Source organism: Pseudomonas sp. F2 (genome assembly GCF_057174385.1).
Genome location: NZ_CM169904.1, coordinates 2875383 through 2985435, shown reverse-complemented (window position 1 = coordinate 2985435; position 110053 = coordinate 2875383). Strand labels below are relative to the sequence as shown.

The following is a 110053-nucleotide window of genomic DNA, read 5'->3' as shown; positions in this document are numbered from 1 at the left end:
CCAACGGTGTTTCGGATTACGACAATCCGGTGTTCTCGCCGATTCGTGAAACCGAATACAACTACGAGATCAACTACGGCTTCCACGTCACCAACTGGCTGACCGTGCGTCCTAACCTGCAGTACATCACTCACCCGGGCGGTGTTGATGCCGTGGACAACGCTTTGGTCGCTGGCCTGAAAATTCAGTCTACGTTCTGACGCGTCTGCGATAAGCTCCTCTCCATGTGCGCATATTTGCGGACAGCCCAGGCTGTCCGCTTTTTTTTGCGATAGACGTCCGATGATATACCTGTGGCGAGGGGATTTATCCCCGATGGGTTGCGAAGCGACCCCAGAACTGCAACCGTTTTCACCCTGACATACCGTATGCAATTGGTTCAGGGCCGCTCCGCGCCCCATCGGGGATAAATCCCCTCGCCACAGTGTTCACTCTCACTGGGCACAAAGGTAATTGAGTACCCCCATGATTTTCAGGACCGTGGCCAATGCATGAGCATCCGCTGCAACGCTTCTTCAAATCCCTGCGCGAACGACCGGTTTTTGCCTGGGAGCGCTATCAGATGCGCGATGTGCTGGTGATCGACCATCCGCTGTGTCAGGCGGTGTTCAGTCGGCAGGGTGCGCAGTTGCTGCACTTTCAGCCGCGTGGACAGAAACCGTGGTTATGGTGCGCGGCGAAGTGGCCGCACGTGGGCGCCATACGTGGTGGCGTGCCGGTGTGCTGGCCGTGGTATGGCCGCCATCCGAGCGAAAACGCGTGGCCGTCCCATGGCTGGGCGCGACTGCTCGACTGGAAATTGCTCGACAGCAGCAGCGCCGAGGATGGCGTGCGCCTGCATTGGCAATTGCAGTTGTGCGATTGGCAGGTCGACCTGCATGCGCATCTGGGTGAACGCATGGAATTACGCCTGAGCACCGAGCATCAGGACGACATGCCGTGCCAGTTGAGCCAGGCTTTGCATGCTTACTGGCGTATTGGTGACGTGGGTGAGATAGCGCTGTCTGGCCTCGAAGGTGCGCAGGGTTATGACCAGTTGAGGCGCCAGTCCTGCCAGCAGGAAGGCGAATTGCGCGTGGAGGGCGGTTGTCAGCGGGTGTTCCAGCACGACGGCGAATTGCAGCTCAAGGATCACGCCTGGCAGCGCGAATTGTGCATCGATACCGGTGACAGTGGCGACACCGTGGTCTGGCATCCTGGTTCGCGACCATTGCTGGGTGTGAGCTGGGATGAAGTAACGGAGTTTGTCTGTGTTGAAGCGGCGGCGGGCGGTACCGACAGCCTGCATCTGGCGCCGGGGGAGAAGGCGCATTTGAGTTTGCAGGCGTGGGCTGCTGCCTGAGTTTGTACGGTGGCTGCTGGCCCCATCGCTGGCAAGCCAGCTCCCACAGACTCAGTGGCGGTCATGGATTTTGTGGACGACCCGGACACTGTGGGAGCTGGCTTGCCAGCGATGAGGCCGGATCATTCAATAAAGAATTATCAGGCCTCAGTTGAACTCGTCACCCACCGGATACCGGCTGGCATTCAAGCTCTCCTTGATCTTGCGCAGATGCGGCTGGAAATCCACCCCGCGACGCAGCGTCATGCCGGTCGCCAACACATCCAGCACTGTCAACTGAATGATCCGCGAGGTCATCGGCATATAGATGTCAGTGTCTTCCGGCAGCGGAATATTCAGGCTCAGGGTACTGGCTTTGGCCAGCGGCGAATTCTCCGCGGTCAGGCCCAACACCGAAGCGCCGTTCTCCCGGGCGATGCGCGCCACTTCCACCAGTTCGCGGGTGCGCCCGGTGTAGGAAATGATCACGAACAGCTCGCCAGTGTGCGCCACCGACGCAATCATCCGCTGCATCAGCACATCGGCATGGGCGGTGACGGCGAGGTTGAAACGGAAGAATTTGTGCTGCGCATCCAAAGCCACAGGCGCTGACGCACCGAGGCCGAAAAAGTGGATCTGCCGCGCCTGGATCAACAGGTCGACGGCGCGGCTGATCAGGTTCGGATCGAGCGCCTGGCAAGCGCTGTCCAGCGAAGCGATGGCGCTGCCGAAAATCTTCTGCGTGTACGCCTCGGGATTGTCATCGGCCTCCACCGCGCGGCTGACATATGCCGCGCCACTGGCCAGGCTCTGCGCCAGTTGCAACTTGAGTTCAGGGTAGCCGCTGACACCGAACGAACGGCAGAAACGGTTGACCGTCGGCTCGCTCACCGACGCGGCCTGGGCGAGGGCGGCGATGCTGAAGCGGGTGGCCTGCTGCGGGTTGAGCAGGATCACCTCGGCGACTTTGCGTTCGGCCTTGTTCAGCTCTTCAAGGCGACTCTGGATCTGTTCCAGTAAATTTCGCACGCGGTCCATATGGAATTCCTAATTCACCTGCGCAAAGGTGCGCCGGGCTATGCAAATTGGGCCTTTGATGTGGCCCGTGACGGTGGCCTATCCTACTGATGGCTCCGACCGACCACCACTCGGAATCTGTATTTTGCGAAAATGTTGTGGTTATTACTACATTTTCCCTTGAGTGATGCCTTGAAAAAAGGTATTTGTAGCTTAACTTGATAAAAGAACAAACATCATGCCTTCGATTACGGTTGAACCGTGCACCTTTGCCTTGTTCGGCGCTCTGGGCGATCTGGCCCTGCGCAAGCTGTTTCCTGCCCTTTATCACCTCGATGGCGCCGACCTGTTGCACGAGAACACGCGCATTATCGCGCTGGCCCGTGAACCCGGCTCCGAGCAGCAGCACCTGGCGTTTATCGCCGCCGAATTGCGCCGTTACGTCGGCAAAGAGCTGGACGAGGCGGTGGCCGAGCGCTTTCTCGCGCGCCTGAGCTATCTGCACGTCGACTTCCTCAAGGCTGAAGACTATGTGGCGCTGGCCGAAGCGGCCGGCAGCGCGCAACGCATGATTGCCTACTTCGCCACACCGGCAGCGGTGTACGGCGCGATCTGCGAGAACCTGGCGAAAGTCGGTCTGGCAGAAAACACCCGCGTGGTCCTGGAAAAGCCGATCGGCTCCGATCTGGAATCCTCACGCAAGGTGAACGACGCCGTGGCACAGTTCTTCCCGGAGAACCGCACCTATCGCATCGACCACTACCTGGGCAAAGAGACCGTCCAGAACCTGATCGCCCTGCGTTTCGCCAACAGCCTGTTCGAAACCCAGTGGAACCAGAATTACATCTCCCACGTGGAAATCACCGTGGCCGAGAAGGTCGGCATCGAAGGCCGCTGGGGCTACTTCGACAAGGCCGGCCAGCTGCGCGACATGATCCAGAATCACCTGTTGCAGCTGCTGTGCCTGATCGCCATGGACCCGCCGGCGGACCTGTCCGCCGACAGCATCCGTGACGAAAAGGTAAAGGTACTCAAGGCCCTGGCGCCAATCAGCCCGGAAGGCCTGACCACGCAAGTGGTGCGCGGTCAGTACATCGCCGGGCACAGCGAAGGCAAGTCCGTGCCGGGCTACCTCGAAGAACCGAATTCCAATACCCAGAGCGACACCGAAACCTTCGTTGCCCTGCGTGCCGACATCCGCAACTGGCGCTGGGCCGGCGTGCCGTTCTACTTGCGGACCGGCAAGCGCATGCCGCAGAAGCTGTCGCAGATCGTCATCCACTTCAAGGAACCGTCGCACTACATCTTTGCGCCGGAACAGCGCCTGCAAATCAGCAACAAACTGATCATCCGTCTGCAACCGGACGAAGGCATTTCCTTGCGTGTGATGACCAAGGAGCAGGGTCTGGACAAGGGCATGCAACTGCGCAGCGGCCCGCTGCAACTGAATTTCTCCGACACCTGGCGCAGTGCGCGGATCCCCGACGCCTACGAGCGGTTGTTGCTGGAAGTGATGAACGGCAATCAGAACCTGTTTGTCCGTAAAGATGAAATCGAAGCCGCGTGGAAGTGGTGTGACCAGTTGATCGCCGGCTGGAAAAAATCCGGTGACGCGCCCAAGCCGTATGCGGCCGGGTCGTGGGGGCCGATGAGCTCGATTGCACTGATCACGCGGGACGGGAGGTCGTGGTATGGCGATATCTGATGTGAAACTGCCTGCGGGCGTCCACGCTCATCAGTTCAAGAGTCCGGTGCTGTTGGCCGAAGGTCTGGCGCTGAATGTTGCCAAGCAACTGAGCGATGCCATTTCGGCACGCGGCAACGCGGTGCTGGTGGTTTCTGGCGGTCGCAGTCCGGTGGCGTTTTTCCAGCACCTGGCCAAGCAGGAGCTGGACTGGTCGAAGGTCGTCGTGACCCTCGCCGACGAGCGCTGGGTACCGGTCGAACACGCCGACAGCAACGCCGGTCTGCTCAAGCAGTACCTGCTCAAGGGGCCGGCCGCCAAGGCGCAGTTCCTCAGCCTCTACAGCGCGGCGGCCAACGTCGAGCAGGCTGCGGAGCAGGCCGACCGCTTGCTTGCCGAATTGCCGCCGATTGACGTGCTGGTGCTGGGCATGGGCGATGACGGTCACACCGCGTCGCTGTTCCCCGACAGCCCGAACCTGAATGAAGCCTTGCAGGTTGACGGCAGCCGTCGCTGCTGGCCGATGCTGGCGCCGAGCGTACCGCGTCAACGCCTGACCATGAGCCGCGCGCTGCTGGCTTCGGCGAAGCACAAGATTCTGTCGATTTCCGGTCAATCGAAACTGACCACACTGAATGCCGCACTGGCATCCGACGACGTCGCGGCCATGCCGGTGCGCGCGTTTCTGCAACCTACGTTAGAGATCTACTGGTGCCCATGAGCCAAGGAACAGCCGCTATGACAACCCCATCCCCGACCGTTTCCATGGCGGACAAAGTTGCCCTGATCGACAGCCTCTGCGCCAAGGCGCGGATCCTGCCGGTGATCACCATTGCCCGTGAACAGGATGTGCTGCCGCTGGCCGACGCCCTGGCCGCGGGTGGTCTGACGGCGCTGGAAGTGACCCTGCGTTCGCAGTTCGGCCTCAAGGCGATCCAGATCCTGCGTGACCAGCGTCCAGAACTGGTGACCGGTGCCGGCACCGTGCTCGACCGCAACATGCTTGCGGCGGCTGAAGCGGCGGGTTCGCAGTTCATCGTCACCCCAGGCATCACCCGTGACCTGCTCGAAGCCAGCGTCGACAGCCCGATTCCGCTGCTGCCAGGCATCAGCAACGCCTCTGGCATCATGGAAGGCTATGGCCTGGGTTATCGCCGCTTCAAGCTGTTCCCGGCGGAAGTCAGCGGTGGCGTGGCGGCGATCAAGGCCCTCGGCGGCCCGTTCGGTGAAGTGAAATTCTGCCCGACCGGTGGCGTCGGCCCGGCCAATATCAAGAGCTACATGGCGCTGAAAAACGTCATGTGCGTGGGCGGCAGCTGGATGCTCGATCCGGAGTGGATCAAGAACGGCGACTGGGCGCGCATTCAGGAATGCACCGCCGAGGCCCTGGCACTGCTGGACTAAACGTTTTACCTGACACTTCGTTGTGTGTTCTACGGCTTTACGGTGCGCTTGGTCGGTGCACCGTTTTTTTTGCCCGAAGAAAATCCAACCCCTGTAGGAGCTGCCGCAGGCTGCGATCTTTTGATCTTGATTTAAAAAACAACATCAAAAGATCGCAGCCTGCGGCAGCTCCTACAGTGGGGGCGTGCGGGATCACCGTTACGCTGCGATACATAGTTACCGCACCGAGAGCGGCGCGCGCCGTTAATCTGCGTTCATCTTATGGAAGAGAGAACGCGTCATGGAACGAGACATTTCAGCCGCAACACCCCAACCGGTGTATCAACTGGCGCCCGAGCAGATCGCCGGGCCGTATTTCCGCAATCCCAAATTACTGCGACGCAATATCAGCGAGGGCGCCGAGGGCCTGCCACTGCTGCTGCGCCTGACGATCGTCGACGCGATGACCGGCGAGCCGGTGAGCGGCGCGCTGGTGGATATCTGGCACTGCAACGCGCGGGGCGCCTATTCGGGGTGGAGCCGGATCAATCCGGATCGGGAGGTCGACACCGATGCCATCGGCTCGATCCCGCGTACCGATGATGACACCTACCTGCGCGGCAGCCAGTTCTGTGATCAGCAGGGGCGGGCGCGCTTCACCACCATCTATCCGGGTTTCTACGCCGGTCGGGCGCTGCACATTCATGTGGCCGTGCGCATGGTTACCGGCCGTGAATATCTGGATGAGCGCAACGTGGCCTGGGTCGGTCAGCTGTATTTTCCCGAGGTGGTGTCACGCGCCGTGCTCAATGCCCGGGACTATCGCGGGCGGGCCTCTGCACCGTTGAACAACGCCGAGGACAGCTACTACGCCAACATGGGCGGCGAGGGCTCAACCTTGACGGTGTGGCCGATCGGCCGCGACTCTCACGAGGACGGTTTCTTCGGCCAGCTGACCATTGGCATCGACACCTTTGCCGCCTCGTCGCAGATCAAGCCCGAGGACTTCGACAAGTACACCGTGTGAACGGATCAGCGCAGCTCGTTGAGTGCACGGGTCAGCAACTGCATGTCAGCCGCCGTGGTGGTCAATCCCGGAGTGATACGGATGCTCGGCCCGCTCGCTGCACCGTTACGCACCACGGTGAACAAGTTGTACTCATCGAGCAGACGCTCGACCATTGCCTGTTGATCGGCGTGACGAGTGAAACGCATCGAGGTGATCCCGCAATACAAGCGCGGATCGTCCGGGGTCACCACTTCGATCCCCGGCAAGTGGCGCACGGCGCTGACCCACAGGTTGCGCAGGTAATTCAGTCGCGCGCCCTTGGCTGCTGCGCCGCCGAGCGAACGATGCTCCTCGAGCGCCAGCGGCAGGGACATCAACGCCGGAATGTTCGGTGTGCTGTACGGCGTGCGCGCGCGGATGTCGCTGGCTGGAAAATGCATTTCGCCCATGTCCGGATCAATGTCGGCAAGGCGCTGCGGAGCGATGTACAGAAAACCCAGAGTCAACGGTGCGCCAATCCATTTGTGCAGATTGAAGCCAGCGAACGAGATGCCCAAGGCTTCAAGGTTGAACTCTATCTGGCCGAGGGCGTGGGCGCCGTCGAGGATGATGTCTACGTCATGTTGTTTCGCCAGCGCGGCGATGGCCTGCACCGGCATCACCAGCCCCGTGCGATGAGTCACGTGGGTCAGGGCCATCAGCTTGAGTTTTGGATAGCGGACGAAGGCTTCGCGATAGGTATCCAGCAGGCTGTCGAAAGTGGCCGGATGGGTGTGGCTGATCTCGATCACCTCCACACCGCGATGGCGCGCCAGCCAGCGCATGGCGCCTTTGACCGTGTCGTATTCCAGGTCGCAGATCAGCACCTGATCGCCCGGCTGCAGGCGATTGTAATTGCGGATCAGCGACTGCAGCGCATCACTGGCGTTGCGGGTGAAGGCGATGCTCTGCGCGCGCACGCCGATCGTCTCGGCCAGTTGCGCGCGGATGTCGAGGCTGTCGTGCTGTTCGAAACGCTGGCGCACATACACCGAGTTGCGGGTGTTGATCAGCTCGATGTTGCGCTGGTAGTCCTCGATCACCGTGCGCGACATGCGTCCGAAGTAGCCGTTTTCCAGGTTCAGCGGGCCGGTTTGTGCTTCGTAGCGATCGGCGAAGGTTTGCCAGAATGCTTCGTCACGGGCGCGGCGGGTGTTGTCAGGCATGGTCGACTCGGCTCAGGGGGAGGGCGCTTCAGTGGCGCGGGGCGGGTTTGCCGTGTTTGGCGCGTAGCGGTTCAAGCAGCTCCGACAGACCGTTATGGTCGATTTCCTGCATCAGCGCCAACAGTCCGCCGAGCTCGCCGTGAGGGAAGCCTTCGCGAGCGAACCAGTTCAAATAAGGGCCCGGCAGGTCGGCAATGATCCGGCCCTTGTACTTGCCAAAGGGCATTTCACAGGTGATCAGCAGTTCGAGTTTTTCAGGATTCATCAGGGGCAATCATCTGGCTTCGGAACACTCTGGAAAATACAGGCATTCTGCATGCAGGCCAAATGACAGATCATGCAAATAACCGTGATACAGATAGTTCAAATATCTTTAACTTGTTGAAAAACAAGGATTTATTTTTTATCAGAAAGCTGGCACGCACACTGCAATAACCCTTGCATCTTCAACCAACCGCAAGGAATTGAAAAATGACTGACATGAACAAAGAAGCCATCTCTGTACTCAACGACCTGATCGAAACCAGCAAGGACGGTCAGGAAGGGTTCAAGACTTGCGCCGAAGACATCAAGCATCCAGAACTCAAAGCGCTGTTCGCCAAGCGTTCTGCCGATTGCGCTACTGCCGCTGCCGAACTGCAGGCTACCGTGCGCTCGATGGGCGGTGATCCGGAAACCTCTACCAGCGTCAGCGGTGACCTGCACCGTCGCTGGGTCGACGTCAAAGCCATGTTCACCGGCAAGGACGAAGAGGCTGTACTGAACGAAGCCGAGCGCGGTGAAGACCATGCACTCAAGGCTTATCGTGAAGCCATCGAGAAAATCAACAAGCACAACCTGGTCGGCATCCGTGACCTGGTTGAGCGTCAGTACCACGGCGTGCAACGCAATCACGACCAGGTGAAAGCCCTGCGTAACCAGGCTCGCGCGCGTTCGTAAGCGTTTGCAGGTTATAAAAAACGCCAGCTAGTCTGGCGTTTTTTTTGCGTGAGGGAAAAGCCAAAGATCGCAGCCTGCGGCAGCTCCTACAGGGGATCGCATTCCAGGGCAGGAGCTGCCGAAGGCTGCGATCTTTTCCATCAGCCGATGCTGATCGCCGGCAACGTCGGCAGGGTCACGGTCTGTTGCTTGCGCGGCGCGAGAATCTCGGCCTCGCCATCCACCACCAGCTCATCGCGCTGATTGAACACGCGAGTGGCGATGCGCACGCGAAACTTCGGTAACTTCTCGAGAATTTCCAGACGCACGGTCAGGGTATCGCCAATCTTCACCGGTTTCTGAAAGCTCATCTGCTGACCGATGTAGATGGTGCCCGGCCCAGGCAGCTCGCACGCCACGGCCGCGCTGATCAACGCACCGCTGAACATGCCGTGGGCGATGCGTTCCTTGAACATGCTGGCAGCGGCGAACTCGGCGTCCAGGTGCACCGGGTTGTGGTCGCCGGACATCGCGGCGAACAGCTGAATATCACGTTCTTCCACCGTCTTGCTGTAGCTGGCGGTCTGGCCGACTTCGAGGGCTTCGTAAGGGATGTTGGTAACCTGGGTCATCGGTCTTGATTCCTGTGACGGATTAAAGTGAATCCACAAAAAATTATTCGCTGCGATGGGGGCGGCGATGGCTCAGCGCCTGGTCGATCCAGGCCAGCACATCGGCGATCACTTCGTCGCGATTGGTTTCATTGAACAATTCGTGCCGCGCCTGCGGGTAGATCTTCAGTTGCAGGTTCTGGCTGCCGGCCGTGCGTAACGCTGCGGCCAGATCTGTCAGACGCTTGCCTTCGCTCACCGGATCACATTCACCGCCGATCACCAGCAGCGGCAGGCCCGGGTCGATCTGCGCGAGATTGGACGCTTTGCTGATCTGCTGCAAGCCGCCGAGCAAGTCGATCCACAATTGGTTGGTGCAGCGGAAGCCGCACAATGGGTCGTTGGCATACAGATCGACCTCGACCGGGTCGCGGCTCAGCCAGTCAAACGGGGTACGCGCCGGTTTGAATTTTTTGTTGAACGAGCCGAACGACAACCACTCGATCAACGCACTGCGGCCCTTCCCGCCCTGACGCAGTTTTTCGAAACGGGCGATTTGCCGCGCCGCGCCGTAAAGCGCCACCGGCTGGAAGTTCGAACCGCTGAGAATCGCCCCGTGCAGGCTGGCGCTGTGATGCAGCAGGTAACCCTGAGCGAGGTAGCTGCCCATGCTGTGCCCGAGCAGGATGATCGGTACCTCGGGATGCTGCTGGCCGATGTGCTGATTGAGGCTGGCCAGATCGCCGATCACCTTGCACCAGCCGTCGTCATCAGCGAAATGCCCGAGCGTCCCGTGTTCGGCGGTTTTGCCATGCCCGCGCAAATCCGGGGCGTACACACCGTAGCCTTGTTCGCAGAACGCATTCGCCAGCCTTTCGTAGCGAGCGCTGTGTTCGGCCATGCCGTGGGCCAGCAGAATGACTGCTTTCAATGGCGCGGCGGGCAGCCACTGATTGACGAACAGGCGGCTGCGGTCACTCGCGTCCAGCCAGAAGGCACGGTGGATCATGGCAATTCCTTTTTGATCGAGCGGTTACGGCCCGCAGTCGTTGCATTGTATAGCGCGTCCGATCAGCTCACGCCACGGCAGGAAGATTCATACGATCAATGTCGCCATTGCCCTTATTTGCCTCAATGGCCATAACTGCTAGTGTCCGTGAAGCTCCGCTTTTTGCTTTGTGCCCTCAGGGATAAGCGCGAAACCACAGAAAAGCGGCTCCCGGATCGATTCAGGTAAAGAGGACAAGAACAATGCAACCTGATTTCTGGAATGACAAACGCCCCGCCGGCGTACCCCTGAACATCGACATGGGCGAGTTCAAGTCGGTGATCGAGGTGTTTGAGCGTTCCTGCAAGAAATTCGCGGACCGTCCGGCCTTCAGCAATATGGGCGTGACCCTGACCTACGCGGAACTCGAGCGCTACAGCGCGGCGTTCGCCGGTTACCTGCAGGCCCACACCGATCTGGCGCCGGGGGATCGCATCGCGGTGCAGATGCCCAATGTGCTGCAATATCCGATTGCCGTGTTCGGCGCCTTGCGCGCCGGGCTGATCGTGGTCAACACCAACCCGCTGTACACCGCGCGCGAGATGCGCCACCAGTTCAAGGACTCCGGTGCCCGGGCGCTGGTGTACCTGAACATGTTCGGGCAGAAGGTTCAGGAAGTGCTGCCGGACACCGACATCCAGTACCTGATCGAAGCGAAGATGGGCGACATGCTGCCCACCGCCAAGGGCTGGCTGGTCAACACCGTGGTCAGCAAAGTGAAGAAAATGGTCCCGGACTATTCGCTGCCGCAGGCCATCTCGTTCAAGAGTGCGCTGCGCCTGGGCCGTGGTTTGGGGATCAAACCGCTGAAAGTCAGCCTCGACGACATCGCCGTGTTGCAATACACCGGTGGCACCACCGGGCTGGCCAAGGGCGCGATGCTGACCCACGGCAACCTCGTGGCGAACATGCAACAAGTGCGTGCCTGTCTCGCCCAGTTGGGGCCTGACGGTCAGCCACTGCTGCGCGAAGGGCAGGAGGTGATGGTGGCGCCGCTGCCGCTGTATCACATCTATGCTTTCACCGCGAACTGCATGTGCATGATGGTTTCCGGCAACCACAACGTGCTGATCACCAATCCGCGAGACATCGCAGGCTTCATCAAGGAACTGAAGAACTGGCGCTTCTCGGCGTTGCTCGGGCTGAACACGTTGTTCGTCGCGCTGATGGATCACCCGGACTTCAAGACCCTGGATTTCTCCAGCCTCAAGCTGACCAACTCCGGCGGTACCGCGCTGGTCAAGGCCACCGCCGAGCGCTGGGAGCAGATCACCGGTTGCCGCATCACCGAAGGTTACGGTCTGACCGAAACCTCGCCGGTGGCTTGCACCAACCCGTATGGCGAAAAGTCGCGCCTGGGCACGGTCGGCCTGCCGGTGCCGGGTACGCTGCTGAAAGTCATCGATGACGAGGGCGTCGAGCAGCCGATGGGCGAGCGCGGCGAGCTGTGTATCAAAGGCCCGCAGATCATGAAAGGCTACTGGCACAAACCCGAGGCCACCGCCGAAGTGCTGGACGCCGAGGGCTGGTTCAAGTCCGGTGATATTGCGGTGATCGACCCGGACGGCTTCGTGCGCATCGTCGACCGCAAGAAGGACATGATCATCGTCTCCGGTTTCAACGTGTACCCCAACGAGATCGAGGACGTGGTGATGGCTCACCCGAAAGTCGCCAACTGCGCGGTGATCGGTGTGCCGGACGAGCGTTCGGGCGAGGCGGTGAAGCTGTTCGTGGTGGCGCGGGAAACCGGGGTCAGCCTCGAAGAGCTCAAGGCGTACTGCAAAGAGAATTTCACGGCCTACAAGGTGCCGAAACACATCGTGCTGCGTGAGTCGTTGCCGATGACGCCAGTCGGGAAGATTTTGCGGCGGGAGTTGCGCGATATCGCTTAAAGGGCAGAAGCGAAAAGATCGCAGCCTTCGGCAGCTCCTACATGGGAAATGTATTCCCTGTTGGAGCTGCCGAAGGCTGCGATCTTTTGCTTTCAAGGCCCGGAAAACCGGGGCTTTCAGGGTGTTATAGGATTTTTGCTCTAAAATGACTGTTAGAAAGTCTTGAGTCATTAAAGTGACCATGGAGGCCGCTTTTGGCTCTAGTCGGCCCTTGGCAAAGCTGCTACTCTCGGCGCGCTTTGTGACTTCTCGGCCTGTAGAAAAGCCAGATTCACCAATACAAAACACACACCAATAATAATCGCATCAAATGCGGTGAAGAATTCGCGTTGCTGAGGAGTGGGCTTCCATGATCGAAGACTTTTGGAAGGATAAATACCCGGCTGGAATTGCTGCCGACATCAATCCAGACGAGTACCCGAATATTCAGGCAGTGTTGAAGCAGTCCTGCCAACGCTTCGCCAACAAACCGGCTTTCAGCAACCTGGGCAAGACAATCACCTACGGTGAACTGTACGAATTGTCCGGTGCGTTTGCCGCGTATCTGCAACAGCATACCGACTTGCAGCCCGGTGATCGAATTGCCGTACAACTGCCCAACGTTCTGCAGTACCCGGTCGCCGTCTTCGGTGCGATCCGCGCCGGGCTGATCGTGGTCAACACCAACCCGCTGTACACCGCGCGGGAAATGGAACACCAATTCAACGACTCCGGCGCCAAGGCCCTGGTGTGTCTGGCCAACATGGCGCACCTGGCGGAAGCCGTGGTGCCGAAAACCGGGGTCAAGCACGTCATCGTCACCGAAGTCGCCGACCTGCTGCCGCCGGTCAAGCGCCTGCTGATCAACAGCGTGATCAAGTACGTGAAGAAGATGGTACCGGCCTATCACCTGCCTAAAGCCGTCAAGTTCAATGACGTGCTGAGCAAGGGCCAGGGCCAGCCGGTGACCGAAGCCAACCCGCACAGCAGCGATGTCGCGGTGTTGCAGTACACCGGCGGCACCACCGGCGTGGCCAAGGGCGCGATGCTCACCCATCGCAACCTCGTCGCCAACATGCTGCAGTGCAAGGCGCTGATGGGATCCAACCTCAACGAAGGCTGCGAGATCCTGATCACCCCGTTGCCGCTGTACCACATCTATGCGTTCACCTTTCATTGCATGGCGATGATGCTGATCGGCAACCACAACATCCTGATCAGCAACCCGCGCGACCTGCCGGCGATGGTCAAGGAACTGTCGAAGTGGAAGTTCAGCGGTTTCGTCGGCCTGAACACGCTGTTCGTGGCGCTGTGCAACAACGAAGGTTTCCGCAAGCTGGATTTCTCCAACCTGAAAGTCACCCTGTCCGGCGGTATGGCCCTGCAACTGGCCGCGGCCGAGCGTTGGAAAGCCGTGACCGGCTGCTCGATCTGCGAAGGTTACGGCATGACCGAAACCAGCCCGGTGGCCACGGTCAACCCGATCCAGAACATCCAGATCGGCACCATCGGCATTCCGGTGCCGTCGACCCTGTGCAAAGTCATCGACGATGCCGGTGTCGAGCAGCCGATGGGCGAAATCGGCGAGCTGTGCGTCAAGGGCCCGCAAGTGATGAAGGGCTACTGGCAGCGTCAGGAAGCCACCGACGAAATCCTCGACAGCGAAGGCTGGCTGAAGACCGGTGACATCGCGCTGATTCAGCCCGATGGCTACATGCGCATTGTCGATCGCAAGAAAGACATGATCCTGGTGTCCGGTTTCAACGTTTACCCGAACGAACTGGAAGACGTGCTGGCAACCTTGCCGGGCGTGTTGCAGTGCGCGGCCATCGGCGTGCCGGACGAGAAATCGGGCGAGGCGATCAAGATCTTCATCGTGGCCAAACCGGGCGTCACCCTGACCAAGGAAACCGTGATGGAACACATGCGCGCCAACGTCACCGGTTACAAGGTGCCGCGTTCGGTGGAATTCCGCGATGCACTGCCGACCACCAACGTCGGCAAGATCCTGCGCCGCGAGCTGCGTGACGAAGAGCTGAAGAAGATCAAGGCGAAGAACGCCGCGTAAAACAGAAAGCCCCGCAAATGCGGGGCTTTTTGTTGAAGATCAAAAGATCGCAGCCTTCGGCAGCTCCTACAGAGTTCAATGTAGGAGCTGCCGAAGGCTGCGATCTTTTGCTTTATGCGGTTGTTACTGCCGGAACGGCGCGAAATTCACGTTGGTGCCCGCCGGACGCATGTCCTGCAGGTACGAATCCTTGTCTGCACTCAATTCCAGGCTCAACGCCGCCTTGCGCTTGCCTTCGTTGCGAATCACCAGGCCTTCGAGCTTTTCCCGCAGAAACACGGTTGGCACTTTCAGGTGCAGCAGTTCGTCGGTGGCCGGGGTGTGCATCAGCAGGTGAATCCACTCGTACTGACCGACGGCCAGACGCGATACCGGCAGGTCGAACCACCAGATGTTGCGGTTGCGGTTCAGTTCGGCGAAGTGGCAGTTGTTGGTGCCGAGCACAGCGCCGCCCAGTTCCTGGTTGCGACGGGCAATGGCCTGCTTTTTATCGAGTTTCATAACATTCCTGCGGGGTCTGATCGTTGGCGCAGCGCGCCCATAGCTGCGCATTCTCGGGGCTTGGGGGGCAAACATAAAGCCCAACCTGCATTGCGCGACGAAATGAACGGCAAAAATAAATGAAACTCGTGGCAAACCCGGTCAGTCAATCATTACGTACTGACTTTTCCCCTTCAATGCACCAAGGAGAAACACCATGAGTAGCACTGGCGATAAAGTAAAAGGCATGGCCAACGAAGCCGTTGGCAACGTCAAGCAAGGTGTCGGTAAAGCCACCGACAACAGCAAGCTGCAGGCTGAAGGCAAGGTTCAAGAGAAAAAAGGCGAAGCCCAGCAAGCTGTCGGCAAAGCCAAAGACGCCGTCAAGAAAGGTGTCGACAAGGCGTAATCGGGCCTTGAACGAAATACACGAGCGGCCATCCAAGGATGGCCGTTTTTGTGTCAAAACCCGACAGCCATCCACGAAGGTCGCCAAGTAGGCTACCGTGATGTAGAAAACGGCCCCTGAGTCGCCACGACTTCAACCTGTAATGCGGCGAAAGGAGACGCGAATGATTTTTCCGGACATGAAAGGTCTGCCCCTGCACCGGGTGATGGTGCGCACGGTCACTGAATTCGTCGACGACGAGATGTCGACCTATGCCTCGGCGCTGGCCTACCAGATGCTGTTCTCGCTGTTCCCGTTCATTCTGTTTTTGATCGCCCTGATCGGTTTCCTGCACCTGCCGGACTTCTTCAGCTGGCTGCGTTTGCAGTCGGAACTGGTATTGCCGCCGCAGGCACTGGAGCAGGTCAACCCGGTGATCGATCAGTTGCAGCAGTCCAAGGGCGGCTTGCTCTCGGTGGGTATCGTCATTGCCCTGTACACCGCGTCTGCCGGTGTGCGTCTGATGATGAGCGCGATGAACGCCGCGTATGACGTGGTCGAGGGGCGGCCGATCTGGAAGCGCTTTCCGCTGTCGATTGTCTACACCGTGGGCATTGCCGGCATGCTGCTGGTGGCTGCCGCGCTGATGGTGCTCGGGCCGCAAGTGATGGGCTGGATTGCCGCGCAGGTAGGGCTGGAAGACTTCATCGTCACGGTCTGGACGATTGCGCGCTGGCCGGTGATCGTGATTCTGATGATGGTCGCCGTGGCGCTGATCTACTACGTGATGCCCGACGTCAAACAGGAATTCCGTTTCATCACCCCCGGCTCGGTGCTGGCCGTGGTGGTGTGGATCATCGCCTCGCTGGGCTTTGCGTTCTACGTCAAAACCTTCGCCAACTACAACGCGATGTATGGCAGCATCGGGGCGATCATCGTGCTCTTGCTGTATTTCTACATTTCCTCGGCGGTGCTGCTGCTCGGCGCGGAGATGAATGCGGTGATCGAACACATGTCCAGCGAGGGCAAGGACGCGGGCGAGAAAGTCCCCGGCGAACTCGATGTACATCCCAAACAACACGTCTCGGGCCTGGGGCGCGATCATTCGCTCAAGCCGGACACTGACGAAGCCTGATCATGATTCGTGAAATCCTCAAAATGGGCGACGAACGCCTGCTGCGCATCGCCCCGCCAGTGCCGCCGGAGATGTTCGACAGCCCCGAGCTGTGGCAACTGATCGATGACATGTTCCAGACCATGGAAAGCGTCGGCGGAGTTGGCCTGGCCGCGCCGCAGATCGGCGTCGATCTGCAATTGGTGATCTTCGGTTTCGAGCACAGCGAACGCTACCCGGACGCCGAAGCGGTGCCGCAGACAATCCTGATCAATCCGCTGATCACGCCGTTGAGTCCGCTGACCGAGGAGGGTTTCGAAGGCTGCCTGTCGGTGCCCGGCCTGCGTGGCGCGGTGGATCGTTATCAGCAGATCCGCTACGAGGGCTTCGATCCCAAGGGCGAGCCGATCGTGCGCGTGGCCTCGGGTTTTCATGCGCGGGTGGTGCAGCACGAATGCGATCACCTGATCGGCCGTCTGTATCCTTCGCGGATTACTGATTTCAGCAAGTTCGGTTTTACCGAAGTGATGTTCCCGGATCTTGATCCGAGCGCAGACGATTAAGCAAAAATCAAAAGATCGCAGCCTTCGGCAGCTCCTGCACCAATCCCTGTAGGAGCTGCCGCAGTCTGCGATCTTTTGATCTTCAAACAAGCCCCATCGCAATCATCGGCTTGCTCCGCGCATACCGGCTCAACCGTTCGGCCAATGCATAGGGCAGGGAAGGGTCGAAGCTGAAGCCACGCCGCTCATAAAACCCGCGCAAATCCGGATGGCAGAACAGCCACACCGGTTCCTGCACATCCTTCACTGCCGCCGCAATCAACTGCCCGGCAATCCCTTGCGCACGGCAATCCGGATCGACAAACAGCCCGGTCAACCAATACCCGCCCGCCACCGGCCGCAAGCACAACGCGGCGACGATGTCCTCGCGACGGGCCACCCACAGTTGCGCGTCGCGCACTGCTTTCATCGATGATTGGTGGCGGCGGTAAAACTTGTTCATCAACGGCCACAAAGGCTCGTCGAGCAGGCTGTACTGGGTATCGGACATGGGATCGGACTGACGGCGGGCAAAGCGCCGATTATAAAAGAACGCGCGACGCGCGATAGGTGTATACCTGAGCCTACATCCCTGTGAGTGGAGTACGCATCATGTCCAAAGGTATGGATTCAAAGAAAGCCGCGAAGAAGAAACCGGCCAAGACGGCGATTGAAAAGCGTGCAGAGAAAAAAGCCAAGAAGGTCGATATTTTCGGTCATTGATCACGTCCCTCGGGAGTCCGTCCTCCGGGCTCCCGCCTCAGCGCAAAAATAATCTGCAAGATTGCCCGGCTTCGTTGCACAGAAGGGGAAGATTCCCGTTCCGAGCCACGCCATGCCGAATTACTTCGACGTCCACCATCGCCAGCAAATCGAAACCCTGCGCCAGCGCTTCACCGCCCGCACCGAATGGCCGACATGGCTGTTGCTGATCGGTGTGTATGGCGGCTGGTTTGCGATCATCCTCAACAGCGCATGGCTGGGGCGCGGCCTGAGTACATTGCTGCTGATTCCGCTGCTGGTGCTGTGGCTTTCAGTACAGCATGAGTTGCTGCATGGGCATCCGACCCGCTCGGTGCTTTTCAATAAAATCCTCGGTTATGCACCCTTTGCGGTGTGGTACCCGTACACCTTGTACCGCGACAGCCATCTGTTGCATCACCGCGATGAACACCTGACAGTGCCCGGTGTCGATCCGGAAAGCCGCTATCTGACGGCGGTGCGTTGGCAGGGCAGTTCCTTGTTCGAACGCGGCCTGCACTGGCTGAACAAAACCGTGCTCGGGCGGTTCGCGATTGGCGCGCCGCTGGCCTTGCTGGCATTGGCCGCGGAAGAACTGCAACGCCTGAAAAACCGCGAGCGGCAAGCCTGGCGAATGTGGCTGACCCATGGTGCGTTCACCGTGTTGATGCTGTGGTTGGTCGCGCGCTTCAGCGTGTTGCCGGTCTGGCATTACCTGTTGCTGATCAGCGTACCGGCGCTGTCGATTGCGATGATCCGCTCCTACTATGAACACCGCCCGCACGCACAGCCGGAGCAACGCACCGTGCTCAACGAGGCCGGCTGGCCATGGCGCTGGCTGTTTCTGAATCTGAATTTTCATCTGGTGCATCACGACCTGCCGGGGCTGGCGTGGTACGACTTGCCCCAGGCTTACCGTATGCGCCGCGAGCAATGGGTCGCGCGTAGCGGCGGATTTCTGGTGCAGGGTTATGGGCAGTTGTGGTGGCGCCACGGGTTCAAGCCGATCGACAGTCCCGAGCATCCCTTTCACTGACCCCAGGACCACCACAGGTAAGTATTTGCAGGAAAATAATGTGTATGACCCAACATCACGTTGAACTGCTGATGTACACCGCCCCCGAGCCCATTCGTGCGGCCAACGAGCGCTGGATTTCCCGCATCCTCAAACACCTCGGCCACTCCCGCCTGAACGCCGCCAGCCTGTCGCTGCCCGAACTGTGGTTGTCGCCCGATCTGCTACTGACGCAAACCTGCGGCTACCCGTTGATGACCTTGCTGCGCGATCAGGTGCGCATCGTCGGTCGCCCGCGCTACGAATTGCCCGACGCCAGCGCCGGCAATCACTGCAGCCTGATTCTCAGCCGCGCAGACGATGCGCGCAAAACCCTGGCGGATTTTCGTGGCAGTCGCGGGGTGATCAACAGCGCAGACTCCAACAGTGGCATGAATCTGTTGCGCCAGCGCCTGGCGCCGTTGCAGCGCGACGGGCAGTTCTTCGCCACGGTCGGCATCAGTGGCGCACACCGCGAGAGTCTGCGCTGGCTGCGTGAAGAACGCGCCGATCTGGCAGCCATCGACAGCGTGACCTATGCCTGCCTTGCGCAATACGCACCCGAGGAGGTCAACGGATTGCGGGTGGTGGCGCGCAGTGCGTTCAGTCCGACGTTGCCGTTTATCACCGCCGTATCGACTACGGATAGACAGATCGAGCACTTGCGCCAGGTGATGAATCAGACGCTGCTTGAGTTGCCGGATGTGGCGCAGATCCTTGGATTGCCTGAGGTTCTGGCAGCCAGTGAAAGCGATTATCAGGTTGTGCTCGACTATCAGCGTGAGGCTGAAGAGTTGGGCTATGGCCGCTTGCGTTGAAAGATCGCAGCCTTCGGCAGCTCCTACAGGTTGAACGCATTTCAAATGCAGGCGCTGCCGAAGGCTGCGATCTTTTGCTTTTATATCTCCAAAAGGAATATAAAAATGAAATATAAATATTATTAATGCATAAGACGCCTTGCTAGGATCGCGCCACCGGATCACCGGACATTCAGCGACCCCTTACCCAGGAGCCCCTATGTCCGGCGCCGACACCGTTCACCTCAATCATCTCGACGTGTTGTTCCGCGCCCACTATCGCTGGCTATGCACGTACTTGCGCCGGCAGCTGCACGCCGCCGAAAACGCGGAAGACATCGCTGCCGAAACCTTCGCGCAATTGCTTCAGGCGCCCAGTGTCACGGCGATTCGTGAACCCCGCGCCATGCTCACCACGATTGCCCAACGCCTGCTTTATCAGCGTTGGCGCCGCGCGGACCTGGAGCGCCGGCATGCGCAGCAGATCGAGGTCGAGGTCGCCACTTCGCCTGAAGACCTCGCACACCTGAGCCAGACCCTCAAGCGCCTCGACCGCAGCCTGCAACGCCTGCCCGGCAAGGTCCGTTCGACCTTTTTGCTGGCACGGATCGATGGCCTGACTTACCCGCAAATCGCCGCCGAACTGGGCATTTCCCAGCGTTCGGTCAGCGCTTACATGAGCCGTTCCCAAGCCCTGTGCGACCGCCACAGCGCCAACCCAATCCTGACAGACAAGAGGTCCGCATGAGATCGATCAAAACCCTGCTCGGCCGTTCGTTGCTGGCGCTGAGCCTGAGCGTCGGCGCTGTTTCGGCGGCGGAGAAATCCGCGCCGATCCACTTCGGTGACATCACCTGGGAAAGCGGCAGTTTCATCACCGAAGTGCTACGCCTGATCGTCGAGAAAGGCTACGGCTACCCGACCGATACGCTGCCGGGGAGCACCGTCAGCCTGGAAGCGGCGCTGGCAAAAAACGACATTCAAGTGATCGGCGAGGAATGGGCCGGGCGCAGTCCGGCGTGGGTCAAGGCTGCCAATGAAGGCAAGGTGTTCGGCCTTGGGGACACGGTCAAGGGCGCGACCGAGGGCTGGTGGGTGCCGGAATACGTGATCAAGGGCGACCCCGAGCGCGGCATCAAAGCGTTGGCCCCGGAGCTGAAATCGGTGGCTGACCTGCCGCGCTACAAGGACGTGTTCCGCGACCCGGAAGACCCGCGCCGTGGACGCTTTCTCAACAGCCCGACCGGCTGGACCTCGGAGATCGTCAACAGCCAGAAGCTCAAGGCCTATGCGCTGACCGACAGCTACGTCAACTTCCGCACCGGCTCCGGCGCGGCGCTGGATGCCGAGGTGGCGTCATCGATCAAACGCGGCAAACCGGTGCTGTTCTACTACTGGTCGCCGACGCCGCTGCTCGGTCGCTTCAAACTGGTAAAACTCGAAGAACCGCCGTTCGATGCCGAGGCCTGGAAAACCCTGGCCGATGCCAACAACCCGAATCCCAAGGGCACCCGCTCGATGCCGGCCAGCCTGGCGATTGGCGTGTCGGCGCCGTTCAAGGCGCAATACCCGGAACTGGTGTCGTTCTTCGAGAAAGTCGACTTGCCGATTGATCTGCTGAACCAGACGCTGGCTGGAATGAGCGAAAAGCGCCAGCCACCGCGGCAGGTCGCCGAAGCGTTTTTGCGTGATCAGCCGCAGGTGTGGCAGGCGTGGGTGCCGAGGGAGGTGGCGAGCAAGGTGACGGCGGGACTTTGATTTTCAACTGTTTGATCGGTGGCGTTTGAGCTACCGCCTTCGCGAGCAAGCTCGCTCCCACACTGGGTCCATGGCTTGTCCGAATCCAGTGTGGGAGCGAGCTTGCTCGCGAATGATCTGCAGACTTACACCGCTTCCGCCGCCAACGCCGCCATCACGGTCGGCCGCTGCTCAATCCGCGCCTGAAACCGCGCCAGCGCCGGCCACTGTGCCAGTTCGATTCCGAACAACCCGGCCCAACGCAGCACCACAAACAACAACGCATCCGCCACGCTGAAGCCGCTCGGCAGCAGATACTCCTGCTGCTCCAGCACCGTGACCAACACGGCAAAACGCTTGAACAACTTCTCCTTGATCACTTCGGCCGGCAGCCGCTCATCAAACAGCGCGCCGAGGCCGCCGTGGATCTCGCTCGAAACGAAATTCAGCCACTCTTGCAAACGCAGCCGTTCGAAACTGCCGGGCGCCGGCGCCAGCCCTGACTGGGGTTGCAGATCCGCCAGATATTGCAGGATCACCGGGCCTTCGGTCAGCACCGCGCCGTTGTCCAGTTGCAGGGCGGCGACATAGCCTTTGGGATTGATCGCCATGAAGTCTTCGCCGCTGGCGGTGCGCTTGCTGCGGTTGTCGACGCGGATCAGTACGAAGGGCAGCTTCAGTTCGCGCAACACAATGTGCGGCGCCAGCGAACAGGCTTGCGGGGCGTAATACAGCTTCATCGGCAGCTCTCTGGTGAGGATTTGGCGCCAGTGTCATAGTGCGCCGCACCCTCGGTAAAATTAATCTTTCAGAAAGCAGCCATAAGGACAGCTACTGCCATGATGAACCTGATGCATTGGCGGCTGGTGGTCGCTGTGGCCGATCACGGCAACATCACCCGCGCGGCCGAACGGGTCGGCATGACGCAGTCCGGCGCGAGCCAGGCCCTGGCGCTGATGGAACAAACCCTCGGTGTGCAACTGTTCAGTCGCGAAAGCCGGCAAACCTTGCCCACCGCCATTGGGCTGCCGGTGATTGAGCAGGCGCGCGTAATGCTCGGCGCGCTGCAAACCATTCGCCAGACCGTCGACAGCGTGCGCCCGATGCTGCGCGGGACGATTCGCCTGGCAAGCTTTCCCATGGTCCTGGCGAGTTTTCTGCCGCCGCTGCTGCGCCAGTTCAATCGCCTTTACCCCGGGATCGAAGTGGTGGCGCTGGAGGTCAGCGATGACGAAGTGGAAACCTTGCTTGCGGCCGGTCTGGTGGATGTCGGTGTGGTGCTCAACCCGGCCCCCGAGCGCAATGCCGGGCCATTGGGCCGTGATGAATGGGTGGCGGTCGTGCCGACGGGCCATCCGCTGGCGCTGCGAGGAACCGAGCAAGGCGTCACCCTGCAAGAACTGACCGCGCTGCCCTTTGTGCTGGCCACCGGCGGTTGTTCGACCAACGCCCGCAGCCTTGCCGCCGAAGCCTGTTTGCAGTTGCAGGATGTGCGGGTCGAGGTACGCGAGTGGAGCAGCGCTTTCACGCTGGTGCGGGAAAACCTCGGCGTGACGCTGGTGCCGGAAATGACCTTGCCGGTCGACCGTCAGGGTTTGCGCGTGATTGCTCTGCAACCACCTGTCGAGCGGGTGTTTTCGCTGGTGTTGCCTGCGGGGCAGACGGCGTCGGCAGCGGTGCAGGCGCTGCTGGATTTGCTGGCGGAGACTTCGCTTGCCTCCGTTCGCTGAACCGTTTCTTGTGCAAAAAATGCCAGATACTGGCCGACTAGTGGCCTTGCGCGTGGCAGGGCGCTGGCTATGCTAGCTGTAACTAACTATGTCGACCGTCATCGGTTAGCCGTGATTTCAACGCTGCCAGAGTGCGCAATCAAAGGCACCGGACACTGAACCAACAAGGAGCCAGTTGTACATGGAAGTTCTTCTGCACGTTAGGGCTGGCCCGCTCGCGGGCTATCAAGAGAAGGATGTCTTGATGAGAGCGTCGCGGCATGCACGCTCGGATTAAACATCATTTATCACCTGACAACTTCCTCCTGTGGAGGAATGCGTGTGCCTGTTCTGTGGAACGTAGTGGTGGATTCTGAAAGACCTGAACTTTCATCAAATCAAAAGACCGCGCGGAAGGTGATACAACCATGTTCAACCTACATCACAAGGCTGACCTGCAGGAAATCGAGCGTTTCAGCTGCGCCTTGACCGAAGCCAATGCCAAGCTCGAAGCGATCAGCCGCTCGATGGCGATGATCGAATTTACCCCCGAAGGCATTGTTCTGGATGCCAACGAAAACTTCTGCAAGACCATGGGTTACAGCGCCGAGGAAGTGCGCGGCAAACATCACCGGGTGTTTTGCGAAGAAGCGTTTTATCGCAGCGAGGAGTACGCCAGATTGTGGCGCGACCTGGCCCGGGGCGAGCCGATCAGCGGCACGTTTCTGCGCTTGAACAAGTCCGGCAGGGAGATCTGGCTTGAAGCCAGTTACATGCCGGTGTATGGCCCGGACAAACAGGTCAAAAGCGTCATAAAAGTTGCCGCCGACATCACCGCCCGGGTCAACAAAGAGCACGAAGAAGAAAGCATGCTGGCGGCAATCAGCCGTTCGATGGCAGTGATCGAGTTCACCCCGGAAGGCAATGTGATTACCGCCAACGACAACTTTCTGCGCACCATGCAATACACGCTGCCGGAAATCGTCGGCCATCACCACAGCCTGTTCTGTCACCGTTCCGAATCCGAATCGGCGCAGTACAAAGCGTTCTGGGCGTCGCTCAATCGCGGCGAATATCACTCGCACCGTTTCGAGCGCAAGAACAAGTCCGGACAGATGGTTTATCTCGAAGCCTCGTACAACCCATTGTTCGACACCAAGGGCCGCTTGTACAAGGTGGTGAAGTTTGCCAGTGACATCACCCAGCAGATGACCACGCTGCAAAACGCCGCAGAATCGGCCCACAGCACTTCGGTACAGAACGATGCCTGCGCACAAAAAGGCTCACAGGTCGTGCAGCAGACGGTGCAGATCATCCAGGACATTTCCCGCGACCTCAACGAAGCGGCGCGGAGCATCGATGCGGTGAACAAGCAGTCGGACATCATCGGCACCATCGTCCAGACCATTCGCGGGATCGCCGACCAGACCAACCTGCTGGCGCTCAACGCCGCCATCGAAGCGGCCCGGGCCGGTGAGCACGGGCGCGGGTTTGCCGTGGTCGCGGACGAGGTGCGCAGTCTCGCGGCGCGCACCAGTCAGGCGACGCTGGAGATTGTCGAAGTGGTGCGCAAAAACCATGACCTGTCGCTGAGCGCGGTGTCGAGCATGCAGTCGAGCCTGAGTCGCACCGGGCTGGGTGTGGAACTGGCGAACGAGGCGGGGGAGGTGATCCTGGAGATTCAGCAGGGGTCACGGCATGTAGTGGATGCGATCGGGCAGTTCAATGCGACGTTGCAGTTGAACTGATGCTCTGAAATAGCGATGGACATTGTCCTGGCATCCAAGGGCAGTAGCGACTGCCCTTGTTTTATTATTGGCTCCTGTTATTTCAATTCGTACTTGGCAGTGAATTCGCCCTTGAACGCGATCAACCGCCCTATATCATCAAAGTAATTAGCGTCAATCGTTCCGACTTGGGTATCCAGATTCGGCCCGATGGTGACTTTCCCGGTTCCAGTGAGTGTGAGCAGTTTTTTTCCATTGTGATATTGCAGCTGAGGAACTCCCTCTGAGACGAAAACCAGATCGTGGGTACCGGGATCAAGCTCTGCGGGGTAGATGATCTGAACAAATTGAGCGCCCATGTCCGCTTTGAAAAGTCTGCGATCAAAAACAACCTTCTCTGTACTAAAGTTCTCTCCAACCGGATTTCCGTTATAGGTGGAATTGCACTCGCAAGTGCCGGTGAATGCGTTGGCTTCCATGATGATCTCCTGATCCAGGTACGTGAGCACGAATGTGATCACCGTTCCATTTAACAAGCGCGGGTCGAAAGAGCACCACTGTCAGTTCTTACAGGTCTCAGGCTTTTCTGATGAGTGGTAGCAATAAGGGGGGAGCGTACGAGAGAACAGGGTCGCAATGGACCCCGTTCCGTTTTGCATGAAACTAAAGCGCTGCGAGAAACTTGTCCGCCAGTTTGTCGCTGTCCTTGACGTCATTGGCGTTGTCTTTTTCCGCTTGTGCCAGCTTCATCTTGTCCTGCAGACGCTCGGCGATCTCTTTGCCGATGGCCAGTTGTTTCTCCGGCGGCATGGCTTTGATGTCGTCTTCGGTGATGCCCATGCTCTGAAGGATACTGTCGCGCAGACGCTGTTCCGGCGACTTGCTCATGTAGTCCTTGAACGCGTCGGTGGCCGAGGTGCCGGTGGTGCTGCCGGCAGTCGTGGCGTCGGTGGTTTGCAGGCCGACACGGGTCTTGGCGAAGGCTTCGTCGACGTTATCGCTGATGCGCGTGGCGGCGGCCACTTGCCGGGTGGCGATCTGCGTGGGCGAATCCTGGACCTTGGAGGTCGCATCGGTGGCTTGCGACTGAGTCTGGTTCTGCAGCGATTGCAACATGGCGCCGTGCAGGCCGCTTTGCAGACCGGCAGCGGCGGTCGTGGTCGCGTCATCCGCCAACCGCTTGGGCAGGTGGATGAGCTGCTGCTGTTTGGCACTGACCAACATCATGATGGAGTCCTTTGGATAATTGCTGACGGGCATAGCCGAGCAATTAGCGTGCCTTTGCAGAACATCCTGCTATTTCAAGACTTTACTGTTGGTGCGTGCGCAACCAGGCGGTCATCCCTTGCCGCCGGGCGGCAGAGGATGACCGTGCGGCCCTCAGCGATGGGCAATGTTTTCCAGTGCCAGATTGCGCGTGCGCGGGCCGAACCCGCCGATGGTCAGCATCACGATCAGCATGCTGCTGACGATGAACGCCAGTACGCCGGGCGTGCCGAAGTGGTCGAGGAATAACCCGATCAACAGGCTGCTGAACACTGTCGACAAGCGACTGAACGAATAACAGAAACCCACCGCCCGGGCGCGGATGTTGGTGGGGAACAGTTCGCTCTGGTACGAGTGATAACTGAAACTCAGCCAGGCGTTGCAGAAGGTGATCATCACCCCGCAGAAGATCAGGCCGAAGGCGCTGGTCTGTAACGCGAACAGGGTGCCGAAGGTCATGGCGCCGAGGGCTGAGCCGACGATCTGCCATTTGTTCTCGAAACGGTTGGCGAACTTCACGAACAGCAATGGCCCGAGCGGGTAGGCCAGGGTGATGATGAAGGCGTACATCAGGCTGTGGGTGACGCTGACGCCCTGGCCGGACAGCAGCGCCGGCAGCCAGTTACCAAATCCGAAGAAACCGATCGCCTGGAACACGTGAAACACGATCAACATCAGCGCCCGACGCCGATACGGTGGTTGCCAGATATCGGCGAAACGGCCCTTGCCCTCGACATCCACCGGAACGGCTTCAGGCGCATCCAGCGGTTGGCGATGATCCTTCTCGCAGCGGGCTTCGATGGCGTCGAGAATCCGATTGGCTTCATCGAATCGTCCATGCTGCGCCAGCCACCGCGGCGACTCCGGCAGACGCTTGCGCAGCCACCAGATGAACAGCGCAAACACCGCGCTCGCCAGCACCACCCAACGCCAGCCCGACACACCGAACGGCGCCTGCGGCACCAGCCACCACGACATCAACGCCACCGCCGGCACCGAGAGAAACTGCACGAAAAAGGCGAAGGCAAACGCCGAACTGCGCATGCGCTTGGGCACCAGTTCCGAGAGGTAGGCGTCGATGGTCACCAGCTCGATACCGAGGCCAATCCCCACCAGAAAACGCATGCAGATGATGCCCAGCGCCGAGCTTTGAATGCCCATCAGCACCGTGGCCACCGTGTACCAGACCAGCGCAAAGGTGAAGATCGCGCGGCGGCCGAAACGATCGGCCAACGGACTGAGCAGGCTGGCGCCGAGAAACAGACCCAGGAAGGTCGCCGACGCGAACGCCGCCTGATCGGAGAAACCGAACACACCCTGATTGCCGGTGGCGAAGATCCCGTCACGGATCAGCCCGGGGCTGATGTAGGCCGTCTGGAACAAATCGTAGAGTTCGAAGAAACCGCCAATCGACAACAGCGCCACCAGTCGCCAGATCGTGGCGACGGCGGGCAGACGGTCGATGCGGGCGGAAATCTCGGCGGCGCGTATCGGATCGATGCCGTCGCTTTGCGCGGCGGCGGGGGCGTGAGCAGTCATCGGCGGATCCATTTTTTATTGATGGAAAAGCTTAGCCTGCTATCGGAGTTCACGGATTGTGAATTTCACCGGTCAGCCCCGGAGAACCGCCGATTTCTTGCAATAACTGCTTACCAATTAACGATTTATGCCGCAGCAGTCGAATCGGGCAGCGCCGAGGCCGGCAAGCCGAAGACGCGATCGAACAGCCAGTTGAAGGCAAACGTGTAGCACGGGATGAAGATGATCAACGCCAGATCCAGCAGGAACGCCTGCACCAGACTGATGTTCATCCACCAGGCGATCAGCGGGATCAGGAACACGATCAGTGTCAGCTGAAAACCCACGGCGTGGGCAATGCGCCGCTTGACCGTGCGGGTGCGTGACTGCTGGCGGCTTTCCCAATGCTCGAACAGTGTGGTGTAGATGAAATTCCAGGTCACGGCGATGGTGGTGATGATCACCGCCAGCGGGCCGGTGCTGCCCGGCGAGGTGCCGGACAACAGCGCCAGGCCGAGGGCGGAGAAGGTCATGCCGATCACTTCGTAGAGCGACACGTAAACCAGTTTGCGTTTGACGCCTTGCATGGGGATTTGCCTCTTTCTTGCAACATGTGGCCAGCGGGACTGGCGAAGGCGGCGAAAGATAGCTTCAATAGGCGTGACAGAAAAAGTCAGTAGCTTTCAGTTTTGGTGATAGGTAGATGAAGTGAATTTCAACAGCGACAGCATCGAACTGTTCCTCGCAGTGATCGAGCGTGGCTCGTTTTCCGCTGCTGCCCGCGCTTTGGGGCGGGTGCCGTCGGCGGTGAGCATGGCTATCGGCAATCTGGAGGCGGAGCTTGGCTACGCCTTGTTCGACCGCAGCCATCGCGAGCCGCAGCCGACAGCGATGGCACTGTCACTGGTGCCCCACGCGCGGCTGATTGCCGAGCAGCTCAAGCAACTGCAAGTGCATGCGGTGGAGTTGTCGCTGGGGTTGGAGAGCAAGCTGTCGATTGGCGTGGTCGCGGACATTGACCGGCGCCGCTTGCTCGCTGCGATCAAGGTGATTGCCGAGCGTCATCCGCTGCTCGATATCGAAGTGTTGACCGCGCCGCAGGACGATGTGCTGGCGATGCTGCACAGTGGCCGTGTCAGCGTGTGTCTGGCGTTTGCCGGGTTGAGCATGAACGTGCATGAGCGCTTTCAGTTCGTCGGCAGCGAACGGATGATCGCCACGCTCGCGGCGGACAGTCCGTTGTTGCAGGGGCAGGATCTGTTTCTCGAAGACCTCGTACATGTGCGGCAGATCGTCGTCGCCAGTCGCGACTTGCCGATCAGCGAAACCCGGCCGCTGGTGGCCGAATCGCATTGGCGCACCGACACCCTGGAGACTGCGCTGGAGATGGTCGAGGCGGGGCTGGGCTGGGGCAATTTCCCGTTGTCGGTGGTGCAGCCGTGGCTGGACAGCGGGCGCTTGCAACGCCTGAATTTCCGCAATATCGAGAATGGCCTGGTGCTGCCGGTACATGCGGTGTGGCTCAAGAGCCAGCCACTGCAGAAGGGCGCATCGGCCCTCGTCGAACTGCTCAGGCACTGATACATGCGCAGGGTGGGTGTACCCAAAAACTGTGGGAGCTGGCTTGCCAGCGATTGCGGTGTATCAGTCAACACTGTATCGACTGGCCTGACGCCATCGCTGGCAAGCCAGCTCCCACAGGGATTGCTTCCGACAGGATTTCAAAGGTCAGGTACTCTCGCGAATCTTCAGTTCAAAACCCATGTCTTCCACCGGCCGCGCCACGCTGTTGCCGGCCATCAACGTCAGCATCTGCTCCGCCGCGCGCCGGCCAATCGCCTCGCGCGGGGTGTTGATGCTGCTCAGGCGCGGCACCATGTGCTCGGACATCGGCAAGTCGTTGAAGCCGAGGATCGCCACCTGCTCGGGGATCTTGATCCCGTTGCGCAGCGCTTCGAGCAGGGCGCCCTGCGCCAGGTCGTCGTTACCAAAGAAGATCGCATCGACGTCCGGATGCGCCGCCAGCAGTTGCAGGAACAGCTCACCGCCTAATCCCACCGACGAGGAGCGTGGGGTCAGCACTTCCAGGTCCGGGTCATAGCGCCCGGCCTTCTGCAGGGCTTTGCGAAAACCCTCGCCGCGCAACAAGGTGCGCTGATCGAGTTGCGCGCCGATATAGGCCAGACGCTTGCGACCGCGCGAGAGCAAATGCTCGGCCGCGGTTTCGCCGGCGCTGAGCTGCGAGAAACCAACGCAGTTCACGCCGGCCGCGCTGTCCAGTTCCATCATGTACACGCAGGGAATGTTGCTGGCTTCGATCATCCGCCGCGAACTTTCTGTGCGATCAAATCCGGTCAACAGCAAACCACGCGGCTGATAAGCCATGTAGTTGCGCAGCAGGTTTTCTTCTTCATCGCGCGAATAGTGGAAGTTGCCGATCAGCACTTCGAAGCCCTTGGGCGTCAACACCCGATGAATGGCTTCCAGCGTGTCGATGAACAGCAGGTTGGACAGCGACGGCACCAGCACCACCACCGAATGGCTCTGCGCCGAGGCCAGGGCGCGGGCGGCAGGGTTGACCACGTAGTTGAGTTCGAGCGCGGCTTTCTGCACTTTTTCCACCAGTTCGGTGGCCACGGTGCTGACCCCGCGCAGGGCGCGGGAGGCGGTAATCGGACTGACGCCGGCCAGACGGGCAACTTCATTAAGGGTGGGACGGCCGGTGGTGCGAGTGTTTTTATCGTTTTTAGGGGTGGTCATCGGGCGGCTTGCCAAACAAAAATCAAGGCACTAAGGTAGCGCTGTCCTGATGCAGCTGCAAATGCGTAAGCGAGGTCCTGCCTGATCCTCGCTTTTTGGCGTTGGGCGACAACCTGCTGCAACCCAAAAAAACGACAAGAAGGCGTCGGCAACTTCTGCCTGTGCACTAGAGTCATAGCTAGCAAAGGTAGCGCTGTCTGCGCGCTGAGGTGTTATATGAGTCATCCCATCACCGCCCTGGTCATCATGGGCGTTGCCGGTTGCGGCAAGACGTGCGTCAGCCAGGCCCTGTGCCAATTGAGCGGCGCCACTGCCATTGAAGGCGATACTTTTCATCCGGCCGCCAACATCGAAAAGATGAGCGCGGGGATCCCCTTGAACGACGACGACCGTGCCGGCTGGCTCGACAGCCTGTGCGCTGAGTTGCGTCGTGTCGATGCACTCGGCGAGCGTCCGGTGCTGACCTGCTCGGCGCTTAAACACAGTTATCGCGAAGTGCTGCGCAGTGCCTTGCCGGGCCTGGGCTTCGTGTTCCTTGAGCTGACCCCAGAAGTGGCTGCCGACCGCGTGTCCCATCGCCCGGGCCATTTCATGCCGGCAACGTTGATCGAAAGCCAGTTTGCCACCCTCGAATCGCCGGTCGGCGAGCCGTTGACCCTGGCACTGAATGCTTCGATCCACAGCGTTGAAGAGCTGGCGGCCCAGGCGCACGTCTGGTGGCAGGCTCATGGTCTGAAACAGGCGGTATGAGTGTGTTGAAAGAGTTAGCGCTGTCCTCACGAATTCTGTTTAACCCGCTTTAATAACAACAACAAGCCAGGAGACACCCCCAATGTTTGGCATGTCCCACGACGCCTACCTGCTGCTCGATGCAGTGGTCACGGTAATCGGTCTGATTATCCTGATCACCAAATTCAAGATTCACCCCTTCATCGCCCTGACCATCGCGGCCGCGTTCCTCGGCCTGACGTCCGGCATGCCGATCGGCACCATCATCAAGGCGTTCCAGGACGGCTTCGGTGGCGTGCTCGGTTTCGTCGGCATCATCCTTGCGCTGGGCACCATGCTCGGCAAAATGATGGCCGAATCCGGTGGCGCCGATCAGATCGCGCAGACCCTGATCCGCGCGTTCGGCAAGGACAAAGTGCAGTGGGCAATGATGTTCGCCGCGTTCCTGGTCGGTATTCCGCTGTTCTTCGAAATCGGCTTCGTGCTGCTGATTCCGCTGGTGTTCATCGTTGCCCGGCGTACCGGTGTGTCGATCATCAAGATCGGTATCCCGCTGCTCGCCGGTCTGTCTGCGGTACACGGTCTGGTGCCGCCGCACCCGGGCCCGCTGCTGGCAATCGGCGTGTTTGGTGCCGACATCGGCAAGACCATTCTTTACGGACTGATCGTGGCGCTGCCGACCGCCATCATCGCCGGCCCGATCTTCGGTACGTTCATCGCCAAGCACATTCCCGGCACGCCGAATCAGGAACTGGTCGATCAACTGGCCCGCGAAACCGATTCGCAGAACCTGCCGAGCTTCAGCATCACCCTGGTGACTGTGCTGCTGCCGGTGTTCCTGATGCTGCTGAAAACCTTCGCTGACGTCGCGCTGCCGGACGGTCATTTCTTCCGCACCTGGATGGACATGATCGGCCACCCGATCTCGGCACTGTTGCTGGCCTTGCTGCTGTCGCTGTATACCTTCGGTCACAAGCAGGGCATCGGTTCGCAGCAGATGCTCAAGTGGCTGGACGCAAGCCTGGCGCCGACCGCCGCGATCATTCTGATCATCGGTGCCGGTGGTGGCTTCAAGCAGATGCTGGTGACCAGCGGCGTGGGCGACGTGATCGGCCACATGGCGGTCAGCGCGCAGATCTCTCCGATCCTGCTGGCATGGCTGGTAGCGGCGGTGATTCGTATCGCCACCGGTTCGGCCACCGTGGCGACCATCACGGGCGCCGGCATCGTGGTGCCGGTGGTGGGGATGATTCCGGGCGTCAACCGTGAACTGCTGGTGCTGGCCACCGGTGCCGGTTCGTTGATCCTGTCCCATGTGAACGACGCCGGTTTCTGGCTGGTGAAGCAGTACTTCAACATGACCGTGGCCGAGACGTTCAAGACCTGGACAGCGATGGAAACCATCCTGTCGGTGGTGGGCCTGGGCTTCATTCTGTTGCTGTCGCTGTTCGTTTAACCTCGAACGCAAGACACAAAAAAACCGCAGCGATGCGGTTTTTTTGTGGGCGACGGTATCAGGCTCAATACATTACCCCTGTGGGAGCGGGCTTGCCCGCGAAGGCGTCGTGTCAGTCGACATCAATGTTGTCTGAACCGCCGCATTCGCGGGCAAGCCCGCTCCCACAGTGTGACGTGTCGTCAGACGGCTTTCGGTGCTAACCCATCCGCCCGGAACATCCCGCGAATCCCGCGCACTGCCTGCCGAATCCGGTCCTGGTTTTCGATCAGCGCGAAGCGCACATGATCATCGCCATACTCACCAAAACCCACCCCCGGCGAGACGCAGACCTTCGCTTCGGCCAGCAGCTTCTTGGCAAACTCCAGCGAGCCCAGATGCGCATAAGCCTCGGGAATCTTCGCCCAGACATACATCGACGCCTTCGGATTCTCGACCATCCAGCCCAGCTCGTGCAGGCCTTTGACCAGCACGTTACGGCGCTGGCGATACTGTTCGGCGATGTCACGCACACATTGCTGATCGCCTTCCAGCGCAGCAATCGCCGCCACTTGCAGCGGAGTGAAAGTGCCGTAGTCGTGGTAGCTCTTGATCCGCGCCAGGGCGTTGACCAGTTCCGGGTTGCCGACCATGAAACCGATACGCCAGCCGGCCATGTTGTAGCTTTTGGACAGGGTGAAAAACTCCACCGCGATGTCCTTGGCGCCGGGCACCTGCATGATCGACGGGGCTTTCCAGCCGTCATAGACGATGTCGGCGTAGGCCAGGTCGTGCACCACCAGTACGTCGTATTGTTTGGCGAGGGCGATTACCCGTTCGAAGAAATCCAGTTCCACGCACTGCGCGGTGGGGTTGGACGGGAAACCGAGGATCATCATCTTCGGCTTCGGGATCGAACCGCGAATGGCCCGTTCCAGCTCGGCGAAAAAATCTACGCCGGGCACCAGCGGCACCGAACGCACCTGAGCACCGGCAATCACCGCGCCGTAGATGTGAATCGGGTAGCTCGGGTTCGGCACCAGTACCGTGTCGCCCTGATCCAGGGTCGCCAGCATCAAATGCGCCAGGCCTTCCTTGGAACCGATGGTGACGATGGCTTCGCTTTCCGGGTCGATGTCGACCGCGTAGCGTTCCTTGTACCAGTTGGAAATCGCCCTGCGCAGGCGCGGAATGCCCTTGGACGTGGAGTAACCGTGGGTGTCTTCACGTTGGGCAACTTGTACCAGTTTTTCGACGATGTGCGGCGGCGTGGCCCCGTCGGGGTTGCCCATGCTCAAGTCGATGATGTCTTCACCACGGCGCCGCGCGGCCATCTTCAGCTCGGCGGTGATGTTGAAAACGTAAGGGGGGAGTCGATCAATGCGCGCAAAGCGGCGCGGCGAACCTTGTTCAGCCATTGTTGCCTCGGATAACGTAAGCGCCCGGAACCGTCCGAGCGACGCTGGTCACTGCGGTGACCTGTGGCGGAAGATAAGGGCTGTGATGGCAGACTGTCCAGCCTGCATGTAAACAAATTTTTCCCAAGGAAATCGGTAGATGGAATTCACCAGCGGCTTCTTGCTGAGCCTTTCGCTGTGCCTGGACATCGGCGTAGCCAACATCGCAATGATCACCCTGGCGATGCAGCGCGGTTACTTTCAGGGCTTCGCGCTGGGCCTCGGCACCTGCGTCGGCGACCTGATCTACGCGGTGCTGGCGCTGGCCGGGATGACCGTGTTGCTGCAGTACGAAAGCGTGCGATGGGTGTTGTGGATCGGCGGGTCGGCGCTGCTGGTCTACTTTGCGGCGAAGATGATCTATTCGGCGATTCATCACGAAGCGCAGCTGGCGGCGACGGCGGAGGTGGGGCAGAACTCGCATCGCAAGGAGTTCTTTCGCGGGATTTTCCTCGCCATGTCTTCACCGAGCGCGATTCTCTGGTTCGCCGCGGTGGGCGGCACCCTGATCGCCCGTTCCGGTGGCGGTGGCCCTGTAAGTTCGGTGCTGTTCCTCGGCGGCTTCCTGTGCGCCGGGCTGCTGTGGTCGGCCGGGCTGTGCTTCGCCGCGAGCCACGGCGGCAAGTTGCTCGGCGACAAGCTGTTGCGCTACTCCTACATGGCATCGGCAGCGATCTTCTGCTATTTCGCGGTGTACGTGATCGTATCCGGTTATAACGAGTTCGTTGGCTCAGGGGCTGCCGACCAGTTGCACGCCTTGTGACATTGCGAATCGGGTTTGGCTTCTATACTCAGCAGCCGAACCCCTCTTTTGTTCCAGGAGTCGAGTCATGGATGAGCAAAAACGCGTCGAAGTGGCTGAACCTCGCTTCGAACATGGACACTTCCTGCTGATCGCAGGATTTCGTGGGCGATTTACCCAAGACACCGCCAAGCACATCCCCACGCTGTGGGAAAAGTTCTTGCCGCACCTGGGAAAGATACAGGGACAAAAAAACGAAGTGACCTACGGCGTTTGCAGCAATTTCGACGACCAAGGTGGCTTCGATTACATCGCCGGGGTGGAAATCAGCAAGCTCGACGACCTCGACCAGAAGGTCTATCAGTGGGTCGAAGTGCTGCCTCGTCAGTACGCCGTGTTCGAGCACAAGGGACCGCTCGATGAGTTACCGCAAACCCTGCAATACATCTACAAGACCTGGCTGCCGACCTCCCACTATGTGGAGCTCAACGCCCCGGAGCTGGAGCGCTACAGCGCCGATTTCAATCCGCGACTGCACACCGGCAAACTGGAAATCTGCGTGCCGGTCGACACCAAAGCCTGAACCATGACGATGAGGCGGATCACTGATCCGCCTCATGTTGTTCAACCGCGCTTGCCCTTGCCCAGCCGTCGCGCCCGCAACAGGTCGATGCCCAAGGTGATAAAGCCGAACGTACTGATGCCCAACACCATCAACAGGCCGATTTCAACGCTGCTCATAAGCGGTTACCCCCAAGGATGATCAGAGACACACCGCAGGAATAGCCTGTCACCGGCGCGAAGAAAAGCGCTTATACGCAGGCTTTACGCCCCCCGCGCGGATCGATATGCACACCTTATTCCTTTATGCTTTGCGCACTTTTCTCCGCTGATTTTCGAGCTGCCATGAACACCGTCATCCGCCATGTCACCGCCGCCGACCTGGACCGCTGCTACGCCATCGAAACCGTTGCCTACGAAGGCGATGAAGCCGCCACTCGTGAAAAGATCGCCACGCGCATCGCCACCTGGCCGGAGGGTTTTATCGTCGCCGAAGTGGAGGGCGTGGTCGCCGGGTTCATCAATTCGGGCGCGGCGTTTGACGTGCAGATGTCCGACGAGGCGTTCAAGGAACTGATCGGCCACGACCCGAAAGGGCCGAACGTGGTGATCATGTCGGTGGTGGTACATCCGGACTATCAAGGGCAGGGCCTGGCCAAGCGATTGATGGCCGAATTCATCGAGCGCATGCGCGGGCTGCATAAAGCGACGATTCACCTGATGTGCAAGGAACAGCACATTCCGTTGTACGCCGGGTTTGGTTTTGCCTACATCAAGCCGTCGGAGTCCGACCATGGCGGGATGGCGTGGCACGAGATGATCCTCACTTTGTAAGGCATCGCACATAACCTGTGGGAGCTGGCTTGCCAGCGATAGCGGTGGGTCAGTCGACATCAATGTTTGATGCGCCGACGCCATCGCTGGCAAGCCAGCTCCCACAGGTTCTAGCGGTGTTTGCAATTCCCCGTTTAGTAAAGGGTGTCGATTACCCGCTTCGGCGCTTCGCGATCGTACGTCTCGGCATCAAACTGCCCATCATTCAGACGCTTGTGAAATGCGCCGGCAGAGGGCAGCGCCGAGCGCGGCAGGTGAGTCTCGGGGTTCCACGCGTCCGAACGCACAAATGCTTTCGAACAATGGAAAAACGCCGCCTCTACCGTCACCAGCAACACCGTTTTCGCCGGTTTGCCGTTCACCGCAAAGCTATCCAGCAGCTCAGGATCGGCGCTGATGGTCGCGGTGCCGTTGACCCGCAAGGTTTCGCCGATCCCCGGAATGATGAACAGCAGCGACACCCGTGGATCCTGCAGCACATTGCGCAAGGTATCGATGCGGTTGTTGCCCGGGCGATCCGGCAGCGCCAGGGTGTTTTGGTCAATGATCCGGACAAATCCCGGCGCATCGCCGCGTGGCGAATTGTCGAGGCCGTCGGCGCCCACCGAGCTGACGATCACCAGCGGCGAGACCCGCACCATCGCCTGATAATCCTCGTTGAGAAAACCGATCTGCTTGCGCACCGCGCGCTCGTGGGGCAGGCCGTAAATAGCTTCCAGTGCTTCGATTGAATCGATCATCGTGCATCCCTCGATGATTTAGAAAAACAGCCCCATGCGCCGCTCGTAACCGATCCGGCCCTTGTACGCTTCGCCGCTGTCGACGAAACCGTGTTTGGCGTACAGCGCGATCGCCGCGTCGTTATCGGCATCCACCGACAGTTCCAGCCCTTTGATCTCCGGCCATGCTTCACGCGCGACGTCGGGCAACGCTTGCAGGCAGGCCTTGCCATACCCCTTGCCTTGCGCGCGGTGATCGACCTGCAAGGCGTGCAGGGTGGCGCTGTGTTCATCGGCCCAGGCCGGCAACACCGGCGGGCGCTTGAGCAGCAGGAACGCCACCGGCACTTGATCGGCCAGCAGGGCAAAGCCTTTCACGCCGGGGCCAGGTTTGGACAGCAGCGTGTGCAGCGCACCGTGAATGTCGCCGGAAAACTTGATCTGTTCGGGATGGATTTCAATCGCCTCGACCTGCTGACGCTGCAAGGCGTTCAGGCTGTCGTACGGCACGAGTTGGGCTGGCACGGGAATTTCCTTTTTCCTACAAAGGTGAGCTTCGGATTCTAGCGATTTTGTCTTTGGCGGAAATTTTTTGTTTCGACTGTCGATCTGCCCGATGGCCGAACGACTAAGGGTGTCTTCACTACATAAACTACGGAGAACACCATGAGCGCACACACTGAAATCCAGGCCCTGATCAACACTTATCGCGAAGCGGTGATGACCAAGAACGTCGACAAAGTCATGGCGTTGTACGCTGACGACATCGTCTCGTTCGATGCGATCAAGGCCCTGCAATTCAAGGGCAAGGCGGCTTATCGCGCGCACTGGGAAGCCTGCATGCAAATGTGCCCCGGCCCGCACGTTTTCGAGTTTCACGAGATCGCCATCGAGACCGCCGACAACCTCGCTTTCGCCCATTGGGTCACGCATTGCGGGGGGACCAACGACAAGGGCGAAACCCAGAGCTGCTGGATGCGCGCTACCGCGTGTTATCGACCAGTGAACGGGACGTGGAAGATTGTCCACGAGCACTGGTCGGCGCCGTTCGATCCGATGAGCGGCAGCACGCTGTTCGATGTGCAACCCTGATCTTCAGCCATAGTTGATCCGTTCGATTCAGGAGAACGCCATGAAGTATTTATGCCTGGTCTACAGCGATGAGCGCCTGCTGCACACCTCGCCCGACAGCCCGGAAGACGCCGAGTGCTGGGCCTATGCCGAGTCGATTCAGGGCAGCGGGCGGATGGTTGCCGCCGAAGCGCTGGAGTCGGTGCAGACCGCGACCACGGTGCGCATGCGCAACGGCAAACTGTCGATTACCGATGGCCCGTTCGCTGAAACCAAGGAGCAACTGGCCGGGTTTTACCTGATCGATGCCAAGGATCTGAACGAAGCAATTCAGGTCGCCGGCCACATTCCGGCGGCCCGGGTCGGCAGCGTCGAAGTGCGCCCGGTGCGGCAGTTGAATGTCTGAAGTCCGGGCGCGGGTCGAGCAGGTCTATCGCGAAGACTCGCGGCGGATTCTGGCAACCCTGATTCGCCTGCTCGGCGATTTCGATCTCGCCGAAGAAGCCTTGCACGAGGCGTTCTTCGTCGCGGTCGAGCGCTGGCAGCGCGACGGTGTGCCCGACAATCCGCGCACCTGGCTGGTGTCCACCGGGCGTTTCAAGGCCATCGATGTGTTGCGCCGCCGCGCCCGCTTCAAGGCCTCGCAGCCGCTGTTGCTCGCGCAGCTCGAAGCACTGGAACAGGCCGACTGGAGTGGCGAAGACGTGGAAGACGACCGCTTGCGGCTGATCTTCACCTGCTGTCACCCGGCACTGGCGGCGGATGCGCAGGTGCCGCTGACCCTGCGTGAAGTCTGCGACCTGACCACCGAGGAAATCGCCCGCGCGTTTCTTTCGGCTCCGGCGGCGATTGCTCAGCGCATCGTGCGCGCGAAGGCGAAGATTCGCGACGCCAGAATCCCTTATCAAGTGCCGAGCCTGAGCGAGCTGCCCGAGCGCCTCGACAGTGTGTTGCGGGTGATTTATCTGGTGTTCAACGAAGGCTATTCGGCATCGATGGGCGCTGAATTGACCCGCGAGGATCTGACCCGTGAGGCGATCCGGCTCGGGCGGTTGCTGATGGAATTGCTGCCGGAGCCGGAGGTCATGGGGTTGTTGGCATTGATGCTGCTGCACGAGTCGCGACGGTCTGCGCGCAGCTCGCCAAGCGGGGAACTGATTCTGCTGGACGACCAGGACCGCTCGCGCTGGGATGCCGGGCTGATTGCCGAAGGTTGCAGGCTGATCGAACGCGCGCTGAGTACGCGACGATTCGGTCCGTATTGCCTGCAAGCGGCGATTGCTGCGGTGCATGCCGAAGCGCCGTCAGCGGCGCAAACGGATTGGCAGCAGATCGTTGGCCTCTACGACGTGCTGTTGCGCGCAGTGCCGTCGCCGGTGATCGAATTGAACCGCGCCGTGGCGGTGGCCAAGCGTGATGGGGCGGTGGCCGGGCTGACGCTGATCGAAGGGATTCTGGATCGCGGCGAATTGCAGGATTACCACCTCGCGCATTCGGCGCGGGCGGAATTTTGTCGGCAGTTGGGTCGGGTAGAGCAGGCGCGGGCGGCGTATCGGCGAGCACTGGAGCTGACCCGGCAGGAGCCGGAGCGGCGGTTTATCGAGGGGCGGCTGAGCGAACTGGATTGATCCGGGGAATTCATTGGCAGTGCCGGCCTCATCGCTGGCAAGCCAGCTCCCACAGTGTCTGCGCCGTACACAAAGTTAATGAACACCTCAGTATTTGTGCGGCGTGCACAAAGTTAATGAACACCTCGGTACTTGTGGGAGCTGGCTTGCCAGCGATTGGCGGCGCTGCTATTCCAGCATCTTGCTCAGCAACCAGCTCCCCGCCGGCCCCGGCGGATAGACCCGCGACCACAACGCATCGACATACACCGGCCGTGGCCAGCCACGCACCGTCAGCTCCACCAGCGAGCCATTGCCGAAACGCCCCACCAGCCAGCGTGGCAACCCCGCCCAGCCGAAGCCCATTTCCGCCATCTCCATCAGCATCAGGTAACTCGGCGCCGACCACACCCGGCCTTTGGCGCGGCTGTCGTAGGGATTGACGATGGTTGCCAGACGCAACTCGCGATGCTGCTCCAGCACCTGCTGATCGACCTGTTCGAGGCTGGTCAGCACGTGGTCACGTTTGACGAACAGTGCGATGTCGGTGTGCTCGGCCACGGTCGAGGTCACCAGGTCCGGCGGGTAGCTGTCGCGCATTTCGGCAAATGCCAGGTGCGCGCGGCCACGCTGGACCAGTTCGATCAGGTCGTCGCACTCGGCGATCAGGCATTCCAGTTCCAGGTCCGGGTAACGCTGCTCGAAGTCGACCAGCGCCGCTTCGAAGCGTGCCGATTGATAGGTGTCGGAAATCGCCACGGTCAGCTTCGGCTCGACACCTTGGGCCAGTTGCCGGGCGCTCATTGCCATACGATGGTTGGCCGCCAGAATCGCCTCGGCCCGTTGCAGCATCACATGGCCGGCCGGGGTCAGGGTCGGTTTGCGGCTGCTGCGGTCGAACAGCATCAGATCCAGATCGATTTCCAGGCTGGCCACAGCGGTGCTTATGGTCGACTGACTGCGCCCCAGTTTGCGCGCCGCCGCCGAAAACGAACCCTGAGTGGCCGCTTGCACAAACGCCAACAGCACTTCCTGCGAAGCCATGAACTATCGCCTTGGTCGATGGTTATTGGTTATGAAGTATCGGTTTGAGGGCGGATCATGGCAACCCTCTTCACTCAAGGAGTCAGGCCATGACTGCCAACAAATCCATCACTGAATGTATCTTCCAGGCCATCGGTTTCGAGTGTCTGGCGATCCTGATCTGCACACCGTTGCTGGCGTGGATCATGCAAAAACCGTTGCTCGACATGGGCGCGGTGACCGTGCTGATCGCCGTGCTGGCGCTGGCGTGGAACGTGCTGTTCAACGGACTCTTCGACCGGGCGCTCAAGCGCCTGAACCTGGGGCACAACGCCTGGACGCGGGTGATCCATGCGCTGCTGTTTGAGGGCGGGTTGATCGTGATGGGCGTGCCGCTGATTGCCTGGTGGCTGTCGGTCAGCCTGTGGCAGGCGTTCTTGCTGGACATCGGCGTGCTGCTGTTTTTCCTGCCGTACACCTATGTGTATCACTGGGGGTATGACGTGCTGCGCGAGCGGTTTGTGACCCGCCGGGTATGCGCGGGATAACCACAACCTGTGGCGAATGTAAAACCTGTGGCGAGGGGATTTATCCCCGATGGGGCGCGTAGCGGCCCTTCTTTTTATCCAGAAAAGAAGGGCCTGCTGCGCAGTCCATCGGGGATAAATCCCCTCGCCACAGAGGCTCTCACCAAGAAAGTTTTTAGTGAGTCGGGGGGGGGTTAGAGAAACATCCCGCCCGACGCCTCAACCCGCTGCCCGTTGATCCACTGCGCACCCGGCGCCAGCAGCATCGACAGCGCGCCACCGATGTCATCCGGTTGCCCGGCGCGACCCAGTGCGGTATTGCTCGCAACCATCGCGTTCAACGCGGCGTTGTCGCGCACCGCGCCGCCGCCAAAGTCCGTCTCGATGGCGCCCGGCGCCAGAATGTTCACGCCGATCTGCCGCGCCCCCAGCTCCTTGGCCTGATAGCGGGTCAACACTTCCATCGCACCTTTCATCGCTGCGTAGGCGGCGTAGCCCGGCAGGCTGAAGCGGGTCAGGCCGCTGGAGATGTTAATAATGCGTCCACCGTCATTGATCAGCGGCAGCAGCTGCTGAGTCAGGAAGAACGGCCCTTTGAGCTGGATGTTCATCAGCAGGTCGAACTGTTCAGGGGTGGTCTCGGCGAACAGTGCGTGCACGCCAATCCCGGCGTTGTTGATCAGGAAGTCGAAGCGCGGACGATCAAAGTGCTGCAACGCCTGCTCAACCCGCGAAGCGAAATCGGCAAAGCTGTCGCTGCGGCCCACATCCAGTTGCAGCATCACGGCTTTGGCGCCGCGTTGTTCCAGTTCAGCCACCAGCGCCTGGGCTTCATCGGCGCGGCTGTTGTAGGTGCCGATGATGTCCACGCCTTCGGCGGCGAGGTGCAGGGCGGCGTTCTTGCCCAGGCCACGGCTGGCGCCGGTGATCAATGCGATTTTGCGGCTCATGTGAAATCCTCGATTGCAGTGAGTGGTGATGAGCAAAAGTTTATTTATCCGCCGTGGGGTGATAAACAGACTGAAACCGGAATCACTGATCGGCTAAGCCGAACAATCAACGGGTGTCCTCATGAACAAACTGGAATTGCTGCGCACCTTCGTCCGGGTCAGCGAACTGTCGAGTTTCACCCTGGCCGGCGAGAGTCTCGGGTTGCCGCGCTCGACGGTGTCCGAGCATGTGCAGGCGCTGGAAAGCCTGCTTGGCACGCGCCTGTTGCAACGCACCACGCGCAAGGTGCAGGCGACGCAGGACGGTCTGGTGCTGTATGAACGCAGCAAGGATCTGCTGTCACACATGGACGAGATCGAGGGTCTGTTTCGCCAGGATCCAGCGTCGCTGAGCGGGCGGATTCGTGTCGACATGCCGAACATCCTCGCGCGACGCCTGATCATGCCGCTGCTGCCGGAGTTCATGGCCCGCCACCCGAATCTGGAACTGGAAATCAGCAGCACCGACCGCCGCGTCGATCTGCTCAGCGAGGGTTTCGATTGCGTGGTGCGCATCGGCGCGCAGCCGGATCAGTCGGTGGTGGCGCGGCACTTGGGCGACTTCCCGATGATCAACTGCGCCAGCCCGGCGTACCTTGAACGCTACGGCGTGCCGCAGACGCTGGAGGATCTGGCGCAGCATCGACTGGTGCATTACGTCGGCGTGCTCGGTTCGCGCTCGGAAGGGTTTGTGTATGAACAGGACGGTCAGGTGCGGCGCCTGCCGATGGCCGGCAGTGTCACGGTCAACAGCACTGATGCCTATGAGTCGGCCTGTCTTGGCGGGTTCGGCCTGATTCAGGTACCGCGCACCGGCATGCAGCCGCACCTGGACACCGGGGAGCTGGTGACGGTGCTGCCGCAGTTCACGGCACCGGCGATGGGCATTGCAATCCTGTATGCGCGGCAACGGCATTTGCCGCTGCGGGTGCGGGTGTTCATGGAGTGGTTGGGGGAGGTCATCCGCTCGACGCTCTGACCGACTTCACCTGTAGGCGCTGCGGCACGCTGCGATCTTTTGATTTTGCTTGTAAAAAACAAGATCAAAAGATCGCAGCGTGCCGCAGCTCCTACAGAGGATTTGTGGGGATCAGAAGATTTGGGTGAACAGCCAGTACAGGCTGCCCGACAGCAGAATCGCCGCCGGCAAGGTCAGCACCCACGCCATCAGCAGATTGCGGATGGTCTTCATCTGCAAGCCACCGCCATTGGCGACCATGGTCCCGGCCACGCCCGATGACAGCACATGGGTGGTCGAGACCGGCAAACCGAACATGTCCGCCGCGCCAATGGTCAGCATCGCCACGGTTTCCGCCGAGGCGCCCTGGGCGTAGGTCAGGTGGGTCTTGCCGATCTTTTCGCCGACCGTCACCACAATCCGTTTCCAGCCAACCATGGTCCCCAGCCCCAAGGCGATGGCCACGGCGATCTTCACCCACAGTGGAATGAAGCGTGTGGCGTTGTCGATCTGCTGCTTGAACAGCTGCAGTTTGTCCGTGGTGTCGGCGTCGAAGTTGCCGACCTTGTTCTTCTCCATCAGGCGAATGCTTTCGCTGGCCAGGTACATGTCGTTACGCACGTTGCCCATGGCTTCGGCCGGGACTTTCGACAGCGAACCATAGCCTTTGACCTCTTCGCCAATGTGCCCGGTGAGGGCGGCGAGGGCGGGGATCAGTTGCGGCGTGGCTTGCTTGCTGCGAACGTAATCCGACAGCACCGGACGCGGATCGACCGGCGCTGGCAGCGGGGTGTTTTTCACCAGCGCTTGCTGAGTGACTTCGGCGACAGCGGCAAACTGCAGCGCCTGATCGGCGGGCATGGTGCGGTTCAAGGCGTAAGCCATGGGCAGAGTGCCGACCAGAATCAACATGATCAGGCCCATGCCTTTTTGCCCGTCGTTGGAGCCGTGGGCGAAAGACACACCGGTGCAGGTGGCGATCAGCAAACCGCGAATCCACCACGGTGGCGGGTTGTTGCCTTGCGGCGCCTTGTACAGCGCGCGGTTCTTGATGAAGGCGCGCATGGCCAGCAGCAACAGCGCCGCGCAGCCGAAGCCCACCAGTGGCGACAGCAACAGCGCGTAACCGATCTTGGTGGCCTGCGCCCAGTCCACGCCACTGGTGCCGTCGCGCCCGTGCATCAGGGCATTGGCGACGCCGACGCCGATGATCGAGCCAATCAGCGTGTGGGAAGAGGAGGCCGGCAGGCCCAGCCACCAGGTGCCGAGGTTCCACAGAATTGCCGCGATCAGCAGGGCAAAGATCATCGCGAAACCGGCGGACGAACCGACCTGCAGAATCAGCTCCACCGGCAGCAGGGCGATGATGCCGAACGCCACCGCGCCGCTGGACAGCAGCACCCCGAGGAAATTGAAGAAGCCCGACCAGACCACCGCCACGTTCGGCGGCAGCGAATGGGTGTAGATCACCGTCGCGACGGCGTTGGCGGTGTCGTGGAAACCGTTGACGAACTCGAAGCCCAGCGCAATCAGCAACGCCACGCCGAGCAACAGGAACGGGGTCCAGGTGGTGACGGTGGTGCCCAGCTCATGCATGTCGTGCATCAGGCTGTAAGCGGTGAACAACATGCCCATGGCAAGAACCGCGAAGAACACCACGTAAGTGAACGGGCCGGGTTTCTTATCAAGTGCCGGCCGGCCGCCATGGGCGGACGTGGGGCGGGCGGCGGTCAGGGAGGGAGTAGCCATGAACGGACAATCCTGAGCGAGGGAAGGTTTGTTCGTCATGATCGTTGCTAAATATTACAGAGAGACTGCGATAGATCAGTGTTTGGCTGAATAACCAGACCACCGATCTGTAGGTCAATGAGGTCCCCTGTGGGAGCGAGCCTGCTCGCGAAGACGGCGTGTCAGTCACCATCATTGTTGAATGACAGATCGCTTTCGCGAGCAGGCTCGCTCCCACAGGGGATCTGTGCTGGACATCAGGTTCGGTGGTCAGTAATCCCCACGCTTGCGAAACGCCCAGCGCCCGGCAATCACGGTAAACGTCGCCACCAGCGCCACCAGAATCCAGAACCCCTCGGGATCCGTCGCCAGCGGCACGCCGCCGACGTTCATGCCGAAGAAGCCGGCGATGATGTTGATCGGCAGCGCCAGCACCGTGACCACGGTCAGGGTGAACAGCGTGCGGTTGCTCTGTTCGTTGAGGTTGGCGGCGATTTCTTCCTGGAGCAGTTTGATCCGCTCGCCGAGGGCGGTGAGGTCGTTGATGATCAGCGCAAATTCCTCGGTGGACTTGCGCAGCTCCTTGACGTCCTCCTTCTGCAGCCACGCCGGCGGCCGGTTGAGCAGGCGCAGCAAGGAGCCCGGCTCCAGCGCCAGCAGACGTTGCAGGCGCACCAGCACCCGACGGTTGGCACCGAGTTCGGCGCGGTTGGTCGACAGGCGCGAGGAGAGTAATTCGTCTTCGACCTGATCGACGCTCATGCTGGTCTTGCGCACGATCTGCGTCAGCACTTCGCCCTGATCGCGCAGCAGGTGCACCAGCAGTTCCGACGGTGAGCGAAAGCATTCGCCGGCCTTCACCGACGAACGCAGTTTGTCCACCGAGTGCAGCGGTTGCAGGCGTGCGCTGACGATCAGTTTGCTGCGCACACAGACCCACAGCGTCGACACGTCCGAAGACACCATGCTGCTGAGGTTGAACACCACGTCGTTGACCACTGCCAGCAACGCCGAGTCCACGTGCTCGATGCGCGTCGAGCGCGAACCTTCGTGCAGCGCCTCGAAGAACTCTTCGGGCAATTGCAGATGACTTTTCATCCAGCGCTCACACGCGGCGTGCGCCAGGTTCAGGTGCAGCCAGAGGAATTCATCACGGTCGCTGTCGTCTTGCAGACAACGCAGGGCGGTCGCCGAATCGACTTCGCGGCCACGCTCACCAGGACGAAAACGGAAGCCGTAAAGCAGACCGAACAAATCAGGATCGCGATGACTGAGGTCGAGGCTGTGGTTCATGGAGGCTCGCTGCGAGGAGGGCGTCTGGCGTGGAGTTTTCAGATTCACCTGAGCCGCATCATCGCAACCGGATATGACACTTGTGTGACGATAAAGTGGCGCCAGATCAATGCCTTACCGGCGGTCGGATTTCCTTCAAGAAGCGCTCTGGTGCGCCGATCACGCTTGGGTTACGTTGCGCGCGCTTGGCCATGAGCCAAGGCTCGCCGACACGGATGTCCGGCAAAATTCCACGCCTTATCGGGCGTGCCTCATCCCTGTCCTGAGTATCTCGCGATGCTGCAAAAATCCCTGAGAGCACAAATTCTCGCCCTGCTGAGCGGCAGCCTGCTGGCGATGCTGTTGATCGCACTGGCCTGCTTTCATTTCCTGTCCAACGGCGTGCAGAACTACAGCCAGTTGATCGCCGGCCCCTTGCATACCTCACAATTGATCGACGAGGCCAACCTGCAATTCAAGGTGCAGGTGCAGGAGTGGAAAAACGTCTTGCTGCGCGGCAAGCAACCGGCGGACCTGGCCAAATACTGGAGCCAGTTCGAAGATCGTCAGCGTGATGTGCAGAGCATTCTCGGTGAACTGGCCGGCCAGAAAGGCCTTGAGCCGGCGCTGAAAACCCGCATCGAACGTCTGCGTGAAGAGCATCGCCAACTCGGCAGCGCCTACCAGAAAGGTCGCGATGCCTACGTCGCGGCCGGTGCCGATCCAACGGCTGGCGACAGTGCGGTCAAAGGCGTGGACCGCGCCACCAGCGATCAGATGAGCGAACTGGTCGCCGAGCTGCGCAAGCAGGGCACCGAACAGTCGGCGCAGATCAGCGCCAGTGCCGACAGCACCGTGCTGCTGGGGATTGTAGTGATGCTCGGTTCCGGTCTGTTGATCGGTTTGCTCAGCCTGTGGCTGGTCAACCGCAACCTGATCGAACCGATCCGCAAACTGATCGATTACGTCACCCAGTTGAGCCGTGGGCGCCTCGCCGAGCGCGTCGCCAACGACCGTCAGGACGAGTTGGGCAACCTTGCGGCCGCCGCCAATACCCTGCGCGATTTCCTCGCCGAAACCTTCACTCACCTGCAACGCAGTGCCAGTGATCTGGACAGCGCCAGCGGCGAACTGAATGCGATCGCCACGACCATGGCCGGCGGCACCAACGAGCAGTTCAACCGCACCGATCAGGTGGCCACGGCAATGAACGAAATGTCCGCCACCGCCCAGGAAGTCGCCCGGCATGCGGCGGATGCGGCGCGGGCTGCCGACGATGCCGACCAGTCCGCCCAGCAGGGTGAAAAGGTTATGCAGGGCACCATCCACACCATCACCCGGATGCGTGGCGAAATCGCCAACACCGCTGAAGTGATTCGTCGCCTGGAAAGCGACAGCGGGCGCATCGGCAAGGTGCTGGAAGTGATTCGCGGCATCGCCGAACAGACCAACCTGCTGGCGCTCAACGCAGCGATTGAAGCGGCGCGGGCCGGTGAGGCCGGACGCGGTTTCGCGGTGGTAGCCGATGAGGTGCGCAACCTTGCGCAGCGTACGGCCGAGTCGATCATCGAGATCAACCAGATCATTCAGAACGTGCAGACCGGTGCCGTGGATGCTGCGCAAGCGATCGAAAGCGGTCAGGCGCGCAGCGACGAAAGCGTCGAGCAAGTGACTCAGGCCGGTGCGATGCTGGAGCGCATCACCCATGCGGTGGAAGCGATCCGCGACATGAACCGCCAGATCGCCACCGCCGCCGAAGAGCAGACCTCGGTGGCCGAAGACATCTCGCGCAACCTGACCGAGATCACGTCCATCGCCAGCACCAACCTCAACAGCGTGCAGCGCACCGAAAGTGCCAGCCAGAATCTGCATGGCCTGTCCGGGCAACTCAATGAGGTCACCGCGCGCCTGAGCGCCTGACGTCCGCCGACGTGTACCGGTTCGGTTACCGAGTCGGTACACAGTCGATCTCAAATCCGTGCGAGTGCCGCCGATGGCCGGTTATCTATAACCGGCATTGGAGCCAGCCCATGGTCAGCATCACCTCTGTTTCAATCAATCAGACCGTCACCACCGCCACCAGCAAAACCAAAATCAGCGACGCCAGTGACGACACCTCGGCCACTGCAACCAGCAGCGCAGGCGTCAGCGCCGATACCAGCAAAGTCTCGGCCGGCGGGGGCGCGGCTCCGGCAGGCGACAGCAGTTCCGACAGCAGCGGTGAATCGGATTCGGTGAAAGCACTGCGCAAGCAGATCGCCGAGCTGCAAAAGCAATTGCAGGAGCAGCAGCAAGCGCTGCAAGCGGCTCAGGCCAAGCAGGAAGACGCTGATGCCAAAGCGGCTGACGTGGCCTCCGCCGAGTCGCAGATCTCCAGCACCTCGGCTTCGTTGCAGACGGCGACGGCGGCTTTGTTGCAGGCGTTGCAGGACTCCGGGTCGAGCAGCTCGGGGTCGTTGGTCAGCACGTCGGCCTGATTTCTCAAGAGCACTGAAGGTCCAATGTGGGAGCGAGCCTGCTCGCGAAGGCGCAGTGCCAGTCGCCTCAAATGTGGCAGACAGACCGCTTTCGCGAGCAGGCTCGCTCCCACAGGGATCTGTGGTGGATTTGAGTTTGTGGTGTTTCAGGCAGTGGGCAGGCTGAAGGTGAACAGCGTGCCGCTCTGTGCGGTGGACGCCACATGCAAATGCCCGCCATGGGACTGGGCGATCTGACTGGCGATATACAGCCCCAGACCGAGCCCGGCCTGTGGCGTGCTGGCGCTTGGGCGCGAGTAAGGCTGGAACAGATGCGGCAAAACCGCCTCGGGAATATGCCCCTGATTCTTCACCGCCAGCATCAACACGTCGTGCTCGACTTGCGCAATGACCTCAATGTCACCCGCCGGGTCGCCATGGGCCACCGCATTGGCCAGCAGGTTCGACAGCAATTGAGCGATCCGCGCGCGGTCACAGGGCAAGCCCTGCAAGTCGCCGATGGACGCGTGAATGGTGCGCTGCGGATGCACGTTACGAATTTCCGTCACCACTTGCTGCACGGCTTCGGTCAAATCCGCGCAGGGCTGGATATTCACCGGAATGCCCTTGCCCAAGCGTCCGCGAGCAAAGTCGAGTACGTCATCCACCAGCCGGGTTGCCCGTTGCGCACTGCCGAGGATATTGCGTACCCGAACGTCGATGGCCGGATCCGGATGCTTGCGCAAGAGCATTTCGGCGCCAGCGCTGATCGCGAACAACGGGTTACGCAAATCGTGGCCGAGCACGGCAATGAACTGTTCGCGCAACTCGGCGGTTTCGCGCTCCTGCAACAACGCGGTTTCGGTGAGCTGCGCGTTTTCCTCGGCTTCGATCTGCAACGCAAGCATCCGCGCGAACGACTCCATGGTGCTCTGGATGCTGCTGGACTTGAGCTGTGCCGGGTTCGGATCGAGTGCGCAGATCGTGCCGAAAAACCGCCCGTCGGTGCGGAACACCGGCACCGAGATATAGCTCTCGAATTTGTACAGACGCGGGGTGTGATGATCGCGGTAGAGCGGGTCTTCGCTGGCCTTGTCGATCACCACCGAAGTGTGGGCAGCGCGGATTTCGTGGCACAGCGTGGTGACCACATCCAGTTCGCCACCGACCTGCAGGCCGAAATCCAGCTGGTCGAGGACGGCGCAGGCTGTCCACGACTCCTCGGTAACCCGCGCCACAGCGGCAAAGCGCAGGCCGGTCAGTTCGCGAATCACCTGAAGAATCGCCGGAACCGCGCTGATCCGTCCGATCGTTGCGATGTCTGTTGCCGCTGTCTGCCCCATGCCCATCGCTCTCGGCTGCAATTGTTTATCTGATGGTCGCCATACTAGCCGTCTGATGGCGGTTTTGGCATCCCTTCAGGCGGCATCCGCGTGATTCGCCGGGCAACGGACGCAAAAAAGCCGCAGGATCCGGGATCGTGCGGCTTTGCGTTGGCGGTGTATCAGGTGTCTTGCTTGTTGCTCAGCACCTTGCCGGTAGTGGCATCGAAATCGACGTCATACTCTTTGCCATCGGCGGTTTTCAGCTCGACTTCGTACTCGTAACCGTTGAAGTGGTTATCCAGATCGGTGTCGGTAATGGTCGCACCCGGATGCAGTTTCAGCGCTTCGGCATTCATCGATTCCAGCGACTTGATCTTGCCGGATTTGACCAGCTCAGGGATCTGGTCGACGCGCACATCGGCCTGGGCCAGGCCAGCAGTCAGGGTCAGGGCAGCGGCGGTAAACAGGGCAGTCAAAGTTTTCATCGGCTCATTCCTTGGGTTGTTCGTTGAAGTGGGCTCAGGTTAACCACCGCAACTTAATTCATCCTTAAAACCCCGAATACAAAACGGACAAGCCATGCCCGACACAAAACCTGTGGGAGCGTGGCTTGCCCGCGATGAGGGCGCCTCGGTGACCGATCAGAACCCGTTGTTCTTCAACACCTGATCGACACTGGCGCTGGCTGGACGCTTGTAGAACTTCAACAGTTCGCTGGCGCGGTTGGTGAAGATGCCATCAACCCCGGCCGCCATGACTTTCTCGAAGTCCACCGGCTCATCGACGGTGTACACGTGCACCAGCATGCCCTGATCGTGGGTGTACTGGTTCATCCACGGTTGCACCAGATCCGAGTAGCTCTGATCGCCGCCCTTGGTCAACTTGGCAGAAGGGCCGGTGCCGATGGCGCCGTGAGCCTTGGCGAAATCCACCCATTGCTTGAATTCGGCTTCGGACTTCGGCTCCTGCTTGCCGTAGAACACGTTCTTGTCCTTCTCGCCGGACTCGGCAAAGCTCACCTTGGATTTTGGCTCGATGCTGCCTTCGCCGACCCACAGCAACAGGATTTTCGGCACTTGCGGCATTTCCTTTTGCAGCAGTTCGAGGCTGTTCTTCTCGAAAGTCTGCAGGATCACTTTGCCTTTGCCCTGGCCGACGCCCAGTTCGCTTTTCGCCAGTTTCGAGCCGGCCGGACTCAGCCAGCCGCGATCCTGCAGTTTTTCTTTGAGGTCATGCTCGATCCCCGGAAACAGTTGCGGTTCCTTGGTTTCGATGTACAGGCCCGGCTTGTGTTTCGGGTTGGCCTGGGCGATGTCGATGATTTCATCGAGGGTGAGGATTTTCAGCCCGGCGTAGGTCGGACGCGCGCGATTCGGGTAAGCCTTGTTGTACCAGCTGCCGGCGTCGAGGGTTTTCAGTTCTGCCATGGTGAAGGCGGTGGCCGGGCTGTCCTTGCGCTCCGGGAATTTGGTGGCGACGTCGGTGGTGCGTTGCAGGTTGTTGTCGTGCAGGGCGAACAGCACGCCGTCCTTGCTGCGCTGCAAGTCCATTTCCAGGTAGTCGGCGCCGAGGTCGCGGGCCAGTTTGTAGGAGGCGGCGGTGGACTCCGGCGCATCGAAGGACGCGCCACGGTGTGCGATCACGGCTGGATGCGGGATGCCATGGACGGCGGCCAGCGCGTTGACGTCAGTCACGGCGGCGTGGGCCTGGCCGAGACCGAGCATCAGGCTCAGCATGAGGGCGCTTTTGGTGAAAGTGGCGGGCATGTTCGAGTTCCTTTCGCAGGGCATTTTCAAAGACGTACCTTTTAACAACTGAAGCGATTGCGTGCTATCGCCAGACCGACATAAACGTATTAAAAGCGATTTTTCCTGCACTTTTGTGGCGCGGTTTGCAGTACGCTTGCCCTCGGCAGACGCTCCGGCAGAGGGCGCGCCGAGTCTGTTGCCCTGCGTGTAAACCATCGATGATTTTTCGTGAGGTTTACCATGCGCATCACTTCCCAACTCATCTGTCAGGCCGCCGATGACCTCAAGGGTTTTGTCGGCCTCAACCGCAAGACCGGTCAGTACATCGTGCGATTCAGCGAAGATTCGTTCGGCATGGACGTGGCCGATGACGGCATCATTCCCACCAGCGAATTTGTCTGGGCGCCGGTTTCGGATACCACCATGACCTTGAAGCGCGAGCTGATTCAGTTGCTGCTGGATCAGAACATCGACGAGCGGATCAACATCACCGAGCCGTTGCGGGTGTACATGAGCAAGGTTGAAGTGCCGGAGATTTTGGCGGTGCGCAGTCTGGTGCAGGGCTGAGGTTTTTGTATTGACGCTACTGGCCGCATCGCGGGCAAGCCACGCTCCCACAGGTTATTCGTTGTTCTGAAGATCACGCAGTACCTGTGGGAGCTGGCTTGCCAGCGATGAGGCCAGAGAGAACCCCACCCAACTCCCTACCCAAACCTATACTCCCGCTCCACCCGACACACCCGCGTCTGAAACGTCGAATACCACTGCGCCCGCCCGCGCGCCTGAATCACCCGGTGCTCGGGATGCTCGCGCCAGGCCAGAATCGCCGCCTCGCTCTCCCAGTAGGAAATGGTGATGCCGACGCCATCTTCCCCGCGAATCGAATCAATGCCGAGAAACCCCGGCTGCTGGCTGACCAGCGCCATCATGCGCTCGGAGGCCGCGGCGTAACCGTTGTCACCCTTGGTACGGGTCGAGGTGAAAATCACCGCGAAGCAGGTTGGGGCCGGTTTCATTGCCGTTGCTCCACGCACGTTTCGATGAACGCCCGCACCAGTGGCGGGATCTGGCCCTTGAGCGCTGCGCGTTCCGGCTGGAACAGCGTCGCGACAAAAAACACATGGTCAGTCAATTCGATCGCGCGCAAGTCGCCCGCCGAATCGTGCCCCACGGCGCGTAGCGGAGGGGTCAGCAATTCTTGTTCGAACTGCGGATTCACACCGAATCGGCAGCGATAACCTTCATGAATTTCAGACGTTTCGTACGCCTTGGCGATCAACGAACCGGCGACCAGATGAATGCTGTCTACCGCCTCCACCAACGAACAGGTCAGCGGCGTCAGTACCGCTCGCGGCGAATCCGGTGACGTTTCGCCATGTTCGGCATCGGCCCAGCCCAGCACATTGCGGGAAAATTCCAGCAGCGCATGCTGAAAACCGCCGCAGGTACCAAGGAACGGGCGCTGTTGTTCGCGGGCAAAACGAATCGCCCTGAGTGCACCGGCCTCACTTTTGTAGGGGCTGGCCGGGACGCACCAGAAGCCGTCGTAGTGTGCCAATGGTGTATCGACGTGGATTTGCTCCGTGGCCAGCCAGTCGAATTGCACATTTTGGCCGGACTGCTCGGCGATCATGCCGAGGGCAACGGGGATCGCCTGGTGGGCGGTGACTTGCGGGTCGTGATCGCCGATCAGGGCGATGGAAATGGCGTCCATGGGATTTCCTTGATTTGAGTGAGTGATGAACCTCTGTGGTGAGGGTGTGCAGTTGTCGATCACCGGGGCTCACTATAGATTGGCGTTCACGCACTCAATATTGGCGTTTTCCCAAGTGATCAATGCAGCGACGCACTATCGACTCGACTACCCGGATCTGGCGCTGATCCTTGCGTTGGTGCGCGGCGGCTCTCTGGCCCGGGCGTCGCAGTTGCTCAGGGTCGACGTGTCGACGGTGTTTCGCGCGGTGCGTCGTCTGGAGTCAGCGCTGGGCCAGCAGTTGTTCGAAAAGAGCCGCGCCGGTTATTTGCCCACCACCCTCGCGCAGACGCTGGCCGAGCAGGCCGAGCGCGCCGAACAGGCACTGGAAGCGGCGCGAATCGGTGTCGAGCAGGGCGGCGAAGTGGTCAGCGGTACGGTGCGCCTGACCTGTACCGATTCGGTGCTGCAAGGCTTGCTGTTGCCGGCGCTGGCGCAGTTCATGCCGAACTACCCGGCGCTGACTCTCGAGCTGAGCACCTCCAACGATTTCGCCAACCTCAGCCGGCGTGATGCCGACATCGCCCTGCGCCTGACGCGTACACCGCCGGAGCATCTGGTCGGACGGCAACTGGCGAAGGTTTCCTACCGGGTCTGCGCCAGTGCGCGTTATCTGCAGAATGTGGATGCGACGGATCTGGCGGCGCTGACCTGGATCGCCCCGGACGAGTTTCTGCCGGATCACCCGACCGTCGCCTGGCGCCGCCAACAGTTGCCCGGCGTGATCCCGAGTTATCGCTGCAACAGCATGCTCTCGGTGACGGAACTGGTGCGCGGCGGTCTCGGTGTGGCGGCGTTGCCGGACTTTCTGATCACGGAAGGCTTGCAGCCCCTCAGCGCACCGCTGCACGGCTATGACACCGCGCTGTGGCTGCTGACCCGCGCGGACTGCCGCGCGTTGCGCGCGGTGGTCACGCTGTTCGATGAACTGGGGCGGGCGCTGCGTCTGCCGTGATCAGCGTTGCGGATCCTGGCAGATGTGCGCATGCAGTTCGCGGGTCAGGCCTTCGATGCGTTCAGTCAGGCTCTTGGTCATCTCGGTGAGTCGGGTGTTCTGTTCCAGCAGTTCGAGCAGTTGCGCGGTGGTCTGTGCGGCCTGCGCCTGGCGCTCGCTGTTGGCCACCGCCAGCGCTTCACGGTGCTGCGCGTCGGCGTCCGACTGCGCCTTGTCCCGCGCGGCCTGTCGGGTCTGTGCCAGCAGAATCAACGGCGCGGCGTAGGCGGCTTGCAGGCTGAACGCGAGGTTGAGCAGGATGAACGGGTAGACGTCGAACTGCGTCACGCCCGAGACGTTAAGGCCGATCCACACCGCGACGATCAGCGTTTGCGCGCCGAGAAACAGCGGCGTGCCGAAGAACCTCGCGAAGGCTTCGGCACGCAGGGCGAACGCGTCGTTGCCGAAGGTGGTGTTGAGGTGAGCGTGGGGGCGGTGGAAGCGCAGGTGATCGACCGGGGCCGGCGCGGGGACATCGGGTTTTTCTGTGGTCATGGTGGGCTCGGCAGGACTTGTGACTGGAGGTCACTATAGCCCTGCATCGAGGCTGATGGCCCGTTCGCGAGCAGGCTCGCTCCTACAGGGATTGATGAGTCGATCACTTAATTTGTGATCAACCCGGAACCTGTGGGAGCGAGCCTGCTCGCGAAAGCCGCGACGCGGTCTCTCAGCCCGGCGCCCGCTCATTGGCAAACATGCTCACCGCCTGCACCGCTTCACTGGCGCCATCGCGGATCTGCAGAATCACGCTGCCAGCCTGATCCGCCAGTTCAACGCCTTGCGCCGCCCGCCCGCGGGTGCCTTCCATGCTCTTGATCGCCTGCCGTGTCTCGCTCTGGATCAGGCCGATCATGTTGGAAATCTCCGCCGTCGAGCCGCTGGTGCGCGCCGCCAGTTGTCGCACTTCGTCCGCCACCACGGCAAAACCGCGGCCCTGATCCCCGGCGCGCGCCGCTTCAATTGCCGCGTTGAGCGCCAGCAGATTGGTCTGGTCGGCAATCGCGCGGATCGTATTGACGATCGCGGTGATCTGCTCCGAGCGTTCGCCAAGTTGCGCGATCAGCGTTGATGACTGCGCGATGTCGTCAGCAATCTCGCGCATTTCGCTGGCCGCCTGCTGGATCACCTGAGTGCCTTGCTCGGCGACTTTCCGGGTTTCCACGGAGATGTGATAAGCGGCGCTGGCGCTACGGGCATCGTGCTCGTGCTGCTCGACGCGGGCGGTGACGTCCGTGGCGAATTTCACCACTTTGCACAAACGCCCCGCGGCGTCGTACACCGGGTTGTAGTTGGCCTCCAGCCAAATACTCTGGCCGCGCTTGTCGACGCGCTCGAACTGGCCCTGGAACAGTTCACCCTGATTCAAGCGTCGCCAGAAGTCCTCGTAGGCACTGCTGTTGACCAGCTCAGCGCGGCAGAACAAACGGTGATGTTTACCCTTGAGTTCAGCGAGGGTGTAACCCATGCGTGTCAGAAAATTCTGATTGGCCGTGAGAATGCCGCCGTCGAGGTCGAATTCGATCACCGCCATCGCCCGGTCGATTGCCTGCAGTTTGGCGTTGGCCTCGCTTTCCTGCTGAACCTTGGTCGTCACGTCCATGGCGAACTTGACCACTTTGACCACACGCCCCGACGTATCCTTGATCGGGTTGTAATTGGCTTCCAGCCAGATCGGCTGGCCCTGGCTGTTGATCCGTTCGAAGGTGCCGGACTGGAACTGGCCGTTTTTCAGGCGCGACCACAGTTCGGTGTATTGCGCGCTACGGCCAAACTCCGGAGTGCAGAACAAGCGATGCGGCTGGCCGATCACCTGTTCGGCGCGGTAACCCATGGTTTTGAGGAAGTTGTCATTGGCCTTTAACACCACACCGTCAAGGTCGAACTCGATCACCGCCATGGAGCGATTGATCGCTTCAAGCAGGCCGTTTTGTTCAGTGATGGTGTGTTGAAGATCGTTGAGTTCGGCCTGGTGGCGTTTGAAAAACATAGAGGCAGTACCTGGAAGTAGGGAAAGACGAGGTTTGTGTCCCTGTTTCCGCGCTGGCAGAGCAAATGCCGGGTCGGCATTTGTCATTGACTGCAAAGTGCCAGCATCCAGGCTGACGGCTCGATCTTATACAAACCAAATTAAGTTGTACAAGAAATTGCGCGTCGGTACGTTTCCGGTTTTTTCAAAGTTCGAGTCGGTGACGCCGGGCGGGTGCCGAAAAGGCCGGTTCAGAGCTGATAACGTGCCAGAAACATCTCCAGTGCCGACTCGGCCACGGCTTTTTGCGTGTCTGCATCCAGCGGCGGCAAACCCATGGAAATCTGCGGCCAGAAACCGAACGACTTCAACAGTCCCTGCACCTGCTGCGCGGCGAAATCGGCATCCACGGTCTTCAACCGACCATCGGCCAATGCGGCGCGAATCCACACTGTCAGGCCTTCTTCCCGCTCACCCATGCGCGCCACCATGTCTTGCGCGCGCTCCGGTGAATGAATGGTGGCAGCGATCGCCACCCGCGCCAGTCCGAGAAAATTGTCATCCGCCATCATCTGCAGTTTGGCCAGCAACATGGGCAGCAGTTGCTCGCGCAGCGGCTGATCGGCGCGGTAGCTCACCATCTGCTCTTCAGTAATTCGTGCCCAGAGTTGGTTGAGAATTTCGGCGAACAGCTCTTCTTTGCTGGGGAAATGGTTGTACACCGTGCGCTTCGACACCCCGGCGGTGGCCGCGATCTTGTCCATGCTGGTGACCTCGAACCCGTTGGCCCGGAATTCGGCAATCGCCGCCTGAATGATGGCTTCGCGTTTGCGGTCGGTGAGGCGCTGTGCAGCTGTCATAAGTACGCTTCGGCAGAGAAAGAGGGAAATTACACTTGGCAGTTTACTTGTCATCCGGTTTGATGCAACCTAGAAACTACACCGTCGAGTGTAATGTTGCGTTAATCCGCGCAACCTAAAAACCAGACAGTTCGGCTGATGCGTGCGTGCCTTGGCCATTTATCGTCCCACCGTGAAAAACCGTGAATTGCGCGGTTTTTCTGGAGTCTCTCAGTCATGGCCAATTCAGATATTTCTGCGGATCAAATTTCCACGCCTGAAGCCTCTCGCCAGGATCAAGGGCTATTCCGTAACCATGCGCCGGTGCAACGTGAAGGTGGGCGCAAGATGCTGCGGATCATGTGGAACATGATTTTCAACAAGCCGCGCAATACCCGTCCCGCCGCTGCGATCCCGGTGCAGTCGCTGACAACTGAAGACCTGCTGGCCGCGCCTGACCACAGCGTCTATCGCCTCGGCCACTCGACCCTGTTGCTGAAAATGCGCGGCAAATTCTGGATCACCGACCCGGTCTTCGCCGAGCGCGCTTCACCCGTGCAGTGGGCCGGCCCGAAACGCTTTCACCAACCGCCGATCAGCATCGACCAGTTGCCGCCGATCGAAGCGGTGATCCTCTCGCACAACCACTACGACCACCTCGATTACCAGGCAGTGCTGAAACTGGCGGCCAAGACCAACTACTTCCTGACCCCGCTGGGCGTCGGCGATACCTTGGTCAAATGGGGCATCGATGCCAGCAAAGTCCGCCAGTACGACTGGTGGCAGGGCACCGAAATCGCCGGCATCCGCTTCGTCGCCACGCCGTCGCAGCACTTCTCCGGCCGCGGCCTGTTCGACAGCAACAGCACGCTGTGGGCCTCGTGGGTGATGATCAATGGCGACACCCGCATCTTCTTCAGCGGAGACAGCGGCTACTTCGACGGATTCAAACGCATCGGCGAACAGTACGGCCCGTTCGACCTGACCCTGATGGAAACCGGCGCCTACAACGTCGAATGGCCGCACGTGCACATGCAACCCGAACAAACCCTGCAAGCGCACATCGACCTCAAGGGCCGCTGGCTGTTTCCGATCCACAACGGCACCTTCGACCTGGCCATGCACGCCTGGCACGAACCCTTTGATCGCATCCTGTCACTGGCCTGGGAGCGCAGTGTGGCGATCACCACGCCGCAAATGGGCGAGGCGTTCAACCTGATGCAGCCGCAGCGCGGGAGTGCGTGGTGGTTGGCGGTTGAAGGGGAGAGTGAAGGGGTGGTGCAGAACGCCTGATGAGTTTCAGGTTAAGCAAATACCACTTCAATTCGGCCCTCTTTCCGTGACCGGGGGGCCGATTTCACTACGATCTGAACGTCTCGTCCAAGATGCGAGAGGCACTCCATCATCTTGGCTTCACTGATGCCGCGAAATTTCCCCCGCAGCATTTCGGATAGCTTGGGCTGAGATAATCCAAGAATTTCAGATGCCTGAATTTGAGTGAGATGGCGTGCCTTGATGATCTCGCCGATCTTCGCCGCGAGCTGCGACTTAACCTGCATTTCACTGGCATTGGGTAATTCGAGGTCTTGGTAGACGTTCCCGCTACCTTCTTCAATTTCTATCATTTCCTGATCCTTTCGCGTGATCCTGAGCGGCTCGAAGTCGGTTTCGGATCAGATCAATGTCGGACTGGGCGGTTTTGATTCCGGTCTTCGACTTCTTCTGAAAGCAGTGCAATACATAAATGGCACTGCCGAAACGAACCGTATAAATGGCCCGGTAGGTGTTGGTGTCGAAGTCTTCGATCAACTCCAACACACCCGCGCCTCCGAACCCTTTCAGGGGTTTTGCATCCGGATGCTTCAAGCCACTCTGGGCCAAATCCAATGCGTAACCAAAAACATCCTGTACGTCTGTGGGCATCTGCTTGAGATCTTTCTTACTACTGCAGACCCACAAGAGCGGCTTCCTTGCACTCATGCGAAAATATACCTATTTAGGGATAAATATCAACTTGCCTTTTCATTCAGCCATCGCATAATCCCCACGCCCCACTGCATCCGATGGCGCACCCATACTCGCACTGCGACCCGGCGCAAACCCCGGAAAGAACACCAACCCCTGCGCCTCAAATCGATAAGCCAACGCCAGCCGCGCCGCATCCGGCACGTCCTGCTGCGCTTCAAACCGCTGAATGTCGTCCACCGCAACCTCCGCCTCACGCGACAGTTGTTCCACGCTCCAGCCCAGCATCGCTCGGGCCTGGACGCAGTGCGTCGGGGTGAACTGGAAAAGGGCAATGCGTTCGAGGATGTGGTTCATCGCAAGAGAGGCCATGGTGTGCTCCGGGCTCAAGAGTGCTGATTGAAAATGTACTGGGTTTTTGTACAGTTGTTTTCGGCCAGGATCAAACGCATTTTTTGATTTGCCCTAGTTCGCCGCCTCCAACCAGACGGACGGTGCCTGGCCGAGGACGCGCCGGAACATTGTCGAGAACGCCGCCGGGCTTTCATAACCGAAATCCAGAGCAATCCGCGTCACCGCATCACCGGCCGCCAGCCGCGCCAGTGCCAGCACTACGCAAGCCTGTTGCCGCCATTGGCTGAAGCTCAACCCGGTCTGCTGCCGAAACAGTCTGTTGAAGGTGCGCAAGCTTATGTGCAACTGCTCGGCCCAGTGTTGCGGTGACTGATGGGCGTTCGGCTGATGCAGAAAGTTCTGACACAAAGCCAGGAGCTTTCCGTCAGTCGGCAGCGGAATGTGCAAGGGCAGGGGCGCACTGCGCGCCAGTTCATGCAGCAGCAAGTCGATCAGTACGCCATCGCGTCCTTCGAGGTCATAGGCCAGCGGCACTTCCACCGCCTCCATCAACAAGTGCCGCATCAACGGTGAAACGCTGATCACCTGGCAGTGCTGCCCCAAATCCACCGCCCCCGGCTCGATGTACAGGCTGCGCGTGCTCACGCCCAGCATCAGCACCTCATGTGCCACTCCCGGCGGAATCCACACTGCCCGTTGCGGCGGCACCACCCAGTTGCCGTCATGGGTACGAACCTGCATTACCCCGGTTGCGCCGTACAACAGTTGCGCCCGCCGATGCGTATGAAATGGCAACAGATGGCCGTGGGAATAATCCGTACCGATCGCCACCACCGGGCGCGGTGTGTCATCCAGCAGATTGATCGAAACATTGCGCATCGAGCGTTTCCCGGTCGTTGGCGTAAACGCAAACATTATTGGCTGAGTTGCTGAAGCAGGCCAAGCCACGTCGCTCTATCGTCGACCGCTCCCCATCACCGGAAGACGCGCCATGTTCTACCTTCTGCTGACCCTCTTCGGCTGTATGACCGGCATCACCGCCGTGCTCTTCGGCTTCGGCGGCGGCTTCGTCGTCGTGCCGCTGCTCTATCGCATGCTCAGCGCCAGCCACGACGCCGACGACGCCATCGGCCAATCGGCCATGCACATCGCCGTCGCCACCTCGACCTGCGTGATGATCGTCAACGCCCTGATCGCCACCGACAAACACCGCCGCGCCGACAACCTGATCCGCCATTACCTGTGGCCGCTCGGCGGCTTCATCGCCCTGGGCGCGATCATTGGCGCGATCGCCGCGGTGTGGGTCAGCGGCGAGGTCATCCGCTACGCGTTCATCGCCTACCTCGGCGTGACCATCATCGACTGCCTGCTCAGACGCGGCTTCCTCATCCGAGACGAAGGCGTCATCCCACGCCGATTGAATCGCAAGGAAATATCCGCCGGTGGTGTAGGCATCGGCGCCGTCGCCACGTTCCTCGGCGTAGGAGGAAGCGTCATGACCGTGCCGCTGTTGCGTCGCTGCGGGTTGAGCATGTCCCAGGCCACGTCCATGGCCAATCCACTGAGCGTGCCGGTGGCACTGACCGGGACGCTGACGTACATGGCGCTGGCCGGTTTCAGCGAGACGGATCTGGGCGCGTGGTTTATCGGGTACGTGGATTTGCTGGCGTTTACGGTGCTGACACTGGGGTCGTTGGTCGGGATTCGAATGGCCACGCCTTGGATCGGGCGGATACCGGATCGGGTGCATGCGTGGGTCTATATTGGATTGCTGGTTCTTGTTTTGCTGGGCATGTCTATAAGATGAGGCCTTCCCCGGCTCAACTCAAAATTGCTTCGCGGAGGCAATATGGCGATCTTGGAAGTGCCGTTCGCCAGCCTTATGAGATTGAGTGGGCCGAAGAAAGCAAATATGACGACTGAGCGTCATTGACCTGTATTAGTAGAGAAAACAGATGTTGATCTTCAATTGTACCGAGGCCGCCAGTAAGTTCTTTAGCCGTGTGCATAAGGGCAAAAAACTCACGCCGGTAGACCCAAAACTGCCGTCGTCGGTTATTGAGGACGATGAGTGTGCCCCTTTCGTCGAGCAGTGGCTGGTGCACGCCATCACCGTGCAGCGTAAGCATGTACTGTTCGTCATTCATGTGGAAACTCGTTATTGCATGATCTTCGCCGATGCCAAGAAGGCTGACACAGAAGGCTTTATTGCCTGGTTTGCGGATCGTTGGCGTGAAGGGTTAATGCGCGATGCGATCAACCACGATCTCATGAACTGGGTCGATGCCGGCATCATGCCGCAGCGAATGGAAGAGGCCTGTCTGGAGTACAAGTTTTATCGGCGCAGCCATCGTAGTGCGCAAAAGCACATCGATGAAATTGCCTGGTTTTTTCAAGATTGCGCAGCGGAGTGGGGGTGTTTACCGCAGGGCGAACGGGCTGCTATTGGCTTCGATGCACAGATGAACGACAGGCCCAGAAGCAAAGGCCAAAAGGAGTGTTTCTGGCCGGATGAAGAAATGATCGCTCACTGGTTACGCCAATACTGCGCAGCGGATGAAACAGATATTCACGACGCTTTGAAACGGCGCAGGAAGGCGCAACAAGAGATTCGTGCTTTCGAAGCAACACTAGAGAGCTGAAACCTGCGGGCGCACTCGATTTCTGTGACAGACCTCGTCATGATTCGCCGCTAAATTTACTCGCGTCGATCTGAACATTACGGCGCAACCTCAGACTAAATCAGGGATCGATCCATGCTCAAGGGACTGCTTCGCCTGGCGCCATACGCTGCGGCGCTGTTCACACTGATTTCCACCGCCCATGCCGAATATGGCCGACGCGTGTTCACCGGTACGCTGGGCAAGATGCCGATTGTGGTGGAGCTCAACACCACGCAGCAGGACGAAGTTACCGGCCGCTACTTCTATGAAAAGTATCACCGCGACCTGGAGCTCAGAGGCTCGCTCCAAGACAGCACGTTGAACCTCGTCGAAGGCAACAACCGCTATGGCGACGACAAACCGCTGCCAACCCTGAAGTTGAAATCCGCCGCTAATGGCTGGCAGGGCGAATGGCAAAATCCCAAGGGCAAGAAGCTGCCGGTGCAACTGACCGAAGCCAAACTTCCTGCGCCGAGCGCAACTACGCTGCCCTTTATTGCCACTTTGCCGAAGTGCGATCCCTACGAGTATTTGCGCTTGCAGGGACTTAAACTCAAACCGGAGAAGAAAGAAAACTTCATGGGCTACGACCTGCAATGGTGGACGGAGCCTGAGTCGAAGATTTCGCTGTTCAGTGTCGAGTCTGGCTATACGAAAGAAGAGCAGCAGCGGATTAATAACCACCTGCTCGGACGGTTCTGGACTGAAGTCATCGACTATCACCGCTGCATGATGGATGGCGGGGAATATGCCGAGTTCGATCAAGGGGCTGCCCCGGAGTTTCTCTCGCCGGATGTGGTCAGCCTGGACATTTCCACCGGTTACAGCTGCGGCGGTGCCCACCCGGATTTCGGCAGTTCGCCAATCAACCTCGACGTCCGCACCGGCGAATTGTTGAAACTCAAAGATGTACTGTGGATTGGTGAACCGAATAGCGCGGCCACCGAATACGATCAGATGAAAGTCATGGCGCCGTGGCTGGTCAAACAGTTCACCACGCTCTATCCCGAAGAGATGAAGAAGCCCGCCGAAGATGACGGCAGTTGCGATTACACCGATGAAAGCGTCTGGGGTTACTCCAACTGGCATTTCACGCCGAAGGGGATTTACCTGGGCGCTTACTTCGCCCGTTACCAACGTAACTGCGACAACCCTGATTGGTCAGTGCTGCCGTACTCGCTGGTCAACCAGCACCGTGGTGCAGCCAAACTGCAGTTGCCCAAAGGTTAACCGTCACGCCAACCCCGGCGCCTCCCGCACAATAAAGTGATCCAGGTTCTCGATATTGGCACTGAACACCCCGAACGTCTGTTCGGGGTTCTTCTTGCTCGGCACCTGCTTCAACTCTGGCGTCACGCCATAGAAGAAACAGAACAACTCCTTGTCGCTGTCGATCGCGTGCTTGATCTCTTCCAGAAACGCCTTGCGCTTGCGGTAGTTGTCGATCAACTTCTTGCTCAAGTAAACGTTCACCGAATACGGCTTCTTCTTCGCCTCATCCGCCTGCTTGAACCAGACCTTCTGCTCGAAATCGATGCGAAAACTCTGGGTGTAATCCTTGATCTCCTTGATCTTGCCCCAGTAAATCAGCCCCTTGTTGTCCGTCAGATACTCGATCTTCTTGAAGAACGAGCCATAAGGCGTGGTGTGCTCGCCGATCTTCAACGGCATGCGCTTGAGCAACTCCTTGTCGGCGAAGTTCGTCACAAAACACTCCACCGGATGCGCAAACACACTGGTCTTGTCCGGCGCCGTCTCACGCCCCGGCGACTCTTTGGAACTCACCTGCGCCACCCGCACCGGATCATCCCGCAACACATCCGCCGCCCCCGCAGGCGCAGCCGGCTTGCGCACATACTCACGCCGCGTCAGCAACAACTCCGATGGGAAGTGTTCCTCGCGAGCGTCATCCGTTTCGCCATCCGCCGTCTCAACGCTAGATGCCGACGCTTTCAAACTCACATACGGACAACCCGCTACATGCTGCGTCGTGGGTAGATTCTTGAAGTGCGGCGTGCGCACGTAGTTCACATTTTTCGCGTTGAACGTGCCCAACTCGTTGGAGGCATCAAACGCCAAACGACAGGCATCGTTGGGGCACTGGAAGTGCTCCTTGGCCGAATCGAACGCCACCGTCTCATCGAAATTGAGATCGCGAACGTCATAGATCGACAACTTGTCGTCGAGACTGAGGCAGTAGGCGAGATCGAATTTCATGGCGGGGCTCGGATCCTTGAGTGGGGGAGGGGTATTAATAGCGGGAGGCGCGGCGGGTTGCACTGATTGTTTTCAGGATGATGCGGAATCTGTGGGGGCAGCCTGCTGGCGATTCCAGGCATCAACCAGATTTCAATCCTCACCCCGCCACTGCAGGCAGCACCTCACCCCTGTGGCGAGGGAGCTTGCTCCCGCTGGGCTGCGAAGCAGCCCCAAATCCGGCGACCACGCGGCCGGTTTGTTCTGCTCACCGGTGCCAGAACCATCGGTTAAACATTGCAGCTGAGCTGGAATTTATAAGCAGAGTTATAAGTTTTCTTACCCAGGAGTTTTTCCAAGGCACCAAGCTGTTCGTGCGAGAGATCGTATCCCTCCCATCCTTCCTGTTCCACGGTCCATCCCATGATGGCTTTTATAGCCTGATCAGATCCACTTGGGAGTTCCTCTTCAAATGCCAGGAAACCGCTTTCTTTATCAAATGCTTCGATTAGAAAAATCATGGATCTGCTGTCTTCGTATCGTCGCTGGGTTGCCTTGGACCGTTAGTTACCGTAGCTAGCCAGTTGGTAATCGTATTGAGGATCGTAGAAGGATCTTCCAGTTAACGTTTCCAGTTGTGCTAACTGCTGAGAGTCAAGATCGTAACCGTAGAGTTCGTCTTCTGCGTCGTTCCATTTCATGATGACTCGCAGCTGCTCGATAGCCTCTGCCGAGATAGGCACTTCGAAAATCAGAGCTTCGGTGGATCGATCAAATGCATAAATTACGTGAGTCATGGTTCTATCCTTCTTTTTGGATCGGCCGGTTTGTTCTGCTCTCCAGTATGAGCATCGAATTCGCCCAGATGCCGACCGCGTTTGTCGTACATCTCTACCGCTCCATGTTGATAATCCCATTCCAGAATTAGCCCATCCTTGGTTTTCCAGCGCATACGAGTACCTCGTCCTTTGACCCTGGTCTTCTGTTTTGCGGGTGTTGCGTCGGGAAACGCACTTAATCCTTTGGGTGCGGGATGATATTTGTGATCAGAAACACTCACCACAATATAAACCGGCCTTACCCCCGAACTCTCCGGAAATACCAGAATGAAATCCTTGTATTCCGGTGGGTAAACCGGACTCACAAGGATGTCGTTCGCCGCTTTCGTTGGCGGGTAAACCCAGATATGCGGTGTCTGCGGAGCGGCTTCCAGAGCCGGAATGCCGAGGATGTCGGAGCCGTCCACGGCGGGTGTCCAGATCAGCTCGACGCCTTCTCCCAGGTTGGCGACGTACTGAGTGTCGCGGGTCTCAAGTTGCACGACCTCAACCATTTCCCAATCCCGGTTCTTGCCGGTGTAGAAGGCATAACCTTTCAGAACGCCATCGGATTGCTGCTCAATGCGCAGGCGAACACGGGTGCGGGCCTGCTTGAGGGCGCGCAATTGTTCCTCGGTGTAGAGAGCGCTATCACCCAGACTGGGTGTCCAGAGCAAAGCGACCATGCTGGTCATGAGTGCAGCACTGGTGGCGCCGATGGCTGCTCCCAGACCTGCCGTTGGCGTAGCGAGTGCCGGGCTGCGAAGAGCAAGGCGTCCAAGGCCAAGTGCGACGGTATTTCCGCTGATGGTTTGCAGGTTGTGCAGCTCAGCGTCATCGGCTTCACGGGCGCCGAGCAGTGCGAATTCGCCATAATCCTTCAGGCTGTCGGTCGGCACCATCCCGGAGGGATTCGAGTAATCAATGATCGCGTCCGGCAGTTTGCAAGACTTTGCGAACACGCATCCGGCCCGGACCGCGTCGTCTTTTTTGACAGCGACCTGCCGGCTGCGCTCAAACGCATCCTGCCGGGCCAGCATGGCCTCGTAAGCGTTCTGCGTGGCTTCGCGCTCGGCCAGTTCGGTCGCGTTCATGAACCGGTAGGTGACGTGATGCCCGTCACCTGAAGGTGGGTTCCTGACCCGGGGAATATCCTTTTTGCCAGCCACTGATCATCCTTTCGTTCATTTATCGGTCGCATCGGAAAGAAGCCGGGCGACGTTAACGAAGGTGATGCTTTGAGGCTGTAGGACGGGTCTTGGATCAGGTTGGGAATTGTCGCTGTTTGATTTGGAGGTCTGTGCAGAGCCTTTAGGACGGTGGGATTCCTCGGCACAAGTTTGATCCTCTATTCAGGCCTCAACCGCTCGACTTTCTTATAAAACTCAGCGGTGAACTCTTTTTTGTCGCTTGAATGGTGGCAACGACGATGGCAGTTCGGGCACAGCGCGACCGTGTTGCATATGCGGTCGGTTCCGCCATCAATAAGGTGCTTAACATGATGGACTTCAAGAAAGGGGCGGCCGTTTGCGCTAATGAACGGTGCGGTTTGCCCGCAACCTTCACAAATGCCTTGGGAGTGCTTGAGTACCCATTTCTTTACGCTCTGGGCGCGGGCAAGTCTCACGACAGTGGAGGTCGTCTCTTTAGGGTTAAGAACGCCCACTGGCGCTTCATTTTGTTGAGGTGCAGTGACCTCGACCAACTGAAGCGGAGTAAATGTAATGGCCCGCTGTTCGCCTATTCGTAATGCGTGGACGCCCTTCTTCGCGAGGAATTCCTTGATCCGTTTACTCACGCCAGAACCAAGGTTCTTTGCCGAAACGTAGCCAGTAATTCGCTGCTGCCCCAATTGCTCCATCACCGCAGAGATGTTCTGCATGCGGTACTCGACGGAGGAGGCGCTGCGTTTGCTTAGCGGGCCTTCACGCAATAGACGGTTTTCGTCTGCCTTTTTGAATGGCTGCTTTTGCTGCTCAAGAGCCAGCATCTTCAGGTAAGCGTCTACCGAAGCCTCTAGCTCCTCATCGCTCCAGCCACTCTTTTCTTTCGAAGTATCCATACAGTCGCCGAGGGTTGAAAACCCTCGGACGATACTGAGTGGCCATCACTGCTGTCTACGAAAATTCCTACAGAAAATAGCGACGGATCCCGCGCAATCCTACAAGCCCATGCCTAGCCCATCGAGTGCTTCGAGGACTGAAACACCTGCATAACCCTCCGCCACCAGGGTTTCTCTAGAGAAGGTCGTCGTGGATTTTGATCGTTCAACAGGTAAGGCATATCCCGAAGCCGAATCCAGCCCTCATCCTGCCAATGCAGCAAACTCAAAGACATCTCCGGCCAATCCAACAAGCTCAACATTGGCCGATTCGAATCTCCTGAATCCGCAGCATCGCGCAATGTCGGCACCACCTCATTGGTCAGCCATTCCCGCAACAACCGATTACCCGGAACGTAGTGATAGACCAACAGCGCGTACACCCCGGATTCACTAAGCATCAGCTGCTGTTCTGGCTCTCGATAGTACTCAATCCATAAGACGCGACGTTGATCGTTATCCAGCTTGTTGACCACCCGATCATTCAGATGGAAACCCATCAAGCGGCCGACATCGCGAGCGGAGAACCAAGGCTGGTTTTCTAATAGAAGGGCATGGAGAGAAAGGTTGTGGCGAGAGAACACTATTACCGGGAGCGGATCAGACATATCTATGACCTCTACGTTAGTTTTTGGGAGGGCCTGACCCCAACGTAGAGCGGACTTAAGAAATCCCAACGAGCAGAGCAGTTGTCACCGACGAATTACACGTCTGTGTCACTGACCGAGCTTTCTACGTTGGGCGTTTCTTAGGCACCTGCGATAGAGCTTAGTAGTGCTTGTAGCGGGCTTCAATGGGACGCAGCTGTAAGTGCTGTAGGAGATTGAGCGCTGTGACGTAGGCGTAAAAAACGATTACCAATCGTCCATAAAAAAGCCCCGATCAGATCGGGGCTTTTTGCTTTCTCGACTTGGCGACTCAAGCAGCAATCGTCAAATCGTTCCGAGCGAGACCATTAGTCCCAGCTCAACGCACCACCAGTTTGGTATTCGATCACACGAGTCTCAAAGAAATTCTTCTCTTTCTTCAAGTCCATAATCTCGCTCATCCAAGGGAACGGGTTAGTCGTCCCTGGATATTCCTCTTTCAAACCAATCTGCGACAAACGACGGTTAGCGATGAACTTCAGGTAGTCCTCCATCATCGCCGCGTTCATGCCCAGTACGCCGCGAGGCATGGTGTCACGGGCGTATTCGATTTCCAGTTGCGTACCCTGCAGGATCATCTGGGTCGCTTCTTCCTTCATTTCGGCATCCCACAGGTGTGGGTTTTCGATTTTGATCTGGTTGATCACGTCGATGCCGAAGTTCAGGTGCATGGATTCGTCGCGCAGGATGTACTGGAACTGCTCGGCGACGCCGGTCATTTTGTTGCGGCGGCCCATGGAGAGGATCTGGGTGAAGCCGCAGTAGAAGAAGATGCCTTCCAGTACGCAGTAGTAGGCGATCAGGTTGCGCAGCAGTTCTTTGTCGGTGTCCGGGGTGCCGGTTTCGAACTTCGGATCGGAGATCGAACGGGTGTACTTCAGGCCCCAGGCTGCCTTTTTCGCGACCGATGGAATCTCGTGGTACATGTTGAAGATTTCGCCTTCATCCATGGCCAGCGATTCGATGCAGTACTGGTAGGCGTGGGTGTGGATCGCCTCTTCGAAGGCCTGGCGCAGGATGTACTGGCGGCATTCCGGGTTGGTGATCAGGCGGTACACGGCCAGGACCAGGTTGTTGGCAACCAGGGAGTCGGCGGTGGAGAAGAAGCCGAGGTTGCGCATCACGATGCGGCGCTCGTCGTCGGTCAGGCCTTCCGGGTTTTTCCAGAGGGCGATGTCGGCGGTCATGTTGACTTCTTGCGGCATCCAGTGGTTTGCGCAGCCGTCCAGGTACTTCTGCCAGGCCCAGTCGTACTTGAAAGGTACGAGTTGGTTGAGGTCGGCGCGGCAGTTGATCATGCGCTTTTCGTCAACGGCGACACGGGCGGAGGCGCCTTCGAGTTCGGCGAGGCCTTCGGCGACGTCGAGGGAATCCAGTGCGGCCTTGGCGCGGGCCACGGCGGCCGAGTCGTCGGCGGTCACGGCGCGGGCTTCCAGCGCTGCGGCACCGCCGGCGCTGTCGAGGCGGTCCATGTTGGCTTCAGTAGCGTGGCCGGCGTTGGCGCCTTTCACGGTTGCTACTTCACTGTCTTCTTTGTCGAATTCGTCCCAGCTCAGCATGACGTGTCGTCTCCTGCGTGAGGGCCTGTCGCCCCGTGTGAAACCTGATTGGTGGGTTTTTCACACGGTCGTACAGACCGCGTTGGATCTTAAGGAATCGTTTTTTGCGGCAGCCAAGGCAGGCAATAAAACAGAATTTTGTACGGGTTTCCGAGAGCCTCTGACGGGCGCAGATCAGCGTTGACGCTGCTGCGGGGCTTCAGAATGGCTTTTGCTCCCTGTAAGGGAATATTGCTGACCCGATTAGGGCGGCATTATAGGGAAAAAAACACGGCTGTGCTGAGGCGAATCCGCGCATGGCGCGGTCGAGGAGGCTGGTTTTTCGATGAGAGTGCGGGTTTACAGGGCTTTGCCGGGGATAGATTTTTTTTCGTAAAAATCTCGCGATTGTGGATTTGCTCAAAAAACGAACAAAAAAACCGTGTTTTCACTACATCTAGTGTTTTGCAAGCATTTTTGACGACTCCAGACACAACTGAGCCCGACCGAAGCCGGGCTGGAATCGACCCTCAAATGAGGCGCTGAGCGGTCCGATTCGGTGCAGTCTCGATCATCAATTGGTGCAGCCGTTACCCATGACGCTGTAACGCAGGATGTGGCGCTGACCCTTGGAGTCGTCGTACTCCATTTTGGCCGGTACCACTTCGCAGACATTCGGCACTTCGCTCATCGATACAACTTTGGCGATGTCCAGGTGAGTGGAGTAAGTGTATTCCTCGATCACCGGTTGTTGCTGTGCGACATCAGTCGGGACCTCGTCTGCCATGGCGGTTGCGCACAGACTGCTGAGGGCCAGAACCAATAAAGCTTTCATTTCAGATTTACCTTTTTGAGGTCGAGTGGGGTCACGCAACCTTTTTAGGGTTGCGTGTGGAACTTCATCATTTGCAGTTATTACTTGAGAGCTGGATTAACGGCCTTCGTGGGGGCTGTAACGTTGTTAATCGCGTTTGCCTTGTCGGCGAGGTGGATTTTAGGCAGGTGGGGTGGGGGTAAACAGATGGGGTTTTGATAAACACTTTTGGCGGTTTTGGTAACAATCCCCACAAAACACCGCCCAACCCTTGTAGGCGCTGCCGAAGGCTGCGATCTTTCGCCTTTGATTTTTGCAAAGCAAGATCAAAAGATCGCAGCCTGCGGCAGCTCCTACAACCATCGTCGAATGGTTCTATGGGGCCGGCCCGGCTACAACGGGGTCATACAAAAACAACTATTCCACCGAGGTAAGAAAGATGAGTGCGGCTTCTCTGTATCCCGTTCGTCCCGAGGTTCTGGCCAATACGCTGACTGACGAGGCGACCTACAAAGCCATGTACCAGCAGTCGGTCGTCAACCCTGACGGTTTCTGGCGCGAGCAAGCCAAGCGCCTCGACTGGATCAAGCCTTTCACCACGGTGAAGCAGACTTCCTTCGACGATCACCATGTCGACATCAAATGGTTCGCCGACGGTACCCTGAACGTTTCCTACAACTGTCTCGACCGTCATTTGGCCGAGCGCGGCGATCAAGTCGCAATCATCTGGGAAGGCGACGATCCTTCCGAAAGCCGCAACATCACTTACCGCGAACTGCACGAACAAGTCTGCAAACTGGCCAACGCCCTGCGTGGTCAGGACGTGCACCGTGGCGACGTGGTGACTATCTATATGCCGATGATCCCCGAAGCCGTGGTCGCCATGCTGGCCTGTACCCGGATCGGTGCGATTCACTCGGTGGTGTTCGGTGGCTTCTCGCCGGAAGCCCTGGCGGGGCGGATCATCGACTGCAAATCGAAAGTGGTGATCACCGCTGACGAAGGCATTCGTGCCGGCAAGAAGATCTCGCTGAAGGCCAACGTCGACGACGCGCTGACCAACCCGGAAACCAGCAGCATCCAGAAAGTCATCGTGTGCAAGCGCACCGGTGGCGACATCAAATGGAACCAGCATCGCGACATCTGGTACGAAGACCTGATGAAAGTGGCGGGCACCGTCTGCGCGCCGAAAGAGATGGGCGCTGAAGAAGCGCTGTTCATCCTGTACACCTCGGGTTCGACCGGCAAGCCGAAGGGCGTGCAGCACACCACCGGCGGTTATCTGTTGTACGCGGCAATGACCCACGAGCGCGTGTTCGACTACCGTCCGGGCGAAATCTACTGGTGCACCGCCGACGTCGGCTGGGTCACCGGTCACAGTTACATCGTCTACGGCCCGCTGGCCAATGGCGCGACCACCGTGCTCTTCGAAGGCGTGCCGAACTACCCGGACATCACCCGGGTGGCGAAGATCGTCGACAAGCACAAGGTCAACATCCTCTACACCGCACCGACCGCGATTCGCGCGATGATGGCTTCGGGCACCGCTGCCGTTGAGGGCGCGGATGGCAGCAGCCTGCGTCTGCTGGGTTCGGTGGGCGAGCCGATCAACCCGGAAGCCTGGGACTGGTACTACAAGAATGTCGGCAAGTCGCGCTGCCCGATCGTCGATACCTGGTGGCAGACCGAAACCGGCGGCAACATGATGAGCCCGCTGCCCGGTGCGCATGCTCTGAAGCCGGGTTCGGCGGCACGTCCGTTCTTCGGCGTGGTACCGGCGCTGGTCGACAACCTTGGCAACATCATCGAGGGCGAGGCTGAAGGCAATCTGGTGATTCTCGATTCGTGGCCGGGTCAGGCGCGCACTTTGTATGGCGACCATGACCGCTTCGTCGACACCTATTTCAAGACGTTCCGCGGCATGTACTTTACCGGTGACGGTGCGCGGCGTGACGCCGATGGTTACTACTGGATCACCGGGCGCGTGGACGACGTGCTCAACGTTTCCGGCCACCGCATGGGTACCGCCGAGATCGAAAGTGCGATGGTCGCCCACCCGAAAGTCGCCGAAGCGGCGGTGGTCGGTGTGCCGCACGACATCAAGGGGCAGGGCATTTATGTCTACGTCACCCTGAAAAATGGCGAAGAGCCGAGCGAGCAACTGCGCCTGGAGCTGAAGAACTGGGTGCGCAAAGAGATCGGCCCGATTGCTTCGCCGGATGTGATCCAGTGGGCGCCGGGGCTGCCGAAGACCCGTTCGGGCAAGATCATGCGGCGGATTCTGCGCAAGATCGCCACGGCGGAGTACGAAGGGCTGGGCGATATCTCGACCCTGGCGGACCCGAGTGTGGTGCAGCATTTGATTGATACGCACAAGACGATGAATGTGGCTTAAGCCTGTCTGATGCATTGAAAAGCCCTGTCCGGTGATCGCCGGGCGGGGCTTTTTTGTGTCTGGAGATTTGTGGTGGTTTTGCTGGCCTCATCGCTGGCAAGCCAGCTCCCACAGGTTTCCGAGGTGTGAACGGGATTTCAATCTCAATCGAAATCCCTGTGGGAGCTGGCTTGCCAGCGATAGCCATCTGTCAGACGCCGCAGTATTCCCCTGTCAGAAACCCAAACCACCCAACCAATAATTATCGATCTCCCGCGCAAGCCATTTCCCGCTGTTACCGCCTGCCTTCCACGTAACCGAATGTGTAACCGACCGCGGCAAACCGGGGCGAAGGGAAACGCATCGCCCCGTTTTAGAGCCTCAAAATCCCCGCTGAAAAATAAGACCCAACGCTGCGCTTGCCGGATTAGAAGGGTTTGCGAATAATAGGCCCGCAATTTGCAGCATAGATCGGTTCACCGTCTTTCGCTCTTGCATGAATTTGCAAGGCTGTCAATGCGCTCAAGCGGGTTTCTCTGTGCATCTGTAATTAGTTGTCGCATTGAAGAAATATCGGCTTCGGGCCTGTCGTTAGAATGCCGATCACTCGCTCATCGTGGCTGACGTTGAAACCCCTGAAGGTTTCAATGGGAAATTTCCCACCGATGCTGCACCGCTTTCCCGATTCACCCATTCGCATATTGGGCTGTCGCTCACTCTGCCGTTTTTGCCCTTTACCGATGGAGTCCCAAGATGAAGAAACTTGTGCTGCTTGGCGCCCTGGCACTGTCCGTGCTGTCGCTGAATTCCTTCGCTGATGAAAAACCTCTGAAGATCGGTATCGAAGCGGCTTACCCTCCGTTCGCTTCCAAAGCGCCGGATGGCAGCATCGTTGGTTTCGACTACGACATCGGCAATGCCCTGTGTGAAGAAATGAAGGTCAAGTGCCAGTGGGTCGAGCAAGAGTTCGACGGTCTGATTCCGGCACTGAAAGTGCGCAAGATCGACGCGATCCTGTCGTCCATGTCGATCACCGAAGACCGCAAGAAATCCGTGGACTTCACCAACAAGTACTACAACACCCCGGCCCGTCTGGTCATGAAGCAAGGCACCGTTGTCAGCGACAACCTGTCTGAGCTCAAGGGCAAGAACATCGGCGTGCAACGTGGTTCGATCCACGAGCGTTTCGCCCGCGAAGTCTTGGCCCCGCTGGGTGCCGAGATCAAGCCATACGGTTCGCAGAACGAAATCTACCTCGACGTGGCCGCCGGTCGCCTCGACGGTACCGTGGCGGACGCCACCCTGCTGCAGGACGGCTTCCTGAACACTGACTCCGGTAAAGGCTTCGCCTTCGTCGGCCCGCAATTCACCGACGTCAAATACTTTGGCGACGGCGTAGGCATTGCGGTGCGCAAGGGCGACGCGCTGAAAGACAAGATCAACGCGGCGATCGCGGCTATCCGTGAAAACGGTAAATACAAAGCTATCCAGGACAAGTACTTCGCCTTCGATATCTACGGCAAGTAACACGTCTCTGCGACAAGTCAGAAATGGCGCAAGCAACAGGATCTCTGCGGTTTGCGCCATTTTTTCATCCCAACTTTCGAGGACCTGAATCATGTTGAAAGGCTACGGGGCTGTCATCCTCGATGGCGCATGGCTGACGCTTCAGCTCGCCTTGTCGTCCATGGCCCTGGCCATCGTTCTCGGGCTGATCGGGGTCGCGTTGCGCCTGTCGCCGATTCGCTGGCTGGCGTGGCTGGGCGATCTGTATTCCACGGTGATTCGCGGGATTCCCGACCTGGTGCTGATCCTGCTGATCTTCTACGGCGGTCAGGACTTGCTCAACCGCGTCGCGCCGATGCTTGGCTATGACGACTACATCGACCTGAACCCGCTGGCCGCCGGTATCGGCACCCTCGGTTTCATCTTCGGTGCCTACCTGTCGGAAACCTTCCGTGGTGCGTTCATGGCGATCCCCAAGGGCCAGGCCGAAGCGGGCATGGCGTACGGCATGAGCAGTTTTCAGGTGTTTTTCCGGGTGATGGTGCCGCAGATGATTCGCCTGGCGATTCCCGGCTTCACCAACAACTGGCTGGTGCTGACCAAGGCCACCGCGCTGATTTCGGTGGTCGGCCTGCAAGACATGATGTTCAAGGCCAAGCAGGCGGCAGATGCCACCCGCGAGCCTTTCACCTTCTTCCTCGCAGTGGCGGCGATGTACCTGGTGATCACCAGTGTCTCGTTGCTGGCGCTGCGTCACCTTGAGAAGCGCTACTCGGTAGGCGTAAGGGCGGCTGATCTATGATCTTCGACTACAACGTCATTTGGGAGGCCATGCCGCTGTACCTCGGCGGCCTGCTGACCACCCTCAAACTGCTCGCGCTGTCGCTGTTGTTCGGATTGCTGGCGGCGCTGCCGCTGGGCCTGATGCGCGTTTCCAAGAACACCGCGGTCAACGGCATTGCGTGGCTTTATACCTACGTGATTCGCGGCACGCCGATGCTGGTGCAGCTGTTCTTGATCTACTACGGTCTGGCGCAATTCGAAGCGGTACGTGAAAGCTTCATGTGGCCATGGCTGTCCAGCGCGACGTTCTGTGCGTGCCTGGCCTTCGCGATCAACACCAGCGCCTACACCGCCGAAATCATCGCCGGCAGCCTCAAGGCCACGCCGAACGGCGAGATCGAAGCCGCCAAGGCGATGGGCATGTCGCGCTTCAAGATGTACAAGCGCATCCTGTTGCCATCGGCATTGCGTCGGGCGCTGCCGCAATACAGCAACGAAGTGATCATGATGCTGCAGACCACCAGTCTGGCGTCCATCGTGACCCTGATCGACATCACCGGCGCGGCCCGTACCGTCAACGCGCAGTACTACCTGCCGTTCGAGGCGTACATCACCGCCGGCCTGTTCTACCTGTGCCTGACCTTCATTCTGGTGAAGCTGTTCAAGCTGGCCGAGCGTCGCTGGCTGAGCTACCTGGCCCCGCGGAAGCACTGATATGGAACGCATCGACCACGTATTGCCGTGGAGCCATCTGGGCAGTGAGCGCAAGATTTCGGTCTTCCGCTTCGGTCAGGGCGAGCGCAAGGCCTACATTCAGGCCAGCCTGCACGCTGACGAACTGCCGGGCATGCGCACTGCCTGGGAGCTGAAAAAGCGCCTTGGCGAACTCGAAGCCCAAGGCCTGCTCAACGGCGTGATCGAGTTGGTGCCGGTCGCCAACCCGCTGGGCCTCGGCCAATTGCTGCAAGGCAATCATCAGGGACGTTTCGAGGCGGGCAGCGGCAAGAATTTCAACCGCGATTTCGTCGAGCTGAGTGCGCCGGTTGCAGCGGCGCTGGCCGAGCGTCTCGGTGACGATCCGCACGCCAACATTCGCCTGATCCGTCAGGCCATGGCTGAACATCTGGCGGCATTGCCCGAAGCGGGCAGCCAGTTGCAAGGCATGCAGCGCGTGTTGCTCAGCCATGCCTGCACCGCCGATGTGGTGCTGGACCTGCACTGCGATGCCGAAGCCGCGTTGCACATGTATGCGCTGCCGCAGCACTGGCCGCAGTGGCGTTCGCTGGCCGCGCACCTGAATGTGAAGGTCGGTTTGCTCGCGGAAGACTCTGGTGGCAGCTCCTTCGATGAGGCGTGCTCGTTGCCGTGGCTGCGCCTGTCGCGGCAGTTCCCGGACGCGCAGATTCCGCTGGCGTGCCTGGCGACGACTGTCGAGCTGGGCGGTCAGGCCAACACCGACCGCGCCGATGCGCTGGCCTGGGCTGAAGGCATTCTGGCGTTCCTCGCCGAGCAAGGCCTGATCACTGGCGAGTGGCCAAAGCCGGCCAATGAACCGTGCGAAGGCATGCCGTTCGAAGGCACTGAATTACTGTTGGCGCCGCACCCCGGTGTGGTGAGTTTTCTGCGTAAACCCGGCGAGTGGGTCGAAGCCGGGGATGAGATTTTCGAAGTGATCGATCCTGTGTCCGATCGGGTCAGCACGGTGTGTGCTGGTACCTCCGGGGTGCTGTTTGCCATTGAACGGCTGCGCTATGCCCAACCCGGTTTCTGGCTGGCCAAGGTGGCGGGGCGCGAAGCGCTGCGTCACGGGCGCTTGCTCAACGACTGACTGACTGTTTTTGTGAGAACCGACCGCATGTACAAACTTGAAGTCCAAGACCTGCATAAACGCTATGGCAGTCACGAAGTGCTCAAGGGCGTGTCCCTGAAAGCGGCAGCCGGCGATGTGATCAGCATCATCGGCTCCAGTGGCTCCGGCAAAAGTACTTTCCTGCGCTGCATCAACCTGCTGGAGCAGCCGCACGCGGGCAAGATCCTGCTCAACAACGAAGAGCTGAAACTGGTGGCCAATAAGGACGGCGCGCTGAAAGCCGCTGATCCGAAACAGCTGCAGCGCATGCGTTCGCGCCTGTCGATGGTGTTCCAGCACTTCAACCTGTGGTCGCACATGACCGCGCTGGAAAACATCATGGAAGCGCCGGTCCACGTGCTGGGCGTGTCCAAGGCCGAAGCGCGCGAGAAAGCCGAGCACTACCTGAACAAGGTTGGCGTGGCGCATCGCAAAGACGCATTCCCTGGGCACATGTCCGGTGGCGAGCAGCAGCGTGTAGCGATTGCCCGTGCACTGGCGATGGAGCCGGAAGTGATGCTGTTCGACGAACCGACGTCGGCGCTCGATCCGGAACTGGTGGGCGACGTTCTGAAGGTGATGCAAGCGCTGGCTCAGGAAGGTCGCACCATGGTCGTGGTTACGCACGAAATGGGCTTCGCCCGTGAAGTGTCGAACCAGTTGGTGTTCCTGCACAAAGGTGTGGTGGAAGAGAGCGGCAACCCGCGCGAAGTGCTGGTCAATCCGCAATCCGAGCGTTTGCAGCAGTTCCTCTCGGGCAGCCTCAAGTAATCGCTGCCGTTATGCACCAAATTAGGTCATGCTTCGCGACCTAGAGATCGACTCCAATCCCTGTGGGAGCTGGCTTGCCAGCGAAAGCGTTGGGCCAGATTGCCTATCTGGTGCAGACATACCGCCATCGCTGGCAAGCCAGCTCCCACAGTGGATCGGTGCAGGTTTCGAGATTTGCGTTCATTTACGGGCTAGCATTGGCCCATGCCTTCATCACCGTTCTTCGTTTCGGATTGCCCGCCCATGACTGCCCATCGAATTGGTTTCCTGATTTGGCCCAGCACTAAAGCTCTGACGCTGGCGCTGGCGGAGGAGGCCTTGCGTGTTGCTCAGCGGGTGCATCCGGAGGTGGTTTACGAACTGTCGTTCCTGCAGGCTGAAGCCAGTCCTGAAGCGGCGGCCGATGGAGCCTGGCAACTGCCCGGCGAAGCATGGACCGGCAAGCTGGAAAACTTCCAGAAACTGTTCCTGCTCGCCGACGAGCCGCCGACCACCCTGGCCCCGGCCCTCAGCAGCGCGCTCAAGCAACTGGTGCGTGCCGGTTGCGTGATCGGTGGTCTGTCGGCCGGTGTGTATCCGCTGGCGCAACTCGGTCTGCTCGACGGTTATCGTGCAGCCGTACACTGGCGCTGGCAGGACGATTTCGCTGAACGTTTCCCGAAAGTCATCGCCACCAGTCACCTGTTCGACTGGGATCGCGATCGCCTGACCGCGTGTGGCGGCATGTCGGTGCTCGATCTGCTGCTGGCGGTGCTGGCCCGTGATCATGGGGCCGAGCTGGCCGGTGCGGTGTCCGAAGAACTGGTGGTTGAACGCATCCGCGAGGGTGGTGAACGCCAGCGCATTCCGCTGCAGAACCGCCTCGGTTCCAGCCATCCGAAGCTCACCCAAGCGGTGTTGCTGATGGAAGCCAACATCGAAGAACCGCTGACCACCGACGAAATCGCCCAGCACGTGTGCGTGTCCCGTCGCCAACTGGAGCGGATCTTCAAGCAATACCTCAACCGCGTGCCGAGCCAGTACTACCTGGAATTGCGCCTGAACAAGGCCCGGCAGATGCTGATGCAGACCAGCAAGTCGATCATCCAGATCGGCCTGTCCTGCGGTTTCTCTTCCGGGCCGCATTTCTCCAGTGCCTACCGCAATTTCTTCGGCGCGACGCCGCGGGAAGATCGCAACCAGCGGCGCAGCAGCAGTCCTTTCGAACTGTCGTCGGTGCCGCCAGAGCGCGGTTGATGCGCGTCCTGTTCAGGGGCGGGCCGAGTGTTTCGTAGCGTCGACCCTGGCCTCTTTCATCTCGCCTTCGTGGGTGTATCGGGTTGCCCGGTTGTTTCGGCGCTTGGGCGATCGCCTGCGCTGGAAAAGCCCGCCCGGTAAAAACGGCTCTTCAGGGTGATGTGCGGTACATATATACCGCACTCGCCAATTCGTTCTCGGGTACAAATCAGCAAGCTGCCGCAAACGGCTGCGGCCAGTTAAACTGCGCCTTTGCGACGCTATATGTCGCATTGCCGTAAACCCGGGAAAATCCGGGGTTTGCGCTATAAGAAGTTGTCGCTTGGCGACAAGGCCGGGCTGAAAACTGTCCTTACAATCCCCCCATCGCTCGCCAGTTTCAGGCGGGTGTTCCTCTTCAGGAGACTCCGATGTCCGTTGAGCACGCTGCGGTAGAACGCGCCGATTTCGACCAGGTAATGGTTCCCAACTACGCGCCTGCCGCTTTTATTCCGGTGCGTGGCGCCGGTTCCCGCGTCTGGGACCAGAGCGGCCGCGAGCTGATCGACTTCGCCGGCGGGATTGCCGTTAACGTATTGGGCCATGCGCATCCGGCGCTGGTCGGTGCGCTGACCGAACAGGCGAACAAGCTGTGGCACGTGTCCAACGTGTTCACCAACGAGCCGGCCCTGCGCCTGGCGCACAAGCTGATCGACGCCACGTTCGCCGAGCGCGTGTTCTTCTGCAACTCCGGCGCCGAAGCCAACGAGGCCGCCTTCAAGCTGGCCCGTCGCGTGGCGTTCGACCGTTTCGGCAGCGAGAAGTACGAGATCATCGCTGCGCTCAACAGCTTCCACGGCCGTACCCTGTTCACCGTCAACGTCGGTGGCCAGTCGAAGTACTCCGACGGTTTCGGTCCGAAAATCACCGGCATCACCCACGTCCCTTACAACGATCTGGCCGCGCTGAAAGCGGCGGTGTCCGACAAGACCTGTGCGGTCGTGCTCGAACCGATCCAGGGCGAGGGCGGTGTACTGCCGGCGGAACTGGCTTATCTGCAAGGTGCCCGTGAACTGTGCGACGCGCACAACGCGCTGCTGGTGTTCGACGAAGTGCAGACCGGCATGGGCCGTACTGGCCACCTGTTCGCCTACCAGCATTACGGCGTGACCCCGGACATCCTGACCAGCGCCAAGAGCCTGGGCGGCGGTTTCCCGATCGCCGCGATGCTGACCACCGAAGCGCTGGCCAAGCATCTGGTGGTCGGCACCCACGGCACCACTTACGGCGGCAACCCGCTGGCGTGTTCGGTAGCCGAAGCGGTGATCGACGTGATCAACACCCCCGAGGTGCTGAACGGCGTCAACGCCAAGCACGACAAATTCAAGACCCGCCTGCAGCAGATCGGCGAGAAGTACGGCCTGTTCACTCAGGTGCGTGGCCTCGGTCTGTTGATCGGTTGCGTGCTGAGCGATGCCTGGAAAGGCAAGGCCAAGGACATCTTCAACGCCGCTGAAAAAGAAGGCCTGATGATTCTGCAGGCCGGCCCGGACGTGATTCGTTTTGCCCCGAGCCTGGTGGTGGAAGACGCCGATATCGACGCCGGCCTGGACCGCTTCGAACGCGCTGCTGCTGCACTGACACAAGCCTGATAGACCCTTCGGCGCCTGAGGATTCTGGCGTCGAACCCAATTTTGATACCGGGCAATATCAAATGTGGGAGCGGGCTTGTGGTGAGGGGATTTATCCCCGATGGGCTGCGCAGCAGCCCCAAGCTTTTTGAGGGCCGCTACGCGCCCCATCGGGGATAAATCCCCTCACCACAAAAGCCCGCTTCCACAGTCTCCGGTGTTTTTTTCAGTAAATTTTTATAAGAGAAAGGAGTGACACCATGCTGGTGATGCGCCCTGCGCAAATGGCTGATCTGGGCGAGGTACAGCGTCTGGCTGCGGATAGCCCGATTGGTGTCACTTCCTTGCCGGATGACGTGGAACGTCTGAGCGACAAGATCGCCGCAAGCGAAGCCTCGTTCGCTGCCGAAGTGAGTTTCAACGGCGAGGAGAGCTACTTCTTCGTCCTCGAAGACACCGCCACCGGCAAACTGGTCGGCTGCTCGGCCATTGTCGCCTCGGCCGGCTACTCGGAGCCGTTCTACAGCTTTCGCAACGAGACCTTTGTCCACGCTTCCCGCGAGCTGAAGATCCACAACAAGATCCACGTGCTTTCGCAATGCCACGACCTGACCGGCAACAGCTTGCTGACCAGTTTCTACGTGCAGCGTGAGCTGGTGGGGTCGCCGTGGGCCGAGCTCAACTCCCGTGGTCGCCTGCTGTTCGTTGCCAGCCACCCGGAGCGTTTCGCCGATTCGGTGGTGACCGAGATCGTCGGCTACAGCGACGAGAACGGCGACTCGCCATTCTGGGATGCAATCGGTCGCAACTTCTTCGACCTCAACTACGCCGAGGCCGAGCGCCTGTGTGGCCTGAAGAGTCGCACGTTCCTCGCCGAACTGATGCCGCATTACCCGATCTACGTGCCGCTGTTGCCGGATTCCGCGCAAGAAGCGATGGGCCAGGTGCACCCGCGTGCGCAGATCACCTTCGACATCCTGATGCGCGAAGGCTTCGAAACCGATCACTACATCGACATTTTCGACGGTGGCCCGACCCTGCATGCGCGTGTTTCGGGGATCCGTTCGATCGCCCAGAGCCGTGTGGTGCCGGTGAAGATCGGCGAGCCGGTCAAAGGTGCCGGGCGCCAGTATCTGGTGGCCAACGCGCAGTTGCAGGATTACCGCGCGGTGCTGCTGGAACTCGATTACGCGCCGGGCAAACCGGTGACCCTGGATCTGGAAGCAGCCGAAGCCCTGGGCGTCGGTGAAGGTGCCAGCGTGCGCCTGGTGGCGGTTTAACGCCTTAGCGAGTTTCACGGGTGGCGAAGGCGGCCCGTTTGAGGAGATAGCATGATTGTTCGTCCCGTACGCAGCAGCGATTTATCCGCGCTGATCGACCTGGCCCGCAGCACCGGCACCGGCCTGACCACGTTGCCGGCCAACGAAGAACGCCTGACCCACCGGGTCGGCTGGGCCGAGAAGACCTTTCGCGGCGAAGCCGGTCGTGGCGACGCGGACTACCTGTTCGTGCTCGAAGACGACAACGGTCGCGTGGTGGGGATTTCCGCCATCGCCGGCGCGGTCGGTCTGCGTGAGCCGTGGTACAACTTCCGCGTCGGCCTGACCGTCAGCGCCTCGCAAGAGCTGAACATTTATCGCGAGATTCCGACGCTGTTCCTCGCCAACGACCTGACCGGCAACTCCGAGCTGTGCTCGCTGTTCCTGCACGCCGATTACCGCACCGGCCTGAACGGCCGCATGCTGTCCAAGGCGCGCATGCTGTTCATCGCCGAGTTCCCGGAGCTGTTCGGCAACAAGATCATCGCCGAGATGCGCGGCGTCTCCGATGAAGCCGGTCGTTCGCCGTTCTGGGAAAGCCTGGGTCGGCACTTCTTCAAGATGGAATTCAGCCAGGCCGACTACCTGACCGGCGTCGGCAACAAGGCGTTCATCGCCGAACTGATGCCGAAATTCCCGCTGTACACCTGCTTCCTGTCGCCGGATGCGCGCAACGTCATCGGTCAGGTGCACCCGGACACCGAGCCGGCGCTGGCGATGCTCAAGAGCGAAGGTTTCAGCTATCAGGGCTACGTCGATATCTTCGATGCCGGCCCGGCCATCGAGTGCGAAACCAGCAAGATCCGCGCAGTCCGCGACAGCGAAGCGCTGGTGCTGGCGATCGGTACGCCGGGCGAAGACGCCACGCCGTTCATCATCCATAACCGCAAACGCGAAGACTGCCGCATCACGGCTGCCCCGGCCCGTCTGGCCGCCGGCACGCTGGTGGTCGATCCGCTGACCGCCAAACGTCTTCAACTCAGCGCCGGCGATCAAGTGCGCGCCGTGGCGTTGTCTGCTGCTCGGGAGTCGAAATAATGAATTCGCTATACATCGCAGGTGAATGGCTGGCCGGTCAGGGCGAAGCCTTCCAGTCGCTGAACCCGGTGACCCAGCAAGTGCTGTGGTCGGGGGAGGGCGCCAGCGCCGCTCAGGTCGAGTCCGCCGTGCAGGCGGCGCGTCAGGCCTTTCCGGGTTGGGCGCGGCGTTCGCTGGACGAGCGCATCAGCGTCCTCGAAGCCTTTGCCGCCGCCCTGAAAAACCACAGCGACGAACTGGCCCGCACCATCGGTGAGGAAACCGGCAAGCCCCTGTGGGAAGCCGCGACCGAAGTCACCAGCATGGTCAACAAGATTGCGATCTCGGTGCAGAGCTACCGCGAACGTACCGGCGAGAAGAGCGGCCCGCTGGGCGACGCCACCGCCGTGTTGCGCCACAAGCCGCACGGTGTGGTGGCGGTGTTCGGCCCTTACAACTTCCCGGGCCACTTGCCGAACGGCCACATCGTGCCGGCGCTGCTGGCCGGTAACAGCGTGCTGTTCAAGCCAAGCGAGCTGACGCCGAAAGTCGCCGAGCTGACGGTCAAGTGCTGGATCGAAGCCGGTCTGCCGGCCGGCGTGTTGAACCTGCTGCAAGGCGCTCGCGAAACCGGTATCGCCCTGGCGGCGAACCCGGGCATCGACGGTCTGTTCTTCACCGGCTCGAGCCGTACCGGCAATCACCTGCACCAGCAGTTTGCCGGGCGTCCGGACAAGATCCTCGCGCTGGAAATGGGCGGCAACAACCCGCTGGTGGTCGATCAGGTCGCTGATCTGGACGCAGCCGTTTACACGATCATTCAGTCGGCCTTCATCTCTGCCGGCCAGCGCTGCACGTGTGCGCGTCGTCTGCTGGTGCCGCAAGGCGCGTGGGGCGACAGCCTGCTCAAGCGTCTGGTGGACGTCAGCGCGACCCTCGAAGTTGGTGCGTTCGATCAACAGCCGGCGCCGTTCATGGGCTCGGTGATTTCCCTTGGCGCGGCGAAAGCGCTGATGGATGCCCAGCAACATCTGCTGGCCAATGGCGCGGTGTCGCTGCTGGCGATGACGCAGCCGCAAGCGCAATCGGCCTTGCTGACCCCGGGCATTCTTGATGTGACCGCGGTGGCCGAGCGTCCGGATGAAGAATTGTTCGGCCCGTTGCTGCAAGTGATCCGCTACGCCGATTTCGCTGCGGCGATCGCTGAGGCCAACGATACCGCTTATGGCCTGGCGGCTGGCTTGCTGTCGGATTCCGAAGATCGTTATCAGCAGTTCTGGCTGGAAAGCCGCGCCGGTATCGTCAACTGGAACAAACAGCTGACCGGTGCCGCGAGCAGCGCGCCGTTCGGCGGTGTCGGCGCTTCGGGCAACCATCGCGCCAGTGCCTACTACGCGGCGGATTACTGCGCGTACCCGGTGGCCTCGCTGGAAACCCCGAGCCTGACGTTGCCGGCGGCCCTGACGCCTGGCGTGAAAATGGTGTGATACCTATTCGCGAGCAGGCTCGCTCCCACATTTGGAATGCATTTCCCTGTGGGAGCGAGCCTGCTCGCGAAAGCCGCGACGCGGTCGCACTGAACAGTTAGTTACTGAAGCCTATAACAACAGATTCTCGTGGAGCCTCGCTGATGAAATCCTATGAAGTCAATTTTGACGGTCTAGTGGGGCCGACCCATAACTACGGCGGTCTGTCCTACGGCAACGTCGCGTCCCAGAGCAACAGCCAGCAGTCCTCGAACCCGAAGGAAGCGGCGCTGCAAGGCCTGGCGAAAATGAAAGCGCTGATGGAAATGGGCTTTCAGCAAGGCGTGCTGGCGCCGCAGGAGCGTCCGGACGTGGCCGCATTGCGCCGCCTGGGTTTCAGCGGCACCGACGCGCAAGTGATCGAGCGCGCCGCAAAAGAAGCCATGCCGTTGCTGGTTGCCAGTTGCTCGGCGTCGAGCATGTGGGTGGCGAATGCCGCCACCGTCAGCCCGAGTGCCGACACCGCTGACGGTCGCGTGCACTTCACCGCCGCCAACCTCAACTGCAAATACCACCGCAGTATCGAACACCCGACCACCAGCCGCGTGCTGGGTGCGATGTTCGCCGATCAACAGCACTTCGCCCACCACGCCGCGTTGCCGGCGGTGGCGCAATTCGGTGACGAAGGCGCGGCCAACCACACGCGCTTCTGCCGTGAATACGGCGAGGCCGGTGTCGAGTTTTTCGTGTTCGGGCGCAGTGCGTTCGACACCCGTTACCCGGCGCCGCAAAAGTACCCGGCGCGCCAGACGCTGGAAGCGTCGCAAGCGGTGGCGCGTCTGCACGGTCTGCGTGACGAGGGCGTGGTCTACGCGCAGCAAAACCCGGCGGTGATCGACCAGGGCGTATTCCACAATGACGTGATCGCGGTGGGTAACGGCGAGGTGTTGTTCTATCACGAGGACGCGTTCCTCGACACCGAGCAAATGCTGGGCGAGTTGCAGGGCAAACTGGCCAAGGTCGGTGGCCAGTTCCAGTCGGTCTGCGTGCCGCGTTCGGCGGTCACCGTGGATGATGCGGTGCGTTCCTATCTGTTCAACAGCCAGTTGCTGTCGCGTCCTGATGGCTCGATGCTGCTGATCGTGCCGGAAGAGTGCCGTGGCAACGAGCGCGTGTGGAACTACTTGCAGGGGCTGACCAGCTCCGGCGGCCTGATCCGCGAAGTCAAAGTCTTCGACCTCAAGCAAAGCATGCAGAACGGCGGCGGCCCGGCGTGCCTGCGACTGCGCGTCGCGCTCAACGAAACCGAGCTGGCGGCCGTCAACCCAGGGGTTATCATGACCGCACCGTTGTACGGTTCGTTGACCGCATGGGTTGAAAAGCACTACCGCGACCGCCTGAGCGAAACCGATCTGGCGGACCCGCAATTGCTGCTTGAATGCCGGACGGCACTGGATGAACTGACGCAAATCCTTAAACTGGGCTCGGTTTATCCATTCCAGATCAATTGATGGCCGGCGCGTCGCCTGAACGCGACGCGCGGCTTGTCTCCCCAAGAGAGTAAAAACATGAGCGATTCCCTGCAGCTGATCCTTGAAGACACCGACGGCACGCAACTGCAAACCTCGTGCACCCGCGTCGCGGTCATGTGGCAAGGCAAAGAGCTGTGGATCCAGCAGGACGGCCGTGGCCAGCTGCTGATCGGTGTGGACGTCGAGGAAGGTGACGAAGAGTACGCCAACCTGCTGCTGCGCCCACTGGCAACTAATCTGGTCAGTCTGCAACTGGAGATGGAACCGGCCGACGTCGGCGACGAAGACCACGTGCACGGCCCGGATTGCAACCACGATCACTAAGGAAACCGCTCTATGCTCGCCCTCGGCAAACTGCTTGAACTGACCCTCGCCGGCCGTGAACCGGCGGAGAAGACTCAACTGACTGTCGAAGGCGTGCGCATGCGCTGGTTGAGCGAGGGTGCTCTGGAAGTCCGGCCACCCGAAGCACGCGACAATGGCCTGGACCTGCTGCTGTCGGCAGGCATCCACGGCAACGAAACAGCGCCGATCGAATTGCTCGACCGGCTGCTGCATGACATCGCACGCGGCGATCTGAAGCCGCGTGCACGCATTCTGTTCCTGTTCGGCAATCCGGAAGCGATTCGCAAGGGCGAGCGCTTCGTCGAGCAGGACGTCAACCGGCTGTTCAACGGCCGGCATGAACAAACCAGCGGTTCCGAAGCCATCCGCGCCTGCGAGCTGGAACGCCTGGCGGCGAGTTTCTTCAGCCTGCCGGACCGTCAGCGTCTGCACTACGACCTGCACACCGCGATTCGTGGTTCGAAGATCGAGCAGTTCGCCCTGTACCCGTGGAAAGAAGGTCGCCAGCATTCGCGCCGCGAACTGGCGCGTCTGCGTGCTGCCGGGATGGACGCGGTGCTGTTGCAGAACAAGCCGTCGATCGTGTTCAGTTCCTACACCTACGACAAGCTCGGCGCCGAGGCTTTCACCCTGGAACTGGGCAAGGCGCGGCCATTCGGGCAGAACCAAGGGGTGGATGTTTCACGCCTGGAAACCCGTCTGAAGCAGATCATCGAAGGCAATGAGCCGGATCTGGCTGCAGAGGGACTGGAGGGTTTGCAGCTGTTCAGCGTCGCCCGGGAAATCATCAAGCACAGCGATGCGTTCCGCCTGAACCTGCCGGCGGACATCGAGAACTTTTCTGAATTGGATGTGGGTTATGTGCTGGCCGAAGATCTGGCCAATACCCGCTGGATCATCGAGGAAGAGGGCGCACGCATCATCTTCCCAAATCCCAAGGTCAAGAACGGCTTGCGAGCCGGCATTCTGATCGTGCCGGCCACCGACGAAAATCTCGCCTGACCCAATTTCCGGTCTGATATATAACCCTGTGGGAGCGAGCTTGCTCGCGAATGCAATCTGGCATTCAACATTTGAGTTGGCTGTCAGTCCGCTTTCGCGAGCAAGCTCGCTCCCACAGGGGAATGAGTGAGATCAAAAGCCTCACTCATGGTCTATCAGACGGCGACCGCACGCGGCTCACTGCGACGCAGCGCGCGAACCTTCTGCAGTGTATCCGCGCAAGTCCGCGCCGCTTCCTGACCCTTGTGCACGAAGTGCTCGAAGAAGAATTTCTGATGCTCTTCACCGGCATGGAAGTGATGTGGGGTCAGCGATACCGAGAACACCGGCACTTCGGTCTCCAGCTGCACCTGCATCAGGCCGCTGACCACTGACTGGGCGACAAACTCGTGACGATAGATGCCGCCGTCCACGACCAGAGCAGCCGCGACGATGCCGGCATAACGGCCGGTCTTGGCCAGCAACTTGGCGTGCAGCGGCATTTCAAAGGCGCCGCCGACTTCGAAGAAATCGATGTCCGATTCCTGATAACCCTGAGCGAGCATTTCGGCGACGAAGCCCTTACGGCTCTGGTCGACGATTTCCTTGTGCCAGCAGGCCTGGATGAACGCAACGCGTTCGCCGTGGGGGTGTTTGCTTTTGCTGTCGATAGCGGTGGGTTGCATGTTCTGACTCCTGTTTGTGTGAAAAACAGGGCGTTATGAATCGAAAGGGATTCAAGGGTACGCACGAGCACACAAGCGCGCGGATGGCCCTTTGGCGTCAATCCCGTTCTCTCTTCATCCGGACTATGACCGTCGGCCCCGGAATCACACCGGGTCTGCTGACCTTGCCGTCGTGCACCGCCAATGCCGTGTCCGTCGTCAAGCGCTCGCGGGCTATGCGCGTTGCGCGCAATTACCGCCGGTGGGGAATTACACCCCGCCCTGAGAACGTTTTTGCCGCCCGTTCTCGGGCGGCGCAGCGTTTTTATCACATATTTTCCGGCCTTGCACAGAACCTGTGGGAGTGTGTTCTCAAGAAGTAATCTGACCTTTTCTCATTCAAGGGTTGATAAATCGGCGCCATGACCGCAGTAATTCACCTTCGAAAAGGGATTTCCCCTGCTGACTCTGAGGCCAGGTTCATGAGCATTATCGATCTTCGCAGCGACACCGTTACCCAACCGACTCCTGCCATGCTCGACGCGATGACAGCGGCGGCCACCGGTGACGATGTCTACGGCGAAGATCCGACGGTCAATCGTCTGGAGGCGGAACTGGCGAAGCGCCTGGGGTTCGCCGCTGCGCTGTTCGTACCGACCGGCACCATGAGCAACCTGCTGGGCCTGATGGCGCACTGCGAACGTGGCGACGAATACATCGTCGGCCAGCAGGCGCACACCTATAAATACGAGGGCGGTGGCGCGGCGGTGCTCGGCTCGATCCAGCCGCAGCCGCTGGAGGTGCAGGCCGACGGTTCGCTGGATCTGGAGCAGGTCGCGGCAGCGATCAAGCCAGATGACTTCCATTTCGCCCGGACCCGTTTGCTGGCGCTGGAAAACACCATGCAAGGCAAAGTGCTGCCGCTGGAGTATCTGGTCCGCGCGCGCCAATTTACCCAGAAGCATGGTCTGGCCCTGCACCTGGACGGCGCGCGGTTGTACAACGCGGCGGTCAAGCTCGGTGTGGATGCCCGCGAGATTACGCAACATTTCGATTCGGTGTCGGTGTGCCTGTCCAAAGGCCTTGGCGCGCCGGTGGGTTCGGTGCTGTGCGGTTCAGCCGAGTTGATCGGCAAGGCCCGCCGCCTGCGCAAAATGGTCGGCGGCGGCATGCGTCAGGCCGGTTTGCTCGCGGCGGCGGGGCTGTACGCGCTGGATCACCACGTCGAGCGTCTGGCGGATGACCATGCCAACGCGCACTATCTGGCCGAAGGCCTGCGCGAGGCCGGGTTCAGCGTCGAGCCGGTGCAGACCAACATGGTCTACGTGCCAATGGGCGACCGTGCCGAAGCGCTCAAGGCGTTTGCCGCCGAACGCGGGATCAAGTTGAGTGCCGCCGCGCGCTTGCGCATGGTCACGCACATGGACGTCAATCGCTCGCAAATCGAGCAAGTGATCGCGACATTCGTCGAGTTTTCGCGCAAGTGACAGCGTTAGCCGTCCAATTGACCGTTACTATCGTATAAACACGCTGTACCCCGCGCGAAGGGCCGATATAATGCGGCCCTTTGCCGTCGTTTCGTCTGTTGACGTTTCGTACAGGCCTTTGGCCGCAGCCTCCGTGGAAGAACCTAATGAAAAGCGCAGAAATCCGTGAAGCCTTCCTTCGCTTCTTCGAAGAGCAAGGCCACACCCGTGTAGCCTCCAGCTCTTTGATTCCGGGCAACGACCCAACCCTGCTGTTCACCAACGCGGGGATGAACCAGTTCAAGGACTGCTTCCTGGGCCAGGAAAAGCGCGCGTACACCCGCGCAACCAGCAGCCAGAAGTGCGTGCGTGCCGGTGGCAAGAACAGCGACCTGGAAAACGTCGGTTATACCGCTCGTCACCACACCTTTTTCGAAATGCTCGGTAACTTCAGCTTCGGTGACTATTTCAAGCACGACGCGATTACCTTCGCCTGGACCTTCCTGACCGGCGTTCTGAAACTGCCGAAGGAAAAACTCTGGGTCACCGTCTACGCCTCCGACGACGAAGCGTATGACATCTGGACCAAAGAAATCGGTGTGCCGGTCGAGCGCATGATCCGCATCGGCGACAACAAAGGCGCACCTTACGCCTCCGACAACTTCTGGACCATGGGCGATACCGGCCCGTGCGGCCCCTGCACCGAGATTTTCTACGATCACGGCGACCACATCTGGGGCGGCCCACCGGGTTCGCCGGAAGAAGACGGCGACCGTTACATCGAGATCTGGAACAACGTGTTCATGCAGTTCAACCGCACCGCCGATGGCGTGTTGCATCCGTTGCCAGCGCCGTCGGTCGACACCGGCATGGGCCTGGAGCGGATCAGTGCGGTGATGCAGCACGTCAATTCCAACTACGACATCGACCTGTTCAAGAACCTGCTTAAAGCCTCGGCTGAAGCCATCGGTTGCGAAAACGGCGATCAGTCGTCGCTCAAAGTGGTGTCCGACCACATCCGTTCGTGCGGTTTCCTGATCGCCGACGGCGTGCTGCCGTCCAACGAAGGTCGCGGTTACGTGCTGCGCCGGATCATCCGTCGCGCCTGCCGTCACGGCAACAAGCTGGGCGCCACTGGCAGCTTCTTCTACAAGATCGTCGCGGCGCTGGTTGCCGAGATGGGCGACGCTTTCCCGGAACTGCAGAAGCAGCAGAGCAACATCGAGCGCGTACTCAAGGCTGAAGAAGAGCAGTTCTCCAAGACCCTGGAGCACGGCCTGAAGATCCTCGAACAGGATCTGCTGGAACTCAAAGGCACCGTGGTGCCGGGCGACGTGGTGTTCAAACTCTACGACACCTACGGTTTCCCGATGGACCTGACCGCCGACATCGCTCGCGAGCGTGGCTTGACCGTCGATGAAGTCGGCTTCGAGCGTGAAATGGAAGCCCAGCGCGTGCGCGCGCGTTCGGCCAGCTCGTTCGGTCTGGATTACAACACCCTGGTCAAGGTGGATGTGGCCACCGAATTCACCGGCTACACCGACACCAGCGGCTCGGCAAAAATCGTCGCTATCTATAAAGATGGCCAGTCGGTCGACGTCTTGAGTGAAGGCGAAGAGGCGGTGATCGTGCTGAACCAGACGCCGTTCTACGCTGAATCCGGCGGCCAGATCGGCGACTGCGGTTTCCTGCAGGCCGGTAACGCGCGTTTCGACGTCCGTGACACCACCAAGACCGGCGGCGCATTCCTGCACCACGGCGTGCTGGATTCCGGCAGCCTGACCATCGGCGCGCCAGTGGAAACCCACGTCGATGCCGAAGTGCGTCACGCGACCTCGCTGAACCACTCCGCGACTCACTTGCTGCACGCTGCGCTGCGTCAGGTGTTGGGCGAGCACGTTCAGCAAAAGGGTTCGTTGGTGGATAGCCAGCGTCTGCGCTTCGACTTCAGCCACTTTGAAGCGATCAAGCCTGAGCAGATCAAGGCGTTGGAAGACATCGTCAACGCCGAGATCCGCAAGAACTCCGCGGTTGAAACCGAAGAAACCGACATCGAAACCGCCAAGCAGAAAGGCGCGATGGCGCTGTTCGGCGAGAAGTACGGCGACAACGTGCGCGTGCTGAGCATGGGCGGCGATTTCTCCGTCGAGCTGTGTGGCGGTATCCACGCCAACCGTACCGGCGACATCGGCCTGCTGAAAATCATCAGCGAAGGCGGTGTGGCATCGGGTGTGCGTCGTATCGAGGCAGTCACCGGTGCTGCGGCGCTGGCCTACTTGAACGCTGCTGAAGAACAACTCAAGGAAGCGGCCAACCTGGTCAAGGGCAGCCGCGACAATCTGATCGACAAGCTGTCGGCTGTGCTGGAGCGCAACCGCGCGCTGGAAAAGCAACTCGAGCAGTTGCAGGCCAAGGCTGCCAGCGCCGCCGGCGACGATCTGTCGAACTCGGCAGTCGACGTCAAAGGCGTGAAGGTGCTGGCTGCACGTCTGGATGGTCAGGACGGCAAGGCGCTGCTGGCGCTGGTTGATCAGCTGAAAAACAAACTCGGTCGCGCAGTGATCCTGCTCGGCAGTGTCCATGAGGAAAAGGTCGTACTGGTTGCAGGTGTAACCAAGGACCTGACTGGCCAACTCAAAGCCGGTGATTTGATGAAGCAAGCTGCTGCGGCAGTGGGCGGGAAGGGCGGTGGTCGTCCGGACATGGCGCAGGGCGGCGGTGTCGACGCCGGCGCACTGGATGGCGCTCTGGCGCTGACCGTTCCATTCGTCGAGCAGGGTTTATAAGACGGCCCGCCGGGCCCGCAGTCTAGTGGCGGGTCCGGCGGCTGTTCGAGTGATTATTGGGCGCCCTTCATGGGCAGAGGCGGCTTTGAAATGGCTTTGATCGTACAGAAATTTGGAGGCACCTCGGTCGGCACTGTCGAGAGAATCGAGCAGGTCGCCGACAAGGTTAAGAAATTCCGCGATGCCGGCGATGACCTGGTGGTTGTGCTGTCTGCAATGAGCGGCGAAACCAACCGTCTGATCGATCTGGCCAAGCAAATCAGTGGCGACGTGCAACCGGTTCCACGTGAGCTGGACGTGATCGTTTCCACCGGTGAGCAGGTGACGATTGCCCTGTTGGCCATGGCGCTGATCAAGCGCGGTGTGCCGGCGGTGTCGTACACCGGTAATCAGGTGCGGATCCTGACGGACAGTGCGCACAATAAAGCGCGTATCTTGCAGATTGATGACCAGAAGATTCGCGGTGATCTGAAAGCAGGTCGCGTGGTGGTTGTCGCCGGTTTCCAGGGCGTCGACGAGCACGGCAACATCACCACCCTCGGTCGTGGCGGTTCCGACACCACGGGCGTGGCACTGGCGGCTGCATTGAAGGCTGACGAGTGCCAGATCTACACCGACGTCGATGGTGTCTACACCACTGACCCGCGCGTTGTGCCAGTCGCTCAGCGTCTGGACAAGATCACCTTCGAAGAGATGCTGGAAATGGCCAGCCTCGGTTCCAAGGTGCTGCAGATCCGTGCGGTGGAGTTCGCCGGCAAGTACAACGTTCCGCTGCGCGTACTGCACAGCTTCAAGGAGGGTCCGGGCACCCTCATTACTATTGATGAAGAGGAAACCATGGAACAGCCGATCATTTCCGGCATCGCTTTCAACCGCGATGAAGCCAAGCTGACCATCCGTGGCGTGCCAGACACCCCGGGCGTGGCGTTCAAGATTCTCGGCCCGATCAGTGCCGCGAACATCGAAGTCGACATGATCGTGCAGAACGTCGCGCACGATAACACCACCGACTTCACCTTCACTGTGCACCGCAACGACTACCAGGCCGCACAGACCGTGCTGGAAAACACCGCTCGCGAGATCGGTGCCCGTGAAGTCGTAGGCGATACCAAGATTGCCAAGGTCTCGATCGTCGGCGTCGGCATGCGTTCCCACGCAGGCGTGGCCAGCCGCATGTTCGAATCCCTGGCCAAGGAAAGCATCAACATCCAGATGATCTCGACGTCGGAAATCAAGGTTTCCGTGGTGATCGAAGAGAAGTACCTGGAACTGGCTGTGCGCGCCCTGCACACAGCTTTCGAACTGGACGCTCCGGCCCGTCAGGGCGAGTAATCCGGTCACTTGAAGGGCGCGGTCTGACCGCGCCCTTTATTTTTTGAATGGCGCGAGCCCCCTGAACTGTTCTTTTGCTCGCGCTGGTCAATACTCAGGCATGTAGGGCTACGATCGCTCCGGTTGTAGGTCGGGTGCCTTTTTTTTGCAGACTGTTGTCCCTGAAATGAAATGCGTGAGGAGAAAGGTATGCTGATTCTGACTCGTCGGTGCGCAGAAAGCCTGATTATCGGTGATGGCGAAATCACCGTGACCGTGCTCGGCGTCAAAGGAAATCAAGTGCGCATCGGCGTCAACGCCCCGAAAGAGGTTGCCGTGCACCGTGAGGAAATTTACCTGCGTATAAAGAAAGAGAAGGACGAAGAACCAAGCCATTAATTTTTATCGATTTTTATGTTTGCAAACGGGGAAGAAGGTGGTTAATATACGCCCCGTGTTGCGGAGAGCTGGCCGAGTGGCCGAAGGCGCTCCCCTGCTAAGGGAGTACACCTCAAAAGGGTGTCGGGGGTTCGAATCCCCCGTTCTCCGCCATTATTTGCTTAGTACGTTGTAATCTGGCTTTTTCTGTAAGTTGTTGAATTTATTAGAAAAAGTGGTTGGAATAGAGATTAGACGGGCTATAATGCGGCGCAACAAATGCACTCGTAGCTCAGCTGGATAGAGTACTCGGCTACGAACCGAGCGGTCACAGGTTCGAATCCTGTCGAGTGCACCATTTAAGAGTTGTTTATAGCGATATAAAGAACTCGGCTTCAGCCAGTTGTGGTCTGGTCAAAAAACACAAATGCACTCGTAGCTCAGCTGGATAGAGTACTCGGCTACGAACCGAGCGGTCACAGGTTCGAATCCTGTCGAGTGCACCATTTAAGAGTTAGTTGCAGTGATGCAGGTAACTTGGCTTCAGCCAGTTGTGGTCTGGTTTAAAAACACAAAATGCACTCGTAGCTCAGCTGGATAGAGTACTCGGCTACGAACCGAGCGGTCACAGGTTCGAATCCTGTCGAGTGCACCATATTCAAGAAGCCCGCGTTTAACGCGGGCTTTTTGTTGTCTGCGATTTGGTTTTTCCTTTCACGCATCCCCTCTCATCAAAATCGACTTGAGCACTACGGCCGCGTTTCAGGTCATAGCGATAGCTCGTTGTCGACGTTCGAATATTCACCTTGTCCGGTTTGCCGAGGGCGCTCTCGACATCCCGCTGGCTCATTCCGGCGATAACGCGACGATTGATGATCGCTTCGCGGCGCTGTCTGGCATCGATCAGGTTGCCGCATTTGTCCTCCAGGCGGCCAACGATGCCCGGTTCACGTCCCTTGATTGTCATACCGGATATTTCTTCGTGATTGTGTTCCGGCATGATCGGCACGACGGAGCCGGGCATGTAAGGGTGAACCTGCTGAACGGAGAGCTGCTCATCGTTGGCACAACTCAGGCTGGTGAAGGTGATGCTGCCGTCGGGCGCTTCGCATCGGTGAAGGGTGGTGGCGGCCCCGGCGGGCGGCAGGCAGAGCAGGCTGGCGACTACAAAACGGGATGTTCTGGATAGCATTCGACGTCCTCCATGACGGTCTACGCTCAAGGGTAGTCGCTACATTTTTCAATGCCGGTGTGTTTTCTTTTCAAGATGAGTCGTCGCATCTGCACGGGTCAGGACAGCACTCAGCTTTGTTGCGCAAGCGCTTGTTTCGACCGCGATTTTTTAACGTTTAAAACCGTCAGGCGGTGTATCATTGCGCCCGTCAGCCCCGCCGGGGCTTATGGAAAACCTCCATGGACTTACCCAGTAGTTACTCAGTAGCCCGTTTCACCAATCATGAATTGACTGATTGATCCTTCCGGCGTGCCCCGCTGCTGGGAGTGGAGTTCGCCTATGTCCGAAATCGAAGTAAAGAAAACACAGGAAAGCCTGCAGGATCGCCTGGCTCAGGTGGTTGAGCTGCTGCAGCGCCAAAAGGTCGTCGAAGACCTGACTCACCGCCAGGAAGGCGCGCATCACGACCGGGTCGAGAACCTGGTTCACCGGCAGAACCTCGTCGAACTGCAACGCAAACTCGATGATCTGCACTCCGCCGACGTTGCCTACATCCTTGAAGCCCTGCCGCTGGACGACCGTCTGACGCTCTGGCAACTGGTCAAGGCTGATCGCGACGGCGACATTCTTCTCGAAGTATCCGATTCTGTTCGTGAAACGCTGATCGCCGACATGGACGATCACGAGCTCCTGGCTGCGGCCAAGGACATGGACGCCGACGAACTTGCTGACTTGGCCTCCGAGCTGCCGCGAGACGTCGTCCATGAGCTGATGGAAACGCTCGACCAGCAGCAACGCGAGCGCGTGCGTTCGGCTCTGTCCTATGACGAGGAGCAGGTCGGTGCGTTGATGGACTTCGAGATGGTGACCATCCGTGAGGACGTCAGCCTCGAAGTGGTTCTGCGTTACCTGCGTCGTCTCAAGGAGCTGCCGGGCCACACCGACAAATTGTTCGTGGTGGATTACGACGGCGTGCTCAAGGGCGTACTGCCGATCAAACGTCTGCTGGTCAACGATCCCGAGAAACAGGTTGCTGAAGTCATGGCCAGCGATCCGGTGAGTTTTCACCCGGACGAAGACGCCTATGACGCTGCTCAGGCATTCGAGCGTTACGACTTGATCTCGGCCCCGGTGGTCGACAAGAACGGCAAGCTGATCGGCCGTCTGACCATCGACGAAATGGTCGACCTGATTCGTGAGGAGAGCGAAAGCGAAGTCCTCAACATGGCGGGTCTGCGCGAAGAGGAAGACATCTTCGCCTCCGTCTGGAAATCCCTGCGCAACCGTTGGGCGTGGCTGGCGATCAACCTGATCACTGCCTTTGTTGCGTCGCGGGTGATCGGTCTGTTCGAAGGCTCGATCGAGAAGCTGGTGGCGCTGGCGGCGCTGATGCCGATCGTGGCGGGTATCGGCGGTAACTCCGGTAACCAGACGATTACCATGATCGTGCGTGCCATGGCGCTGGATCAGGTCAGCACCGGCAACACCTCACGGCTGATGCGCAAAGAGCTGGCGGTCGCGTTGATCAATGGTCTGGTCTGGGGCGGGGTAATCGGCGTGGTCGCCTACCTGCTTTACGGCAGTTGGTCGCTGGGCGTGGTGATGACGGCAGCGATGACCCTCAACCTGCTGCTCGCGGCGTTGATGGGGGTGTTGATCCCAATGACACTGGCCAAGATGGGCCGCGACCCGGCGATGGGCGCCAGCGTGATGATCACGGCCATGACCGACAGTGGTGGCTTCTTCATCTTCCTGGGGTTGGCGACGATCTTTCTGCTCTGATTCGCCATCATGCAAAAGCCCGCCGAAATGGCGGGCTTTTTTGTGCCTGTATAGTTGTCTGTGCTTGTGTATTGATCTGTGGCGAGGGGATTTATCCCCGATGGACTGCGCAGCAGGCCCTCTTCCGGGGACGCTGCGCAACTCATCGGAGATAAGTCCCCTCGCAACAAGGTTTACTCGGGGGCAGATTTCAGGCAAAAAAAAGCCAGCACTTAAGCTGGCTTGAGATCTTCGATGTCACTCAGGACGCGTCTGCGGCCATCTCGGCGTCGTGAGCAATCAGCGACACCAGAGCGTTCTGTTGACGGTGCGACAGCTGACGGAAGCGTTGCAGCAGCTCACGCTCGTGCAGCGACAGCTCCGGACTGTCCAGGCGCATGCTCAGTTCTTCGCCCAGTGCGCCTTCCTGAATAAGACTCTGCTCAAGACGCGCAATGATTTCGGAGTTCATGCTGCGATGATGATTGCGAGCCACCTCGGCAATGCGTTCACGCATTCCGTCTGGCAGACGTACGACAAACTTGTCAGCCGTACGGCTGGAATAAATTGCCTGTTTCAATGGGCGCATATATTTAACCGGTTAGTTCAGGGGAGCGGTTCTCGGGATTGGCCGCAGGATGTGTGATAGGACAAGCATCCGCGCCAAATGGTTCAACCTGAATTGTTAAGAGGCCCGCATCATGCCTCAAAATTGCCAGATCATTGGCGTCAATTCTGTGACAAATATTGAGCTGGGTAAAGGCGTAATGCCAGCACCAATTATCAGAAATGCGGACTGGTTTGAAAACTTTGCCTTGGCCCGCATCACTGGCCGCTTCCTGTTGCACATCTATTGATGCCCTAAGACGTCAGAACGTGCATGCTGTGCGGCTTTCAATCCTTGTTCCCTACTTGTACAGGATAGTGGCAATTTGCCGATTTACTAGGGCAAACCCCCATTGGAGGGCGTTTTCAGGATGGATGGCAGGCTTATTTATCTGATGGGACCCTCCGGTTCAGGCAAGGACAGCCTGATCGAGGCCGCGCGTGAGCCATTGCGCCGGTTGAACTGCGAAATCATCCGCAGGGTGATTACCCGATCAGCGGAATCGGTGGGTGAAGATGCCATCGGCGTAACACCCGAAGAATTCGAACGACGTCAGCAGTCCGGGGATTTCTCGCTATCCTGGCACGCCAACGGGCTGGCTTACGGCATCCCGGCAGAAATGGATGAACGGTTACGTGCAGGGCGATTCGTGCTGGTAAATGGCTCACGGGCCAATTTGCGTCAGGCGCATGAGCGCTATCCGACTTTGCTGCCGGTGCTGCTGACGGTCAAGGATGAGGTTTTGCGTGAACGCCTGCTCAAGCGTGGCCGGGAAACACCTGAGCAGATTGATGCGAGGCTGGCGCGCAATGCGCTGTTCAAGGACAGAAGGGCAACTGACTTTCCCGTGCATCTGATCGACAACTCGGGCGACCTGGCAACCGCCGTCAAGCAACTGCTGGACTTGATCCGGCTTAACGCAGCACCGGATCAAACTTGATCTTGCGCCCGGCCGCCAAGGCCAGCACAAACAACACCGCAAACACGCCGCAGCCAATCAGCGGCAGAGTGACTTCGGTTTCCTCGAACAGCGAAAAATGCACAACGCCACTCAATAAGGCGAGGATCAGAAATCCTGCGGCTGATTTGGACATGCTGTACTCCTGAAGATATTTCAAAAAACCAGACGTTCGGTGTCGCGCGTCGGCAGTGCTTGCTCAGGCTGATTGACTGCCTGCGCCGCGAAGTCGCCCTGATCGCTCAGCACCGCCAACTGCGGTGCTCTCTGCACCTGCAAGTAATGCGGTATACGCTGAGCCACCGGTTCAGCACGCTCTGGAACAAAATGAAAGCCAACCAAAACCGCCAGTGCGATTGCGTTTGCAAGCAAGAGAGTGCTGTTCATGGGGCTGACTCCATTTGTTCTGTTATAGGAACAGACAAAGCACCCGGCGTGCCAACAGTCTAACCGCTGTGAAGTCCTTTAAAAACAAGCATTTGGAAGGGTTTTTCCCAAGTGTCGGGTTGCAATCTGCAATGATGGCTTTTTGCGGTAGTGCAAATTGCACGGTAAATGTTCCCGCAGCATTGCAAGCCGCCTGCCTACACTTAAAAAACCCATGGACGACATGACAAACCAAGGGCTGGCCGTTAACATGCTCGCCGTCCGTCGCGCCGTGTCCGGCCGCGACAACTCAGTGTCTCAGTAGCTCAATTGGATAGAGCATCCCCCTCCTAAGGGGAAGGTTGGCAGTTCGAACCTGCCCTGGGACACCATCCATTCCGGACGCTGAATGCGTCTACTAAAAAGCCTCGAACAGAATTATCTTTCGGGGCTTTTTTCATGCGCTGATGGTCAGGCTGATTCGAGCGGTGGCGCGGTCCGTCATCAGACATTCTCATCAGCAGATTCTTCCACAAGGAATCTTGAACCCCTCCACTTCAGAGAACCCCACCCCTTGCCGATAACTCATTCGGCGACCTCAGACTCGCACGAAATCGCTTGATAGCATTTGGCCTCCAGCTATCATCTGCGCGCTTGTGAAAACGCCCCCGGTTCACCTACTTCAATTGCCTGGAAATCCTCGATGCTGTCGTATCACCAAAAGAGTTTTCTGATCGTCGATGATTTCTCGGATTTCCGCAGTTCCGTACGCTCAATGCTGCGCGAGCTGGGGGTCAAGGATGTGGACACCGCTGATACCGGCGAGCAGGCGCTGAAGATGTGTGCGCAGAAGTCCTACGATTTCATCCTGCAGGATTTCCACCTCGGTGACGGCAAGAAGAATGGTCAGCAGGTGCTGGAAGACCTGATGTCGGAAAAGCTCATCAGCCATGAAGCGGTGTTTGTCATGGTCACGGCCGAGACCAGTCAGGCCATGGTGCTCAGTGCCCTGGAGCACGAGCCGGATGCGTACCTGACCAAGCCGTTCAACCGCTCCGGCCTCGCTCAGCGCCTGGAGCGTCTGGAGCAGCGCAAGACGTTGCTCAAACCGATTCTGCAAGCCCTTGATCGCGGTAAACCGGTCGAGGTGCTCAACGCCTGCATTGCGCTGTGCAAGCAGGACATCCGTTATTCGCCGCTGTGCCTGCGTTATCGCGCCGATGCGCTGCGCGACATGAACCAGAACGAAGCGCTCGAACGCCTCTATGACAGCATCATCGCTGACCGGCCGTTGCCGTGGGCGTTTGCTGGGCTGGGCAAGTTGCTGTTCAAGCGTGGGCAAGTGGCGCAGGCCAAGGATGTTTACGAAAAGGCGCTGAAAGTGTTCCCGATGATGCCGGCGTTGTACGACGGCATGGCCGATGTGCTGGTCGCCGAGGGCGATACCAAAGGCGCGCAGCGGGTGCTGGAGGAGGCGATTCGTTTGTCGCCGCTGGCGGTGCGCCGGCAAGCGTTGCTCGGCAAACTGGCGATGGCCAACGAGGATTTCGACACCGCGTCCCGGGCGTATCGCCAGGCAGTGGCGCAGGGGGCGCAGTCGCGGTTCAAGGATCCGGAAAGCAACCTTGGCCTGGCTCATGCGTTGATCAGCAAGGGCAGTGAGCGCGGCCTCGACACGCGCACGCGGCTGGAGATCAACACCACGCTCAGCGCGGTCGCCAAAGAGAACCCGTCTGACCCGGGCCTGCAGATTCGTGCGCGGCTGATGAAGGCCACCAGTCTGTTGCTCAACGATGCCGAGACCGCTGACAAGCTCACCGAACAAGCGCTGATGCGCCTCGACGGCATGGAGCAGTTCATGAGCCCTGAAGCGGCGCTGCTGGTCGCCAAGCAATTGCAGATGCTTGGTCAGGCCGAGGCGGGCACTTCGATGCTCAAGAGCTGTGCGGAGATCTACGGTGACGATCCGGCGGTGATGAAAGACATCGCCAAGCTCACCGACGACCCGACTATCCTCAGTTCGAGCAACGCCGCTGCCGACCTCAACCGGCAGGGGGTGCGCGTTTACAAGACCGGCAATCTGGTGGAAGCCCGCGAGGTGTTCCGCAAGGCGCTGAAGATGCAACCGAAGAACATCAGTATCGCGCTGAACATGGCCCAGTCGCTGCTGCATGGCACCGACACCAGTGTGCCGTCGGCGGAGCTGGAAGAATGTCGGGCCTGCCTGAAAATGGTCGGCCTGATGCCCGACACCGACGCGCGCTATGCGCGTTATCAGAAGCTGAAAAGCAAGGCGTTTGGCGAATGAACCAATTTGATCCGGCTCTGGACTTCTCCACGGTGATCGCCTCCACCGTTCACGACATGAAGAACTCGCTGGCGATGCTGACGCAGGCCCATAGCCAGTGGCTGGCGCGTTTGCCCGAGGGGCAGCGTGGAGGGGCGGAGCAGGGCGTGATCGACTTCGAGTTTGCCCACCTCAACGGCATGCTGGTGCAGTTGCTTGGGCTGTACAAGCTCGGCGTCAACCAGTTGCCGCTGCAGCCGGCGTATCACGAGCTGGATGATTTCATCGAGGCGCAACTGGCATCGCACCAAGAGGTGTTCGCCAGTCGCGGGATCATTGCTACCTATGAAGTCGATCCGCTGAGCCCGCTGGGTTTCTTCGATCGTGAGTTGGTTGCGTCGGTGCTGGGCAACTGCATCAACAACGCCATTCGTTATGCCCGCGAGTCGCTGCTGATTACCGTCAGCGACGAAGCCGGGCAACTGGTGTTGAGCATCAACGATGACGGCGACGGTTACCCGGTCGAGATGCTCGAGCGTCAGGCGGATTACGTGCAGGGCATCAATCACGGCAGCGGCAGCACGGGTCTGGGTCTGTATTTCGCCAACCGCATTGCTGCGTTGCATCAGCGCAACGGCGTGGTCGGGCACACCGAAATTCGCAATGGCGGGCCATTGGGTGGCGGGGTCTTCAGCCTCTACCTGCCCTGAAGGCATGCCCCGTGTAGGAGCTGCCGCAGGCTGCGATCTTTTGACTTTTTTAAGATTAAAAGATCGCAGCCTGCGGCAGCTCCTGCACGGAAATTCAGTGGTGGCCTTTTTTGTTTGACGCTGCTTGATATTCCGAACAGCCGGAGCCTATTTTGTACGGGTCGCCGCTTGCGGCTCGCACAATAACAAGGATTGCGTCATGACAACCGATGGCCAGCGTTCACTCGCGCAGCGACTGACCGGCATTGATGAGATTGAATGTGTCACGCCGGATTTGAACGGCGTGCCGCGCGGCAAGGTGATGACCGCCGAGGGTTTCCTCGAAGGGCGGCGTTTGCAGATGGCGCGGGGTGTGCTGCTGCAATGCATCATGGGCGGTTATCCGCCGGCGCGGTTTTACGGCAGCGATGACGGTGACCTGGCGCTGGTCGCCGAGCCGAGCATGATCCATCCCCTGCCATGGAGCGACGAACCGCGCGCCCTGGCCATCTGCGATGCCGACGAATTGAGCGGCGAAAGCTCCAACCTGTCGACCCGTGGCCAACTGAAGAAAGTGATCGCCCGTTACGCCGCACATGGCTTGGCGCCGGTGGTGGCGACCGAGCTGGAATTCTTCGTCTTCGCGCCGAACACCGATCCGGCCCAGCCGTTCCGTCCGCCGGTAGGTCTTGATGGACGCCGCGAGGATGGTCAATCGGCGTTCAGCGTCAGTTCCAATAACGGTTTGCGGCCATTCTTCAACGAAGTCTATAAATGCATGGCCGCCCTCGGTCTGCCGCGCGATACCTTCATGCATGAAATGGGCGTCAGCCAGTTCGAAATCAATCTGCTGCACGGTGATCCGCTGTTGCTGGCCGACCAGACCTTCCTGTTCAAGCACCTGCTCAAGGAAGTCGCGCTCAAGCATGGTCTGAGCGTGGTGTGCATGGCCAAGCCGCTGGCGCACACACCGGGCAGTTCGATGCACATTCACCAGAGCGTCGTCGAGATCGCCACCGGCAACAACGTGTTCAGCGACGAGAATGGCCAGCCGACGGCGATGTTCCGCCACTTCATCGGCGGACAGCAGGCGGGCATGGCCGATTTCACTGCGCTGTTTGCGCCGAACGTGAACTCCTATCAGCGTCTGTGCCATCCCTATGCGTCGCCGAACAATGCCTGCTGGTCCCATGATAACCGTGCGGCAGGGCTGCGCATTCCGGCCAGTTCGCCAGTGGCTCGACGCGTGGAAAACCGTTTGCCTGGCGCCGATGCCAACCCGTATCTGGCGATTGCCGCGAGTCTGGCCGCCGGCTTGCATGGGATCGAGCATGAGCTGGAGCCGAGCGCGGCGATTCAGGGCGAATTCGAAGTGCCGGACAATCTTTCGCTGCCGTGTACCTTGCATGCCGCGCTCGAGCGTCTGAAACGTAGCCAATTGGCCAGGGAACTGTTCGGACAGGAGTTCATCGAAGGCTACATCGCTTCGAAGACCATGGAGTTGACCAGCTTCTTTGATGAAATCACTCCCTGGGAACGGCGTGTTCTAGCAGCCCAGGCCTGACGAACCGTCGCCATCGGGCTATCGTTTGGATAGCCCGATACTTACTGCAAGGAGCCGCTCGGAACGCCGATGCGCCAAATCTGGAAATCCTTTCGAGCGCTGTATTTCGCCTCGCTGATGATGTTGATCGGCTCGGGCCTTCTTTCTACTTACCTGGCATTGCGCCTGGCCGCTGACCATGTCGATGGACTGTGGGTGGGTGCGCTGATGGCGGCCAACTATTTCGGCCTGGTGCTGGGCGGCAAGATCGGTCACCGCTTGATCGCCCGCGTCGGACACATTCGGGCGTATTCGGCGTGTGCCGGGATCGTCGGCGCGGCGGTGCTCGGACATGGCCTGGTCGACTGGTTGCCGGCATGGCTGGTGCTGCGGACCATCGTCGGTCTGGGCATGATGTGCCAATACATGGTGATCGAGAGCTGGCTTAACGAGCAGGCCGACGCCAACCAGCGCGGGCTGGTGTTCAGCGGTTATATGATCGCTTCGTATCTGGGACTGGTGCTGGGTCAGCTGATTCTGGTCATGCACCCGGGCCTCGGCCTGGAACTGCTGATGCTGGTCGCGCTGTGTTTTGCCTTGTGTCTGGTGCCGGTGGCGCTGACTCGACGGATCCACCCGGCGCCGCTGCATCCGGCACCGATGGAGCCGCGCTTCTTTATCAAGCGCGTGCCGCAGTCGTTGAGCACGGTGCTGGGCGCTGGCCTGATCATCGGCTCGTTCTACGGTCTGGCGCCGTTGTATGCGTCGCAGCAGGGGCTGTCGACCGAGCAGGTCGGTCTGTTCATGGGTAGCTGCATTTTTGCCGGACTGCTGGTGCAGTGGCCGTTGGGCTGGTTGTCCGACCGTTATGACCGAGCGCTGCTGATTCGTTGTTTTGCCGGATTCCTCGCGGTGGCGGCGTTGCCGTTGGCGATCTTGCCGCAGGTGCCGCTTGAGGTGCTGTTCGTGGTCGGCTTCCTTTGTTCGCTGGTGCAGTTCTGCCTGTATCCGCTGGCGGTGGCGTTCTCCAACGACCATGTCGAGGGCGATCGCCGGGTGTCGCTGACGGCGATGCTGCTGGTGACCTACGGGGTCGGTGCGAGTATCGGTCCGCTGCTGGCGGGCGTGCTGATGAAGCTGTTCGGCAGCCAGAGCCTTTACGCGTTTTTCAGCTTCTTTGCGTTGGTGCTGGTGTGGCGCATCCGCCCGAAAGCGGTGACCAATCTGCATCAGGTCGACGACGCACCGCTGCATCACGTGGCGATGCCTGACAGCATGTCCAGCTCGCCGCTGGTGGCCGCGCTCGATCCGCGAGTGGATGAGCAGGTGGTGCAGGAGCAGATGCAGACCACGGTTACGCCGGAGCCGGAGCCCGAAGTGCAGCCTGAAGCAGTGGCCGAACCTGATCCGGCTGATGAGGGCGATAAACCGACACCGGACATCAGTGGGGCCAGACCCTGAATCGGGTGATGGCAACAATGTTCAAAGAGTGACGCTTTATTGTGGTGAGGGGATTTATCCCCGATGGGCTGCGAAGCGGCCCTAAAGCCATTCAGTGCGGAGTGGCAGTGGAATCGAGGCGTCCGGTCTGGGGCTGCTGCGCAACCCATCGGGGATAAATCCCCTCGCCACAGTTATCTCCAGCCCAGGACGGGACAGTAGAAATAAAAAAGGGCAGTCCCGCCAGGGACTGCCCTTTCTATTTGCCTGTGCGAATCACAGATCGTCTTTATCGAACCGGCGTGCTTCACGCTGCAACTGATAGACGAAGCGCTCGACGTTGCGCGCCGCCTGGCCACTGATGTTGTGGAAGCGCAAGCCGGCGAAGGTGATGTTGAGCTTTTCTTCGAAGTGCAGATAGCGCAGCTCGACCGAGATCGGTTGATTGCCGAACAGTGGGGTGGCGATCATGCGGTCATAGACCTGACCCAGTTGCAGGCGGTCGGTGATGTCGCCTTCAAAGCGCAGTTTGCAACCGGTGGCGGAAATATCCAGCAGTTTGCCGTTGATCGGCGCCTTGAGTTTTTCGCCGCCAAGTTCGACGCTGACCAGATCGGTCAGCTTCAACGCGGCACGAAAGGCATTGCGGCGCTGGTGGTAGACCACTTCGGTTGGCAGTTGACCGGTATAGAAGCGGTCACCGTCGGATTCTTCGATGTTCAGCGTGCCGGTGCATTCCCAGGCGATGCGCACACCTTCGTGGAAGCCTTCGACCTTGAACGGTTCGCCCGCCTGCAGAAAACGCTCGCCATCGCGCGGGATCATTTCGTCCAGGGCAATCGTCGCGGTTTCCCGGTCAACCTTGATCAGGTAGCTCTGGAAGCGCTGGCTGCGCTCATGGAAGGTGATGATCAGCGGGTCGTGGCTTTCTTGCAGCTGGCGCAGGTTGCTGGAGATTTCCAGGGGCGTGGTCAGCACCTTTGGTGGCTGCGGAGTATCATCCGCGCTTAGGGCGTTTGGCACGTTTTCTCAATCTCCAGACAAAATTTGACTACGACTAGCCAGCATTTTGCCAGCATGTTTCGCGGGTTGATAGTGCAGGCACATCGAATGGCTCACGCCTGGCTGAGCGTACGCGGCTTGGTGGGTTTGGCGAAAGTGCCCGAGGCGTCATACAGCGCTGGCGGTTCGCCCCCGGTGAGGATTTTCAGCTGATTGGCCGTAGCGGCCTGCTGGATCTGGATCGACTGGCCGTTCTTGACGTTGGCCGCCTGGCACTGGGCAATCAGGTCGGTCAGCACATCGCTTTGGGACAGCAACTGGTCGCCAATGCTCGACTGGCTGGCCAGTTGCTCCAGGCCCTGACGGTCGAGCGGCAGGTTGAGGCTGGCAAGGATTTCGCTGCGCTTGCGGCCATGCTGTTCAAGCAGAATGATCAATGCCTGTTTGCGCGCCAGAATATCTTCGAGCAGAGGCATGTCGCGACCGTGCAAAGCGAGGGACTCGGTTTGCAGCAACTCCAGCAATTGTTGAGCTGGAGCAAAGTCGTCGGTGATCAGTTGCAATAAATTAGTGTCGTGCATGGCTGGCCTTGGGTTCTAAGCGTCCAAAAGCCTGGCGCCGGCAAAAGCCTAGCGCTGGGCTTCGAAGTTGAGCAGTTTGCTGGCTACACGGTTGCTGTCGACCTTGTAGCTGCCATCGGCAATCGCTGCTTTCAACTCGGCCACGCGGGCTTTGTCGACGGCAGGCTGATCGCGCAGCTTGTCAGTGACCTTCTGCAACTGTTGAGCCTCATTGCTGAGGTGTACCGATTCCCCGCTTTTTGCGGTACCGGCCGTTTCGGCCTGGGTATTCAGCGGCGCGGAGGTGCCGGTTTCGGCGGTTTCCTTGGCGTTGCTGGTACGCGTACTGCCCGTAAGTGACGAGGAGCTGTTCAAACGGCTGAAATCGATGACCATGTTAAAAACCTCTGGGAATTTGGACGCTTGCCATGTTCTCGGCCATTCCCTGGAAAACTTTAGGCTCACTTTGCAATGAGCTGCATGTGCCGAAGCGTGTCCTGCTGCGGCACAGTTTAGGGAAGCGTCGGGGCTGGCGCCAGTTTTCTGCTCGAGCGTTTTACATGGCGACTTCCACTTGGCCCGGCGCGATGACCTGCGCCTTGATTACCCGGTTGGAATTGAGGTTTTTTACCCGGATCTGTTCTTTCAAACCGCCATTGGCCAGGGCTTCACCGGGCATGCGCACGGCGAGTGTACCGCTGCGGGCGATGATGACCACCTGATCGCCCTTGCGCACCACTTCTGCCTGTTCCAGATGCACCAGGGTAATCACCTGATCGGCTACCGTTGGTCGGGTTAATTTCTGCCCGATGGCTTCATCCACCGACGTCAGAAAACCCTGATTGACCTGGCTGATGTCGCGTTCACGCAAGGTCACGTCTTGCGGTTCGATAATCGCGGCGCGCTTGAGCGGTCGGGTGGTGGTGACAATCTCGCGAAACAGGCGGACTTGAGCGGGCACGAACACCGTCCACGGCGAGCTTCCTTCGCACCGGACCTTGACCGTAACGCGGCCCAGCGGACGTGCAGGACTCTCCAGTGACGCTGTCAATTCCTTGTCGCACATAGGCATGCGCATACGCGGGTCGAGCTGGTTGACCTCGATTTCGTAGCGGCCTTCCGTTTGACTGGTAGCCAGATAGTCTTCTACGGTGAACTCAAGAAAGCCCTGAGTGACGCCGATAAGCATGTCAGGCAAGGTAACCGTATCAGCACCGGCAGGGCTGCCAGCGAAAAACAAGCAGACGGCAGACGTCGCGCACAGCGCTTTGCGGGTGCGGGAGGTCAGGCGTCGAAAAAATGTCGTTTGATCGTTCATACGAGTTAAAAAGCAAGCGCCGTGCCGTTTAGCAATGAATGTGCGTCGCAACAACACTTGGCGTTGGTGTAGGAGTCTGGGCATGGCTGGTGTAATGGATTCGGTGAACCAGCGCACGCAACTGGTAGGGCAGAATCGCCTGGAGCTGTTGTTGTTCCGTCTCGACGGTCAGCAGCTCTACGGCATCAACGTGTTCAAGGTGCGGGAAGTGCTGCAATGCCCGTCGCTGACGTTGATGCCCAAGTCCAGTCCTGTCGTGTGCGGGGTGGCGAATATCCGGGGGGCGACCATTCCGATCCTTGATCTGGCAATGGCGACCGGTTCCGGGGCGTTGAAAGACAAGAACAGTCCGTTCGTGATCATCACGGAGTACAACACCAAGACCCAGGGTTTCCTGGTTCGCTCGGTGGAGCGCATCGTCAACATGAACTGGGAAGAGATCCATCCGCCGCCCAAGGGCACGGGGCGCGATCATTACCTGACCGCTGTGACTCGAGTCGACAATCAGTTAGTCGAAATCATCGATGTCGAGAAGGTACTGGCGGAAGTCGCGCCGACGCCGGAAGCGATTTCGGTCGGCGTGGTCGATGTCGAGACCCAGAGCAAGGCGTTGTCGCTGCGGGTGCTGACGGTCGATGACTCGTCGGTGGCGCGCAAGCAGGTCACGCGCTGCCTGCAGACGGTCGGGGTCGAAGTGGTGGCGCTGAACGATGGCAAGCAGGCGCTGGACTACCTGCGCAAGCTGGTCGATGAGGGCAAGAAGCCGGAAGAAGAGTTCCTGATGATGATTTCCGACATCGAGATGCCGGAGATGGACGGGTACACCCTGACGGCGGAGATCCGCAGCGATCCACGCATGCAAAAGCTTCATATCATCCTGCATACTTCGTTGTCGGGAGTATTCAATCAGGCGATGGTCAAGAAAGTCGGTGCCGATGACTTCCTGGCCAAATTCCGTCCTGATGACCTGGCATCCCGGGTAGTCGACCGGATCAAAGCAGCAGATATCAGCTAGGGGCCTTCTGCCCCTGGCGGTCAACACGATTTAAGAGGCGGCATCATTGTCTACGGGTAATTTGGATTTCGAACAGTTCCGGGTCTTCCTGGAAAAAGCCTGTGGCATTTTGCTCGGTGAAAACAAGCAGTACCTGGTCTCGAGCCGTCTCAACAAACTGATGGAGCAGCAAGGCATCAAGTCCCTGGGTGAGCTGGTACAGCGCATCCAGACCCAGCCGCGCAGCGGTTTGCGCGAGCAGGTGGTCGATGCCATGACGACCAACGAAACCTTGTGGTTTCGCGACACCTATCCGTTTGAAGTCTTGAAGAACAAGGTGCTGCCCGAGGCGATCAAGGCCAGCCCCAACCAGCGTTTGCGGATCTGGTCGGCGGCCTGCTCGTCGGGTCAGGAACCGTATTCGCTGTCGATGTCGATCGACGAGTTCGAGCGCAGCAACCTTGGTCAGTTGAAGATGGGCGTACAGATCGTTGCTACCGACCTGTCCGGCAGCATGCTGACCAACTGCAAGACCGGCGAGTACGACAGCCTGGCCATCGGCCGCGGTTTGTCCGCCGATCGCTTGCAACGCTACTTCGACCCGAAAGGGCCGGGGCGCTGGGTGATCAAGGCGCCGATCAAGAACCGGGTGGAATTCCGTTCGTTCAACCTGCTCGACAGCTACGCCAGTCTGGGCAAGTTCGACATCGTGTTCTGCCGCAACGTGCTGATCTACTTCTCCGCCGAGGTGAAGAAAGACATCCTGTTGCGCATTCACAGCACGCTGAAGCCGGGCGGCTATCTGTTCCTTGGCGCGTCCGAAGCGCTGAACGGTTTGCCGGATCATTACCAGATGGTTCAGTGCAGTCCGGGGATCATTTACCAGGCGAAGTGAAACAAAGCATCAGGCATACAAAATCGGGAGCCCCAAGGGCTCCCTTTTTTATGCCTGATGCTTTGTTCCATGCAGGAGTTGCCGAAGGCTGCGATCTTTTCATCCTGTTTTGAACGATCAAGATCAAAAAGATCGCAGCCTTCGGCAGCTCCTACAGGGAGAGGTGTTAACAGGACGAAGCGGCAGAAAAGCGGCAGGCAGCGGAAACCGGTTGCCGCTTTTCTGGCATTGCCGCTTTGCCGATTCCCCGCAAAGCCCCGGTTTACGCGGGTTTCTGTGTTTGGCACGGCGCTTGCTAAAGCTCAGGTACGAAAAACCGCTCACCCGAAGGTTCCCGACATGAGCATCAGCTTCGATAAAGCGCTCGGCATTCACGAAAAGGCATTGGGTTTCCGTGCCCAGCGCGCTGAAGTGCTGGCCAACAACATCGCCAACGCCGATACCCCGAACTACAAGGCTCGGGATCTGGACTTCTCCAAAGTGCTCGAAGCACAGAGCCAGAAAAACGCCAACGGCACCATCGCCCTGAACATGACCAACAGCCGTCACATCGAAGCTGAAGGCCTGGGCAATGGCGACGAGTCGCTGATGTATCGCACGCCGATGCAGCCTTCGATCGACCAGAACACCGTGGATGCTCAGCTGGAACAGTCCAACTACGCGGAAAACGCCGTGGGCTTCCAGGCCAGCTTCACCCTGCTCAACAGCAAATTCAAAGGGCTGGTATCGGCCCTGCGCGGAGAGTAATCCATGTCCCTGTCCAGCGTTTTCAACATTGCCGGCAGCGGCATGAGCGCACAAACCACGCGTCTGAACACCGTGGCGTCGAACATCGCCAACGCCGAAACCGTTTCGTCGAGCATCGACCAGACCTACCGCGCCCGTCACCCGGTGTTCGCCACCATGTTTCAGGGCGGCCAGAACAGCGGCAGCAACTCGCTGTTCCAGAGCCAGGATGCCGCAGGGCAGGGCGTGCAAGTGCTCGGCGTGGTCGAAGACCAGAGCAACCTCGAAGCACGCTACGAGCCGAACCATCCGGCCGCTGACGCCAAGGGCTACGTCTACTACCCGAACGTCAACGTGGTGGAAGAAATGGCTGACATGATTTCCGCGAGCCGGTCGTTCCAGACCAACGCCGAAATGATGAACACCGCCAAAACCATGATGCAGAAGGTACTGACCCTCGGTCAGTAATAAGGGGCGACGGCCATGAGTGTTTCCGATACCACCAGCAGCCTGAGCATGAATGACATCCTGTCGAACTCCT

114 protein-coding genes, 5 tRNA genes, 4 pseudogenes and 1 riboswitch (2 of these 124 only partly in view) are annotated in these 110053 nt (G+C 59.5%); of the genes and pseudogenes, 73 read left to right on the top strand and 50 right to left on the bottom strand.

The annotated features are described in order from the left end of the window. A protein-coding gene (locus AC193Q_RS13405) for a carbohydrate porin (RefSeq protein ID WP_047295980.1) crosses the window boundary here: on the top strand, positions 1-200 show its 3' end. The gene continues 1150 nt to the left of window position 1, outside the view; 200 of the gene's 1350 nt are visible here — the last part of the coding sequence; the start codon falls outside the window, past its left edge; it ends in the stop codon at positions 198-200. Positions 201-487: 287 nt separating this feature from the next. Next, positions 488-1342: a D-hexose-6-phosphate mutarotase gene (locus tag AC193Q_RS13400; protein WP_047295978.1), complete on the top strand. Its 855-nt coding sequence runs from the start codon at positions 488-490 to the stop codon at positions 1340-1342. 147 nt (positions 1343-1489) lie between these two features. Here the strand turns inward: AC193Q_RS13400 and AC193Q_RS13395 are convergent, their stop codons facing one another. Beyond that, entirely contained in the window at positions 1490-2350 is an 861-nt protein-coding gene (locus AC193Q_RS13395) for a MurR/RpiR family transcriptional regulator (protein ID WP_169842436.1), read from the bottom strand. Positions 2351-2576: 226 nt separating this feature from the next. On the opposite strand from AC193Q_RS13395, the gene zwf reads away from it, so the two are divergent. From zwf to AC193Q_RS13375, 4 genes are all read left to right on the top strand, one after another. Then, positions 2577-4043, top strand: coding sequence for a glucose-6-phosphate dehydrogenase (zwf, locus tag AC193Q_RS13390; RefSeq protein ID WP_047295976.1), 1467 nt, complete (start codon positions 2577-2579; stop codon positions 4041-4043). Continuing rightward, positions 4030-4743 (top strand): 6-phosphogluconolactonase, encoded by a 714-nt coding sequence (gene pgl, locus AC193Q_RS13385; protein WP_047295975.1) that lies wholly within the window; start codon positions 4030-4032, stop codon positions 4741-4743. Before zwf ends, pgl begins: the two co-directional genes overlap by 14 nt. Positions 4744-4760: 17 nt before the next feature. After that, on the top strand, positions 4761-5426 hold the full coding sequence (locus tag AC193Q_RS13380) for a bifunctional 4-hydroxy-2-oxoglutarate aldolase/2-dehydro-3-deoxy-phosphogluconate aldolase (RefSeq protein ID WP_121186828.1): 666 nt from the start codon (positions 4761-4763) through the stop codon (positions 5424-5426). Between the two features lie 280 nt (positions 5427-5706). Next, a complete protein-coding gene (locus AC193Q_RS13375; RefSeq protein ID WP_047295971.1) occupies positions 5707-6432 on the top strand; it encodes an intradiol ring-cleavage dioxygenase in 726 nt (241 codons plus the stop codon). Positions 6433-6437: 5 nt separating this feature from the next. On the opposite strand, the gene AC193Q_RS13370 is transcribed toward AC193Q_RS13375, so the two are convergent. Then, positions 6438-7619 (bottom strand): aminotransferase class V-fold PLP-dependent enzyme, encoded by a 1182-nt coding sequence (locus AC193Q_RS13370; RefSeq protein WP_121186826.1) that lies wholly within the window; start codon positions 7617-7619, stop codon positions 6438-6440. 28 nt (positions 7620-7647) lie between these two features. Then, positions 7648-7884, bottom strand: coding sequence for a DUF3820 family protein (locus tag AC193Q_RS13365; protein WP_121186824.1), 237 nt, complete (start codon positions 7882-7884; stop codon positions 7648-7650). Positions 7885-8090: 206 nt separating this feature from the next. Between AC193Q_RS13365 and AC193Q_RS13360 the strand changes: the two genes are divergently transcribed. Then, a complete protein-coding gene (locus AC193Q_RS13360; protein WP_025112834.1) occupies positions 8091-8558 on the top strand; it encodes a ferritin-like domain-containing protein in 468 nt (155 codons plus the stop codon). A gap of 140 nt (positions 8559-8698) precedes the next feature. Here the strand turns inward: AC193Q_RS13360 and AC193Q_RS13355 are convergent, their stop codons facing one another. Then, on the bottom strand, positions 8699-9169 hold the full coding sequence (locus tag AC193Q_RS13355) for a MaoC family dehydratase (protein ID WP_003227420.1): 471 nt from the start codon (positions 9167-9169) through the stop codon (positions 8699-8701). A 43-nt stretch (positions 9170-9212) separates the two neighbouring features. Next, positions 9213-10157 carry an alpha/beta hydrolase gene (locus tag AC193Q_RS13350; RefSeq protein WP_121186822.1) on the bottom strand — a complete coding sequence of 315 codons (945 nt, stop codon included), beginning with the start codon at positions 10155-10157 and terminating at the stop codon, positions 9213-9215. Between the two features lie 242 nt (positions 10158-10399). Here AC193Q_RS13350 and fadD2 point away from each other — a divergent pair, with 242 nt between their 5' ends. Next, positions 10400-12088 (top strand): long-chain-fatty-acid--CoA ligase FadD2, encoded by a 1689-nt coding sequence (fadD2, locus tag AC193Q_RS13345; protein ID WP_483879617.1) that lies wholly within the window; start codon positions 10400-10402, stop codon positions 12086-12088. Between the two features lie 349 nt (positions 12089-12437). Next, positions 12438-14135 carry a long-chain-fatty-acid--CoA ligase FadD1 gene (gene fadD1, locus AC193Q_RS13340; protein ID WP_047295961.1) on the top strand — a complete coding sequence of 566 codons (1698 nt, stop codon included), beginning with the start codon at positions 12438-12440 and terminating at the stop codon, positions 14133-14135. Between the two features lie 123 nt (positions 14136-14258). On the opposite strand, the gene AC193Q_RS13335 is transcribed toward fadD1, so the two are convergent. Next, on the bottom strand, positions 14259-14636 hold the full coding sequence (locus AC193Q_RS13335; RefSeq protein ID WP_041068691.1) for a hypothetical protein: 378 nt from the start codon (positions 14634-14636) through the stop codon (positions 14259-14261). A 196-nt stretch (positions 14637-14832) separates the two neighbouring features. Between AC193Q_RS13335 and AC193Q_RS13330 the strand changes: the two genes are divergently transcribed. The 3 genes from AC193Q_RS13330 (at position 14833) to def (ending at position 16680) form a co-directional block, all read left to right on the top strand. Continuing rightward, positions 14833-15024, top strand: coding sequence for a CsbD family protein (locus tag AC193Q_RS13330; RefSeq protein WP_414868301.1), 192 nt, complete (start codon positions 14833-14835; stop codon positions 15022-15024). 163 nt (positions 15025-15187) lie between these two features. Beyond that, positions 15188-16138, top strand: coding sequence for a YihY/virulence factor BrkB family protein (locus tag AC193Q_RS13325; RefSeq protein WP_047295957.1), 951 nt, complete (start codon positions 15188-15190; stop codon positions 16136-16138). Between the two features lie 2 nt (positions 16139-16140). Then, positions 16141-16680 (top strand): peptide deformylase, encoded by a 540-nt coding sequence (gene def / locus AC193Q_RS13320; RefSeq protein ID WP_047295954.1) that lies wholly within the window; start codon positions 16141-16143, stop codon positions 16678-16680. A gap of 82 nt (positions 16681-16762) precedes the next feature. Here the strand turns inward: def and AC193Q_RS13315 are convergent, their stop codons facing one another. Continuing rightward, on the bottom strand, positions 16763-17170 hold the full coding sequence (locus AC193Q_RS13315) for a GNAT family N-acetyltransferase (protein ID WP_047295952.1): 408 nt from the start codon (positions 17168-17170) through the stop codon (positions 16763-16765). 324 nt (positions 17171-17494) lie between these two features. On the opposite strand from AC193Q_RS13315, the gene AC193Q_RS13310 reads away from it, so the two are divergent. From AC193Q_RS13310 to AC193Q_RS13295, 4 genes are all read left to right on the top strand, one after another. Continuing rightward, complete coding sequence (locus AC193Q_RS13310) at positions 17495-18436, top strand: fatty acid desaturase (RefSeq protein WP_131671174.1); 942 nt, start codon at positions 17495-17497, stop codon at positions 18434-18436. Positions 18437-18480: 44 nt separating this feature from the next. Then, on the top strand, positions 18481-19272 hold the full coding sequence (locus AC193Q_RS13305; RefSeq protein ID WP_483879616.1) for a phosphate/phosphite/phosphonate ABC transporter substrate-binding protein: 792 nt from the start codon (positions 18481-18483) through the stop codon (positions 19270-19272). Positions 19273-19471: 199 nt separating this feature from the next. Continuing rightward, complete coding sequence (locus tag AC193Q_RS13300) at positions 19472-19999, top strand: sigma-70 family RNA polymerase sigma factor (protein ID WP_483879615.1); 528 nt, start codon at positions 19472-19474, stop codon at positions 19997-19999. Then, positions 19996-21009, top strand: a complete 1014-nt coding sequence (locus AC193Q_RS13295) for an ABC transporter substrate-binding protein (RefSeq protein ID WP_483879614.1) — start codon at positions 19996-19998, stop codon at positions 21007-21009. The genes AC193Q_RS13300 and AC193Q_RS13295 overlap by 4 nt, the downstream gene beginning before the upstream one ends. A 125-nt stretch (positions 21010-21134) precedes the next feature. On the opposite strand, the gene gstA is transcribed toward AC193Q_RS13295, so the two are convergent. After that, positions 21135-21728 carry a glutathione transferase GstA gene (gene gstA, locus AC193Q_RS13290; RefSeq protein WP_483879613.1) on the bottom strand — a complete coding sequence of 198 codons (594 nt, stop codon included), beginning with the start codon at positions 21726-21728 and terminating at the stop codon, positions 21135-21137. A 99-nt stretch (positions 21729-21827) separates the two neighbouring features. On the opposite strand from gstA, the gene AC193Q_RS13285 reads away from it, so the two are divergent. From AC193Q_RS13285 to AC193Q_RS13275, 3 genes and pseudogenes are all read left to right on the top strand, one after another. Continuing rightward, positions 21828-22718 carry a LysR family transcriptional regulator gene (locus AC193Q_RS13285; RefSeq protein WP_121186810.1) on the top strand — a complete coding sequence of 297 codons (891 nt, stop codon included), beginning with the start codon at positions 21828-21830 and terminating at the stop codon, positions 22716-22718. A 407-nt stretch (positions 22719-23125) separates the two neighbouring features. Further along, positions 23126-23854 (top strand): annotated as a pseudogene (locus AC193Q_RS13280) (PAS domain-containing protein); the annotation flags it as partial. A 51-nt stretch (positions 23855-23905) separates the two neighbouring features. Beyond that, the gene (locus AC193Q_RS13275) at positions 23906-24445 is read left to right on the top strand and encodes a methyl-accepting chemotaxis protein (RefSeq protein WP_236170321.1); all 540 of its coding nucleotides are present in this window, start codon (positions 23906-23908) and stop codon (positions 24443-24445) included. Positions 24446-24522: 77 nt separating this feature from the next. Here the strand turns inward: AC193Q_RS13275 and AC193Q_RS13270 are convergent, their stop codons facing one another. The 4 genes from AC193Q_RS13270 to AC193Q_RS13255 form a co-directional block, all read right to left on the bottom strand. Further along, positions 24523-24903, bottom strand: a complete 381-nt coding sequence (locus tag AC193Q_RS13270) for a hypothetical protein (protein ID WP_131671178.1) — start codon at positions 24901-24903, stop codon at positions 24523-24525. Between the two features lie 184 nt (positions 24904-25087). Further along, complete coding sequence (locus AC193Q_RS13265) at positions 25088-25648, bottom strand: hypothetical protein (protein ID WP_483879633.1); 561 nt, start codon at positions 25646-25648, stop codon at positions 25088-25090. A gap of 156 nt (positions 25649-25804) precedes the next feature. Continuing rightward, positions 25805-27229, bottom strand: a complete 1425-nt coding sequence (locus AC193Q_RS13260) for an MFS transporter (RefSeq protein WP_483879612.1) — start codon at positions 27227-27229, stop codon at positions 25805-25807. A 125-nt stretch (positions 27230-27354) separates the two neighbouring features. Further along, on the bottom strand, positions 27355-27795 hold the full coding sequence (locus AC193Q_RS13255; RefSeq protein WP_483879611.1) for a PACE efflux transporter: 441 nt from the start codon (positions 27793-27795) through the stop codon (positions 27355-27357). Positions 27796-27916: 121 nt separating this feature from the next. On the opposite strand from AC193Q_RS13255, the gene AC193Q_RS13250 reads away from it, so the two are divergent. Further along, positions 27917-28789: a LysR family transcriptional regulator gene (locus AC193Q_RS13250; RefSeq protein ID WP_483879610.1), complete on the top strand. Its 873-nt coding sequence runs from the start codon at positions 27917-27919 to the stop codon at positions 28787-28789. Between the two features lie 147 nt (positions 28790-28936). Here AC193Q_RS13250 and gntR read toward each other — a convergent pair whose 3' ends face one another. Next, complete coding sequence (gene gntR, locus AC193Q_RS13245; RefSeq protein ID WP_047295927.1) at positions 28937-29968, bottom strand: HTH-type transcriptional regulator GntR; 1032 nt, start codon at positions 29966-29968, stop codon at positions 28937-28939. A 216-nt stretch (positions 29969-30184) separates the two neighbouring features. Between gntR and AC193Q_RS13240 the strand changes: the two genes are divergently transcribed. Then, positions 30185-30718, top strand: a complete 534-nt coding sequence (locus tag AC193Q_RS13240; protein WP_047295925.1) for a gluconokinase — start codon at positions 30185-30187, stop codon at positions 30716-30718. A gap of 82 nt (positions 30719-30800) precedes the next feature. Next, positions 30801-32153: a GntP family permease gene (locus AC193Q_RS13235; protein ID WP_047295923.1), complete on the top strand. Its 1353-nt coding sequence runs from the start codon at positions 30801-30803 to the stop codon at positions 32151-32153. A 182-nt stretch (positions 32154-32335) separates the two neighbouring features. Here the strand turns inward: AC193Q_RS13235 and alaC are convergent, their stop codons facing one another. Beyond that, entirely contained in the window at positions 32336-33550 is a 1215-nt protein-coding gene (gene alaC, locus AC193Q_RS13230; RefSeq protein WP_003227374.1) for an alanine transaminase, read from the bottom strand. A gap of 139 nt (positions 33551-33689) precedes the next feature. On the opposite strand from alaC, the gene AC193Q_RS13225 reads away from it, so the two are divergent. The 3 genes from AC193Q_RS13225 to AC193Q_RS13215 all read left to right on the top strand — a co-directional run bounded on the left by AC193Q_RS13225 (position 33690) and on the right by AC193Q_RS13215 (position 35726). Further along, entirely contained in the window at positions 33690-34352 is a 663-nt protein-coding gene (locus AC193Q_RS13225) for a LysE family translocator (protein ID WP_047295921.1), read from the top strand. A gap of 67 nt (positions 34353-34419) precedes the next feature. Beyond that, entirely contained in the window at positions 34420-34914 is a 495-nt protein-coding gene (locus AC193Q_RS13220) for a GyrI-like domain-containing protein (protein WP_121186804.1), read from the top strand. A gap of 323 nt (positions 34915-35237) precedes the next feature. After that, a complete protein-coding gene (locus AC193Q_RS13215; RefSeq protein WP_121186802.1) occupies positions 35238-35726 on the top strand; it encodes a GNAT family N-acetyltransferase in 489 nt (162 codons plus the stop codon). A 134-nt stretch (positions 35727-35860) separates the two neighbouring features. Here AC193Q_RS13215 and AC193Q_RS13210 read toward each other — a convergent pair whose 3' ends face one another. Next, positions 35861-36466 carry a pyridoxamine 5'-phosphate oxidase family protein gene (locus tag AC193Q_RS13210; RefSeq protein WP_182402127.1) on the bottom strand — a complete coding sequence of 202 codons (606 nt, stop codon included), beginning with the start codon at positions 36464-36466 and terminating at the stop codon, positions 35861-35863. A gap of 18 nt (positions 36467-36484) precedes the next feature. Next, complete coding sequence (locus AC193Q_RS13205; RefSeq protein WP_047295915.1) at positions 36485-36970, bottom strand: GNAT family N-acetyltransferase; 486 nt, start codon at positions 36968-36970, stop codon at positions 36485-36487. Positions 36971-37111: 141 nt separating this feature from the next. Here AC193Q_RS13205 and AC193Q_RS13200 point away from each other — a divergent pair, with 141 nt between their 5' ends. The 3 genes from AC193Q_RS13200 to AC193Q_RS13190 are packed head-to-tail and all read left to right on the top strand — an operon-like array spanning position 37112 to position 39144. After that, positions 37112-37537, top strand: coding sequence for a YybH family protein (locus AC193Q_RS13200; RefSeq protein ID WP_047295913.1), 426 nt, complete (start codon positions 37112-37114; stop codon positions 37535-37537). Between the two features lie 40 nt (positions 37538-37577). After that, positions 37578-37922 (top strand): YciI family protein, encoded by a 345-nt coding sequence (locus tag AC193Q_RS13195; protein WP_003227360.1) that lies wholly within the window; start codon positions 37578-37580, stop codon positions 37920-37922. Next, positions 37915-39144, top strand: coding sequence for an RNA polymerase sigma factor (locus AC193Q_RS13190; RefSeq protein WP_483879609.1), 1230 nt, complete (start codon positions 37915-37917; stop codon positions 39142-39144). Before AC193Q_RS13195 ends, AC193Q_RS13190 begins: the two co-directional genes overlap by 8 nt. A 168-nt stretch (positions 39145-39312) precedes the next feature. On the opposite strand, the gene AC193Q_RS13185 is transcribed toward AC193Q_RS13190, so the two are convergent. Continuing rightward, complete coding sequence (locus AC193Q_RS13185) at positions 39313-40167, bottom strand: LysR family transcriptional regulator (RefSeq protein ID WP_483879608.1); 855 nt, start codon at positions 40165-40167, stop codon at positions 39313-39315. Between the two features lie 89 nt (positions 40168-40256). Between AC193Q_RS13185 and AC193Q_RS13180 the strand changes: the two genes are divergently transcribed. Continuing rightward, positions 40257-40694 (top strand): multidrug/biocide efflux PACE transporter, encoded by a 438-nt coding sequence (locus AC193Q_RS13180; RefSeq protein ID WP_483879607.1) that lies wholly within the window; start codon positions 40257-40259, stop codon positions 40692-40694. 173 nt (positions 40695-40867) lie between these two features. Here AC193Q_RS13180 and AC193Q_RS13175 read toward each other — a convergent pair whose 3' ends face one another. Next, on the bottom strand, positions 40868-41623 hold the full coding sequence (locus tag AC193Q_RS13175) for an SDR family NAD(P)-dependent oxidoreductase (protein WP_041066438.1): 756 nt from the start codon (positions 41621-41623) through the stop codon (positions 40868-40870). Between the two features lie 121 nt (positions 41624-41744). On the opposite strand from AC193Q_RS13175, the gene AC193Q_RS13170 reads away from it, so the two are divergent. Next, a complete protein-coding gene (locus AC193Q_RS13170; protein WP_047295903.1) occupies positions 41745-42641 on the top strand; it encodes a LysR family transcriptional regulator in 897 nt (298 codons plus the stop codon). A 111-nt stretch (positions 42642-42752) separates the two neighbouring features. Here the strand turns inward: AC193Q_RS13170 and AC193Q_RS13165 are convergent, their stop codons facing one another. Next, entirely contained in the window at positions 42753-44369 is a 1617-nt protein-coding gene (locus AC193Q_RS13165; protein ID WP_047295902.1) for an inorganic phosphate transporter, read from the bottom strand. Between the two features lie 249 nt (positions 44370-44618). Then, positions 44619-45641 carry a transporter gene (locus AC193Q_RS13160; protein WP_041066447.1) on the bottom strand — a complete coding sequence of 341 codons (1023 nt, stop codon included), beginning with the start codon at positions 45639-45641 and terminating at the stop codon, positions 44619-44621. Positions 45642-45917: 276 nt separating this feature from the next. Here AC193Q_RS13160 and AC193Q_RS13155 point away from each other — a divergent pair. From AC193Q_RS13155 to AC193Q_RS13145, 3 genes and pseudogenes are all read left to right on the top strand, one after another. Next, positions 45918-46607, top strand: a pseudogene (locus tag AC193Q_RS13155) (methyl-accepting chemotaxis protein); the annotation flags it as partial. A 165-nt stretch (positions 46608-46772) separates the two neighbouring features. Continuing rightward, complete coding sequence (locus tag AC193Q_RS13150) at positions 46773-47540, top strand: methyl-accepting chemotaxis protein (protein ID WP_446927513.1); 768 nt, start codon at positions 46773-46775, stop codon at positions 47538-47540. 110 nt (positions 47541-47650) lie between these two features. Beyond that, positions 47651-48097, top strand: a complete 447-nt coding sequence (locus AC193Q_RS13145) for a hypothetical protein (RefSeq protein WP_483879606.1) — start codon at positions 47651-47653, stop codon at positions 48095-48097. Positions 48098-48243: 146 nt separating this feature from the next. Here the strand turns inward: AC193Q_RS13145 and AC193Q_RS13140 are convergent, their stop codons facing one another. From AC193Q_RS13140 to AC193Q_RS13130, 3 genes are all read right to left on the bottom strand, one after another. Further along, on the bottom strand, positions 48244-49419 hold the full coding sequence (locus AC193Q_RS13140) for a GAF domain-containing sensor histidine kinase (RefSeq protein ID WP_121186778.1): 1176 nt from the start codon (positions 49417-49419) through the stop codon (positions 48244-48246). A 161-nt stretch (positions 49420-49580) separates the two neighbouring features. After that, positions 49581-49886, bottom strand: a complete 306-nt coding sequence (locus AC193Q_RS13135; protein WP_041066459.1) for a PepSY domain-containing protein — start codon at positions 49884-49886, stop codon at positions 49581-49583. 156 nt (positions 49887-50042) lie between these two features. Next, entirely contained in the window at positions 50043-51167 is a 1125-nt protein-coding gene (locus AC193Q_RS13130; protein WP_483879605.1) for a glycerophosphodiester phosphodiesterase, read from the bottom strand. 222 nt (positions 51168-51389) lie between these two features. Here AC193Q_RS13130 and AC193Q_RS13125 point away from each other — a divergent pair, with 222 nt between their 5' ends. Further along, on the top strand, positions 51390-51716 hold the full coding sequence (locus AC193Q_RS13125; RefSeq protein WP_483879604.1) for a DUF2025 family protein: 327 nt from the start codon (positions 51390-51392) through the stop codon (positions 51714-51716). A 137-nt stretch (positions 51717-51853) separates the two neighbouring features. On the opposite strand, the gene AC193Q_RS13120 is transcribed toward AC193Q_RS13125, so the two are convergent. Then, positions 51854-52165, bottom strand: a complete 312-nt coding sequence (locus AC193Q_RS13120) for an antibiotic biosynthesis monooxygenase family protein (protein WP_483879603.1) — start codon at positions 52163-52165, stop codon at positions 51854-51856. Next, positions 52162-52863: a CTP synthase C-terminal region-related (seleno)protein gene (locus AC193Q_RS13115; RefSeq protein WP_483879602.1), complete on the bottom strand. Its 702-nt coding sequence runs from the start codon at positions 52861-52863 to the stop codon at positions 52162-52164. The genes AC193Q_RS13120 and AC193Q_RS13115 overlap by 4 nt, the downstream gene beginning before the upstream one ends. A gap of 52 nt (positions 52864-52915) precedes the next feature. Here AC193Q_RS13115 and AC193Q_RS13110 point away from each other — a divergent pair, with 52 nt between their 5' ends. After that, complete coding sequence (locus AC193Q_RS13110; RefSeq protein ID WP_041066609.1) at positions 52916-53857, top strand: LysR family transcriptional regulator; 942 nt, start codon at positions 52916-52918, stop codon at positions 53855-53857. Here the strand turns inward: AC193Q_RS13110 and AC193Q_RS13105 are convergent, their stop codons facing one another. The 4 genes and pseudogenes from AC193Q_RS13105 to AC193Q_RS13090 form a co-directional block, all read right to left on the bottom strand. Next, positions 53858-54391 carry a DUF1003 domain-containing protein gene (locus AC193Q_RS13105; protein WP_041066470.1) on the bottom strand — a complete coding sequence of 178 codons (534 nt, stop codon included), beginning with the start codon at positions 54389-54391 and terminating at the stop codon, positions 53858-53860. It abuts the gene before it with no gap. Between the two features lie 172 nt (positions 54392-54563). Further along, positions 54564-55001 (bottom strand): annotated as a pseudogene (locus AC193Q_RS13100) (methyl-accepting chemotaxis protein); the annotation flags it as partial. A gap of 156 nt (positions 55002-55157) precedes the next feature. Then, positions 55158-55793 (bottom strand): annotated as a pseudogene (locus tag AC193Q_RS13095) (PAS domain-containing protein); the annotation flags it as partial. Positions 55794-56113: 320 nt separating this feature from the next. Then, on the bottom strand, positions 56114-56722 hold the full coding sequence (locus AC193Q_RS13090) for a TetR/AcrR family transcriptional regulator (protein ID WP_483879601.1): 609 nt from the start codon (positions 56720-56722) through the stop codon (positions 56114-56116). A 216-nt stretch (positions 56723-56938) separates the two neighbouring features. Between AC193Q_RS13090 and AC193Q_RS13085 the strand changes: the two genes are divergently transcribed. Then, complete coding sequence (locus AC193Q_RS13085; protein ID WP_476285904.1) at positions 56939-57994, top strand: MBL fold metallo-hydrolase; 1056 nt, start codon at positions 56939-56941, stop codon at positions 57992-57994. Positions 57995-58005: 11 nt separating this feature from the next. Here the strand turns inward: AC193Q_RS13085 and AC193Q_RS13080 are convergent, their stop codons facing one another. The 4 genes from AC193Q_RS13080 to AC193Q_RS13065 all read right to left on the bottom strand — a co-directional run bounded on the left by AC193Q_RS13080 (position 58006) and on the right by AC193Q_RS13065 (position 59899). Then, positions 58006-58326 (bottom strand): helix-turn-helix domain-containing protein, encoded by a 321-nt coding sequence (locus AC193Q_RS13080; protein WP_047295878.1) that lies wholly within the window; start codon positions 58324-58326, stop codon positions 58006-58008. Then, positions 58313-58624 carry a type II toxin-antitoxin system RelE/ParE family toxin gene (locus AC193Q_RS13075; protein ID WP_236170318.1) on the bottom strand — a complete coding sequence of 104 codons (312 nt, stop codon included), beginning with the start codon at positions 58622-58624 and terminating at the stop codon, positions 58313-58315. Before AC193Q_RS13075 ends, AC193Q_RS13080 begins: the two co-directional genes overlap by 14 nt. Positions 58625-58723: 99 nt before the next feature. Next, positions 58724-59038: a helix-turn-helix domain-containing protein gene (locus tag AC193Q_RS13070; RefSeq protein ID WP_047295874.1), complete on the bottom strand. Its 315-nt coding sequence runs from the start codon at positions 59036-59038 to the stop codon at positions 58724-58726. A gap of 93 nt (positions 59039-59131) precedes the next feature. Then, positions 59132-59899, bottom strand: a complete 768-nt coding sequence (locus tag AC193Q_RS13065) for an AraC family transcriptional regulator (RefSeq protein ID WP_483879600.1) — start codon at positions 59897-59899, stop codon at positions 59132-59134. Positions 59900-60011: 112 nt separating this feature from the next. Here AC193Q_RS13065 and AC193Q_RS13060 point away from each other — a divergent pair, with 112 nt between their 5' ends. The 3 genes from AC193Q_RS13060 to AC193Q_RS13050 all read left to right on the top strand — a co-directional run bounded on the left by AC193Q_RS13060 (position 60012) and on the right by AC193Q_RS13050 (position 62913). Next, positions 60012-60827 carry a sulfite exporter TauE/SafE family protein gene (locus tag AC193Q_RS13060; RefSeq protein WP_483879599.1) on the top strand — a complete coding sequence of 272 codons (816 nt, stop codon included), beginning with the start codon at positions 60012-60014 and terminating at the stop codon, positions 60825-60827. 148 nt (positions 60828-60975) lie between these two features. Further along, the gene (locus AC193Q_RS13055) at positions 60976-61662 is read left to right on the top strand and encodes a DUF6933 domain-containing protein (protein WP_483879598.1); all 687 of its coding nucleotides are present in this window, start codon (positions 60976-60978) and stop codon (positions 61660-61662) included. 114 nt (positions 61663-61776) lie between these two features. Then, the gene (locus AC193Q_RS13050; protein ID WP_483879597.1) at positions 61777-62913 is read left to right on the top strand and encodes a hypothetical protein; all 1137 of its coding nucleotides are present in this window, start codon (positions 61777-61779) and stop codon (positions 62911-62913) included. Positions 62914-62916: 3 nt separating this feature from the next. On the opposite strand, the gene AC193Q_RS13045 is transcribed toward AC193Q_RS13050, so the two are convergent. The 8 genes from AC193Q_RS13045 to AC193Q_RS13010 all read right to left on the bottom strand — a co-directional run bounded on the left by AC193Q_RS13045 (position 62917) and on the right by AC193Q_RS13010 (position 69818). After that, complete coding sequence (locus AC193Q_RS13045) at positions 62917-63900, bottom strand: hypothetical protein (protein ID WP_483879596.1); 984 nt, start codon at positions 63898-63900, stop codon at positions 62917-62919. 269 nt (positions 63901-64169) lie between these two features. Beyond that, on the bottom strand, positions 64170-64400 hold the full coding sequence (locus tag AC193Q_RS13040; protein WP_047295866.1) for a DUF7683 domain-containing protein: 231 nt from the start codon (positions 64398-64400) through the stop codon (positions 64170-64172). Between the two features lie 42 nt (positions 64401-64442). After that, complete coding sequence (locus AC193Q_RS13035) at positions 64443-64676, bottom strand: DUF7683 domain-containing protein (RefSeq protein ID WP_401276872.1); 234 nt, start codon at positions 64674-64676, stop codon at positions 64443-64445. Next, a complete protein-coding gene (locus tag AC193Q_RS13030; RefSeq protein WP_483879595.1) occupies positions 64673-65866 on the bottom strand; it encodes an S-type pyocin domain-containing protein in 1194 nt (397 codons plus the stop codon). The genes AC193Q_RS13035 and AC193Q_RS13030 overlap by 4 nt, the downstream gene beginning before the upstream one ends. A gap of 179 nt (positions 65867-66045) precedes the next feature. Continuing rightward, a complete protein-coding gene (locus AC193Q_RS13025; protein WP_483879594.1) occupies positions 66046-66759 on the bottom strand; it encodes an HNH endonuclease in 714 nt (237 codons plus the stop codon). A 113-nt stretch (positions 66760-66872) separates the two neighbouring features. Beyond that, a complete protein-coding gene (locus tag AC193Q_RS13020; protein WP_483879593.1) occupies positions 66873-67406 on the bottom strand; it encodes a BRO-N domain-containing protein in 534 nt (177 codons plus the stop codon). Positions 67407-67753: 347 nt separating this feature from the next. Next, positions 67754-69004, bottom strand: coding sequence for a ribonucleotide-diphosphate reductase subunit beta (locus tag AC193Q_RS13015; RefSeq protein ID WP_003227292.1), 1251 nt, complete (start codon positions 69002-69004; stop codon positions 67754-67756). A 553-nt stretch (positions 69005-69557) separates the two neighbouring features. Continuing rightward, positions 69558-69818 carry a DUF2790 domain-containing protein gene (locus AC193Q_RS13010; RefSeq protein WP_027612631.1) on the bottom strand — a complete coding sequence of 87 codons (261 nt, stop codon included), beginning with the start codon at positions 69816-69818 and terminating at the stop codon, positions 69558-69560. A 418-nt stretch (positions 69819-70236) separates the two neighbouring features. Between AC193Q_RS13010 and acs the strand changes: the two genes are divergently transcribed. The 14 genes from acs to astE all read left to right on the top strand — a co-directional run bounded on the left by acs (position 70237) and on the right by astE (position 86607). Continuing rightward, positions 70237-72192, top strand: coding sequence for an acetate--CoA ligase (gene acs / locus AC193Q_RS13005; protein ID WP_047295856.1), 1956 nt, complete (start codon positions 70237-70239; stop codon positions 72190-72192). Between the two features lie 732 nt (positions 72193-72924). Continuing rightward, the gene (locus AC193Q_RS13000) at positions 72925-73698 is read left to right on the top strand and encodes an ABC transporter substrate-binding protein (RefSeq protein WP_027612633.1); all 774 of its coding nucleotides are present in this window, start codon (positions 72925-72927) and stop codon (positions 73696-73698) included. A gap of 91 nt (positions 73699-73789) precedes the next feature. After that, positions 73790-74479: an ABC transporter permease gene (locus tag AC193Q_RS12995; protein ID WP_003227287.1), complete on the top strand. Its 690-nt coding sequence runs from the start codon at positions 73790-73792 to the stop codon at positions 74477-74479. Then, positions 74476-75174, top strand: a complete 699-nt coding sequence (locus AC193Q_RS12990; protein ID WP_095668533.1) for an ABC transporter permease — start codon at positions 74476-74478, stop codon at positions 75172-75174. Before AC193Q_RS12995 ends, AC193Q_RS12990 begins: the two co-directional genes overlap by 4 nt. Position 75175: 1 nt before the next feature. Beyond that, entirely contained in the window at positions 75176-76288 is a 1113-nt protein-coding gene (locus tag AC193Q_RS12985) for a M14 family metallopeptidase (protein WP_041066513.1), read from the top strand. A gap of 27 nt (positions 76289-76315) precedes the next feature. After that, positions 76316-77080, top strand: coding sequence for an ABC transporter ATP-binding protein (locus AC193Q_RS12980; RefSeq protein WP_003227281.1), 765 nt, complete (start codon positions 76316-76318; stop codon positions 77078-77080). 243 nt (positions 77081-77323) lie between these two features. Beyond that, positions 77324-78316 carry a transcriptional regulator ArgR gene (gene argR, locus AC193Q_RS12975; RefSeq protein ID WP_179294966.1) on the top strand — a complete coding sequence of 331 codons (993 nt, stop codon included), beginning with the start codon at positions 77324-77326 and terminating at the stop codon, positions 78314-78316. Positions 78317-78726: 410 nt separating this feature from the next. Continuing rightward, complete coding sequence (locus tag AC193Q_RS12970) at positions 78727-79947, top strand: aspartate aminotransferase family protein (RefSeq protein WP_047295848.1); 1221 nt, start codon at positions 78727-78729, stop codon at positions 79945-79947. Positions 79948-80186: 239 nt separating this feature from the next. Next, positions 80187-81206 carry an arginine/ornithine succinyltransferase subunit alpha gene (aruF, locus tag AC193Q_RS12965; protein WP_025112905.1) on the top strand — a complete coding sequence of 340 codons (1020 nt, stop codon included), beginning with the start codon at positions 80187-80189 and terminating at the stop codon, positions 81204-81206. A 51-nt stretch (positions 81207-81257) separates the two neighbouring features. Then, a complete protein-coding gene (astA, locus tag AC193Q_RS12960) occupies positions 81258-82283 on the top strand; it encodes an arginine N-succinyltransferase (protein WP_047295845.1) in 1026 nt (341 codons plus the stop codon). After that, positions 82280-83749, top strand: coding sequence for a succinylglutamate-semialdehyde dehydrogenase (astD, locus tag AC193Q_RS12955; protein ID WP_179295018.1), 1470 nt, complete (start codon positions 82280-82282; stop codon positions 83747-83749). Before astA ends, astD begins: the two co-directional genes overlap by 4 nt. A gap of 143 nt (positions 83750-83892) precedes the next feature. After that, on the top strand, positions 83893-85239 hold the full coding sequence (astB, locus tag AC193Q_RS12950; RefSeq protein ID WP_121186745.1) for an N-succinylarginine dihydrolase: 1347 nt from the start codon (positions 83893-83895) through the stop codon (positions 85237-85239). Positions 85240-85296: 57 nt separating this feature from the next. After that, positions 85297-85584, top strand: a complete 288-nt coding sequence (locus AC193Q_RS12945; RefSeq protein WP_041066534.1) for a hypothetical protein — start codon at positions 85297-85299, stop codon at positions 85582-85584. Positions 85585-85596: 12 nt separating this feature from the next. Then, positions 85597-86607, top strand: coding sequence for a succinylglutamate desuccinylase (gene astE / locus AC193Q_RS12940; RefSeq protein ID WP_047295839.1), 1011 nt, complete (start codon positions 85597-85599; stop codon positions 86605-86607). Between the two features lie 155 nt (positions 86608-86762). Here the strand turns inward: astE and AC193Q_RS12935 are convergent, their stop codons facing one another. After that, positions 86763-87272 carry a 6,7-dimethyl-8-ribityllumazine synthase gene (locus AC193Q_RS12935; RefSeq protein WP_047295837.1) on the bottom strand — a complete coding sequence of 170 codons (510 nt, stop codon included), beginning with the start codon at positions 87270-87272 and terminating at the stop codon, positions 86763-86765. Positions 87273-87373: 101 nt separating this feature from the next. Continuing rightward, positions 87374-87545: riboswitch (FMN riboswitch) on the bottom strand. Between the two features lie 188 nt (positions 87546-87733). Between AC193Q_RS12935 and ltaE the strand changes: the two genes are divergently transcribed. The 8 genes from ltaE to AC193Q_RS12895 all read left to right on the top strand — a co-directional run bounded on the left by ltaE (position 87734) and on the right by AC193Q_RS12895 (position 93847). After that, a complete protein-coding gene (gene ltaE / locus AC193Q_RS12930) occupies positions 87734-88738 on the top strand; it encodes a low-specificity L-threonine aldolase (protein ID WP_476285882.1) in 1005 nt (334 codons plus the stop codon). A 146-nt stretch (positions 88739-88884) separates the two neighbouring features. Then, positions 88885-91503 carry an alanine--tRNA ligase gene (gene alaS, locus AC193Q_RS12925; protein WP_483879592.1) on the top strand — a complete coding sequence of 873 codons (2619 nt, stop codon included), beginning with the start codon at positions 88885-88887 and terminating at the stop codon, positions 91501-91503. 90 nt (positions 91504-91593) lie between these two features. Continuing rightward, positions 91594-92835 (top strand): aspartate kinase, encoded by a 1242-nt coding sequence (locus AC193Q_RS12920; RefSeq protein ID WP_025112914.1) that lies wholly within the window; start codon positions 91594-91596, stop codon positions 92833-92835. 189 nt (positions 92836-93024) lie between these two features. Beyond that, positions 93025-93213 carry a carbon storage regulator CsrA gene (csrA, locus tag AC193Q_RS12915; protein ID WP_002554426.1) on the top strand — a complete coding sequence of 63 codons (189 nt, stop codon included), beginning with the start codon at positions 93025-93027 and terminating at the stop codon, positions 93211-93213. A 62-nt stretch (positions 93214-93275) separates the two neighbouring features. Further along, positions 93276-93366, top strand: a tRNA-Ser gene (locus AC193Q_RS12910). Positions 93367-93473: 107 nt separating this feature from the next. Beyond that, positions 93474-93550: transfer RNA gene (locus AC193Q_RS12905), tRNA-Arg, on the top strand. Positions 93551-93621: 71 nt separating this feature from the next. Continuing rightward, positions 93622-93698, top strand: a tRNA-Arg gene (locus AC193Q_RS12900). 72 nt (positions 93699-93770) lie between these two features. Continuing rightward, a tRNA-Arg gene (locus AC193Q_RS12895) sits at positions 93771-93847 on the top strand. A gap of 18 nt (positions 93848-93865) precedes the next feature. On the opposite strand, the gene AC193Q_RS12890 is transcribed toward AC193Q_RS12895, so the two are convergent. Further along, a complete protein-coding gene (locus AC193Q_RS12890) occupies positions 93866-94384 on the bottom strand; it encodes a cell envelope protein SmpA (protein ID WP_239777913.1) in 519 nt (172 codons plus the stop codon). A 321-nt stretch (positions 94385-94705) separates the two neighbouring features. Here AC193Q_RS12890 and mgtE point away from each other — a divergent pair, with 321 nt between their 5' ends. Beyond that, complete coding sequence (gene mgtE / locus AC193Q_RS12885) at positions 94706-96148, top strand: magnesium transporter (RefSeq protein ID WP_007963078.1); 1443 nt, start codon at positions 94706-94708, stop codon at positions 96146-96148. A 241-nt stretch (positions 96149-96389) separates the two neighbouring features. Here mgtE and AC193Q_RS12880 read toward each other — a convergent pair whose 3' ends face one another. Next, positions 96390-96716: an Arc family DNA-binding protein gene (locus AC193Q_RS12880; RefSeq protein ID WP_003178899.1), complete on the bottom strand. Its 327-nt coding sequence runs from the start codon at positions 96714-96716 to the stop codon at positions 96390-96392. 388 nt (positions 96717-97104) lie between these two features. Here AC193Q_RS12880 and phnN point away from each other — a divergent pair, with 388 nt between their 5' ends. Next, positions 97105-97674: a phosphonate metabolism protein/1,5-bisphosphokinase (PRPP-forming) PhnN gene (gene phnN / locus AC193Q_RS12875; protein ID WP_095668541.1), complete on the top strand. Its 570-nt coding sequence runs from the start codon at positions 97105-97107 to the stop codon at positions 97672-97674. On the opposite strand, the gene AC193Q_RS12870 is transcribed toward phnN, so the two are convergent. Together AC193Q_RS12870 and AC193Q_RS12865 are read right to left on the bottom strand one after the other, a co-directional pair. Next, a complete protein-coding gene (locus tag AC193Q_RS12870) occupies positions 97649-97828 on the bottom strand; it encodes a PA3371 family protein (RefSeq protein WP_095668542.1) in 180 nt (59 codons plus the stop codon). The genes phnN and AC193Q_RS12870 overlap by 26 nt on opposite strands. Before the next feature lie 20 nt (positions 97829-97848). Next, entirely contained in the window at positions 97849-98079 is a 231-nt protein-coding gene (locus tag AC193Q_RS12865) for a hypothetical protein (RefSeq protein WP_483879591.1), read from the bottom strand. A 294-nt stretch (positions 98080-98373) separates the two neighbouring features. On the opposite strand from AC193Q_RS12865, the gene AC193Q_RS12860 reads away from it, so the two are divergent. The 5 genes from AC193Q_RS12860 (at position 98374) to AC193Q_RS12840 (ending at position 104038) form a co-directional block, all read left to right on the top strand. Continuing rightward, positions 98374-98450: transfer RNA gene (locus AC193Q_RS12860), tRNA-Arg, on the top strand. 311 nt (positions 98451-98761) lie between these two features. Then, entirely contained in the window at positions 98762-100366 is a 1605-nt protein-coding gene (locus AC193Q_RS12855; RefSeq protein ID WP_047295822.1) for a tetratricopeptide repeat-containing response regulator, read from the top strand. After that, the gene (locus tag AC193Q_RS12850; protein ID WP_483879590.1) at positions 100363-101055 is read left to right on the top strand and encodes a sensor histidine kinase; all 693 of its coding nucleotides are present in this window, start codon (positions 100363-100365) and stop codon (positions 101053-101055) included. The genes AC193Q_RS12855 and AC193Q_RS12850 overlap by 4 nt, the downstream gene beginning before the upstream one ends. A 301-nt stretch (positions 101056-101356) precedes the next feature. Beyond that, a complete protein-coding gene (locus AC193Q_RS12845) occupies positions 101357-102598 on the top strand; it encodes a glutamine synthetase family protein (protein WP_236170324.1) in 1242 nt (413 codons plus the stop codon). A gap of 69 nt (positions 102599-102667) precedes the next feature. After that, a complete protein-coding gene (locus AC193Q_RS12840) occupies positions 102668-104038 on the top strand; it encodes an MFS transporter (RefSeq protein WP_041074292.1) in 1371 nt (456 codons plus the stop codon). A 255-nt stretch (positions 104039-104293) separates the two neighbouring features. Here the strand turns inward: AC193Q_RS12840 and AC193Q_RS12835 are convergent, their stop codons facing one another. The 4 genes from AC193Q_RS12835 to flgA form a co-directional block, all read right to left on the bottom strand. Next, positions 104294-105040 carry a flagellar brake protein gene (locus tag AC193Q_RS12835; protein WP_041074294.1) on the bottom strand — a complete coding sequence of 249 codons (747 nt, stop codon included), beginning with the start codon at positions 105038-105040 and terminating at the stop codon, positions 104294-104296. 92 nt (positions 105041-105132) lie between these two features. Beyond that, positions 105133-105600 carry a flagella synthesis protein FlgN gene (locus tag AC193Q_RS12830; RefSeq protein ID WP_027612275.1) on the bottom strand — a complete coding sequence of 156 codons (468 nt, stop codon included), beginning with the start codon at positions 105598-105600 and terminating at the stop codon, positions 105133-105135. Between the two features lie 48 nt (positions 105601-105648). Beyond that, positions 105649-105975: a flagellar biosynthesis anti-sigma factor FlgM gene (flgM, locus tag AC193Q_RS12825; protein WP_041074296.1), complete on the bottom strand. Its 327-nt coding sequence runs from the start codon at positions 105973-105975 to the stop codon at positions 105649-105651. Between the two features lie 160 nt (positions 105976-106135). Then, positions 106136-106897, bottom strand: coding sequence for a flagellar basal body P-ring formation chaperone FlgA (gene flgA, locus AC193Q_RS12820; protein ID WP_483879589.1), 762 nt, complete (start codon positions 106895-106897; stop codon positions 106136-106138). 82 nt (positions 106898-106979) lie between these two features. Here flgA and AC193Q_RS12815 point away from each other — a divergent pair, with 82 nt between their 5' ends. The 5 genes from AC193Q_RS12815 to flgD all read left to right on the top strand — a co-directional run. Next, positions 106980-107912, top strand: coding sequence for a chemotaxis protein CheV (locus tag AC193Q_RS12815; RefSeq protein WP_041074300.1), 933 nt, complete (start codon positions 106980-106982; stop codon positions 107910-107912). A 46-nt stretch (positions 107913-107958) separates the two neighbouring features. Continuing rightward, a complete protein-coding gene (gene cheR, locus AC193Q_RS12810; protein ID WP_007963053.1) occupies positions 107959-108786 on the top strand; it encodes a protein-glutamate O-methyltransferase CheR in 828 nt (275 codons plus the stop codon). 339 nt (positions 108787-109125) lie between these two features. Further along, on the top strand, positions 109126-109533 hold the full coding sequence (gene flgB / locus AC193Q_RS12805) for a flagellar basal body rod protein FlgB (RefSeq protein ID WP_025112931.1): 408 nt from the start codon (positions 109126-109128) through the stop codon (positions 109531-109533). 3 nt (positions 109534-109536) lie between these two features. Then, on the top strand, positions 109537-109980 hold the full coding sequence (gene flgC / locus AC193Q_RS12800) for a flagellar basal body rod protein FlgC (protein ID WP_003227217.1): 444 nt from the start codon (positions 109537-109539) through the stop codon (positions 109978-109980). Positions 109981-109995: 15 nt separating this feature from the next. Beyond that, positions 109996-110053: the 5' end (the start) of a flagellar hook assembly protein FlgD gene (flgD, locus tag AC193Q_RS12795; RefSeq protein WP_047295813.1), read on the top strand. The gene runs 671 nt beyond the window's last position; 58 of the gene's 729 nt are visible here — the first part of the coding sequence; its start codon is at positions 109996-109998; its stop codon lies beyond the right edge, outside the window.

Bases quoted from the DNA above. Each gene is read 5' to 3' on its own strand.
- AC193Q_RS13285 (WP_121186810.1), top strand. From the start codon at position 21,828: ATGATGAACCTGATGCATTGGCGGCTGGTGGTCGCTGTGGCCGATCAC.
- AC193Q_RS13140 (WP_121186778.1), bottom strand. From the start codon at position 49,419: ATGGGGCAGACAGCGGCAACAGACATCGCAACGATCGGACGGATCAGC.
- AC193Q_RS12870 (WP_095668542.1), bottom strand. From the start codon at position 97,828: ATGTCCAAATCAGCCGCAGGATTTCTGATCCTCGCCTTATTGAGTGGC.
- AC193Q_RS13165 (WP_047295902.1), bottom strand. From the start codon at position 44,369: ATGGCTACTCCCTCCCTGACCGCCGCCCGCCCCACGTCCGCCCATGGC.
- AC193Q_RS13160 (WP_041066447.1), bottom strand. From the start codon at position 45,641: ATGAACCACAGCCTCGACCTCAGTCATCGCGATCCTGATTTGTTCGGT.
- AC193Q_RS13295 (WP_483879614.1), top strand. From the start codon at position 19,996: ATGAGATCGATCAAAACCCTGCTCGGCCGTTCGTTGCTGGCGCTGAGC.
- AC193Q_RS13175 (WP_041066438.1), bottom strand. From the start codon at position 41,623: ATGAGCCGCAAAATCGCATTGATCACCGGCGCCAGCCGTGGCCTGGGC.
- astB (WP_121186745.1), top strand. From the start codon at position 83,893: ATGAAATCCTATGAAGTCAATTTTGACGGTCTAGTGGGGCCGACCCAT.
- AC193Q_RS13010 (WP_027612631.1), bottom strand. From the start codon at position 69,818: ATGAAAGCTTTATTGGTTCTGGCCCTCAGCAGTCTGTGCGCAACCGCC.
- AC193Q_RS13015 (WP_003227292.1), bottom strand. From the start codon at position 69,004: ATGCTGAGCTGGGACGAATTCGACAAAGAAGACAGTGAAGTAGCAACC.
- AC193Q_RS13130 (WP_483879605.1), bottom strand. From the start codon at position 51,167: ATGCCCGCCACTTTCACCAAAAGCGCCCTCATGCTGAGCCTGATGCTC.
- def (WP_047295954.1), top strand. From the start codon at position 16,141: ATGATTCGTGAAATCCTCAAAATGGGCGACGAACGCCTGCTGCGCATC.
- AC193Q_RS13020 (WP_483879593.1), bottom strand. From the start codon at position 67,406: ATGTCTGATCCGCTCCCGGTAATAGTGTTCTCTCGCCACAACCTTTCT.
- AC193Q_RS13070 (WP_047295874.1), bottom strand. From the start codon at position 59,038: ATGGCCTCTCTTGCGATGAACCACATCCTCGAACGCATTGCCCTTTTC.
- AC193Q_RS13025 (WP_483879594.1), bottom strand. From the start codon at position 66,759: ATGGATACTTCGAAAGAAAAGAGTGGCTGGAGCGATGAGGAGCTAGAG.
- AC193Q_RS13355 (WP_003227420.1), bottom strand. From the start codon at position 9,169: ATGACCCAGGTTACCAACATCCCTTACGAAGCCCTCGAAGTCGGCCAG.
- AC193Q_RS13375 (WP_047295971.1), top strand. From the start codon at position 5,707: ATGGAACGAGACATTTCAGCCGCAACACCCCAACCGGTGTATCAACTG.
- AC193Q_RS13190 (WP_483879609.1), top strand. From the start codon at position 37,915: ATGTCTGAAGTCCGGGCGCGGGTCGAGCAGGTCTATCGCGAAGACTCG.
- AC193Q_RS13135 (WP_041066459.1), bottom strand. From the start codon at position 49,886: ATGAAAACTTTGACTGCCCTGTTTACCGCCGCTGCCCTGACCCTGACT.
- AC193Q_RS13185 (WP_483879608.1), bottom strand. From the start codon at position 40,167: ATGGCTTCGCAGGAAGTGCTGTTGGCGTTTGTGCAAGCGGCCACTCAG.
- AC193Q_RS12935 (WP_047295837.1), bottom strand. From the start codon at position 87,272: ATGCAACCCACCGCTATCGACAGCAAAAGCAAACACCCCCACGGCGAA.
- AC193Q_RS13225 (WP_047295921.1), top strand. From the start codon at position 33,690: ATGGAATTCACCAGCGGCTTCTTGCTGAGCCTTTCGCTGTGCCTGGAC.
- gntR (WP_047295927.1), bottom strand. From the start codon at position 29,968: ATGACCACCCCTAAAAACGATAAAAACACTCGCACCACCGGCCGTCCC.
- flgB (WP_025112931.1), top strand. From the start codon at position 109,126: ATGAGCATCAGCTTCGATAAAGCGCTCGGCATTCACGAAAAGGCATTG.
- AC193Q_RS13310 (WP_131671174.1), top strand. From the start codon at position 17,495: ATGCCGAATTACTTCGACGTCCACCATCGCCAGCAAATCGAAACCCTG.
- AC193Q_RS13360 (WP_025112834.1), top strand. From the start codon at position 8,091: ATGACTGACATGAACAAAGAAGCCATCTCTGTACTCAACGACCTGATC.
- AC193Q_RS13260 (WP_483879612.1), bottom strand. From the start codon at position 27,229: ATGACTGCTCACGCCCCCGCCGCCGCGCAAAGCGACGGCATCGATCCG.
- AC193Q_RS13300 (WP_483879615.1), top strand. From the start codon at position 19,472: ATGTCCGGCGCCGACACCGTTCACCTCAATCATCTCGACGTGTTGTTC.
- argR (WP_179294966.1), top strand. From the start codon at position 77,324: ATGACTGCCCATCGAATTGGTTTCCTGATTTGGCCCAGCACTAAAGCT.
- AC193Q_RS12865 (WP_483879591.1), bottom strand. From the start codon at position 98,079: ATGAACAGCACTCTCTTGCTTGCAAACGCAATCGCACTGGCGGTTTTG.
- gstA (WP_483879613.1), bottom strand. From the start codon at position 21,728: ATGAAGCTGTATTACGCCCCGCAAGCCTGTTCGCTGGCGCCGCACATT.
- AC193Q_RS13330 (WP_414868301.1), top strand. From the start codon at position 14,833: ATGAGTAGCACTGGCGATAAAGTAAAAGGCATGGCCAACGAAGCCGTT.
- AC193Q_RS13275 (WP_236170321.1), top strand. From the start codon at position 23,906: ATGACCACGCTGCAAAACGCCGCAGAATCGGCCCACAGCACTTCGGTA.
- AC193Q_RS13090 (WP_483879601.1), bottom strand. From the start codon at position 56,722: ATGACAGCTGCACAGCGCCTCACCGACCGCAAACGCGAAGCCATCATT.
- AC193Q_RS12995 (WP_003227287.1), top strand. From the start codon at position 73,790: ATGTTGAAAGGCTACGGGGCTGTCATCCTCGATGGCGCATGGCTGACG.
- AC193Q_RS12970 (WP_047295848.1), top strand. From the start codon at position 78,727: ATGTCCGTTGAGCACGCTGCGGTAGAACGCGCCGATTTCGACCAGGTA.
- alaS (WP_483879592.1), top strand. From the start codon at position 88,885: ATGAAAAGCGCAGAAATCCGTGAAGCCTTCCTTCGCTTCTTCGAAGAG.
- AC193Q_RS13105 (WP_041066470.1), bottom strand. From the start codon at position 54,391: ATGACCACAGAAAAACCCGATGTCCCCGCGCCGGCCCCGGTCGATCAC.
- AC193Q_RS13050 (WP_483879597.1), top strand. From the start codon at position 61,777: ATGCTCAAGGGACTGCTTCGCCTGGCGCCATACGCTGCGGCGCTGTTC.
- astE (WP_047295839.1), top strand. From the start codon at position 85,597: ATGCTCGCCCTCGGCAAACTGCTTGAACTGACCCTCGCCGGCCGTGAA.
- AC193Q_RS12840 (WP_041074292.1), top strand. From the start codon at position 102,668: ATGCGCCAAATCTGGAAATCCTTTCGAGCGCTGTATTTCGCCTCGCTG.
- AC193Q_RS13040 (WP_047295866.1), bottom strand. From the start codon at position 64,400: ATGATTTTTCTAATCGAAGCATTTGATAAAGAAAGCGGTTTCCTGGCA.
- csrA (WP_002554426.1), top strand. From the start codon at position 93,025: ATGCTGATTCTGACTCGTCGGTGCGCAGAAAGCCTGATTATCGGTGAT.
- AC193Q_RS12980 (WP_003227281.1), top strand. From the start codon at position 76,316: ATGTACAAACTTGAAGTCCAAGACCTGCATAAACGCTATGGCAGTCAC.
- AC193Q_RS12890 (WP_239777913.1), bottom strand. From the start codon at position 94,384: ATGCTATCCAGAACATCCCGTTTTGTAGTCGCCAGCCTGCTCTGCCTG.
- mgtE (WP_007963078.1), top strand. From the start codon at position 94,706: ATGTCCGAAATCGAAGTAAAGAAAACACAGGAAAGCCTGCAGGATCGC.
- AC193Q_RS13055 (WP_483879598.1), top strand. From the start codon at position 60,976: ATGTTGATCTTCAATTGTACCGAGGCCGCCAGTAAGTTCTTTAGCCGT.
- AC193Q_RS13065 (WP_483879600.1), bottom strand. From the start codon at position 59,899: ATGCGCAATGTTTCGATCAATCTGCTGGATGACACACCGCGCCCGGTG.
- acs (WP_047295856.1), top strand. From the start codon at position 70,237: ATGAGTGCGGCTTCTCTGTATCCCGTTCGTCCCGAGGTTCTGGCCAAT.
- AC193Q_RS13350 (WP_121186822.1), bottom strand. From the start codon at position 10,157: ATGATCCACCGTGCCTTCTGGCTGGACGCGAGTGACCGCAGCCGCCTG.
- zwf (WP_047295976.1), top strand. From the start codon at position 2,577: ATGCCTTCGATTACGGTTGAACCGTGCACCTTTGCCTTGTTCGGCGCT.
- AC193Q_RS13000 (WP_027612633.1), top strand. From the start codon at position 72,925: ATGAAGAAACTTGTGCTGCTTGGCGCCCTGGCACTGTCCGTGCTGTCG.
- AC193Q_RS13305 (WP_483879616.1), top strand. From the start codon at position 18,481: ATGACCCAACATCACGTTGAACTGCTGATGTACACCGCCCCCGAGCCC.
- AC193Q_RS12990 (WP_095668533.1), top strand. From the start codon at position 74,476: ATGATCTTCGACTACAACGTCATTTGGGAGGCCATGCCGCTGTACCTC.
- AC193Q_RS12850 (WP_483879590.1), top strand. From the start codon at position 100,363: ATGAACCAATTTGATCCGGCTCTGGACTTCTCCACGGTGATCGCCTCC.
- pgl (WP_047295975.1), top strand. From the start codon at position 4,030: ATGGCGATATCTGATGTGAAACTGCCTGCGGGCGTCCACGCTCATCAG.
- AC193Q_RS13215 (WP_121186802.1), top strand. From the start codon at position 35,238: ATGAACACCGTCATCCGCCATGTCACCGCCGCCGACCTGGACCGCTGC.
- flgM (WP_041074296.1), bottom strand. From the start codon at position 105,975: ATGGTCATCGATTTCAGCCGTTTGAACAGCTCCTCGTCACTTACGGGC.
- AC193Q_RS13060 (WP_483879599.1), top strand. From the start codon at position 60,012: ATGTTCTACCTTCTGCTGACCCTCTTCGGCTGTATGACCGGCATCACC.
- AC193Q_RS13335 (WP_041068691.1), bottom strand. From the start codon at position 14,636: ATGAAACTCGATAAAAAGCAGGCCATTGCCCGTCGCAACCAGGAACTG.
- AC193Q_RS13075 (WP_236170318.1), bottom strand. From the start codon at position 58,624: ATGCCCACAGACGTACAGGATGTTTTTGGTTACGCATTGGATTTGGCC.
- AC193Q_RS13265 (WP_483879633.1), bottom strand. From the start codon at position 25,648: ATGTTGGTCAGTGCCAAACAGCAGCAGCTCATCCACCTGCCCAAGCGG.
- AC193Q_RS13210 (WP_182402127.1), bottom strand. From the start codon at position 36,466: ATGATCGATTCAATCGAAGCACTGGAAGCTATTTACGGCCTGCCCCAC.
- AC193Q_RS12815 (WP_041074300.1), top strand. From the start codon at position 106,980: ATGGCTGGTGTAATGGATTCGGTGAACCAGCGCACGCAACTGGTAGGG.
- astA (WP_047295845.1), top strand. From the start codon at position 81,258: ATGATTGTTCGTCCCGTACGCAGCAGCGATTTATCCGCGCTGATCGAC.
- AC193Q_RS12830 (WP_027612275.1), bottom strand. From the start codon at position 105,600: ATGCACGACACTAATTTATTGCAACTGATCACCGACGACTTTGCTCCA.
- aruF (WP_025112905.1), top strand. From the start codon at position 80,187: ATGCTGGTGATGCGCCCTGCGCAAATGGCTGATCTGGGCGAGGTACAG.
- AC193Q_RS12855 (WP_047295822.1), top strand. From the start codon at position 98,762: ATGCTGTCGTATCACCAAAAGAGTTTTCTGATCGTCGATGATTTCTCG.
- phnN (WP_095668541.1), top strand. From the start codon at position 97,105: ATGGATGGCAGGCTTATTTATCTGATGGGACCCTCCGGTTCAGGCAAG.
- AC193Q_RS13220 (WP_121186804.1), top strand. From the start codon at position 34,420: ATGGATGAGCAAAAACGCGTCGAAGTGGCTGAACCTCGCTTCGAACAT.
- AC193Q_RS13365 (WP_121186824.1), bottom strand. From the start codon at position 7,884: ATGAATCCTGAAAAACTCGAACTGCTGATCACCTGTGAAATGCCCTTT.
- AC193Q_RS13080 (WP_047295878.1), bottom strand. From the start codon at position 58,326: ATGATAGAAATTGAAGAAGGTAGCGGGAACGTCTACCAAGACCTCGAA.
- AC193Q_RS12985 (WP_041066513.1), top strand. From the start codon at position 75,176: ATGGAACGCATCGACCACGTATTGCCGTGGAGCCATCTGGGCAGTGAG.
- AC193Q_RS13145 (WP_483879606.1), top strand. From the start codon at position 47,651: ATGGTCAGCATCACCTCTGTTTCAATCAATCAGACCGTCACCACCGCC.
- flgA (WP_483879589.1), bottom strand. From the start codon at position 106,897: ATGAACGATCAAACGACATTTTTTCGACGCCTGACCTCCCGCACCCGC.
- AC193Q_RS13045 (WP_483879596.1), bottom strand. From the start codon at position 63,900: ATGAAATTCGATCTCGCCTACTGCCTCAGTCTCGACGACAAGTTGTCG.
- AC193Q_RS13195 (WP_003227360.1), top strand. From the start codon at position 37,578: ATGAAGTATTTATGCCTGGTCTACAGCGATGAGCGCCTGCTGCACACC.
- AC193Q_RS13125 (WP_483879604.1), top strand. From the start codon at position 51,390: ATGCGCATCACTTCCCAACTCATCTGTCAGGCCGCCGATGACCTCAAG.
- alaC (WP_003227374.1), bottom strand. From the start codon at position 33,550: ATGGCTGAACAAGGTTCGCCGCGCCGCTTTGCGCGCATTGATCGACTC.
- flgC (WP_003227217.1), top strand. From the start codon at position 109,537: ATGTCCCTGTCCAGCGTTTTCAACATTGCCGGCAGCGGCATGAGCGCA.
- AC193Q_RS12945 (WP_041066534.1), top strand. From the start codon at position 85,297: ATGAGCGATTCCCTGCAGCTGATCCTTGAAGACACCGACGGCACGCAA.
- AC193Q_RS13240 (WP_047295925.1), top strand. From the start codon at position 30,185: ATGAGTCATCCCATCACCGCCCTGGTCATCATGGGCGTTGCCGGTTGC.
- AC193Q_RS13170 (WP_047295903.1), top strand. From the start codon at position 41,745: ATGAACAAACTGGAATTGCTGCGCACCTTCGTCCGGGTCAGCGAACTG.
- AC193Q_RS13370 (WP_121186826.1), bottom strand. From the start codon at position 7,619: ATGCCTGACAACACCCGCCGCGCCCGTGACGAAGCATTCTGGCAAACC.
- AC193Q_RS13150 (WP_446927513.1), top strand. From the start codon at position 46,773: ATGGCCGGCGGCACCAACGAGCAGTTCAACCGCACCGATCAGGTGGCC.
- AC193Q_RS13035 (WP_401276872.1), bottom strand. From the start codon at position 64,676: ATGACTCACGTAATTTATGCATTTGATCGATCCACCGAAGCTCTGATT.
- fadD2 (WP_483879617.1), top strand. From the start codon at position 10,400: ATGCAACCTGATTTCTGGAATGACAAACGCCCCGCCGGCGTACCCCTG.
- fadD1 (WP_047295961.1), top strand. From the start codon at position 12,438: ATGATCGAAGACTTTTGGAAGGATAAATACCCGGCTGGAATTGCTGCC.
- AC193Q_RS13115 (WP_483879602.1), bottom strand. From the start codon at position 52,863: ATGGACGCCATTTCCATCGCCCTGATCGGCGATCACGACCCGCAAGTC.
- AC193Q_RS12920 (WP_025112914.1), top strand. From the start codon at position 91,594: ATGGCTTTGATCGTACAGAAATTTGGAGGCACCTCGGTCGGCACTGTC.
- AC193Q_RS13400 (WP_047295978.1), top strand. From the start codon at position 488: ATGCATGAGCATCCGCTGCAACGCTTCTTCAAATCCCTGCGCGAACGA.
- AC193Q_RS13085 (WP_476285904.1), top strand. From the start codon at position 56,939: ATGGCCAATTCAGATATTTCTGCGGATCAAATTTCCACGCCTGAAGCC.
- AC193Q_RS13255 (WP_483879611.1), bottom strand. From the start codon at position 27,795: ATGCAAGGCGTCAAACGCAAACTGGTTTACGTGTCGCTCTACGAAGTG.
- AC193Q_RS12845 (WP_236170324.1), top strand. From the start codon at position 101,357: ATGACCGCCGAGGGTTTCCTCGAAGGGCGGCGTTTGCAGATGGCGCGG.
- AC193Q_RS13235 (WP_047295923.1), top strand. From the start codon at position 30,801: ATGTTTGGCATGTCCCACGACGCCTACCTGCTGCTCGATGCAGTGGTC.
- AC193Q_RS13200 (WP_047295913.1), top strand. From the start codon at position 37,112: ATGAGCGCACACACTGAAATCCAGGCCCTGATCAACACTTATCGCGAA.
- AC193Q_RS13180 (WP_483879607.1), top strand. From the start codon at position 40,257: ATGACTGCCAACAAATCCATCACTGAATGTATCTTCCAGGCCATCGGT.
- AC193Q_RS12880 (WP_003178899.1), bottom strand. From the start codon at position 96,716: ATGCGCCCATTGAAACAGGCAATTTATTCCAGCCGTACGGCTGACAAG.
- AC193Q_RS13120 (WP_483879603.1), bottom strand. From the start codon at position 52,165: ATGAAACCGGCCCCAACCTGCTTCGCGGTGATTTTCACCTCGACCCGT.
- ltaE (WP_476285882.1), top strand. From the start codon at position 87,734: ATGAGCATTATCGATCTTCGCAGCGACACCGTTACCCAACCGACTCCT.
- AC193Q_RS13325 (WP_047295957.1), top strand. From the start codon at position 15,188: ATGATTTTTCCGGACATGAAAGGTCTGCCCCTGCACCGGGTGATGGTG.
- AC193Q_RS13315 (WP_047295952.1), bottom strand. From the start codon at position 17,170: ATGTCCGATACCCAGTACAGCCTGCTCGACGAGCCTTTGTGGCCGTTG.
- AC193Q_RS13380 (WP_121186828.1), top strand. From the start codon at position 4,761: ATGACAACCCCATCCCCGACCGTTTCCATGGCGGACAAAGTTGCCCTG.
- AC193Q_RS13270 (WP_131671178.1), bottom strand. From the start codon at position 24,903: ATGGAAGCCAACGCATTCACCGGCACTTGCGAGTGCAATTCCACCTAT.